This is a genomic window from Pantoea sp. CFCC18177, from assembly GCF_059412425.1.
The window spans coordinates 1-115075 of sequence record NZ_JBNBPL010000010.1; the positions used below are offsets into that span (position 1 = coordinate 1).

Sequence of the window (115075 nt, forward strand, 5' to 3'; positions counted from 1 at the left end):
CCTGAGGTGAACTATCCGGAGGGGGCAAAGCTATATAAAGTCGGAGAAAAAGGTGACCTGAGCCTGAACGGGCGCACGTTCCTGAGTTCGGCATTACGGGGGGAGTATGTGAGGTTCCTGGAAGTGGATGACGGAGTTGACGTCATCCTCTTCGACAGGGTGATACTGGCGTATTATGACCGGGCAGAAAAAAGTATTATTCGAATCGACTGAGCACAAAAGTGTTACCTATGTGCCCGGTCTGATCTGTTACCCATGTGCCCGGTTGTACCTNAGGGTGATACTGGCGTATTATGACCGGGCAGAAAAAAGTATTATTCGAATCGACTGAGCACAAAAGTGTTACCTATGTGCCCGGTCTGATCTGTTACCCATGTGCCCGGTTGTACCTTGATGCGCACCTTGATAGCGGGTCGCCATAAATGGCGACCCTACGTTAAATACCTCAATCCAACGCGTGAATCACCACCCACATCGGGCCCTGGCCTACGGCGTAACGCGCCAGCGGTTGCAGCAGACCGCGCTCTGCAATCTTATACACTTCGATATGATGTGATTTCTGCCCCGCCGCCACCAGATACTGACCACTGTTATCGATATTGAAACCGCGTGGCTGTGTTTCTGTTGGCTGGTAGCCTTCGATCGCCAACACCGAACCATCTTCACTTATGCTAAACGCAGTAATGGTGCTGCTGGTGCGGTCGCAGGCGTACAGGAAACGGCCATCTGGCGTGATGTGGATATCTGCCGCCCAGCGCGTATCGCTGAAATCTTTCGGCATCATGTCGAGGCTTTGCACGCGCTCTACCTGGCCGTGCACGTTGCTCAGAGCCCAGACATCCACGGTGCTGTCGAGTTCATTCACCACATAGCCGTAAGCGCCATTAGGATGGAATGCCATGTGACGTGGACCTGCACCTTCAACCGTGGTGACTTGTGTTTGCTCGCGCGGTGCCAGGGTGCCGTCCGCGTTCAGTTGGAACAGGCAGATGCGATCCTGCTTCAGTGCCGGCACAAACAGCGTTTGGTTGCTGAGATCGATATTCGCCGAGTGGCAACCATCCAAACCGCTAATCACCTGGCTCGGTGCCTGCGGCACACCATCGCTGCCAATCGGGCTGATGCTGACACAGGCATCGTTGTAAGAACCGCAGAACAGGTAGTTGCCCTGACGATCGGTGGAGATATGCGTCGGGCTGCCCGGCAACGGCGCTTCACCGGCCAGGCTCAGCGAACCGTCGGCCGCAATGCGATACGCCAGCACGCGAAAATTCGGACGAACCCCGACATAGAGAAAATCTTTCTTCGGGCTCACCACCATCGGCTGCACCTGACCGGCCACATCCGTGACCTGCAATAACGTCAGTGCGCCATCTTCCTGTAACTGCCAGGCATGGATCTGCTGGCTCTCGGGACTGGCGGTATACACGACTTGTTTCATGCGTTTTTCCTTATTCGCTGCCTGATGAAAGGGATAACTGTAGCGCGTTTCATTTTGCCGCGCTGGATTCATTTGTGCCCTGTTTTTTGTCTCAGGGCCGCTGCCGGGTGTAGACTAAACGCTTTGCTAACTCCCGGACGGAAAGAGTAATGAGCTACCGCGTAATCGCCCTTGACCTTGATGGCACCCTGCTGACCCCGAACAAAACCATTCTGCCAGAATCGATTGAAGCGCTGGCCCGCGCACAACAGGCGGGTGTCAAAGTGCTGATCGTCACCGGTCGCCACCACTGCGCTATCCACCCTTTTTATCAGGCACTGCAGCTGGATACACCCGCAATCTGCTGTAATGGCACCTACTTGTATGATTATCAAGCGAAGAAGGTGCTGGCTTCCGATCCTCTGGAGAAAAGCCAGGCGACACGCGTTATCGAGATGCTCGATGAGGAGAACATTCACGGCCTGCTGTATGTGGATGACGCCATGCTGTATCAGGAGCCGACCGGCCACGTCATGCGTACCTTAAACTGGGCACAATCGCTGCCGGAAGCGCAACGTCCGCTGTTCCTGCAAGTGCCAAGCCTGGCGCAAGCGGCTCAGGATGCACACGCCATCTGGAAGTTTGCCCTTTCCCACCCTGATACCCGAGCATTACAGCAATTTGCAGAGCGTACCGAAGCTGAGCTGAGTCTGGCCTGCGAATGGTCATGGCACGATCAGGTGGATATTGCTCAGGCAGGCAACAGTAAAGGCAAGCGTCTGGCGCAGTGGGTTGAGAGCCAGGGCTTGAGCATGCAAGACGTGCTGGCGTTTGGCGACAACTACAACGATCTCAGCATGCTGGAACAGGTTGGTTTGGGCGTGGCGATGGGCAATGCCGACGATGCGATCAAAGCGCGCGCCAAAAAGGTGATTGGCACCAACCTGGAAGCGGGTATTGCCGAAGTGATTTACCAGGAAGTTCTGTAACCGTCTGAAATCAAAGGTGCGCATAAATGCGCACCCTACAAATATGTCGCTATGTTGTAATCGACACACTCTTAATCTGCGCATACAGCCATTGATCCGGCCGAATACCCAGCTCGTCCCTTGCCCATGGCGAAATTCGCGCCCACAGCTCACTGATGCCAATGCGCAATTTCACTTCGACCTGATCATCAATTTCTAACAACTCGACCACTTGGGCGGGCAAGATGTTGCGCACCGAGGTGTTTTGCGGTGGCTGCAGCGCCAGGGACACGTCTGCCGAGGCGATACGAATACGCAGTGCCGTTTTCACTGGATGATTCACCCGGCTGACCCAAATGTGTTGGTCGCCCAGTGATAAGGCGGTCATCGGGTAATCGGGATGCTGCTCCAGCACCTGCACGCGCAGTACGCTGGTGCGATCGGCAATCGGGAGCCACGGGCGCATTGCCGCGCTGCTCCACACCTTCTCCAGTGCGCCAAAGGCTTTCACTTTGCCACTATCCAACACCAGTACGTTGTCGGCCAGTTGCAGGATCTCATCCAGGCTGTGCGAAACGTACAGGATCGGAATATCCACCTGCTTCGCCAGCTTTTGCAGGTACGGCATCAGTTCACGCTTACGGATCAAGTCTAGTGAGGCCAGCGGTTCGTCCATCAGCAAGATGTCCGGCGCGGTGAGCAATGCGCGGCCAATCGCTACACGCTGTTTTTCACCGCCTGACAGGGATGCCGGAAAGCGATTGAGCAGCGGTTCCAGCCCGAGTAACGTCACCAGGCTGTTAAACTGCGCCTTCATGTTCGCCGCCATGCCATATTGCAAGTTGCCCTTCACTCGATAGTGCGGGAACAAACGCGCATCCTGGAAGACATAGCCGATGCGGCGTTTTTCGGGCGGCAGATTTACACGCGTCGCCGCATCAAACAGCAGGCGATCGTTAAGCTGAATCTGCCCGTTCTGCGGTTGCGTCAAGCCACCAATCGCATTGATCAGTGAGGTTTTACCTGCCCCTGACACGCCAAAAATGGCGGTGATGCCACTGCCGGGGATCTGCACATTGACGTCAAGCAGGTGATCGCCCAGCTGTTGGGAAATATTCAGATTCAGCATCAGGCCGCTCCTAACCGCTTACGGCCCCAGCGCGCCAGCAGCTCTGAAGCCACCAGCGACAACAAGGCCAGCGCAATCGCCACTGCGCACAGGCGAGCAGCAGTGCCTTCCGCGCCGGGCGTTTCAATCAGCGTAAACATCGCGGACGGAATAGTGCGCGTCTCACCAGGAATGTTGGAGACGAAAGTAATGGTTGCGCCGAACTCACCCAGTGAACGGGCAAAGGCCAACACCGTACCGACAATGATGCCCGGCAAGGTGAGCGGAAGGGTAATGGTGAAAAATACACGCCAGCGTCCCGCACCCAGCGTGCGTGCGGCTTGCTCCAGTTTGGTATCGACCGCTTCCAGCGCCAGACGTATCGCGCGTACCATCAACGGAAAAGCCATCACCGCAGAAGCCAGCACCGCACCGCGCCAGCTAAAGGCAAAGGTGAAGCCAAACCAGTCATACAGCCATTCGCCAATGAATCCACGGCGGCCAAGGGCTATCAACAGCAGATAACCCACCACCACGGGCGGTAACACCAGCGGTAAATGGATCACGCTATCCAACAGGGTTTTGCCCGGAAACCGGCAGCGCGCCAGAATCCAGGCCATCATGATGCCAAACGGCAGGCTGACCAGTACTGCAACACAAGAGACTTTTAGGCTGAGAAACACCGCCTGCCATTCGGGATCGCTAAGTATCATTTCTTCGGCGTAAATCCATACTGTTTAAACACGGCAGCGGCATCCGGCCCCTGCAAGTACTTGTAGAAGGCTTCAACCGTTGCGTTCTGATGTTCTTTCACTATCGCCATTGGGTATTCCACTGGCTTGTGGCTGTCTTCAGGGAAGCGCCCGACCACCTGCACTTTGTCACTGGCCACGGCATCGGAACCGTACACAATGCCATAAGGCGATTCGTTACGTTCCACCAGGGCCAGCGCGGCACGGACGTTGTTGGCCGGAGCCAGCTGCGGCGATAACGTTTCCCACGCGCCCAGTTTTTGCAGCGCTTCTTTCGCGTAAATCCCTGCTGGCACATGATCCGGATCGCCCACCGCCAGACGTTCACCTTTTAACAGGCTTTTCCAGTCAGTTTGCGCATTGATGGTCACGGCTTTCGCGCTGTCACTCTTCGGCGCCACCAGCACTAAATCGTTGCCCAGCAAGGTGTAGCGCGTGCTATCGACTACACTCTTTTTCGCCACCACATCATCCATCCACTGCTGGTCAGCAGAGATGAACAGATCGGCGGGGGCGCCCTGATCAATCTGACGCGCTAAGGTAGATGAAGAAGCAAAAGAAGACACCACCTCGACACCGGTTTTCTTCTGATACTGCGTGGCGATTTCCTGCAACGCATTGGTCAGTGATGCCGCGGCAAACACAGTGATCTTCTCTGCCGCCACGGCGTGGCTCGCCATGGAAACACTTAAAACAGTTGCAGCAGTCCAGCGGTAATTAATTTTCAGCATTGTTTACTCCTTGTTACGTTATATATTTGATAATACAACGCGAGGACAAATGCTGTCATGAGATATATATCGGCGGTTTTTGACAGAAGTTAAGGACAAAACGCCCGCGAAAAGCGGGCGTTTAGAAATCAATGATGTGAGCTGTTGGCAGGACGATCGTCGCGGCGGCCAAATTTTGAGATGACGTTGAAAACTTCACCCAAGCCGTAAATCAGACCGAGCATAATGGCCATCACAATTGGCACCATGATGACAGCCACAGCCAGGCTTTTAAGCAGTTCCAGCATGGAAACCTCACGCAGAAAATAAAAAAGTGATTGTAACGGTTAGGGAAAAAAATGCACTGCCCTTTTCGTGCTTTTACTTTTGGCCTTAAACTTGTCGGACTAACCCAAGGAGCTGACATGCAGGCAGAACTTTCTCTCAATATTCGTCTTCAGCAAAAGCTGTTTGCCGATCCGCGCCGCATCGAACTGCTGAAACGCGTGCAGGAAACGGGCTCCATCAGCCAGGGGGCAAAACTGGCTGGCATCAGCTACAAAAGCGCCTGGGACGCCATCAACGATATGAACCGGATGGCTGATCAAACTTTAGTCGACCGGGCCACGGGAGGCAAAGGCGGCGGTGGCGCGCAGTTAACCCGTTACGGCGAACGCCTGATTCAGCTGTTTCAGTTGATGGAGCAAATCCAGCAGAAAGCCTTTGATGCACTGCAAAATGACAGCTTACCGCTCGATAGTCTGTTGGCGGCCATTGCCCGTTTCTCGCTGCAGACCAGTGCCCGTAACCAACTTTTTGGCACCGTGTTGGCGCGCGACCATCAGCAGGTCCAGCAGCATATCGACGTCCAGTTGGCCGACGGCGTGACCCGACTGCAGGTCGCCATTACCGAACGCAGCGCTGAACGTTTGCAACTCGATAGCGGTAAAGAGGTATTAGTGCTGATTAAAGCACCGTGGATTCAGGTGAGCCGCGATGCCGTGAAGAGTGATAATCAGCTGCAGGTGACCATCAGCGCTATCGAACCCGGCGATCAGGTGAGCGAGGTATTAATGGCTCTGCCAAGCGGTGAGACCTTGTGTGCCACCCTTAATAATGCACAAGTGCAGCAGCAGAATCTCCAGCCGGGCGAGCCGGTGACCGCCAGTTTTAACGCTGAACATGCCATCATCGCCACACTGCTCTGAAATCCAGGCCATGATTTGACTTCGTCCGCCTTGCTCGCTACAACTGAGTAACACGATGCATAAAACGGAATGAATCATGGCTTCATTGCAAATTTCGCAAGGCATATTTCACCTTAGCGACACGCGAGCACTGTCACTTAACGATCTCACCCTGAACAGCGGCGAAAGCTGGGCCTTTGTTGGCGCCAACGGCAGCGGAAAATCGTCACTGGCACGGGCGCTCTCTGGCGAACTGACGCCGGGTAAAGGGCAAGTTACCCAGGATTTCCAGCGCCGTACCCGACTGTCACTGGAACAACTGCAAAAGCTGGTCAGCGATGAATGGGAACGTAACAACACCGATCTGCTGAGTGAAGGTGAAGACGATACCGGTCGCACCGCGGCGCAAATTATTCAGGATGAAGTGAAGGACGAGGCGCGTTGTCAGGCACTGGCGCAGCAGTTTGGCATCACTTATCTGCTCGAACGCCGTTTCAAATATCTCTCTACCGGGGAGACGCGCAAAACATTGCTGTGTCAGGCGCTGATGGCGCAGCCGGATTTATTAATTCTTGATGAACCCTTTGATGGACTGGATGTGGCCTCACGCGCCAGCCTCGCAGAAACGCTGAGCGACTTGCACCAGCATGGCTATTCTGTGGTGCTGGTGCTCAACCGCTTTGATGATATTCCCGACTTCGTCCAGCAGGTTGGCGTGCTGGCAGAGTGCACCCTGACCCACGTTGGCGAACGCAAGGCGATTCTGGCTGAAGCCCTGGTGGCACAGTTGGCGCACAGTGAGAAGCTGGCAGGGATGGCGCTGCCAGAACCCGATGAGCCAGATCAGTTGCCGCATCTGGCCGACGATGCGCCGCGCGTGATCCTGCGTAATGGCGTGGTCTCCTATAACGACGTAGCGGTGATTGATGGACTGAGCTGGCAGGTGAATCCAGGCGAGCACTGGCAGATTGTTGGCCCAAACGGTGCCGGTAAATCCACCCTGCTCAGCCTGGTGACCGGCGATCATCCTCAAGGCTACAGCAATGATTTAACGCTGTTCGGCATTCGTCGCGGCAGTGGTGAAACCATCTGGGATATTAAGCAGCACATCGGTTACGTCAGCAGCAGTCTGCATCTCGACTATCGTGTGAGCTGCAATGTGCGCACAGTGGTGCTTTCCGGGTTCTTTGATTCGATCGGTTTGTACCAGGCGGTTTCCGATCGCCAGAAAGCCCTCGCGCGGCAATGGTTGGCGCTGCTGGGCATGGACAATCATCTAGCCGATGCGCCGTTCCACAGTCTCTCCTGGGGCCAGCAGCGTTTGGTGTTGATTGCGCGTGCGCTGGTGAAACATCCAACGTTACTGATTCTGGATGAACCGCTGCAGGGCCTTGATCCGATTAACCGCCAGCTGGTGCGTCGTTTTGTAGACGTGCTGATTGGCGAAGGCCGTACCCAGTTTCTGTTTGTCTCGCATCACGCGGAAGATGCGCCGCAGTGCATTACCCATCGTCTGAGCTTTGTGAAGCAGGATAAAGGGTACGGCTATCAGCAGGATGATTTGCGATAACCTGGTCGCCATAAATGGCAACCCTACGTCAATCGTGCGCGGTTTTCGTAGGGTGCGCATTAATGCGCACCTTTGATGTCACCTTATGTAACCGCTACCATTTACCCGCCTGGTATTTCAGCAAACACGCGCTATAACCCCACAAAATGAGAATCGTCACCTTGTGTAAACGATACCATTTATCCAGACTGGATCACGCTTTCATGCGGGCCTTTGTGCTACTTTGATCGCAGTGATTTTGATCCGTTTGCCGTTTACCAGGACTCGTTATGGAAAAATTTAACCCGGTTGATCATCCGCATCGCCGTTATAACCCATTGATCGATCAATGGGTGCTGGTCTCACCGCATCGTGCCAAGCGCCCATGGCAAGGCGCGCAGGAAACCCCTGCACTGGAGCAACTGCCCGCGCACGATCCCGACTGTTTCCTGTGCGCAGGCAACACGCGTATCACCGGTGACAAAAATCCCGACTACAAAACCACCTATGTCTTCACCAATGACTTTGCCGCGCTAATGACCGATACGCCTGACGCGCCGGAAAGCGAAGACATTCTGATGCGTTGTGAAAGCGCGCGTGGCACCAGCCGTGTGATCTGCTTTTCACCCGATCACAGCAAAACGCTGCCCGAACTGCCGTTGAGTGGCCTGGAAGATATCGTGCGCACCTGGCAGGAACAGACCGCCGATCTCGGTCAACACTACCCTTGGGTGCAAGTGTTTGAGAACAAAGGCGCGGCGATGGGCTGCTCAAATCCCCATCCGCACGGTCAGATTTGGGCCAACAGTTTCCTGCCCAACGAAGCGCAAAAAGAAGATGATAATCAGCGCCGCTACTTTGATGAAAAAGGTTCTCCGCTATTAGTGGATTACGTCGCGCGCGAGCTGAAAGACGGCAGCCGCACGGTGGTGGAGACCGAACACTGGCTGGCCGTGGTGCCTTGGTGGGCGGCCTGGCCGTTTGAAACCCTGCTGTTGCCAAAAGCACACGTGAAACGCATCACCGATTTAACGCCGGCCCAGCGCAGCGATCTGGCGCTGGCGCTGAAGCAGCTCACCAGCCGTTACGACAACCTGTTCCAGTGCTCTTTCCCCTACTCCATGGGCTGGCACGGCGCACCGTTTAACGGTGAAGCCAACGACCACTGGCAGTTGCACGCTCACTTCTATCCGCCGCTGTTACGTTCAGCCACGGTACGCAAATTTATGGTTGGCTACGAAATGCTGGCCGAAACCCAACGTGATTTAACGGCGGAACAGGCAGCAGAACGTCTGCGTTCTGTCAGCGATATCCATTTCCGCGAGGCGCAATAAATGTCATTAAAATCCATCACTCAACAGGTTTTCGCTGACACTTTTGGCTATCAGCCGACGCACAGTATCCAGGCGCCAGGTCGTGTGAACCTGATTGGTGAACACACCGACTACAACGATGGCTTTGTGTTGCCGTGTGCCATCGACTATCAAACCGTGATTGCCTGCGCCAAACGCGACGATCGTCAGGTGCGCGTCGTCGCGGTTGATTACGATAATCAGCAAGACAGTTTCTCGCTGGACGCGCCGATTGAGCCGCTGAAAGAACCGATGTGGGCCAATTATGTGCGTGGTGTGGTGAAACATTTGCAGAAGCGAGATGCCAGCTTCGGCGGTGCCGATCTGGTGATCAGTGGTAACGTCCCTCAGGGTGCAGGTCTCAGTTCATCGGCATCGCTGGAAGTGGCAGTGGGCACAGTGTTCCAGCAGCTGTATCAGCTGAAACTCGACGGCGCGGCGATTGCGGTCAACGGCCAGGAAGCGGAGAACCAGTTCGTGGGCTGCAACTGCGGCATTATGGATCAGCTGATCTCCGCGCTCGGCCAGCCCGATCACGCCATGTTGCTGGATTGCCGTACCCTCGGTACGCGCGCGGTCTCCATGCCTGAAGATGTCGCTGTGGTGATTATCAATTCTAACTTCCGTCGTAGCCTGGTGGGCAGTGAATACAACACCCGCCGTGAGCAGTGTGAAACCGGTGCGCGCTTCTTCAACAAACCCGCGCTGCGTGACGTGACGCTGGCCGAGTTCCAGGCCTCTGAATCACAACTCGATGCTTTAGTGGCGAAACGTGTACGCCACGTCATTACCGAGAATGCCCGTACGCTGGAAGCGGCCGATGCCCTGAGCAGCGGCGATCTGAAACGGATGGGCGAGCTGATGGCGGAATCCCATGCTTCGATGCGTGATGATTTCGAAATCACCGTACCGCCGATCGATCAGTTGGTTGAGATTGTAAAAGCCGAAGTTGGCCCGCGTGGTGGCGTGCGTATGACCGGTGGTGGTTTTGGCGGCTGCATCGTGGCGCTGATGCCAACCGATCTGGTTGATCAGGTGAAAGCCGCAGTGGCCGAGAAATACGAAGCGCAGACCGGCATTAAAGAGACCTTCTACGTCTGCAAAGCGTCAGCAGGAGCGGGCCAATGGTAACTGACGTTAATTCCCATGCGCCAGACGGGCAACCGTGGCGCATCACCGTGTTGCGTAACCGCAATGGCATGGTTGCCACCTTTATGGATTGGGGCGCGACATGGTTGTCTGCACGCGTACCCATGCAGGATCACAGCGTGCGCGAAACACTGTTAGGCTGCGCGACACCATCGGACTATCTGCATCAGGATGCCTATCTCGGCGCGACTATCGGCCGCTACGCGAACCGTATCGCGTCGGCTGAACTCAAGCCGCTCAATCTGCTGCTGGCCGCCAATCAGGGCCCGCATCAACTGCACGGTGGGCCAGAAGGCTTCGACAAACGCCGCTGGCAGATCGTTAGCCAGAGCGAAACCGAAGTGCATTATCGCCTCGACTCACCCGATGGCGATCAGGGCTTTCCCGGTAATCTGATTGCCGACGTGGTTTATCGTCTTGATGAGGATAACAGCCTGTCGATTCGCTATCAGGCGGAAACGGACAAGGCTTGCCCGGTCAATCTCACTAATCATGCTTACTTTAACCTTGATGCGCATCATGGCGATGCGCGCCAGCATCGCTTACAACTGCACGCGGATCGTTACTTACCGGTCGACAGTGAAGGCATTCCCAATGCGCCACTGAAAGCGGTGGCGGGCACCAGCTTCGATTTTAATCAACCGAAGCGCGTGATGCATGACTTCCTCGCCGATGACGATCAAAAAGCGGTAAAAGGTTATGACCATGCCTGGTTGCTCAATACCGCAGGCGACAGCAGCCAACCCGCCGCCCAGCTGTGGTCGGAAGATGGCAAGCTGTCATTGACTGTGTTTACCGCCGCACCGGCGCTGCAGTTCTACTCCGGCAACTATCTGGAAGGAACGCGCGCACGTGAACAGGGCAGCTATACTGCTTTCCAGGGCATCGCGTTGGAGAGTGAATTTTTACCGGATTCGCCCAACCATACCGAGTGGCCGCAGCCGGATTGCTGGCTGCAACCCGGCGACCGCTGGCAGTCTGAGACGTGTTATCGCTTCACGGCACACTGAGCCAGCGGATGAAAAACGCGCACTGCGTTACCGACAGACTTACGCAGTGCGATGTTTTCCGCTATGGTATGGCGCTATTAGTGAGCCACAGCGTCAGGTGGCCGCAGCCGGTTTCGATAACTATCTACATCAAGCATTAAGGAGTTAAGCTATGGCCGTAACTAAGCTGGTTCTGGTGCGACACGGCGAAAGCCAGTGGAACCAGGAAAACCGCTTCACCGGATGGTATGACGTCGATTTGTCTGACAAAGGTCGCACTGAAGCCAAAGCAGCCGGTCAGCTGCTGAAGAAAGAAGGTTTCGTGTTTGATTTCGCTTACACCTCCGTGCTGAAACGTGCCATCCACACCCTGTGGAACGTGCTGGATGAGCTGGATCAGGCTTGGCTGCCGGTTGAGAAAACCTGGCGTCTGAACGAGCGTCACTACGGTGCGCTGCAAGGTCTGGATAAAGCCGAAACCGCCGCTAAATACGGCGACGACCAGGTTAAGCAGTGGCGTCGTGGCTTTGCCATCACCCCACCAGAACTGGACCGTGCGGATGAGCGTTTCCCTGGCCACGATCCACGTTACGCATCACTGACTGATGCGCAGCTGCCAACTACCGAAAGCCTGGCACTGACCATTGAGCGCGTGATCCCTTACTGGAATGAAAACATTCTGCCGCGCATCAAAAGCGGTGAGAAAGTCATCATTGCAGCACACGGCAACTCACTGCGCGCACTGGTTAAATACCTCGATAACCTGAGCGAAGACGAGATTCTTGAACTGAACATCCCAACTGGCGTGCCATTGGTGTATGAGTTTGATGAGAACTTCAAACCGCTGAAGCGTTACTACCTGGGTGATGCAGACGAGATCGCAGCGAAAGCGGCGGCCGTTGCTAACCAGGGTAAAGCCAAGTAATTACCGGCTTAAAATAAAAAGGCCAGACGCGAGTCTGGCCTTTTTTTTGCGCGCGAGGCGTTTAACCGCGGCGCTGTTTGATCGCCTGCGCCAGTTGACGTAACGCTTTCTCGGTGTCTTCCCAGCCAATACAGGCATCAGTGACACTCTGGCCGTAGACCAACGGTTTACCGCTTTCGAGACTCTGGTTACCTTCCACCAGATGGCTCTCAATCATCACGCCGGTAATCGCCTGCTCACCGCCAGCAATCTGCTGCGCCACGTCTTCAGCGACCACCATCTGACGCTGGAACTGTTTGCTGCTGTTAGCGTGGCTGAAATCGATCATCACCTGCGGACGCAAGCCCGCTTTTTCCAGACCGGTTTTCACCGCTGCCACATGTTCTGCACTGTAGTTCGGCTCTTTGCCGCCACGCAGGATGATATGGCAATCTTCGTTACCGCTGGTTTCAACAATCGCCGAGTGGCCAAATTTGGTGACGGAGAGGAAGCAGTGCGGCGCACTGGCTGCACCAATCGCATCGATCGCCACTTTAATGGTGCCATCGGTGCCATTTTTGAACCCAACCGGGCAAGAGAGACCGGAAGAGAGTTCACGGTGCACCTGTGATTCGGTGGTGCGTGCACCAATAGCGCCCCAGCTCATCAAATCAGCCATGTACTGTGGGGTGATCATATCAAGGAACTCACCAGCGGCAGGCAAGCCCATATCATTGATGTCCACCAGCAGTTTACGCGCCAGGCGTAGACCGTCGTTGATTTGGAAGCTGCCATCCATGAAAGGATCGTTAATCAGCCCTTTCCAACCCACGGTAGTACGCGGTTTTTCAAAATAAACGCGCATCACTACTTCAAGCTCGCCCTTGAGTTCTTCACGCAGTGTCAGAAGGCGTTGAGCATACTCTTTGGCCGCTTCGGTATCGTGGATCGAACAAGGACCGATCACCACCAGCAGACGATCATCTTGACCGTGCAGAATGCGGTGAATCGACTGACGTGCCTGGGCAACGGTCTCAGCGGCTTTATCGGTAGCGGGGAATTTTTCGAGCAAAGCAACAGGAGGCAGTAACTCTTTGATCTCTCTGATGCGTAAATCGTCGTTCTGGTAATCCATGCTTAATTCCATTCAAATTTCTGGCCCCGCGTTCGCCGGGCGCAACCTGTTAAATGTATCCCTTCGGGCATCAGGTGTAAATTCCACACGCACGGAAATGCATTTGTTAAATTTGCATTTATCTGGTCGTCGACTAAGCTTTTTAAACGTAAGCACTAAGGAATGACGTTCTTACAAGATTAAATTTTTAAGCGAAGCGTTAATGGTGGAATTATATTCCGTCACGGTACGTTATTTTCGTCAACCAGCACCAGCGGGTGCCTGATGGCAACTCTCCATCGATTAAAGGAGCATAATGATGAACAAGTTTGCATTGATCTTTTTGACGGCAGCGATGACTTTGGGCAGTGGCGCAGCAATGGCCGCTGACAGCAACAACGGTAGCGCTAATGCCTCCGCTGAAGCCGGGGCCGCTGCAGGTGGGGCTAAAGAGAACCTGCCACCGAATAACGTTGATAACAGTAAAATCAACAATGGCAGCATGAATACTAACAGTGCCGCAACTTCAGGCACCAGCAGCGGCAATATGACCGCTGAACAGATTCATAAAAACACCATGTGTAAAGACGGCAAATGTCCGGATATGAATAAGAAAGTCGACACCAAAAAAGGTGGCGGCCATGTGAAACACAAAACGGATGGGACTACGCAGTAAGTCTTTACCGATCACACAAAGGGAGCGCTATGGCGCTCCCTTTATTTTTCCCTCTGCTCTTTTCCGCTATGCTGAAGCCCTCAAATAAACAGGAACTGTTTTATGGCTTCGCTACTGCTCATTGATGACCATCCGCTGGTTGAAGTCGCACTGGAAGCGGCCTGCGTTAATTCCCCTATTCCTTTAAAGGTGCACGCGGCGGCAGATGAAACCCAGGCCCGCCAATTTTTGCAGCAACATACCTACGATCTGATCGTGCTCGACATCGGCTTACCGAACAGTGATGGGCTGGAGCTACTGCGCCGCTTGCGCGCGCGTGATGAATGTTGCCCGGTATTAATCTATTCGGCGCAGCAGAGCCGCCATACGCTACTCAGTGCCGTATCATTGGGTGCGGCGGGTTATGTGGTAAAGAGCCAGAGCATGGCACAGTTGTTAAGTGCCATTCTCGCCGTGCTGGGCGGCCAGCAAGCCTTCCCGCCACTGCCCGACCGCATTGAATTACCGCTCACCGATAAAGAGCAGCAGATTGTCGCACTGTTAGTACGTGGCTTGTCGAATTTACAGATTGGTGAACAGCTGCATATCAGCAATAAAACTGTCAGTACTCACAAGAAAAACATTCTGGAGAAAACCGGCGTTCAGTCCGTGGTGGAATTAGCCGAACTGTGGAAAGCGCAGCAGTGAGAGGGGTTATGCTGCTGTGCGTGCTGCTATTCAGCCTGGCCGCTCGCGCAGATTTACAGCCCGCCAGCAGTGTGATGCTGCCCGCCATGATGCCCGCGCCGCATGCCGAGCCCTGGACAGCACCTAACCTGCGCGTTGCCGTGCCTGAACAAAACAGCGCACCCTGGGCGATGCGTATCGGCGACCGCATCTGGGGGATTGATGCGGATTATCTCAGCGCCCTAAGCCAGCTCACCGGAACGCACTTTAGCCTGCAAAGTTACCCGGACCGCAACCAGCAACTTGGCGCACTGGCGCGTGGCGACGTCGATTTTGTCTTGAGTAACGCGCACTTCCCGCTCACCGATGGCCTGCAAACCAGCGACAGCTGGTACAACAGCCCGATTCGTATTTATCGTAATCGTGATAACCAGCGGGCCGTGATGTTCAACAGCGATAGCGCCCAGCTCACCATTGCTGAGGCCACGCTGGCGCAATTGCCTGAAGCCTTTGTGCGCAGCCACCGCTGGCACAGCCTGCCGGGCGATTTACAGGCGTTGTATGCCCTGCTCAACCAACAGAGTGATTATCTGGTAGCAGACGAAGCCAGCGCCGGATTTCTGCTCAGCCAACTGCAACAGGGACAGATTTACCAAATCACTGCCGATCCCGGTGCGGGTGAGCTCTCTTTACGGGCATTCGCGCGCGATCCGGCGCTGATTCAGTGGCTCAATACGCAACTGCGTTTACTCCCCGCCGAGTTCAGTAACCGGGTTCAGCAGCGCTGGAGCCCACCCTTGCTGCGATATCAGGATACGCAGACGTTAATGCTGACTGCCGCCGAGAAACAGTGGCTGGCACAGCAGCAGGAGATCTCTTACGCCGCCGAAGCCGACAATGCGCCCTGGAGTTACCGTGATAGTAACGGCAATGCACGCGGCTTTGGCATCGACTTGCTCAACGCCTTGAGTCAAAGCACCGGGCTGCACTTCACGCCACGCTGGGTGAGCAACCCGCAGCAGGCCAATGCGCTGCTACAGCAACATCAGGTCATGCTGAATCTCATGCAACCGCTATATGAAGACGATGCCAGCAGCAACACCTTGCCGGTATGGCGCGCCATCTGGGGGATTTATACCCTCAATACTCAGCAGCCGATGGGTTGGCAGTCACTGCAGCATCGACGCGTTGGGGTTTTACGGGCTGACTTAGCCCAGCGCCTACTGCCAGCGGATATCACCCCACAGCTGTTTGACGATCGTGCGCAACTGTGGCAAGCCCTCAATAGCGGTCAGATCGATGCGCTGGTGGATAACGTGCTGTCGGCGCGCTGGCGCATGGCCAGCCACAGCGATAATCGCGTGCATCTGGCCTTTGCTGCCAGCGATATCGCCTGGCCACTGGCGCCGCAGGTCAGCAGCGAACAGCCGCAATTGCGAGCACTGTTGGATCATGCACTGCAGCAGATCCCGCCGGATACGCTAAATCAGATGCGCATCAGTTGGTCACAGCCGCCGCAACCGGGCACCAGTGTGGCAATGCGTAATGTTCCGCTGATGATCTTGATCGTGGCAGGGCTCACCATCCTGCTGCTGTTAATCCTGCTATTACGCCGTTACCTGCAACAGCGCCGTGAACGTATCCAGCGCGAACAGGCTGAACGCGCCAATGCCGCCAAAAGCCAGTTCCTTGCCACCGCCAGCCACGAATTGCGCACCCCGATGCAGGCGATTCTCGGTCTGCTGGAACTTGAACAGCAGCAGCATCCCAGCGAACGATTGACGCTGATGCACAGCAGTGCCCGCTCACTGATGACGCTGCTGAATGATTTGCAGGATCATGCCCGCATTGAGAATCAGAGTTTCCGTCTGGCCCCGCGCCCGCTCAATCTGGCACTCTGGCTGCAACAACAGCAGCAGTTTTACCATCCATTAATGCGTGAATCGGGCCCAGAGATGATCATCGAAGCCCTGACGCCGTTGCCCACCTGGGTGATGTTGGATAGCGATCGCCTGCAACAGGTGGTGAATAATCTGGTGGCAAATGCGCTGAAGTTCACCCGCCATGGCGAAGTACGGCTGTCGCTGGCAGTGGATGAACAAATTCATCTCACCGTGGCGGACAGTGGCAGCGGCATTCCGCTCAATGAACAGACGCAGCTATTTGAACCCTGGTATCAAGCCCCTTCCGGCAAAAGCCATGCGGTACAGGGCAGCGGTTTAGGCTTGTTTATTTGCCGGGAGATTGTGCAGCGCATGGGAGGAAGTCTGACGCTGACCTCCGAACCCGATCAAGGCACCACGGTGAACGTCCTGCTGCCGCTGGAACGAAGTGATACTGGCCCCGTCGATGATCACACCATCTGGCCGCGCTATCCGCATCTGCGTGTAGCCGTTGTTGATGACCATCCGACCAATTTGTTGGTTCTACAGCAGCAGCTGGCAAGTTTTGGCGTGACAGCTGAACTGTTTGAGGACGGCCGTAGCCTGCTGCGAGCCGATTCACAACAACCGTTCGATGTTCTGCTCATCGACCAGATGATGCCGCGCCCGGATGGCTTAACCCTGCTGCGCATTCTGCGCCGCCGCCATCAGCGACTTGGCAGTCCCGCGCTGCGAGTACTCTGCTCCGCCGATGTGCAGTTGCTGAAAATCACGCTGCAGGAGAACGAAGCCCTGCTGCTGAAGCCGATTGAGCGCGAGCATCTGGTCCCGCTGCTGGCGCGCGCCATGCAGGATCCCCTGAGCCCGCTACACGAGAGCCTGCTGATTCTGGCGCAGCACAATGAGGCCTTTATCCCACGCATCTGCCAGACGCTACAACGCACGCTACAGCAGGATCGTGATGCGCTGCTGGCCGCCAGCGCCAGCGACGACTGGCCAGCACTGGAGCGTGCCGCACACCGCATGAAGGGAAGTTGGCTGATGCTGGGCATGGATGAGATTGCCGGGCACTGCCAGCAACTGACCGACCAGGCAAAACAGCAACAGCTGGACGCAGATGCACTCAATTTACTGATATCATTAACGAACAGGTTACTTAACCAACTGGAAAGTTATGGCACACACTCATTCTCACAGCGAGCATAACGGCAACCGCACCCGTCTGGCGGCCGCGTTTGGCGTCACCGCCCTGTTTATGGTGGCCGAAGTGATTGGCGGCGTCATTTCAGGCTCGCTGGCGCTGCTGGCCGACGCCGGGCATATGCTGACCGATACCGCTGCGCTGCTGATGGCGCTGCTCGCCGTCCAATTTGCCCAGCGTAAACCCAATGCGCGCCACACCTTCGGTTTGCTGCGTCTCACCACTTTAGCGGCATTCGTTAACGCCATCGCACTGCTTGTCATCACCGTAATGATCGTCTGGGAAGCGCTGCGCCGCTTCTACCAACCGCAGCCGATTGAAGGGGGGCTGATGCTTGGCATTGCGATTGCCGGTCTGCTGGCTAATCTGCTCTCGTTCTGGCTGCTGCATCGTGGCAGTGAAGAGAAGAACCTCAACGTGCGCGCGGCGGCTTTGCATGTGCTGGGCGATCTGCTGGGTTCAGTGGGTGCTATTGTCGCCGCGATCATCATTATGCTGACCGGCTGGACACCGATTGACCCAATTCTGTCGCTGCTGGTGTCACTGTTGGTGGTACGCAGCGCGTGGTCATTGCTGCGGGAAAGTTTGCATGAATTGCTGGAAGGTGCGCCGAGCAACATCAATGCCGATAAACTGGCACGTGAACTGACGCGCAACATCGCGGAAGTGCGCAATGTGCATCATGTTCACGTTTGGCAGGTCGGTGAAAAGCCGGTGCTGACGCTGCATGTGCAGGTGATCCCACCTTACGATCATGACGGCTTATTGCGCAGCATCCATAAATATCTGCATCAGCATTACCAGATTGCCCACGCCACCGTGCAGATGGAGTATCAGCCTTGTGTCGGGCCGGACTGCGAACTCTGCGCGGTCAACAGCTCAGCGCACCACGATCACCATGAACATGCTGCGCTGAATGGCCACGCCCATCACCATCATTGATTAGAGAGTGCGCGCGACCCTTGTTCGCGCGCGCTTTGCATCCACAGGCGCGTGCCATTGAGCGCAATCAGCGTCAGAATCGCGTACTCCAGCGACATCGCATAGACCCCCTGACGGGCAAAGATCATCACGCTGATCACATTGATCACCACCCATAACAGCCAGTTCTCAACGTATTTTCGCGTCATCAAAATCATCGCCACAATCGACAGCACCATCATGCAGGAGTCCCAGAACGGGAACGCATCTGGCTGCAGCTGCGGCATCTGTACCTGCATGCCCAGGGTTTGCATGATCCCGACCGCTGTTTTCGTCAGGAACGCAAACACCGGATCGATATACAGCGTCATCAACGCGATGGCTACCACGCAGGCCACGCCCCACGCCAACACTTTTGGCAACGACAGCCAGCGGATTTTCAGCGCGGTTTCATGGTTCGCGGTTTGTCGGCTCCACGCATACCAGCCGTAGACATTGGCGACAAAGAAGAACAGTTGCAGCAGCAGGCTGGCATACAGTTGGATCTGGAAGAAAATCACCGCAAACAGGGTGACGTTGATCAGTCCAAACAGGTAGTTAATGATTTTTTCCTGGCTGGCGAACCAGATGCACAACAGGCCCGCGAGGGTGCCGACGGCTTCAATCCACGACAGATCGTAGCCCCCGACGCCAATGGGAATGTGAACCAAAATATTTTGTGTGCTGAAGAAGTCCATGAAGTGCACCTGTATGAAAGCCGTCTCAGGCAAAGTGCCGATCATCCTGGTTGGGCGGCGTGAAGCCCGCCCCTGCAACAGTCAGTCAGCAACATTCACCTAGGCGTTCCCTTTCACCTTGAGTTTAAGTTGTGCTGCAAAGTCTAGCATGCGGTTAAGCGGGATCAACGCGGCTTCACGCAGCGCCGCATCCACATGGATTTCATGTTCGTGGCCGCCATGCTCCAGCCCTTCGGCAATGGCTTTCAGGCCGTTCATCGCCATCCACGGGCAGTGCGCGCAGGTCCGGCAGGTGGCGCCCTCACCCGCTGTCGGTGCTTCCAGTAACTCTTTGTCTGGCACCGCCTGCTGCATTTTGTAGAAGATGCCGCGATCGGTCGCGACAATCATTTTTTGGTGCGGCAAGGTTTTCGCTGACTGGATCAGCTGGCTGGTCGATCCCACCGCATCGGCCAAATCCACAATCGCCTGCGGCGATTCCGGATGCACCAGCACCGCCGCCTCAGGATAGAGTGCCTTCATGCGCTGCAAGGCCTGGGTTTTGAATTCATCATGCACAATGCAGGCGCCCTGCCAGCACAGCACGTCAGCGCGAGTCTGTTTGGTGACATAACGCCCAAGATGACGATCCGGTGCCCAGATGATCTTTTCACCGAGGCTATCAAGATGTTCGATCAGCTCAACCGCGATGCTGGATGTCACCACCCAATCTGCCCGCGCTTTCACCGCTGCCGAGGTATTGGCGTATACCACCACGGTGCGATCCGGGTGCGCATCACAGAAGCGATTGAACTCTTCAATCGGACAGCCAAGATCCAGTGAGCATTCCGCCTGCAAGGTCGGCATTAGCACGGTCTTTTCCGGACTCAGGATCTTGGCGGTTTCGCCCATAAAACGCACCCCGGCCACCAGCAAGGTTTTCGCCGGATGTGTACTGCCAAAGCGCGCCATTTCCAGTGAGTCCGAGACACAGCCGCCAGTCTCTTCCGCCAGCGCCTGAATTTCAGGATCGGTGTAATAGTGTGCCACCAGCACTGCATCACGCTCTTTTAGCAAGCGTTTGATTTCAGAGAGGTAATGGGATTTTTCATCCTGGCTGAGGCGCGCCGGTTTCGGCGGGAAGGGATAAATGGCGCTTTCAGGATCGAACATCAGGCTCATGACACGGCTCTCGTTTTCTCAATTTAACAAAATTGCCCTTTGAGGCAATGATGCGGCATCAAAACCGCCATCGTGTTTTATATGCTAAACACGATAGCGGAATTGCGCGAGAGTGTCGTCTCTTTTTTATGCGGGTTACAGCAGCAGTGATCCGCCTAACGCTTTTTTCGGGCTCTCCAGTTCGAGCAGAAATGCTTTCACATCTAACCCGCCGGCAAACCCGGTCAGTTTACCGTTGCTGCCAATCACACGATGACAGGGTGCCATAATCGACAACGGGTTTTTCCCGTTCGCCGCCCCTACCGCTCGCACGGCTTTCGGATTGCCAATCTGCTCTGCAATTTGCAGATAACTCCGGGTTTCACCAAACGGAATCGTGAGCAGCGCCTGCCACACCTTTTTCTGAAACTCCGTCCCGACCGTGTCGTAAGGCATATCAAACTGCTGGCGCTCACCGGCGAAGTATTCGCGCAGTTGGCGCTCGGCCTCGCACAGTATCGGATGCTGGTCGTTGCGGCTGACAGGCTTGAGCGGTACGCGCTGTGACCCTTCGTTCTCCCAAAGAATCGCTGACAATCCTTTGTCTGTCGCAATCAGCGTCAGTTCTCCCACCGGTGTGGGGATGATTTTGGCATGATACATGTTGCACCTCCGGCGTAAATCAGTGCGCCATTATCGCACTTTTATCGCAATAGACTGGCTGTTTTCGGTCATGAGCTTAAACTGGTTTGCTGTCCGAAAGCAGCGAGTTTTGTTTAGCCACTTGCGCGACGATACCCAAAATCATTCAAGGCGCAGCACGGCGGCAAACCAGAGCAGCCAAGGTATCTGCGCTTTGAAGTACGAAGGGTATATGCGGTTTATTTGCTGGAGAAGATGATGTTCGATCCCGATATTGCTTACCAGGCGCTGACCTCGCGCGATAGCCGCTTTGACGGGCTTTTCTACGTCGGTGTGACGTCAACCGGCATCTATTGCCGCCCCATCTGTCCGGTGAAAGCGCCGATGCAGAAGAACTGCCTGTTTTTCACCAGCGCCGAAGCCGCCGAGAAGGCCCATTTCCGTCCCTGCCTGCGCTGCCGCCCGGAACTGGCCCCCGGTTTTGCGCCGGTCGATAGTCATCACCGCATCGCCGATCGCCTGATCCGCCGTATTGAAGAGGGCTTGCTGGAAGAGCAAGAGACGCTCGCCGATATCGCCAATGAGTTTGCCCTGAGCGAACGCCAACTTCGACGCGTGGTGCAACAGGAGCTGGGCGTATCGCCTATTGAACTACGCCAAACGCGACGCATGCTGCTGGCGAAGCAACTCCTTACCGAGACCTCACTGCCCGTAACAGAAATCGCCTATGCCAGCGGTTTCCGTAGCCTGCGCCGCTTTAATGATGTATTCCAGGCACGCTATCGCATGACGCCCTCTCGCCTGCGCAAGCAAAGCCAACCTGACAGCATGACGACGGTGCAAGAGAGCGCTGAGCTACGTCTCAGCTATCGCCCGCCCTATGACTGGGCCGCGATTATCGATTTCCTGCAACAGCGCGTGATGAAGGAGGTGGAGTGGGTCAGTGAAGGCGTCTATCACCGCACCGTGGCGCTGGGGCATTGCCGAGGCTGGGTGCGGATCAGCCATCTTCCTGAAAAGCAGGCGCTCAAAGTCCAGTTCACCACCACCTTAACCCCGGTTTTGCCCGCATTGCTGCGGCGACTGCGTGACCTGTTTGATCTGGATGCCCAACCACAGCGCATCAGCGAGCAGCTAAGCCAGGATCCGCTGTTAGCCGAGAGTGTGTCTCGCTATCCCGGGTTACGCGTTCCTGGTGCGTTTGACGGCTTTGAATTGGGTGTGCGCGCTATCCTCGGCCAGCAGGTCACGGTGAAAGCTGCCACCACCTTAAGCAGTCGCGTAGCCGAACGTTTCGGTGAACCGCTGACCACGCCATGGCCTGAACTTTCTCGCTTACCGCCTACTGCAGAATCACTAGCAACCGCCACCATCGATGATATCGCCAGTCTTGGCATCGTCAGCGCGCGCTCACAGGCGATTCAGGCGCTGGCGCAGGCTTGTGCCTCCGGGGAGCTACGCTTTAACGGTGCAGTGAATCCTGACGTGGTACAGCAGCAACTGCTGGCGTTAAAAGGTGTTGGGCCGTGGACAGCGAGTTACATCGCGATGCGTGCCCTACGCTGGCCGGATGCGTTCCCGAAAGAGGACATTGCGATTCGTAACAATCTGGGCGGGGTTAGCGCTAAGGTCGCTGAAGCGTTATCGCAAGTTTGGCGCCCATGGCGCAGCTATGCGGTACTGCATATCTGGAAGAGTTTGACGCCGGGTAAATCTGCTGCAAGCGATAACAAAGTATGACGGTGCGTTCCATCTGACTATTAAACCGGGATGGTGCGTTCCAGTCGGCAATAAGGGGCGGTTACGTAAAGACGCCGTAAATACATCCCTGTAGGCTCTGCCGGCGGTTTACTCGCCTCATTCCTGAGGCTCGCCCACGTTGTGGGCCAACGCTGCGCAGGGACAAAAACGCTCCCGGCGTTTTTGTCCCTGCGCAGTACGCTTTACTCCACCGCCCCTTATCACCGCCTTCATGAAACATCTGTGCGGTTTTCATAAAGCAATGAATCGTTTCATGGGTCAGTAAAGGCGGGATCGGAAGAGCGAAGCGTCCGAGCCATGGATGGCGAGGCCGATCCACAGGGAAGTGAGACTCCTTCGCGATCCGTCCCGCCTTTACTGGCCGGGGCACCCAACGCAAAGCCACTCCACCAAACATTGTTTTAGAAACGCAGATTTAATAAACGCAGAAAAGCAAAAAGGCGCCTTTAGGGCGCCTTTCTACATAGTGGTGGGTCGTGCAGGATTCGAACCTGCGACCAATTGATTAAAAGTCAACTGCTCTACCAACTGAGCTAACGACCCCTCGATGAGGGCTTACAACTTTACACTTGATGGTGGGTCGTGCAGGATTCGAACCTGCGACCAATTGATTAAAAGTCAACTGCTCTACCAACTGAGCTAACGACCCATCAAGGTTGTGAAGCGACTGAAGAAAACATCTAACATACAGCAGGTTAAGATGGTGGGTCGTGCAGGATTCGAACCTGCGACCAATTGATTAAAAGTCAACTGCTCTACCAACTGAGCTAACGACCCATCTTCAGGCTGCCGGACGCTTTGTTAAACTGCCCGGGCAACGGCGGCATATATTACTGATTTAGCGGGAGGGCGCAACCCTTATTTCTCACCAAATCACTCAATTGCTTACCTTTCATGCTGCAAGACCAGAAATCATACGAAATCCGGTCATTGCTGCACAAATTACATCCCAGCGAGACGCTTTTGCGCCAGCTTGGCAGATTCGCTGCTTGGGAATTGTTTGATCACTTGTTGATAGACCGCTTTAGCTTTCGCCGTATCGTTCTTCTCTTGCATGATCACGCCAACCTTAAACAACGCTTCTGGGGCCTTCGGCGACTTCGCATAGTTCTTCACCACAGTGGCAAAATAATACGCGGCATCGTCCTTCTTACCCTTGTTGTAATACAACTGACCCAGCCAATAATTGGCGTTCGGTTGATATGTGGAGTCAGGATACTTCTTCACCCACGCCTGCAGGGCAGTAATGGCCTGATCGAACTGCTTCTTCTCCAGAATCAGCGCGACGGCAGCATTGTAATCGGTATTGGCATCGCCGGTTTGTGCAGGGGCAGCGGAACTTCCACTTGCATTGCTACCGCCTGCATCAGCGTTTCCCGCAGCACCTGCTGCTCCCGCCGCTGCGGCATCACCGCCACCGCTCGCCTGTGCACCGTTACTCCCACTGCTCAGACTATCAATCTGCTGATAAAGCTGCTTCTGGCGCTCAATCACCTGATTAAGTTGATAGCTGTTCTGTTGGATTTGGCCGCGCAGCGAATCGATATCGCTTTGGTTGTCACTCATCTGCTGCTGCAATTGCTGCAGAAGCTGAGCCTGGGCATTGGAGATACGTTCAAGATTGGTGACACGGTCTTCGACCGAGCCAGAGCCAACGCTACTGATTGACGCTTGGGCAATAGCGGCCCAAGGAGCCGCTACGCCAACCAGTAACGACAGACTCAACAAATGAAGTCTGAAGTTACTCATCATATGATGCTCTTAGTAAACCAGTACGGCACGACGGTTTTTAGCGTAAGCCGCTTCGTCATGACCCAGTACAGCTGGTTTCTCTTTACCGTAAGAAACGATAGACATCTGGTCAGCAGACACGCCTTTACCCTGCAGATACATCTTAACGGCGTTAGCACGACGCTCGCCCAGGGCGATGTTGTACTCTGGGGTACCGCGCTCATCCGCGTGACCTTCGATGGTCACTTTGTAAGACGGGTTACCACGCAGGAATGCTGCGTGCTGATCCAGCATCTGAGCGTAGTCAGAAGCGACGTCATACTTATCCAGACCGAAGTAAACGATGTTGTTCTGCTGCAGCTGCTGCATCTGCAGACGCGCTTGCTCGTCAGAAGACATGTTACCGTTCTGGCCAGCACCGTAAGCGCCGTTGTCTGCGCCCATACCGGTCTGGTCGTTGTTGTTGTTTTTGTGTGAGCTACATGCAGCTACCGCGATTACCGGCAGAGCCAGCATCAAACCCTTCAGCACTTTGTTCAGTTGCATTTCTTTATCCTATTATTTTGTTTGCTATACATGGTTATCCCCCACTATGCAGGGGACCTATGCATTACAGATACGGCGACCAGGCAGGGAATTTGACCTGTCCATCGGTTGCCGGAAGACGCGCTTTGAAACGCCCATCTGTTGAAACCAACTGCAACACGGAACCCATCCCCTGAGTAGAGCTATAGATTACCATCGTGCCGTTAGGGGCCAGACTTGGCGTCTCATCCAGGAACGTGTCCGTTATTGTTTGAACGGCTCCCGTTACCAGATCCTGTTTGGCGACATGCTGAGCACCACCGGCGCTGCTGATCATCACCATCGTTTTGCCGTCGGAAGACACATCCGCATCCTGGTTCTGAGCACCTTCCCAGGTAATACGTTGTGGCGCACCGCCGTTAATACCAATCTTATAAATCTGAGGCGCACCCGCCTGATCCGAGGTATAAGCCAGTGTCTGGCTATCCGGGAACCAGGTCGGTTCGGTGCTGTTATAACGACCATCAGTCACCTGACGCGTCTGACCTGAAGCCAGATCCATCACATACAAATTCAGGCTACCGGTTTTAGACAGCGCAAAGGCCAGCTTAGAACCATCCGGCGAGAAGGCCGGAGCACCGTTGTGGCGTGGGTAAGAAGCAACCTGACGAATCGCACCGTTGGCCAGCGTCTGCACCACCAGAGCCGATTTACCGCTCTCGAAGGTTACGTAGGCCACTTTACTGCCGTCTGGTGACCAGGCCGGTGACATCAATGGTTCTGGTGAGCGATGCACCACAAACTGGTTATAACCGTCGTAGTCGGATACGCGCAGTTCATACGGGAACTGACCGCCGTTGGTCTGCACCACGTAAGCGATACGCGTACGGAATGCACCTTTAATACCGGTCAGCTTCTCGAACACTTCGTCACTGGCGGTGTGGGCAGCATAACGCAACCACTGCTTAGTCACTTTATAAGAGTTCTGCGCCAGTACTGTACCTGGCGCACCGCCTGTATCCACCAGCTGGTAAGCAACCTGATAACTGCCATCTGGGTTAGGCGTCACCTGCCCCACAACCACGGCATCAATACCCAGCGCGCTCCAGGCAGCAGGTTGAACTTCCTGCGCACTGGTCGGCTGTTGCGGCAGACGTGAACGATCAAGCGGGTTAAATTTACCGCTGTTACGTAAGTCAGCGGAAACAATCCCGCCCACATCTTCTGGTGCCGCGCCTGGGCCCGCCCATTTGAACGGAACCACACCGATTGGGCGTGCGGTATTCACACCCTGCGTAATTTCAATACGCACTTCTGCGTGCAGCATCGCTGCCCACAGCAGTACAAAAAAGCCTAACGTTACACGAAGTGCCTGCTTCATCTTATCTCCCTTACCTGAACCTGAGTTCACGATAATTCGCACAGTTCCTGAAAAAACACGAGTACTCGTAAAATACGGCAAGCTAACCTTAGTTCAACCTGCCGTGGGTTACTGCATTATTCCGGTTTGAAACGCATTGGCGCGTTTTTAAACACTTCATACACCGCTTGCGATGGCGGCTTAGGAATATGAGCTTGCTTCGCAGCAGTAATTGCAGCCTGGCACAACGCAGGGTCGCCGCCCTCAGCTTTAACATCGATCAGCAAACCATCCGGGGCCAGTTTGATACGCAGGTTACACTCTTTACCCTTATAAGTATCAGCATCATAGAAACGACTCTGAATCGCTCCCACAACCTGCCCCATATAGGAGTTAATCTCTGCGCCTGACGCACCAGCCTTTTTCTGATTCCCCTGCCCTGCTGCACCGCCAGAAGCTGTGCCACTTTTCGGTGCATTCTTACCAGAAGAAAGGCCACCTAACAGGTCATCAACGTCACTTTCATTCTTGGCCGCTTCCGCAGCGGCTTTTTTCTTAGCGTCGGCCGCCGCTTTGGCTTTCGCCGCAGCATCCGCTTTCGCCTTGGCAGCTGCATCGGCTTTGGCTTTTGCCTCTGCTGCAGCTTTCTCTTTCGCTGCTTCAGCGGCTTTTTCCTTCGCCTCTTCCGCTGCTTGCTCTTTGGCTTCTTTCGCTTCCTGAGCCGCTTTCGCCTTTGCGTCTGCTGCAGCCTGCGCTTTGGCCTCAGCAGCCGCTTGCGCTTTCGCTTCCGCCGCTGCCTTCGCCTGCTCTACGGCTTTCTCTTTCGCCGCTTCTGCCGCTGCCGCTTTCGCTTGCTCTTCCGCTTTCTTCTTCGCGTCGGCTGCTGCCTGCTTCGCTTCTTCTACGGCTTTGGCTTTCGCATCAGCTGCTGCTTTCGCATGGGCATCTGCTTCCGCTTTCGCATCGGCTTTCGCTTTGGCTGCCGCCGCTTCAGCCGCTTTCTGCTGATCCTGAGCCTGCTTTGCCGCCGCCTCAGCGGCTTTCTGCTGTTCAGCTTGCTGCTTCGCCTGCTCTTTGGCTTCCTGCTGGGCCTGCAAGCGCTCTTTTTCCATCTCTTTCAGACGCTGCTGCTCGGCAGCCTGCTTCTGCTGTAACTCTTCGGCCTGCTGCTGTGACTGCTTCTGACGTTGTTGCTCAGCGCGTTGGCTGTCACGTTGCTGATTCTGCTGACGGTTATATTGTTCAACCACGGCACCAGAATCGACCATCACTGCGTCAATATCACTGCCGCCACCGCCGCCGCTGGATTCGATCTTTTCGTTAAACGAGCTCCAAATCAGCAGGGCGATCAGCACGATGTGCAGAATCACCGAAATGATTATCGCGCGTTTTAATTTGTCGTTCTGCTCGGTTACCTTCGACACTCTCGGATCCCAAAAACGGTTCGCTTTAAATCGGCTGTGTCATCAAACCGACAGATTTCACGCCAGCCTGATGTAACAGGTTCAGCGCCTTGATGATTTCGTCGTAAGGCACATCCTTCGCACCACCAATCAGGAATACAGTCTTCGGATTGGCTTCGATGCGACGCTGCGCTTCACTCACCACCTGTTCCGGCGGTAGCTGTGTCATACGATCATGATCCACCACCAGGCTGTACTGCCCTACGCCAGCCACTTCGACAATGACCGGTGGATTATCATCCGTTGAGACCGTTTTTGAGTCGGTCGCGTCAGGCAAATCCACTTCCACGCTCTGAGTAATAATCGGCGCAGTTGCCATAAAGATGAGCAGCAGTACCAACAGCACGTCCAGCAGTGGAACAATGTTGATTTCCGACTTAAGGTCGCGGCGCCCGCGACCACGGGTTCTGGCCATCGTTAACCTCGACTTACTTCGCGTTATCGGTGGAGAAAGCCTGACGATGCAGGATAGCCGTGAACTCTTCCATAAAGTTGTCGTAGCCCTGCTCCAGCTTATTCACACGCTGGTTCAGACGGTTGTACGCCATAACAGCAGGAATCGCGGCGAACAGACCGATGGCCGTCGCGATCAACGCTTCGGCAATACCCGGCGCAACCATCTGCAAGGTAGCTTGCTTCACTGCACCCAGTGCGATAAAGGCGTGCATGATCCCCCACACCGTACCAAACAGACCAATATACGGGCTGATGGAACCGACGGTGCCAAGGAAAGGAATATGATTTTCCAGCGTTTCCAGTTCGCGATTCAGGGAAATACGCATCGCGCGGCTAGCGCCCTCCACCACCGCTTCCGGTGCATGGTTGTTCGCACGGTGTAAACGGGCGAACTCTTTAAAACCCGAATAGAAAATTTGCTCGGAACCGGCCAGTTCATCACGGCGTCCCTGGCTCTCCTGATACAGGCGAGATAACTCGATACCTGACCAGAACTTATCTTCAAAGGCTTCGGCTTCACGACCCGCCGCATTCAGGATGCGCGTGCGCTGAATAATGATCGCCCAGGAGGCAATAGAAAAGCCGATCAAAATCAACATGATAAGTTTGACCAGAAGGCTCGCCTTCAGGAACAAATCAAGAACATTCATGTCAGTCACTGCTTGAACTCCGCGACAATAGACTTGGGAAGCGCAATCGGCTTCATTAGATGTGGGTTGATGCAGGCAATCAGGACTTCTGCTTCATTCAGCACTTTGCCTTCTGCATTCACGATACGCTGCGAGAACGTCATGGTGGCGCGGGTCATGGCGGTCACTTCACTCTGGATGTCCAGAAGATCGTCAAGACGTGCTGCGGCAACAAAGTCTATCGTCATGCGTCGTACCACAAACGCCACCTGTTCTTCCAACAGGGCTTGTTGATTGAAATGGTGCTGGCGCAACATCTCGGTACGTGCTCGTTCATAGAAAGCAAGATAACTGGCGTGGTAAACCACACCACCGGCATCGGTGTCTTCGTAATAGACACGAACCGGCCAGCGAAACAGCGTTGTACTCACTCTACATCCCGGTCTCATTTTAAACGTTGCTACTATACGCAAGTGAGATCGGCTTGGGAATGGTCCGCCAGAGCCAGGAGAAAATAATTATCACACGTTAACAACTGGAAGGATTTTTGGGAGATTTCTTGACCAGGTACTGACAAAAACTCACGTCAGCACCTGAATTTAGACAAAAAACGCAGGGATTGGGGATACGCAGTGCTCAATGATAAAACCAGTAAATCCCCAGAACTAACACCAGCATCGCTGGCAGGGGTGAGAACACCGCTCGCCAGCGCGTTTGCAGTGGGCGAAAACCGGTGCCATGAATCACGCCGGCGCACACCGCCCAAATCAACAGTAATCCATGCCAGATAGCTAACTCGCTGGTGCGGGCAGCAAAGCGTGAGGGTTGCCAAATGACACAACCCGCCAGCCATAACGCCAGTATCAACGAAAGGGCCCGTAACGGGCCCTTGTCCATCAGACGATAGAGTGTCTGAATCAGCGTGCGCATCAGTGCTGTTTATCCTTCGCGCCGCTCTCTTCTGCTTGCTCGATCGCCAGCGCCGTGATCACGCCAAACGCACAGGCCAGCAGGGTGCCAAGAATCCAGGCAAAATACCACATGCTCAATCTCCTTAATCAGTACAGGGAGTGCGTATTGCTCTCAATGTGTTCTTTGGTGATACGGCCAAACATCTTGTAGTAGCACCAAGTGGTGTACGCCAGAATGATGGGAACAAAGATGATGGCAGCGAAGGTCATCACTTTCAGTGTTAACAGGCTAGAGGTGGCATCCCACATGGTCAGACTGGTGCCCGGCACGGTGCTGGAAGGCATGATGAATGGGAACATCGCAATGCCCGCCGTCATGATCACGCAAGCCAGTGTCAGTGAAGAGAAGATAAACGCCCATGCGCCCTTCTCCATCCGCGAACAAAGAACGGTTAACAGTGGCAGCACCACACCTAACACAGGGAACAACCACAGTATTGGCGTCTGCTCAAAGTTCACCAGCCAGGCACCGGCTTCACGCACCACTTCTTTACCCAACGGGTTGGATGCAGCATGGTGATCAATAACGCTTTTCACCACATAGCCATCAATGCCGTATTTCACCCACACGCCCGCTAACACGAAGCACACCATCATCACCAACGCGCTGATTTGCGCGGTGCCGCGTGAGCGCAGGTGGAGATCACCGGTGGTACGCATCTGTAGATAGGTTGCACCTTGCGTCAAAATCATCGCGACGCTGATCACGCCCGCCAGGAGACCGAACGGATTCAGTAACTGGAAGAAGTTACCGGTGTAGAACAGACGCAAGTACTCATCCGCATGGAAAGGAACCCCTTGCAGCAAGTTGCCAAACGCCACGCCAATCACCAGCGGCGGCACAAAGCTGCCGATGAAGATGCCCCAGTCCCAGGTGTTGCGCCAGCGCAAATCTTCAATCTTCGAGCGATAGTCAAAACCCACCGGACGGAAGAACAGGGATGCCAGCACCAGAATCATCGCCACATAGAAGCCGGAAAACGCGGCGGCATATACCATCGGCCATGCAGCAAACAGCGCACCGCCGGCGGTGATTAGCCATACCTGGTTGCCGTCCCAGTGCGGGGCGATACTGTTAATCATGATGCGACGTTCTGTGTCGGTGCGACCCAGAATGCGCGTTAGCATGCCCACGCCCATATCAAAGCCATCCGTCACGGCGAAGCCAATCAGCAGCACGCCAATCAGCAGCCACCAGACAAAGCGCAATACTTCGTAATCAAACATGGTCGCTCTCCTTATCCACGTGCTGGCTGAGTGGCCGCTTTCACGGTCTCATGATGGTAGCGGCCGGTCTTCAGGCTGCTTGGACCCAGGCGGGCAAATTTGAACATCAGGTACATTTCCGCCACCAGGAAAATCGTGTAGAGACCGCAGATCAGGATCATCGAGAACAGCAGATCGCCCACGGTCAGTGAAGAGTTCGCCACCGCAGTCGGCAGCACTTCACCAATCGCCCACGGCTGACGGCCGTATTCAGCAACGAACCAACCTGATTCGATGGCAATCCACGGCAGCGGAATACCATACAGTGCTGCTTTAAGTAGCCAGCGGCTCTTACCAATACGGTTACGAATCACACTCAGGAATGACAGCGCGATAATGCCCAGCAGCAGTACGCCACACAGCACCATAATGCGGAAGGCGAAGTAGAGCGGCGCAACGCGAGGGATTGAGTCCTGTGTTGCTTTCTGAATCTGTGCTTCGGTGGCGTTCGCCACGTCCGGGGTATAACGCTTCAGCAGCAAGCCGTAGCCCAGATCCTGTTTACTGGCTTCAAATTCAGTACGAACCGCAGGATCTTTGCTGCCCGCGCGCAGTTCATTCAGCAACGCATACGCTTTCATGCCGTTGCGAATACGCACTTCATGTTGTGACAGCAGATCTTTCAGCCCGGTGACCGGCGTATCCAAGGAACGTGTGGCGATCAGGCCCAGTAAATACGGGATCTGAATCGCATACTTGTTCTCTTGTGAATCCTGATCCGGGATACCAAACAGCGTGAACGCAGCCGGTGCCGGTTGCGTTTCCCACTCCGCTTCAATGGCGGCCAGCTTGGTTTTTTGCACGTCACCCATTTCGTAACCGGACTCATCACCCAGCACGATCACAGACAGAATCGCCGCCATACCGAAGCTGGCGGCAATACCGAATGAGCGCTTGGCAAAGGCCACATCACGACCTTTGAGCAGATACCAGGCACTGATACCCAGCACAAACATCGCACCGGCGGTATAGCCCGCCGCCACGGTGTGAACGAATTTCACCTGCGCAACCGGGTTAAGCACCAGCTCGGAGAAGCTCACCATCTCCATACGCATCGTTTCGAAATTGAACTCAGAGGCAATCGGGTTTTGCATCCAGCCGTTCGCCACCAGAATCCACAGTGCAGACATGTTGGAACCGAGCGCCACCAGCCAGGTCACGGCGAGGTGCTGGACTTTACCGAGACGATCCCAGCCAAAGAAGAACAAGCCAACAAAGGTGGATTCGAGGAAGAACGCCATCAGGCCTTCGATGGCCAGCGGCGCACCAAAGATATCGCCGACGTAGTGTGAATAGTATGACCAGTTGGTCCCGAACTGAAATTCCATGGTCAGACCGGTTGCCACACCCAGCGCAAAGTTGATACCAAACAACTTGCCCCAGAATTTGGTCATATCTTTATAAATTTGTTTCCCCGTGAGGACATATACGGTTTCCATGATCGCCAACAAAAACGCCATACCTAGCGTTAAAGGGACGAACAGGAAATGGTACATCGCCGTCAGGGCAAACTGTAAACGCGACAGCTCGACAATATCTAACATGATGACTCCTTGCTCCTCGCATGAATTTACTCTGCGGCTGACAACGGTAAACAGCGAACATTGACGTGCAGAATAAGATCCAGGAACGACTGATTATTGATTCCAGTTTTATTACTGACATAACAGAGAAATCTGTAGCCCGAAATGAAAGAGTAACAGGGGTGAAAATTCCCCGAAAAACCGATCGCTTCAGTCTTTGTCGAGCAGGAGAGTGATGAGTGGAGGCGACAGAATTGCGCTAGCAACGCCTGACACAAACTCCTGAAAAATGACGATAATGACTGAATTGATGCAGCGCAATTTATACCGTTTGCCGTGCGTGAAGCCAGCAGTAAAGTTTGTTATATCTCGCGTTTTATTGATCTGGATTAACACAATAATTTTCCAGATGTGTAGTGTTAGAGTCGTTGTTAATTAGTTGTCATAAACGGGTGATGTAATTAAGAAAATAATTACTTTTCCCGCATTTTATTAACCTTCATACGAGATGTAGTGCGTTAATTTCTCTTCAGAAATCACGCCTTTTTTCCTTTCTTTACTTAACCAACACCGTAAGCATAGCCGCGGATTTTCAACCCGTTGCCTTTTTTCCCCTGCTTTTTGCGTGGCTAAGCTGCGCACATCTCTTCAGACATAAAAAAAGGCCACCCGAAGGTGGCCTCTTGGCATCACAACGTGATGGCTTATTTGATTGGCAGAACCGCTTTAACCGCGTCACCAATGTCAGCCAAGCTGCGCACGGTTTTCACACCGGCAGCTTCCAGCGCAGCAAACTTCTCATCCGCGGTACCTTTACCACCGGCAATGATGGCGCCTGCGTGACCCATACGTTTGCCTTTCGGTGCAGTCACACCCGCGATGTAGCCAACAACTGGCTTGGTCACGTGCTCTTTGATGAAGGCAGCGGCTTCTTCTTCTGCGCTACCACCGATCTCACCGATCATCACGATCACTTCAGTCTGTGGATCGTCCTGGAACATTTTCAGGATATCGATGAAGTTAGAGCCTGGGATCGGGTCACCACCGATACCGACGCAGGTTGACTGGCCGTAGCCGATGTCAGTGGTCTGCTTAACCGCTTCATAGGTCAGGGTGCCTGAACGTGACACGATACCTACGCGGCCTGGCTGGTGAATGTGACCTGGCATGATACCGATCTTACATTCGCCTGGGGTGATCACGCCTGGGCAGTTCGGGCCGATCATGCGCACACCAGCTTCATCCAGCTTCACTTTCACAGTCAGCATATCCAGTGTAGGGATACCTTCGGTGATGGTGATGATCAGTTTGATGCCTGCGTCGATCGCTTCCAGGATACCGTCTTTGCAGAAAGGTGCTGGAACGTAAATCACGGTCGCAGTCGCGCCAGTGGCTTCTACTGCTTCACGCACGGTGTTAAAGACTGGCAGACCCAGATGCGTGGTGCCGCCTTTGCCTGGCGTTACACCGCCAACCAGCTGCGTACCATAGGCCAAAGCCTGCTCAGAGTGGAAAGTCCCCTGGCCGCCGGTGAAACCCTGGCAAATGACTTTGGTGTTTTTGTCGATAAGAATGGACATTATTTACCCTCCGCGGCAGCAACAACACGCTGCGCTGCGTCTGTCAGGCTGGTTGCTGCAATGATGTTCAGACCGCTGTCGGCCAGTTTCTTCGCGCCCAGCTCGGCGTTGTTACCTTCCAGACGTACCACGACTGGCACGTTCACACCCACTTCTGCTACAGCACCGATGATGCCGTCTGCGATCAGGTCGCAACGCACGATGCCGCCGAAGATGTTAACGAATACCGCTTTAACGGCATCGTCAGACAAGATGATTTTGAAGGCTTCGGTCACGCGCTCTTTAGTTGCGCCGCCGCCGACATCGAGGAAGTTAGCAGGCTGACCACCGTGGTGTTTCACGATGTCCATGGTGCCCATCGCCAGACCGGCGCCGTTCACCATACAGCCGATGTTGCCATCCAGCGCAACGTAGTTCAGTTCCCACTGCGTTGCGTGTGCTTCACGTGGATCTTCCTGGCTTGGATCGCGCATTTCACGCAGCTCAGGCTGGCGGAACAGGGCGTTACCGTCTGCGCCCAGTTTGCCATCGAGGCAGATCAGGTCGCCCTGCTTGGTGATAACCAGCGGGTTGATCTCAACCATCGCCAGGTCGCGCTCCAGGAACATGGTCGCCAGACCCATGAAGATTTTGGTGAACTGGCTGACTTGCTTACCAGACAGACCCAGTTTGAACGCCAGCTCACGGCCTTGATAAGGCTGTGGACCTGCCAGCGGATCCAACGCCATTTTGTGGATCAGGTGCGGGGTTTCTTCCGCCACTTTCTCAATTTCCACGCCGCCTTCAGTTGAAGCCATGAAGATCACGCGACGGGTAGCACGGTCAACAACCGCACCCAGATACAGCTCCTGATCGATGTCAGTCGCGGCTTCAACCAGAATCTGGTTGACTGGCTGACCATCAGCATCAGTTTGGTAGGTCACCAGACGCTTGCCCAACCAATGCTCAGCAAATGCACGGATATCTTCCTTGCTGTTCACCACTTTCACGCCGCCCGCTTTACCGCGGCCACCGGCATGAACCTGACATTTTACTACCCACGGGCCCGCACCAATTTTAGAGGCGGCTTCTTCTGCTTCACGTGGCGTAGCGCAGGCGTAACCAGTAGGAGCTGGCATGCCATAGCGAGCAAACAGCTGCTTCGCCTGGTATTCATGTAAGTTCATGATGTTCTATCCATTCAGATATGAGTTTGGGCGCACTTAAATGCAGTGCGCCCGGCGAAAATTAGACATCCAGCAGCAGACGCGCCGGATCTTCCAGCATCTCTTTGACCGCGACCAGGTAGCCAACGGATTCACGACCATCAATCAGACGGTGGTCATAAGAGAGCGCCAGATACATCATTGGCAGGATCACCACCTGACCATTAACCGCCATTGGGCGCTCTTTGATCGCGTGCATACCCAGGATGGCGCTCTGCGGTGGGTTGATGATCGGCGTTGACATCAGGGAACCGAACACACCACCGTTGGTGATGGTGAAGTTACCGCCAGTCAGCTCTTCAACTGTCAGCTTGCCGTCACGGCCTTTCACTGCCAGTTCTTTAATTTTCTTCTCGATGTCCGCCATGCTCAGCGCGTCAACATCTTTCAGCACCGGGGTCACCAGACCGCGCGGGGTTGAAACCGCGATGCTGACGTCGAAGTAGTTGTGGTAAACCACATCTTCGCCATCGATAGACGCATTCACTTCTGGGAAGCGTTTCAGTGCTTCAACCACCGCTTTGATGTAGAAGGACATGAAGCCCAGACGCACACCGTGACGTTTTTCAAACGCGTCGCCGTACTGCTTACGCAGATCCATGATCGGCTTCATGTTGATTTCGTTGAAGGTGGTCAGCATCGCGGTGCTGTTTTTCGCTTCCAGCAGACGCTCCGCCACACGCTTACGCAGACGCGTCATTGGCACGCGCTTCTCGCTGCGGTTAGCCACAGCAGCCTGCGGTGCAGCAGCAGCAGGAGCCGCTTTCGCGCCATCCGCTTTCTTCGCCACGTGTTTTTCCACGTCTTCGCGGGTCAAACGGCCGCCGACGCCGGTGCCTTTAATCTGGCTCGCGTCGAGGTTGTTTTCCGCAATCAGGCGGCGAACCGCTGGGCTCAGCGCATCGTTGCTCTCTTCTTCCAGAGAAGCGGTCTTACGCTGTTCTGGGGTGGCTTCTTTGCTCTCTACTTTCGCAGAGGTCTCTTTACCACCGCTGTTGCCTTCAACCAGGCGACCCAACAGCTGACGCGAGGTAACGGTCGCGCCTTCATCTTCCAACACAGCTTCCAGTACGCCGTCTGCTGAAGCAGGCACTTCCAGCACAACTTTGTCGGTTTCAATCTCAACCAGTACTTCATCGCGACTCACTGCGTCGCCGGGTTTTTTGTGCCAGGTTGCAACCGTTGCGTCCGCTACGGATTCAGGCAAATCGGGAACCAGAATTTCTACGCTACTCATTTTCTTTCCTTTTAATTAACCAAGGTTCAGCGCGTCGTTAACCAGGTCTTGCTGCTGTTGTTGATGTACGGACATGTAGCCCACGGCTGGTGAAGCAGAAGCCGGACGACCTGCATAACGCAGTGACGCACCGAATGGAACCACTTCGCGGAAATGATGCTGACTGCAATACCATGCGCCCTGATTCAGTGGCTCTTCCTGACACCAGACGAAATCCTGCACATGTGCATAATTTTTCAGAACGTCCTGCACCACTTTGTGCGGGAACGGATAGAGCTGCTCGATACGCACGATGGCCACATCGGTCTGCTCATTCTTGCGACGCTGTTCCAGCAGGTCGTAATAAACCTTACCGGAACACATCACGACGCGTTTCACCTGCTTCGGATCCAGATCGTCGATCTCGCCAATCGCCGGTTGGAAAGCACCGTTAGCCAGTTCTTCCAGGGTGGAGACCGCCAGCGGGTGGCGCAGCAGCGATTTCGGTGACATCACAATCAGTGGACGACGCATACCGCGCAGCGCCTGACGACGCAGCATGTGGTAAACCTGCGCAGGCGTTGAAGGCACGCACACCTGCATATTCTGTTCAGCACAGAGTTGCAGATAACGTTCCAGACGTGCAGAGGAGTGCTCTGGGCCCTGGCCTTCATAGCCATGCGGCAGCAGCATCACCAGGCCACACATACGGCCCCACTTCTGTTCGCCGGAGCTGATGAACTGGTCAATAACCACCTGTGCACCGTTGGCGAAGTCGCCGAACTGCGCTTCCCAAATGGTCAGCACGCGCGGTTCTGCCGTGGCATAACCGTATTCAAAGGCCAGTACTGCTTCTTCAGACAGTACGGAGTCCCAGACTTTGAACTGTCCCTGACCATTATGGATATGGTGCAGCGGCGTATAGGTTGAGCCGTTGGTCTGGTTGTGAATCACCGCATGACGGTGGAAGAAGGTGCCACGACCGGAGTCTTCGCCTGACAAACGAACCGGGATGCCTTCATCGACCAGCGTTGCATACGCCAGGTTCTCAGCGCCGCCCCAGTCAAACAGTTTGTTGCCTTCCGCCATCTCTTTACGATCGTTGTAGATCTTAGCGACGCGCGACTGCACTTCAACCGCTTCCGGAATGCTACTGATGCGACGTGCCAGTTCTTGCACGCGCTTCAGTTCGACCGTTTCTGGATAGCTTTCGTCCCACTCGTGGTTCAGATACGGCGACCAGGTGAAGGAGTGCAGGCTCATCGGACGCCATTCTGGCACCACGCACTCGCCTTCATCCAACGCATCGCGGTACAGATTGACCAGCTCGGTGGCATCTTCCAGCGTTGCGACGCCTTCGCTTTCCAGCTGATCGGCATAGATTTTACGCGGCGTTGGGTGCTTTTTGATTTTCTGATACATCAGCGGCTGTGTTGCACTTGGCTCGTCCGCTTCGTTATGGCCGTGACGGCGATAACACACCAGATCGATGAACACATCGCGTTTGAAGGTATTACGGTAGTCCAGCGCCAGGCGCGTCACGAAGGCAACCGCTTCCGGGTCATCCGCGTTCACGTGGAAGATCGGGGCCAGAACCATTTTACCGATGTCAGTACAGTAAGGCGTTGAACGCGCATCTTTCGGGTTGGAGGTGGTAAAGCCAACCTGGTTGTTGATGACGATGCGAACGGTACCGCCCACTTCATAACCACGCGCCTGCGACATGTTCAGGGTTTCTTGCACCACACCCTGACCAATGACCGCGGCATCACCGTGGATGGTGATCGGCAGAACTTTGTTGCTGCTTGGCTCAGCCAGACGATCCAGACGCGCACGCACCGAGCCCATAACTACCGGGCTAACGATTTCAAGGTGCGACGGATTGAACGCCAGCGCCAGGTGTACCAGGCCGCCTTCGGTTTCCACGTCAGATGAGAAGCCCATGTGGTACTTCACGTCACCGGTGCCGAGGTGCTCTTTGTGCTTGCCAGAGAATTCATCGAACAGATCCTGCGGCTTTTTACCCAGTACGTTGATCAGCACGTTGAGACGGCCACGGTGCGCCATCCCCAGTACCACTTCACGGGTACCGCTTTTGCCCGCATGACGAATCATTTCACGCAGCATTGGCACCAGTGCATCACCACCTTCCAGCGAGAAGCGTTTCGCGCCAGGGAATTTTGCACCAAGGTATTTTTCCAGACCTTCTGCCGCAGTCAGCTCTTTCAGGAAACCTTTTTTCTCGTCGCTGCTGAAAGACGCATGGCCCACCACGGATTCAAGACGCTGCTGGATCCAGCGCTTCTCATCGGTGTTGTTGATGTGCATGTACTCTGCACCAATCGAGCCACAATAAGTCTGCTGCAGTGCCGCGAACAGATCAGCCAGCTTCATGGTCTCTTTGCCGATGGCAAAAGAGCCTACGTTAAAGCTTTCCTGAAAATCGGCGTCGGTCAGGTCGTGATAAGCCGGATCGAGATCCGCCACGCGATCCTGTTTCCACAGGCCAAGCGGATCGAGGTTAGCGTGCTGATGGCCGCGGAAGCGGAACGCATTGATCAGCTGCAGCACTTTAACCTGTTTGGAATTGGTGGCCGGATCGGTGACTGAGGATGTGTAACGGGTCGCATCTTTTGCCAGGCGGCGGAAGTAATCACGCGTGGTGGAGTGAAATTGCTCAGGTTTCACGCCAGTGCCGGGCAGCTGTTGGAACAGCTCGCGCCACATTTCATCAACTGAGTCAGGATCGGTCAGGAAATCCTCATAGAGTTGCTCTATGTAGGATTGGTTCGCGCCGGCCAGCCAGGAGGAGTCCAGCCAGGGTTTCATCGCGCTGTTCTGCATTGTGATCCCTTAAGCATTAATCTGCTTTTTATGAGGTTTCATTTGTTGCCGCTTTCGCGGCTTGCCGTAGTGAGTTCAGCGATACGAACCTGTGCGCAAAAGCCGCCTGGCCCGTAAGGGAACCTTTATAAGCGTGGTCAGTACCGCGCTTATAGAGGCTTCCGTAAACTGCCGGGAACCTCAGTTCCCGGACAGTGACTTCTGTTTGTTACGCCCCGCGTTGCAGCAGCATCGATTTAATATGACCGATGGCGCGCGTTGGGTTTAGTCCTTTTGGGCACACGCTCACACAGTTCATGATGCTGTGACAGCGGAATACACTGAAAGCATCGTTCATGTTGTCGAGACGCGCATCCGTTTCGGTATCGCGGCTGTCGATCAGGAAACGATACGCTGCCAGCAGGCCAGCCGGACCGATGAACTTGTCTGGGTTCCACCAGAATGATGGGCACGAGGTCGAGCAGCACGCACACAAAATACACTCGTACAAACCATCCAGATGTTCACGCTCTGCCGGGCTCTGCAGGTGCTCGCGCGCTGGAGGATTTTCTCCATTATTCAACAAGAAAGGCTTAATCTTCTCATACTGCGCGTAGAATTGCCCCATATCTACCACCAGGTCGCGGATAACCGGCAGACCAGGCAGTGGACGGATAACAATTTTCTTGGTGCCGTTGCCCAGCGCCGAGACCGGCGTGATACAAGCCAGACCATTTTTGCCGTTCATATTCAGACCGTCTGAACCACACACGCCTTCACGGCATGAGCGACGGAAGGCCAGCGTTGGGTCCTTCTCTTTCAAACGGATCAGCGCGTCCAGCAGCATCATGTCGCGACCATCTTCGGATTCCAGGGTGTACTCCTGCATCCGCGGTTTGTCATCGACTTCCGGGTTGTAACGATAGATAGAAAATTCGAGTCTCATGATGATCTCCGCAATTAGTAGGTACGCGCTTTCGGCGGGAAGGCCGCACGCAGTTTCGGTTGCATGTTCACCTCACGGCGCGTCATGCTTTCCGTTTGCGGAACATAGAGGCTGTGGCACAGCCAGTTGGCATCATCACGTTCCGGGTAGTCGAAGCGGCTGTGAGCGCCACGGCTTTCGGTACGGAAGTTAGCGGCAACCGCAGTGGCGTAAGCGGTTTCCATCAGATTATCCAGCTCAAGGCATTCGATACGCTGCGTGTTGAAATCTGGCGAACGGTCATCAAGACGCGCTGACTTCAGACGCTCACGAATCACTTTCAGCTCTTCCAGACCTTCACGCATTGCGTCACCTTCACGGAACACCGAGAAGTTGTTCTGCATGCAGCGCTGCAACGCTTTGCGGATTTCAACCGGGTCTTCACCCGTGGTGTTGTTTTCCCAGCGATTGAAACGTGCCATGGCGGCATCGATGTTTTCCTGCGTGGCTTCACGCAGTTCGCCCTGCTCTTCAATACATTCCAGCAGATGCACACCGGCCGCACGACCGAATACCACCAGGTCCAGCAGTGAGTTACCGCCCAGACGGTTAGCGCCGTGTACCGATACGCAGGCGATTTCGCCTACAGCGAACAGGCCCGGAATCACTTCATCTTCGCCCTGCTCGTTCACGCGCAGCGCCTGACCGGTGACTTTGGTCGGCACGCCGCCCATCATGTAGTGACAGGTAGGGATAACCGGAATCGGCTCTTTAATCGGATCGACGTGAGCAAAGGTACGCGACAGTTCAAGGATACCCGGCAGGCGGGACTCCAGCACTTCAGCACCCAGATGGTCGAGTTTCAGCTTGATATGCGGGCCCCATGGACCATCGCAACCACGACCTTCACGAATTTCAACCATCATCGAACGGGCAACCACGTCACGACCGGCCAGATCTTTGGCGTTCGGCGCGTAACGTTCCATGAAACGTTCACCGTGTTTGTTCAGCAGGTAACCACCCTCGCCGCGGCACCCTTCGGTAACCAACACGCCCGCACCGGCGATGCCGGTTGGGTGGAACTGCCACATTTCCATATCCTGCACGGGTACGCCCGCACGCAGCGCCATACCGACGCCGTCACCGGTGTTGATGTGAGCATTGGTGGTGGACTGATAAATACGACCCGCGCCGCCGGTTGCCAGGATAGTGGCCTTAGCTTTGAAGTAGACGGTTTCGCCAGTTTCCATGCAGATTGCGGTACAACCAACAATCGCACCGTCTTCGTTTTTCACCAGATCCAGCGCATACCACTCGGAGAAGATGGTGGTTTTGTTTTTCAGGTTCTGCTGATACAGGGTATGCAACAGTGCGTGGCCCGTACGGTCGGCTGCCGCAGCGGTACGCGCCGCCTGCTCACCGCCGAAGTTTTTCGACTGACCACCAAACGGACGCTGATACACGCGGCCGTCATCAAGACGTGAGAAAGGCAGACCCATGTGTTCCAATTCCAGAATCGCTTCTGGACCGACGTGACACATATATTCGATCGCGTCCTGGTCACCGATGTAGTCGGAGCCTTTGACGGTGTCATACATATGCCATTCCCAGTTATCGTCATGGGTGTTACCCAGCGCAACGGTGATACCGCCCTGCGCAGATACGGTATGAGAACGGGTCGGGAAAACTTTGGATAACAGGGCACAGGTCTGGCCCGATTGGGAGATTTGCAGAGCCGCGCGCATTCCCGCGCCACCCGCGCCGATCACCACGGCATCAAATTCTCTGACTGGCAAACTCATTTACACACCCCACACAACAACAATTCCATAAACGGCGTACGACAACAGCGCGACCACAATCACAAACTGCAGCAGCAAACGGGTTGCTACCGGCTTAACGTAGTCGGTCAGGACCTGCCACATGCCAATCCAGCCGTGGACCAGGATCGAGAACAGCGTCAGTATCGTAAACACTTTGGTGAAGGCAGAAGCGAAGAAGCCATGCCAGTTGTCATAGGTCAGGGTGCCGGTCATCACCACAAAGCCAAGCAGGTAGATGATGTAGAGCGTCATTAAGATTGCAGCAGCACGCAGTAACAGCCAGTCATGAATACCGTTGCGTCCTAATGCAGAAGCATTGCTTACCATACGAGGACTCCAGCCAAAATTGAGAGCACGACAGTGATACCAAAAGCCGCTTGCGCGGAACGGGTTCCCACCTGCAGGGTTTCTTCCATAAAGCCAAAATCAGCCAGCATATGACGAATTCCGCCCACGACGTGATACGCCAGTGCAGTCAGGATGCCCCACATGATGAATTTGGCGAAGAAGCTATCCATGATGGACGCCGCTTGCTGGAAGCCTTCAGGAGAAGAGAGAGAGAGACCCAGTAACCAGAGCAGAATTCCGAGAGCGACAAAGGTAATCACGCCGGAGACGCGGTGGAGAATGGACGATATTGCAGTAACGGGAAACCGGATCGTCGAGAGATCCAAGTTAACAGGTCTTTGTTTTTTCACGGTTTTGCCCACACAGCTCTTTTTTATTTTGCTTCCTCCGGACCTGAGTCGCATCAGAGCACAGCGCGTGTTCAGACTGCAACCGCCACCAAAATAGCAACATCCAGTGTTATGTGACGCGGGTAAAACGCTGGGTGGCTCCTGGTGTCAGGGTATTCCGGAGACCTGGCCGCAGTATAGGAGGATCACATTCTGATTACAATTCCCCTACAATCTCTTTGGTCACATTTAAGCTGAACAGTGATCACCCTCACGAATTTCACAATTCATACATTTTTAATTATCTGATTTGACAAAAGATCAACATTTCAGTTACAAACAAACGCATTAAAGCCCTATGATGCACAAAAGTTATGGGGATACACTTTCCCCTAAGCTCAAGTTATGTAACATTGCCATTACGAGCAACACAAAGCATCAGGTTATTGGTTACCAAGAAGTTATGTCGTGACAGGATCTTTAACATCCGCGCTGTTCAGCATGTCATGCCCGAACGCCACCGACTGGCCCTAACGCATCTTTAGCTCTGTAACCCTGCACGACAAACGTTACCGCAGAGTGATACTGTGAAGATTGTGGTTTTACACAACATGAAGGCTATTCTGGTGTCTAAGATCCTTACCTACTAAGGCGCTATGGAGACGAAAAATGACAGATAAAAAAGTGACGCTAACCCTACAAGATAACGCTTCCGTTGAACTGGATGTGATGCAAGGTACGCTGGGACAAGATGTTGTTGATGTCCGCGCCTTGGGCTCACATGGCCTGTTCACTTTTGATCCCGGCTTTACCTCTACTGCGTCATGCGAATCTAAAATCACCTTTATCGACGGTGATGAAGGCATTCTGTTACACCGCGGATTCCCGATATCTGAGCTGGCAACCCACTCCAACTATCTCGAAGTGTGTTACATCCTGCTGAATGGTGAAGCCCCGACCCAGGCCCAGTTCGAAGAGTTCCGCACTACCGTTACCCGCCACACCATGATTCACGAACAAATCACCCGACTGTTCCATGGCTTCCGCCGCGATTCGCATCCAATGGCAGTGATGTGTGGCGTAACAGGCGCGTTGGCCGCGTTTTATCACGACTCCTTAGACGTTAATATTGAACGTCACCGCGAAATCGCCGCTTTCCGTCTGTTGTCGAAAATGCCGACCATGGCAGCCATGTGTTACAAATATTCCATCGGTCAGCCGTTTGTATACCCACGCAATGACTTGTCCTATGCCGGTAACTTCCTGCACATGATGTTCGCTACACCATGTGAAGAGTACAAAGTGAATCCGGTACTGGAACGCGCTATGGACCGTATTCTGATCCTGCACGCCGACCATGAGCAGAACGCCTCCACCTCCACCGTGCGTACCGCCGGTTCTTCTGGTGCGAACCCGTTTGCCTGTATCGCGGCCGGTATTGCTTCCCTGTGGGGACCGGCTCACGGCGGCGCCAACGAAGCCACCCTGCGCATGCTGGAAGAGATCAGCACTGTGGATCACATCCCAGAGTTCGTGCGTCGTGCGAAAGACAAAAACGATTCATTCCGCCTGATGGGCTTTGGTCACCGTGTTTATAAAAACTATGACCCGCGCGCCACTGTGATGCGTGAAACCTGTCACGAAGTGCTGAACGAATTGGGCATGAAAGATGATCTGCTGGAAGTGGCGATGGAGCTGGAACACATTGCGCTGAACGACCCGTACTTCATCGAACGTAAACTCTATCCAAACGTCGATTTCTACTCTGGCATTATTCTGAAAGCGATGGGCATTCCGTCTTCCATGTTTACCGTGATCTTCGCGATGGCGCGTACCGTGGGTTGGATTGCACACTGGAAAGAGATGCACGACGAAGGCATGAAGATTGCGCGTCCACGTCAGCTGTATACCGGTTACACCGAGCGTCCATTCACTTCGGCGCTGAAGAAATAAAACAGAGGGCGGGTTATCCCGCCCTTTTCATTTCTGGCATCCCGGACACCAGTAGAACGGTCGCGATGACAGCACGCCCTTCTCGATAAGAGTGCCACAACGCCGACATTTCTTGCCCTGGCGATGAAACACTTCAAAACGAAATGCCGCCTCTTCGTGATATTTCTTCATACTGCCACGCATCTGATACGACAAACGCGGTACTGCCAGCGTCGCTTCACTTAACGCATTGAGCTGCACTTCAGTCAGATCTTGCGCACGATGGGACGCTAACAAGCCCGCGTGCCATAAAATCTCCACGCGCAGATAATTACCCAAGCCAGCCAAAAATGCCTGATCGAGTAACAGGCCGCTAAACTGACGACGACGAAAACGCGGCGACAGCAATCGCTCGCGCACTTCCTCCACCGTCAGGCTGGCGTCAAGCACATCGGGTCCGACCCGCTGCAGGAAAGGATGTGCACCTAAAGTATCCGCGTTGAGCAGTTCAATATCGGAGGCGCTGTACAGCAGGATGGTTTGGTCGGCGTTCGCCAGGCGCACGCGCAGTTGCCGCGAGGTATTGGGTTCGGTTCCCGTGGGCACCACGCGCCAGACACCATAGAGTTGGTTATGGCTGTAAAGAATTAAGCCGTTAGAAAAGTGCGTCAGCAGCGCTTTGCCGCGCGTCTCGAAGGCGTTGATGGTTTCACCTATCAGCGCCGGTTCGTAGGTTTTCAGCTCAGGAAAGGCAAACCACACATCAGTCAGCGGTTTGCCCACCATTGCCGCGGCCAATTGATCCGCCGCACGGCGGATCTCCGGTCCCTCAGGCATCACATCTCCTGTTAGTGCGTTGCGCCACCAACGACACGAATGTCCTGCTCAGTGCTCAAGATCACCTGCAGTGCGGTTTCCAGTGCCAGAATCACGCTGGCGGTTGCCATGCTCGCCACACCGGGATGGTTCACCGCCTGCTCTGGCATATAGGGGATATGGATAAATCCCCCCCGCGCCGGGCTATGGGTGGTCTGCAACCAGTGCAGCAAACTGTACATCACGTTATTACAGGTGAAGGTCCCCGCCGTTTGCGACACCGACGCGGGCACGCCGACTTCGCGCAGTGCCGCCACAATCGCCTTAATGGGCAACGTGGAGAAGTAAGCGGCTGGACCATCTGCCACAATAGGCTGGTCGATCGGTTGCTGCCGATCGTTGTCAGGAATACGCGCGTCATTCACGTTAATCGCCACGCGTTCAACGGTAATATCGCTGCGTCCTCCCGCCTGCCCCACGCACAGCACGCGGTCTGGCTGAATCTCTTCCAGCGCCTGTGTCAGCACTTTGCCGCAGCTGGCAAACACCACTGGCAGCTGGCGCACCACAATGCGTGCACCCGCGATTTCTTTGCCATCAAAACTGCGTACGGCTTCCCACGAAGGGTTAATGCTTTCACCGCCAAAAGGTTCAAAGGCGGTCATCAATACGGTTTTCATTACGGCCTCACAGGAACATCAGGAAGTAGAGCAGGAACACGTTTACCACCAACAGTAGCACACCGGTGGGCACCTGAGCCTTGATCACTGCATTACGGTCCGGCAGTTCTAACAAGCGAGCAGGCACGATGTTGAAGTTAGCCGCCATTGGCGTCATCAATGTGCCGCAGTAGCCAGAGAACATGCCAATCGCCGCCATCACCGCGGGATTACCACCATGCTGCAACACCAGAATTGGAATGCCAATCCCCGCAGTGACAATCGGGAAAGCTGCAAAGGCATTGCCCATCACCATGGTCAACAGCGCCATGCCAATCGCATACACGGCTACCGCAATCAGACGGTTATCTACCGCCAGATACTGTTCGGTGAGATGGGAAATGGCCGTGCCCACGCCGGCGCTGGTGAACAGCAGACCCAAGGTGGCGAGGATCTGCGGCAAAATAAAGGCCCAGCCCACGGCATCCAGTAAGCGACGCGTTTCCTGAATCGACTGCAGCGGTTTTTCGTGGGTGAACTTCAAGGCAATTAACCAGCCCAGCACACAGCCCACCATCATCGAGAACAGCGTCACCAACGTAGAGTGGTTGCCAGGACCGAACACTGCATCCTGCAAGCCGGGAATATTGTTAAACGCCAGTACGCCAATCACCGTCACCACAGGAATCGCCAGCGCAGGCAGGAACAGTTTGTTACGCAGACGCCCGGCGCTTTCCTGTTTCTGCTTATCACTGCGCTGATGATAGCTGCCCAGGCGCACGCCTCCGAAGCCAGCAATCAGCGCCATCAGTACCACGGCCACACCTACGCCGATGTGTAACCAACGCTTACCCAGCGCGGCATCACCCGCCCACTGTCCCATCAATTGGTAAGCACCATCACCGAGCAGGAAAATCAGGCCATACAGCGCCCAGAATAGTCCGGTGGTAAAACGGCGTGGGTTGGCGCTGTCACGCCAGGAGAGCACCGCCACCACCAGCAGGATGACACCCGCCAGCCACATCAAATATTGTTGCTGAAACATTATTGCCCTCCTTTGGCGTTCAGTGCCTGCTGATTCAGTGCGCCTAATTCACGCGCAAGCTGACGGTCGAGACGCACTAAACGTGCTGAGTGGATGAGGAAGGCGCAAAGCGCGGTAGGAATGCCCCACAACGCGATATGCAAAGGTTCGGTGCTGATGCCAGCCGACTCCTGCATAAAGTTGTGCATGAAGATGATGGCACCAAATGCGACAAAAATATCTTCACCAAAAAACAGACCGACGTTATCGGTGGCTGCCGACATGGCTCGCAGACGATAGCGGACTTCATCGGGCACTTCGCCGTAGCGATTTTCAGTGGCCCCTTCTGCCATCGGCGCTAACAGAGGACGCACCATCTGTGGATGGCCGCCAAGGCTGGTTAATCCCAGTGCCGCCGTGATTTCACGCACGAACAGGTAGACGATCAGCAAACGGCCAGCCGTTGCGGTTTTAATCTGCGCGATCCAGGTTTGCGCACGTTCTTTCAGACCATGGCGCTCCAGCAAGCCGATAACCGCCAACGGCAGTAACAAAATCAGCGGCAGGTTACGGGTGTTCAGGAAGCCGGAACCCAACTTTTCCAGAATGTCCGCCAGCGGCAGATGCGCCGCCAGTCCCGTGACAAAACCGGCGACAATCACCACCAGCACTGGGTTAAAACGCAATACGAACCCCAGAACGATAGTGGCAATGCCGAGTAACGGCCAGAGATTGACCACGTTATCCATTGTTTACCCTCATCAGAAAATAAAAAGCCCGACAAGCTGCTGCCGGGCGGGTGAATCATTGTTATGCGCTGGTGACAGCGATTTGATGTGCCGTAAATGCCGCACGCAGCGTACGCGCGAATTGCAGTGCGTGCGCGCCATCGCCGTGCAGACAAACGGTTTCTGCATTGACCTTCACCCACTCACCGCTGATGCTCTGCACCTGGCGCTGTTGCACCATGGCCAGCGTCTGCGCCAGAGCCAGATCGGCCTCTTCGATCATCGCCCCTGCCTGGCTACGCGGCACGAGTGCGCCGCTCGCCAGATAGCCGCGATCGGCAAACACTTCCTCGCGCGTGCGCAAGCCATGATGCGCAGCGGCCGCGATGGAGGCACTCCCTGCCAGACCGACCAGAATTAATGTGGGATCAACCGCTTTAACGGCGCACGCAATCGCATCCGCCAGCTGAGCATCTCCGGCTGCCTGGTTGTAAAGCATGCCATGTGGCTTCACATGCACCAGACGTTCGCCTTCACTTTCAGTGATACTTTTCAGTGCACCAATTTGATAAATCATCTGGGCATACACCGTTTCCGGCGGGAGCTGCATGGCGGTACGGCCAAAGTTTTCCCGATCTGGGAAGCTGGGATGTGCGCCAATCGCTACACCGCTGGCTTTAGCCCAGCGCACCGATTGCAGCATGGTTTGCGCATCACCAGCGTGGAAACCGCAGGCGATGTTGGCAGAACTTACCAGCGTCAGCAGTTCCTGATCGCTGGCGCTGCCTTCACCGAGATCGGCATTGAGATCAATCTTCATGAGCAAGCCCCCAGGCTATTTGATCGAAGGAGCGCTGTTGATGCTGCTTCGCCAGCAGGGCTTCTTCCAGGGTGCAATGGATAAAGTGGATGGGTTCACCGAGGCGAATTTGCGCCAGTTGGTAGAGGTCAGCTTCGATTACGCAGGCGATACGTGGATAACCGCCCGTGGTTTGCGCATCGGCCATCAGCACAATCGGTTGGCCATTCGGTGGCACCTGCACCACGCCAGGCACTAATCCGTGAGAGAGCAAATCACGCGTGGCTTTGCGCTGTAGCTGCCGTCCCTGTAAGCGATAGCCCATACGATTACTCTGCGGGCTGAGCTTCCACGGGCTGCGCCAGAATCCTTCCTGCGCTTCACGTGTGAATTCGCTGTATTCTGGGCCCGGTAAAGCGCGGATGCGGTTGCCCCACAGCAATTGGCGCACACCGGCTTTTGCCTTGAAAGTACGCGTGGCTTTCCCTAACGGCAGTTGATCACCATCTTGCAGTTTGCGCCCCTGCCATCCCCCAAAGCCGGCTTTGAGATCGGTACTGTGCGAACCCAGCATGGCATCTGTGGCAAAACCGCCATTCACCGCCAGATAGCTGCGCATCCCGCGCACCGGCATCGCCAGAGACAACACCTGCCCTTTTTTCACCGGCAAGCGCCAGCCGGTCCATACTGGTTTGCCGTCGAGGTCGGCGTTACAGCCCGCACCGGTCAGTGCGAACCAGCCGTCACGCTTGAACTCGGCTTTAAACTGACCGAGCACGATTTCCAGCACCGCGCTCTCTTCCGGGTTGCCCACCAGCATATTGGCGGTGCGCATCGACGGCTGATCGAGTGCGCCGCTCACGCTGATGCCATACTGCCGCCAGCCACTGCGCCCCTGATCCTGAATCGAGGTCATCAATCCGGCTCGTAAAATGTTTAACATACGCCCTCCTGCTGCGGCACAAAGCGCACGCTGTCGCCAGGACGCAGCAACGTTGGCGGATGTTGTAAAGGATCGAACAAGCTGAGCTGGGTCTGACCAATCAACTGCCAGCCACCCGGTGCGGCCAGAGGATAGATGCCGGTCTGGCTACCACCAATTCCCACCGAACCACGGGGAACTTGCACCCGAGGCTCAGCGCGACGAGGCGTGTGCAGCCGCTCGTCCAGGCCGCCCAGGTAGGGGAAACCCGGCTGGAAGCCGATGAAATACACCACGTAGTCTGTGCTACTGTGCAGTTCAACCACCTGCTTTGGCGTCATACTGGCGCCCTCGGCCACTACCTGCAGGTCGGGGCCACCGACGCCACCGTACATCACTGGGATCTCAACCCGGCGCGATTCAGGAATCTGCTCTTCACTCTCTTCCCACCAGCGCTGTAAACGCTCGATGGCATCCAGCGCATTCAGCTGAGGATCGCGCAGCAGCAGCGTCAGGTTGTTCATCCCCGGAATCACTTCCTGCACCTGATCATTGTGCTGCAGCCTTTGGCATAATCCCCAAATGCGCTGCTGACTGGTCAACGAAATCGGTGGTTCCAGTTCCAACACCACCGCCCGTTCACCGAGCAGATAACAACGTGCTCGTTGCAAAACCTACCTCCTGGTCATCACCAAAGCGGACAAAAAATGCCCGCAAAGCGCTTTGCTTATGCTTAAAGTCAATAAGTTATGCGAAAGTGACGGAGGTGTGTCAACCGATTTGCGCCCTTAACGCAGGTTAAGGGCGTGAGAAAGGGAGATCAGGCAGGATTATCGATATCAATAAAGGTGACATCCAGACCATGATTTTCAGCCAGCCATTCACCTAAGGCTTTAATACCGGCGCGTTCGGTGGCGTGATGCCCGGCGGCAAAGAAATGCAAACCCTGTTCGCGCGCACTGTGGATGGTTTGTTCGGAGACTTCACCGCTGATGAAGGCATCTACGCCAAAGGCCGCTGCGCTGTCGATAAAGCCCTGACCGCCGCCGCTACACCAGGCCACACGTTTGATCAGTGCCGGCGCGTTGTCACCACAGTGCAGCGGTGTGCGTCCCAGCCGTTCGGCAATTTTTGCGGCCAGCGCTTCGCCACTCACAGGTTCAGCCAGTTCACCCCAAGGCACTAACGGTTGAATTTCACCTTTAACGTCAATATCGAACAGCTTCGCCAGCTGCGCGTTGTTCCCCAATTCAGGGTGCGCATCCAGCGGCAGATGCCAGCCATACAGGTTGATGTCGTTGGTCAACAAGGTGCGCAGGCGCTGGCGCTTCATCCCTTTAATCAGCGGTGATTCGCTTTTCCAGAAGTAACCATGATGCACCAAAATCGCATCGGCATTGCGCTTTACCGCTTCATCTAACAGCGCCTGACAAGCCGTGACCCCGGTGATAAGGGTTTTCACGTCGGCACGGCCTTCGACCTGCAAACCGTTAGGGGCATAGTCACTGAAGGCGCTGGTGTTCAGCTGAAGATTTACGATCTTTTCTAACTCGACATTATTCATTCCGGCTCCCTGACCGCTTAAGCCACGCTGCGCGCGTGCTCAAAGGCATCTAGTGTCTTTTTACGTGCGTCCTTATGTTCCACGATTGGCGCGGGATAATCGAGTTTCTTGTTATTTTTCTGCGCCCAGACCTGAGGCTGATGGATATCGCTATCCGGCACGTCTTGCAACTCTGGCAACCACTGGCGGATAAATTCGCCCTGCTTATCGAAGCGTTCGCCTTGGGTGGTGGGATTGAAGATACGAAAGTACGGTGCGGCATCGGTACCGGTGGACGCCGCCCACTGCCAGCCGCCGTTGTTGGCGGCCAGATCGCCATCAATCAACTGCTGCATAAAATAGCGCTCGCCCTCATGCCAGTCGATCAACAGATCCTTCACCAGGAAACTGGCAACAATCATGCGCAGCCGGTTATGCATCCAGCCCAGGGTGTTCAGTTGACGCATCGCCGCATCCACAATCGGATAGCCGGTTTTACCCTGCTGCCACGCGGTGAGGTGCTCGGCATTTTTTTGCCACTTTACGTTACGCGTCCAGTCCACAAACGGCTGGTGTTTACATAGCGCCGGAAACGCCACCATCAGGTGACGATAAAACTCGCGCCAAATCAGTTCATTGAGCCAGGTGAACGCTTTGCCTTCATTGAGCGCATCAGGGTGCTCTTTCAAAATGCGATGCAAACACTGGCGCGGAGATAACACGCCAATCGCCAGATACGGCGACAGGCGGCTGGTGCCATCCAGTGCCGGTAAATCGCGCACTTCGGGATAATGCTGCACCGCCTGCTTGCCGAAATGGCGCAGCTGTTTCAACGCGGCCTCTTCGCCAGCGGGAAACAGCGATGCATCAATTTCTTCAAACGGATAATCGAAAGCGGGAATTTTTTTGCCAGCACTGACGGGGGCATCTCGGCGCGCTGGCGGTGCACGGTGGCACTCTGGCAACCCCTGATGCAATCGACGCACAAAGGCACGGCTGAACGGCGTGAAAACTTTAAACATGCTGTGATTGCCGGTCTGAACGCTGCCCGGCGGCAACAGCAGGCTGTCGTCAAACCCCTGGCAAATCACGCCCTGTGCATCAAGGCGCTTTTCGGCCGCAGCATCGCGTTCGCGCTCATTGATCTCATATTGATAGTTATAATACAGCTCATCCACCTGATGCTGCTGGCAAAATTCACTCAGGTAATCCACTGACGCGCCAAAATCATCACACTGATGGTAGTGCAACTTGATGCCGCGCTCGGCCAGTGAGTCCTGCAACAAGCACAGGTTCTGATGGATAAACGCCGCCTGTTTCGGCGCCATATGGTGCTGCTGCCACTGTTTGGGTGTCGCCACAAACAGCGCCAGCACTGTCGCCTGGCTGTCACGGCAGGCGGCAGCCAGAGCGGTGTTGTCATTGATGCGCAGGTCGTTTCGCAACCAGACGAGATGGGTGGTCATAGCGCTCCGGAATTATTGACCGTAGCGCAGACGCAGCGCTTCCGGGTAAGGATCAAAGTAACGCTGCTGCGCCAGCCATGGGTGCGGGAATTCCGCCATGTAATGTTTCAGCATGGTGATAGGCACCAACAACGGTTGTACGCCAGTACGGTAGCGGTCGATGAGCTGGGCCAATTCCTGACGCTGCGGTGAGGTCAGTTGCGGACGGAAATAGCCCTGCACATGCATCAGCACGTTGGTGTGATTACGCCGAGAAGCCTGATGCGACATAAGATGCATCAAGCGGATGCGGTATTCATATGCATAGTCTTCCAGCGAGTCCCACTGCTCCATCGCTGCGACAAAGCGCCCCATTTCCCGATACTCGTCCTGCGCATGGGAGAGCAACAGCAATTTGTATCGACTGTGGAAGGCAATCAGCTTGTGGCGCGTCAACCCACTGCGCCACATCTCATTGAACTCATGCAGCGCATACACCCGGCCCATGAAGTTTTCACGCAGTGCGTCATCATGCAGACGGCCATCTTCCTCCAGCGGCAGCCAGGGCATCTCTTTTTGCAGGAAGGCGGTGAAAATGCCGGTGCCGGCTTTACGATTGTCATTGGTATCAGGTTGATACACCCGCACCCGCTCCAGACCGCAACTCGGGGATTTGGCGCAAAGAATGTAGCCACACAGATGATGCAGAGATTTCACTCGTTCGGCAGACCAACGCTGCATCTCATCCGTGACTTCCTGGCCGCCATCTTTGCTAAAGCACAGGTGGATTTGCTCATCCGACTCTTTAACCAGTCGCAGGGCTGGACGTGGCGTCGGCAGACCAATCGCCATCTCTGGGCAGACCGGCTCAAAACGGATGAAAGGTGTCAACTCGTCGGTTGCAAAAGCGAAACGCTTGTGGCCACCGTCAAACCGGACCTTATCCCCGAGCAGGCAAGCACTGATACCAACAGGAATTTTTTCGCTCATACTTGTACAACCTCCAAAATCTTGTAGAGGTTTTAAGTGTAGCCGAAATAGACGCTGATAACAGCGGGGACATAAGCCGGAAATGAAAAATTCGGATAAAAAAACCCGGTACTTCGCAACAAGTCCCGGGTTATTGTCGAGGCAGCGCGATTACCAGTAGATACCGGCAGCCGCTTCAGACTGCGCCAGCCAGACGGGCATGGTGCTGGTTTTGCACCATACACGGTGCAGATAACTGTAAAAACGCGCACGATCCTGGCGGAACAGCATCACCGGCAGCGCGAGTAAACCGCCCAATACCACCAGCACGCGGCGCAGTACGATTTTATAGAGTGGATATGCCTGATACATCTTTGCCCCCTCGTGATTATTTTTGTGTTAAATGTGATCTGCCTCAGATATTACCCTTGTTTGTGTAATTTTACTACTCATCCGACCACTTATTTTGATCTTTTTTTGCACTAATCAGGCTTACCTGAAAGTTAGTTACAAAGATGTAAAACTATCGATCGCTTAAGGTTATAAATATCAGCGCGGACGTGGTGTCAGATTCTTGATAAAGTGCCGTGTTAACTTTACCTGTGGCAGGAGTCAGCGTGACGACCATCTTGATTGTTGAAGATGAAAAGGAGATCCGCCGTTTCGTGCGCCTGGCGCTGGAGAGCGAGGGCCTGAAAATTGTGGAAGCGGAGCAATTACAGCGTGGACTGATTGAAGCCGCGACGCGCAAGCCGGACCTGGTGATCCTCGATCTTGGTCTGCCCGATGGGGATGGCAATGACTTTATCCGCGAAGTGCGCCAGTGGAGCAGCATGCCGGTGATTGTGCTGTCTGCACGCAGTGATGAGCAGGATAAAATTGATGCGCTGGATGCGGGTGCCGATGACTATCTGACCAAACCGTTTGGCATTGGTGAATTGCTGGCGCGCGTGCGGGTTGCATTGCGTCGTCATCAAAGCAGCCAACCTGAACCGGTAGTGAAATTTGGCGAAGTGAGTGTGGATCTGGCAGCACGGCGTGTGCTGCGCAATGAAAAGGAGATTCATCTGACGCCAACAGAGTTTCGCTTGCTGAGTTTATTAGTGAATAACGCGGGCAAAGTGCTGACGCAGCGGCAACTGCTGAATCAGGTGTGGGGGCCAAATGCGGTGGAGCACAGCCATTATCTGCGCATCTATATGGGTCATCTGCGCCAAAAGCTGGAATCGAACCCGACCCAACCCAGCCATTTGATCACTGAAACCGGAATCGGTTACCGCTTCATGCCATAAAAAAAGGCCGCTTAGCGGCCTTTTCATTTCTGTCAGTCATTACGCGTTTTTCAGCACTTCACTGACAATCTCCACCGCTTCTTTCTCGATCTGCTGGCGATGCTCAGCGCCGAGGAAGCTTTCACAGTAGATTTTGTAGGCATCTTCAGTGCCTGACGGACGTGCGGCAAACCAGCCGTTTTCCGTCATCACTTTCAGGCCGCCAATGGATGCACCGTTACCCGGCGCAGCCGTCAGACGTGCAGTGATCGGATCGCCTGCCAGCGTGTCCGCGCTGACCATCTCAGGTGACAGCTTAGACAGTGCCGCTTTCTGCGCTGAAGTCGCAGGCGCCTGAAGACGGTTATAGCTTGGCGCACCAAAGCGCTCTGCCAGCTCGTCATAGTGCTGCTGCGGATTCTTACCGGTCACGGCCGTAATTTCTGCCGCCAGCAGGCACAGAATGATGCCGTCTTTATCGGTTGACCAGGCGGAGCCATCGAAGCGCAGGAAGGAAGCACCCGCACTCTCTTCGCCACCGAAACCGAAGCTGCCATCAAACAGGCCATCAACAAACCATTTGAAGCCAACCGGCACTTCAACCAGTTTGCGACCGATGTCGTTTACCACGCGGTCAATCATCGCGCTGGACACCAGGGTTTTACCCACTGCCACATCTTTGCCCCATTGCGGGCGATGCTGGAACAGGTAGTTGATCGCGACAGCCAGATAGTGGTTAGGATTCATCAGGCCAGCAGGCGTGACGATACCGTGGCGGTCATAATCCGGGTCGTTGCCAAATGCCAAATCAAACTTATCTTTGTATGCCAGCAGACCAGCCATCGCACACTCTGACGAACAGTCCATGCGCACCACGCCATCTTTATCCAGATGCATAAAGCGGAAGGTCTGATCGACAGCATCGTTAACAATGGTCAAATCCAGCTTGTAATGCTCAGCAATGCGCTGCCAGTAGGCAATGCCCGAACCACCGAGTGGATCAACGCCAATTTTCAGGCCTGCTTTCTGGATAGCCGGGAAATCGATAACCTGAGCCAGCCCTTCAACGTAAGGTTGAATCAGATCCTGCTCCACGATATGACCACTCGCCCATGCCTGATCCAGCGGCAGACGCTTCACATCTTTCAACTCGCCTTTGATCAGTTGGTTAGCCCGATCTTCCACCACTTTGGTGACATTGGTATCAGCCGGTCCACCGTTTGGTGGGTTGTACTTGATGCCACCGTCTTCTGGCGGGTTATGTGAAGGCGTGATCACGATACCATCGGCCTGCGCGCCACCACGCTTGTTGTGCTCAAGAATGGCATTGGAGATCGCAGGCGTTGGCGTGTAGCCATTCTCTTGCTGCACAATGACGTCCACGCCGTTGGCCGCCAGCACTTCCAGCACCGACAAAATTGCCGGTTCAGACAGTGCGTGGGTATCTTTACCCACGTAGCAAGGACCGGTGATGCCATTCTTTTTGCGCTCTTCAGCGATCGCTTGCGCAATCGCCAGAATGTGCACTTCGTTGAAGCTGTGACGTCCCGCGCTGCCGCGGTGGCCGGAGGTGCCAAATTTCACCGCATGGTCCGGGTTCGCCGCATCTGGCTTCAGGACGTAATACTGCGAGGTTAATTGTGCAACGTTAATCAAATCGCTCTGCTGGGCGGGTTGCCCGGCACGGGGGTGATTGGCCATTGGCGCTTCTCCCTGACGCTTCGGTTTAAATGGTGCCGCGAACTTTCTCTGTCAGTTCCTGAGGGAACTGCATAGCCAGCATGATGTGTTCAACCATGCTGCATTTGCGACCTGTATTGGTATTGGTGATCACCCAGTACGGCGTGCCGGGAACATGCTTCGGCTTAGTATGGGTGCCATTTTGCAACAGCGTGTGCTCATCACCCGCAAAGTAAACGCGCGTGCGGCCCTGCAGCGAGGCAGTAGCATCAGCAAAAGCTGCCGGATCAAGACGATAGAGCGTTGACAGTACCAGCATAAAGCGATTAACCGCCTTATTCTGCTCAGCATACTCATCGGAAAGCAGCAGTTCACGCACGGCACGCACGCGATCCTGAGGACGCGCGTCGTTACGCGCAGGCTGCGCTTCCTTGACTGTCGCACTGGCGGCAGGTGCGGCGGGCGCACTCTGGCCTGCAGTGAACTTCAGCATGCGGCGCAAAATATCGGAGGCGCTTTCACCAATGTGCTGCGTGTGGCTGGCAATATAACGGTAGAGTTCTTCGTCAACTTCAATCGTTTTCATCTTATTCCGTACAATTCTGGCAAATGACAGAACCACGCATTGTTGCAACGGCCTTAGCAAAATCCAGTCGTGCAAAATGTGAGCGGGCTCTAACATAAGGATTATAAAGTTAAATCCGTAGCAGCCGATAGCGCTGGCATCGTTTCAGGGCAAAAGTCGGAATATGCCCTAATGCCTGGCCGGCTGGCTCCTGGACAGGTGAATCCATGATAACCTATGCCAAGGTCACAACCGTAAGAACTTTAGCCATGATTTTGAACGCCCGTCTGCAAACTGAACAATCTTCGCCTGATGCCACACCGATTCTGTTAATTCATGGCCTTTTTGGCAGCCTCGATAACCTGGGTGTACTGGCACGCGGAGTGCGCGATGCACGCCCAACGCTGCAAGTTGATGTGCGTAACCATGGGTTATCCGAACGCAGCGAGATCATGAATTATGCCGCGATGGCGCAAGACATCGTTGACACACTGGATGCTCACCAGATTGAACGTGCCAGCGTGATTGGCCATTCGATGGGCGGAAAGATCGCCATGGCATTGAGTGCCGTGGCACCGGAACGCATCGAGAAGATGGTGTTGATCGATATCGCCCCGGTTGATTACCAAACGCGCCGTCACGATGAAATCTTTGCCGCGATTCGTGCCGTGACCGCCGCAGGCGTGACGCGTCGGAGTGAAGCCGCAGAAGTGATGCGCCAGTACATCAACGAAGAGGGAGTCATTCAGTTCATCCTGAAATCGTTTGCCGAGGGGGAATGGCGCTTTAATGTCCCTGTCCTGTGGGATAACTACACCACGATTTCTGGTTGGGAAGCCATCCCTGCCTGGCCCCACCCGGCACTGTTTATTCGTGGTGGTGATTCGCCTTATCTGGACAATCAGCATCGCGATGCGCTGCTGCGTCAGTTCCCGCAGGCCCATGCACATGTGATCAGCGGTGCCGGTCACTGGGTGCACGCGGAAAAACCTGATGCGGTTTTGCGCGCGGTTCGTCGCTTTTTTAACCTGTAAAAGCAAAAGCTTGCTGTTAGCGGTTTAGGGTTGGCGTCACGGATGGCGCTGGAGTATGATGTCGCGCTAAAAATTTGCCGCGGATGATTTTTTCGCCGCGGTCGGGCCGATAATGTATAAATCGCGCAGCGCCTTTCCGCCGTTCGCGCCCACTCAGTTTCACAAATCATGGCAAAAGAACAGACAGACCGTACCACGCTCGATCTTTTTGCAGACGAGCGGCGTCCCGGTCGACCAAAAACCAGTCTGCTGACGCGTGACGAACAGTTACGTATCAACAAACGTAACCAGCTCAAGCGCGATAAAGTGCGTGGGCTGCGTCGTGTTGAGCTAAAGATGTCCAGCGAAGCTGTTGACGCACTTAACACCTTGGCCGATCAACAAAACATCAGTCGCAGCGAATTGATTGAACAAATGCTGCTGGCGCAACTCAAACTGTCTTAGCGTGTGCAGACCGCACACAGGAACACAAAGTTAAGGCTTTACACGTTCCGCGCTTTTCACTGGTCTGCTATCATTCGCTTAAATGTGCAGTCAACTGACTTACTTTCACAATCAGGATTTAAGAGGTTATCTAACCCATGGCAATCGTAGGCATTTTCTTCGGCAGCGATACCGGCAACACTGAAAACATTGCAAAAATGATCCAGAAACAACTGGGTAAAGATGTCGCCGAAGTGCATGACATTGCCAAGAGCACCAAAGAAGATCTCGCAGCGTTCGATATCCTGCTGCTGGGCATTCCGACCTGGTATTACGGCGAAGCACAGTGTGACTGGGATGATTTCTTCCCAACCCTGGAAGAGATTGATTTCAATGGCAAACTGGTTGCGCTGTTTGGTTGTGGTGACCAGGAAGATTATGCTGAGTACTTCTGCGACGCAATGGGCACCATTCGTGACATTATTGAACCAAACGGTGCCGTTATTGTTGGGCACTGGCCAACGGAAGGTTATCACTTCGAAGCTTCGAAGGGCCTGGCAGACGACAAACACTTCCTGGGTCTGGCGATTGACGAAGACCGTCAGCCTGAACTGACCAACGAACGTGTTGATGCATGGGTTAAGCAGATTTTCGATGAGCTGCAACTAAAAGAGATCATCGAAGCCTGATCCCCTTCCCTACCCGATGTGAGCGGTGTCTCACATCGGAACAAAGGAATCTCCTATGAAAATAATAGCGACGGTTTTTTAACTTTTCCCCGCAAATCTGTAGAATACCCGCAATGGTCATCCGCTTATTCCTCGCTCTTTAGAATGAGGCTGAGTGAAATGGAAACCCAAACCACTACGTTTCTCAATGGCATAAGCGATGTTTATCCTTACAGCTTTTGTTGATTTTACGCGACGCCTTGGTTTTCATTTCACTGCTTGGGTTCTATAATGAGACGCAAATGAGAATATGCGTGACCTAAACATTCAAGGCCTTTGAGCCGTAAGTGACTCGCAAAGTAACAGGACAATATCCGCATGACTGACAACAACTCCGCATTGAAGAAGGCTGGCCTGAAAGTCACTCTCCCAAGATTGAAAATTTTGGAAGTGCTTCAGGGACCAGGACCAGAGTCCCACCATGTCAGTGCGGAAGATTTGTACAAGCGCCTGATTGATATGGGCGAAGAGATTGGTCTGGCAACGGTATATCGCGTTCTTAACCAGTTTGATGACGCAGGTATCGTCACCCGTCATAACTTCGAAGGCGGTAAATCCGTATTCGAACTTACCCAGCAACATCACCACGATCATTTGATCTGCCTGGATTGTGGCAAAGTGATTGAATTTAGCGACGAATCAATTGAAACGCGTCAGCGTGAAATTGCGACTCGCCATGGCATTAAACTCAGCAACCACAGCCTGTACCTTTATGGTCACTGTGCGCTGGGAGACTGCCGCGAAGACGACACGCTCCACGACAAGTAATGACGTGTGCTATGCAATATAAAAAAACCGGTGCTCGTCACCGGTTTTTTTATGCCTGCAATCAGGCAACAAAGGTTTCGTGGAGATAGCGCCAGCGTGGAATGGTGGTGCTGCAGTCCAACACCGCCAGCGAAATGCGGGTCTGGTTAGTCCCGTTCATCATCTGTAATTCACGATACTGAATGGTAATCTCATTGCTTTGCTGAGAAATGATGGCATGTTCGCTGGTGGCGATTCGCATCCCCTCACGCTGACCGTGCAACTGACGAAACAGTGTTTCAGTCGCGTTCAGGTCCAGTTCTTTGCCATGTGGTGTGACCATTTTGAATTCTGGATGAAAGTGCGACAGAAGCAGTTCCATGCTGTCATCGCTGCCCTCTGCTTGATTGAAAATACGTTCAATCAGCTGATGCAAAACCACCACACTGTGTTTAGCTTCCAACGCGAGACTTGTCATTTTTTTTCCTTTGATAACCCGCAGAGCCCTGTCTGAGAGCGGATAGCCTACCTGAAAAAAAGTTTTTGACACTCGCTAATGGGTTAATTTTACTAAAGTCAGAATTGTCGCAATAACAGCCAACAAGCAGATTTCACGGCCCGCAGCATAAATGGTTGCAGGAGGTGAATTACAGGCAATAAAAAAGGGCGATTGCTCGCCCTTAGATGATCATATTGTGCTATACCCGTCATACTTCAAGCCGCAGGTGCGTTGGCTGCCTTCATTCACCCCAGTCACATACTGGTGTATGCTCCCGGGGATTCGTTCAGTTGCCGCCTTCCTGCAACGCGAATTATTTTGGGTATATCGCAAACATGATTACTCGCCGATTTTGGCAAAGGTATCACGTAGCCCGACAGTGCGGTTGAACACCAGTTTACCCGGCTGCGAATAGACGCTATCCGCACAGAAATAGCCTTCACGTTCAAACTGATACGGCGCAGTTACCGAAGCAGTACGCAAACCAGACTCGACAAAGCCCTGTTTGATTTCCAGTGAATTCGGGTTAATGGTGGTCAGGAAGTCCTCTGCCGCTGCCGGATTTGGCACGCTGAACAGACGATCATAAAGACGGAACTCAGCAGGCAGCGCGTGAATCGCTGACACCCAATGAATCACCCCTTTCACCTTGCGACCATCTGCAGGATCTTTGCTCAGCGTGTCGACATCACAGGTTGCATAGATGCAGGTGATGTTACCCTCTTCATCTTTTGCCACACGCTCAGCGCGGATCACATAAGCATTACGCAGACGCACTTCTTTACCCAGCACCAGACGCTTGTACTGCTTGTTGGCTTCTTCGCGGAAGTCAGCACGATCGATCCACACTTCGCGGCTGAACGACACTTCGCGGGTTCCCATCTCCGGCTTATTCGGATGATTAGGCATAGTCAGCGTTTCTTCATGGCCTGCTGGCAGATTCTCGATCACCACTTTCAGTGGATCAAGAACCGCCATGGCACGTGGTGCGTTCTCATTGAGATCGTCACGAATGCAAGATTCCAGCGAGGCCATCTCAACGATGTTGTCCTGCTTGGTGACACCGATACGACGACAGAATTCGCGAATGGACGCAGCGCTGTAGCCACGGCGGCGCAGACCTGAAACGGTCAGCATGCGTGGGTCATCCCAGCCTTCAACCACTTTCTCGGTAACCAGTTGCGTCAGCTTACGCTTCGACATCACCGCATATTCCAGATTCAGGCGCGAGAATTCGTACTGACGCGGATGCTGAGGAATGGTGATGTTGTCCAGTACCCAGTCGTACAAACGACGGTTGTCCTGGAACTCCAGGGTGCAGAGCGAGTGCGTAATGCCTTCGATGGCATCAGAGATGCAGTGAGTAAAGTCGTACATCGGGTAGATGCACCACTTATCACCGGTCTGGTGGTGGTCGGCAAACTTAATGCGATACAACACCGGATCGCGCATCACGATAAAGCTGGACGCCATGTCGATTTTTGCGCGCAGGCAAGCTTTACCCTCTTCGAAGCCGCCATCACGCATTTTCTGGAACAGCGCTAAGTTCTCTTCCACGCTGCGATCGCGATACGGGCTGTTTTTACCCGGTGCGGTCAGCGTGCCGCGGTATTCACGGATCTCATCCGCTGACAGTTCGTCAACGTAAGCCAGACCTTTATTGATCAGCTCAACCGCGTAGTTAAACAATTGGTCAAAGTAGTCTGAGGAGTAACGAATGTCTCCGCTCCAGTCAAAGCCCAGCCATTGCACATCACGCTTGATGGATTCAACGAACTCCAGGTCCTCTTTAACCGGGTTAGTGTCGTCAAAACGCAGGTTGCACTGTCCTTGATAATCTTGCGCGATACCAAAGTTCAGGCAGATAGATTTCGCATGGCCAATATGCAGGTAACCATTGGGCTCAGGCGGGAAACGGGTATGCACACTGCTGTGCTTACCGCTCGCCAAATCTTCGTCGATAATCTGACGAATAAAGTTCGTTGGGCGGGCTTCAGCCTCACTCATCTCAAAATCCTCAAAACAATAGCGGGTGATTTGTACCACGAAGTAACGGAGTATGATCCACAAAGCGCAGGAGGGAAACAACCGTTTGTTGGTCGTTTTAAAACAAAAAAGGCAGGAATTGCTTCCTGCCTTCTGGCTAAATCACAAGGACTTAGTTTTTCACTTCATACAATGGCGTTACGCCCGCGACAACAGAACCGCTTGCCAGCAGATTCAGACCGGCGAAATCATCGCTGTTGCTCACGACTACCGGACTGATCATTGAGCGTGCATTGGCGTTGAGGAAGTCCAGATCCATTTCCAGAATCGGCTGACCCGCCGTCACCGTTGCGCCCTCCTCCACCAAACGTGTGAAGCCTTTGCCTTCCAGCGCGACGGTATCCAGACCCATGTGCACCACGATTTCGACACCATTCGCTGCTTCCAGACAGAAGGCGTGGTTAGTATTGAAGATTTTCACCACGGTACCGGCAATCGGTGCCACGACAGTTTTATCGGTTGGCTTGATGGCCAGGCCGTCACCCACGGCTTTGCTGGCGAAGGCTTCATCTGGCACTGCATCCAGCGCAACGATTTCACCACTTACCGGCGCAACCAGCGTGGCAATCACGGCTTTCTCGCTATTAAGCACCGCCTGAGGTTTAGCCGCAACCGGAGCTGCTGCTGCAGCAGGCGCCGCAGTGGCCGCTACCGGGCCTTTACTCAGCACGGTTTTCATCGCGCTGGCGATGCTTTCTGCCTGCGTACCGACAATCACCTGCACACTCTGTTTGTTCAGACGAATCACACCGGAAGCGCCCAGACGTTTCGCTACACCTTCATTGACCTGTGCTGAATCTTTCACGTTCAGACGCAGACGGGTGATGCAGGCATCGATGTTGGTCAGGTTTTCAGAACCGCCAACGGCAGCAATATAGCGACGCGCCAGTGATTCGGTTTGGCTCTCGCCGCTACCGCTGTGATCAACGTTCACATCGTAGCCATCGGTTTCATCGCCCGCAGAGAGTTCACGGCCTGGCGTCATCAGATTGAATTTCTGGATAGTGAAGCGGAACACCACATAATAGATGGCGAAGAACACCAGACCTTGTGGGATCAGCATCCACCAGTTAACCGCCAGCGGATTTCGGGTGGAGAGCACCATATCCACCAGCCCGGCACTGAAGCCGAAGCCGGCGATCCAATGCATACTTGCCGCGATAAACACGGAAATACCGGTCAACACCGCATGGATGACATACAGCACCGGTGCCACGAACATGAAGGAGAATTCCAGCGGTTCAGTGATACCGGTGAAGAAGGCAGCAAAAGCCGCCGCCAGCATGATACCGCCGACTTTGGCGCGGTTTTCTGGACGCGCACAGTGGTAGATCGCCAGCGCAGCGCCCGGCAGACCAAACATCATAATCGGGAAGAAGCCTGCCTGATAACGACCGGTGATTCCTGGGATACCGGTACCATTGGCAATAGATTGCGCACCACCGAGGAACTTAGGAATGTCGTTAATACCGGCCACGTCAAACCAGAACACCGAGTTCAGGGCGTGGTGCAGACCCACCGGAATCAGCAAGCGGTTAAAGAAGGCGTACACGCCCGCACCGACAGAACCCAGTTTCTGGATGTGTTCACCGAAGTTCACCAGTCCACCAAAGATGATCGGCCAGACATACATCAGAATGAAGGCGACGACGATCATCAGGAAGGAGACCAGAATCGGCACTAAGCGGCGTCCGCTAAAGAACGACAGCGCTTTTGGCAGCTCAACGTGGCTAAAGCGGTTGTACACTTCAGCGGAGAGAATGCCGACCAGGATACCTACGAACTGGTTATTGATTTTACCGAAGGCAGCAGGAACTTGCTCCACCGGCATTTTCTGAATCATTGCCACCGCAGCAGGTGAACAGAGCGTGGTCACCACCAGGAAGCCGACAAAGCCGGTTAACGCGGCTGCACCATCTTTATCTTTGGACATACCGTAAGCCACACCAATGGCAAACAGCACAGACATGTTTTCGATAATGGCGGAACCGGATTTGATCAACAGTGCCGCCAGCGCATTGCCTGCACCCCAGCTGTCTGGATCGATCCAATACCCCACACCCATCAAGATTGCCGCTGCCGGCAGCGTCGCTACCGGCACCATTAGCGCGCGGCCGACCTTTTGCAGATATCCTAAAATACTCACCTTATTCTCCCCCTATGAGACTGGCGTTTGCCGTGGCGTGGGTTGATTTTATTATCCCGACGCCCGGTACCTTGATGACATCATTCACCACGAGGCGCAGTGTAAAGATAAATTAATTCGCCTCGCAAATTAAAACCACAGTAACTGTGACTTTAATCACCATAATGGACGTTTCTTGCTGCGAAATGCTAGCCACCACCACAAACTTATTTTATGATGAAAAATATCAAGTCGCACTTTTCCCTGCTGGTTACGCTTAAACGGATTACGCTTAAGGGCAGCAACCTAAACCAGAATCGGCGACTACATTTTCCTAATCTTAATTGAGGTGAAGACATGAGACTGATCCCTTTGGCCACACCTACCCAGGTGGGTAAATGGGCTGCACGCCACATTGTTAACCGCATTAACGCGTTTAAGCCTAGCGCAGAACGTCCCTTCGTGCTGGGTCTGCCAACCGGCGGTACACCGCTGGAAGCTTACAAGCACTTGATCGAGATGCACAAAGCGGGCCAGGTTAGCTTCAAACATGTTGTGACTTTCAATATGGATGAGTACGTTGGCCTGCCAAAAGAGCATCCAGAAAGCTACCACAGCTTCATGTTCCGTAACTTTTTCGATCACGTTGATATTCAACCAGAAAATATCAATCTTCTGAATGGCAATGCACCCGATATTGACGCAGAATGTCGCCAGTACGAAGAGAAGATCCGCGCTTACGGTAAAATCAATCTGTTTATGGGCGGCGTAGGTAACGATGGACACATCGCGTTTAACGAACCGGCCTCTTCACTCTCCTCCCGCACTCGCATCAAAACCCTGACGCATGAGACCCGCCTGGCGAACTCACGCTTCTTCAATGGGGATGTGGATCAGGTGCCTAAATATGCGCTGACCGTGGGCGTGGGCACGCTGTTAGATGCAGAAGAAGTGATGATTTTGGTTACCGGTCATGTGAAAGCGCAAGCGCTGCAGGCCGCAGTGGAAGGTAACGTGAACCATATGTGGACCATCAGCTGCCTGCAATTACATGCGAAATCTGTGGTGGTGTGTGATGAGCCAGCCACCATGGAACTGAAAGTGAAAACCGTGAAATATTTCCGCGAAATGGAAGCGGAAAATATGAAGGGTGTGTGAAAACACGTTGTCATAACCTGCAGCGCAGGCTGCAGGCTTAGCCGGGAGAGAAAAACGATGTACGCATTAGTAAACGGCCGGATTTTTACTGGCCACGAAATTCTGGACGATCATGCCGTGGTGATTGCCAATGGCCTGATTGAACGCGTGTGCCCACGTGATGCGCTTGATGCGAACATCGCGCAGCAGGATGTGGCTGGTGCATACATCGCTCCCGGATTTATTGATTTGCAACTCAACGGCTGTGGCGGTGTGCAGTTCAACGATGACATCGATGCCCTGAGCGTGGAAACGCTGGAAATCATGCAGCGCGCCAACGAAAAATCGGGCTGCACCAGTTATCTGCCAACGCTGATCACCAGCACCAACGAATTAATGAAGCGCGCCGTTGAAACCATGCGCGCCTATTTAGCCAAACATCAAAATCAAGCACTGGGTCTGCATCTGGAAGGGCCGTGGCTGAACAAAGCCAAAAAAGGTACGCATAACCCAGAGTTGATTCGTCTGCCTGATGCGGAAATGGTCGACTTCCTGTGTGCTAACGCGGATGTGATCACCAAAGTGACGCTGGCGCCAGAGAATGCAGGCGACGACGTGATTCGCCAACTGCGCGATGCGGGCATTATTGTGTCAGCGGGCCACTCCAACGCCACCTATGAAGAAGCCAAAGCCGGCTTTAGCGCGGGCGTGAGTTTTGCCACCCATCTTTATAATGCAATGCCGACCTTCGCAGGCCGTAAACCCGGTCTGATCGGTGCGCTGTTTGATTCACCTGATGTATACTGCGGCATCATTGCAGATGGTTTACATGTCCATTACGCTAACGTGCGGAATGCAAAACGCATCAAAGGCGACAAACTGGTGTTAGTGACGGATGCCACAGCACCGGCAGGCGCATCGATTGATAAATTCATTTTTGCAGGCAAAACAATATACTATCGCGACGGCCTTTGCGTTGACGAAAACGGTACCCTGAGCGGTTCGGCACTGACCATGATTGAGGCAGTGCAGAACAGCGTGGAGCATTGCGGTATCGCTCTGGATGAAGCGTTGCGGATGGCAACTCTGTATCCAGCACAGGCAATGGGCGTGGCAAAACAGTTAGGTTCAGTGACAGCAGGAAAAGTCGCTAACCTGACCGTCTTTACCCGCGATTATCAAATCACTAAGACGTTAGTCAATGGAGACGACGTCCTCAGCGAGTAAGTACTGAATGACCACTGGCGGCCAGACTCAAATAGGAAATGTCGATCTTGTCAAACAACTTAACAGTGCAGCCGTTTACCGGCTGATTGATCAACAGGGGCCGATTTCGCGCATACAGATTGCCGATCTCAGCCAGCTTGCGCCCGCCAGCGTCACCAAAATTACGCGTCAGCTTATCGAACGCGGCCTCATCAAAGAGGTGGAGCAACAAGCTTCCACCGGTGGGCGCCGCGCCATCTCTATCGTTACTGAAACCCGTCATTTTCATACTATCGGCGTCCGCCTGGGCCGCAATGATGCGACCCTGACGCTGTTTGATCTGAGCGGAAAATCACTGGCACAGGAAGATTATCCTTTACCGGAGCGCACGCAGGAAACGCTGGAGAATGCGCTGTTCAATGCCATCACCGCGTTTATGGCTGCGCATCAACGCAAGATTCACGAACTGATTGCGATTGCAGTGATCTTGCCCGGTTTGGTCGATCCGATTAACGGCATCATTCGTTATATGCCGCACATCACCGTTAGCCACTGGCCGCTGGTGTCCAGCCTGAAAAAACGCTTTAACGTCACCAGTTTTGTCGGTCACGACATTCGCAGTCTGGCACTGGCTGAGCACTACTTCGGTGCAAGCCGTGACTGTGCAGACTCTATTTTGGTGCGTTTACACCGCGGTACCGGCGCGGGCATTATCGCCAATGGGCATATCTTTCTTGGCAGTAATGGTAACGTCGGCGAGATCGGTCATATTCAGGTCGATCCGCTGGGCGAGCGCTGCCACTGCGGTAATTTTGGCTGCCTGGAAACCATCGCGGCCAACGGCGCGATTGAGAACCGCGTGCGTCATCTGCTTAATCAGGGCTATCCCAGCACGCTGACGCTGGATAATTGCTTGATGCCACAAATTTGCCGTGCCGCGAATCAGGGCGATGCGCTGGCGTGTGAAGTGATCGAATATGTCGGACGCTACCTCGGCAAAGCGATCGCCATCGCTATTAACCTGTTCAACCCGCAGAAAGTGGTGCTGGCCGGTGAAATCACCGAAGCGGATAAGGTGCTGTTCCCAGCCATTGAAGGCTGCATTAACACCCAGGCGTTGAATGCCTTCCGCAAAAATCTGCCGGTGGTGCGTTCCGAATTGGACCATCGTTCGGCAATTGGTGCGTTTGCACTGGCGAAACGCGCAATGCTGAACGGCATTCTGCTGCAGCATCTGCTGGAAGAATAATCGAAGCCTGCCGCTTGGCGGGCCTGACCGGAAGCCAATATGACCATCAAAAGCGTAATCTGTGACATCGACGGCGTGTTGATGCACGACAATACCGCCGTGAAAGGCGCGAACGAGTTTTTGCAGCGCATCCTGGAAAAAGAGATGCCGCTGGTGGTGCTGACTAACTATCCGTCGCAAACCGCGCAGGACCTGGCGAATCGTTTTGCCAATGCGGGCGTTGAAGTGCCGGATTCGGTGTTCTATACCTCTGCCATGGCTACCGCCGATTTCCTGCGTCGTCAGGAGGGTAAAAAAGCCTATGTAATTGGCGAGGGTGCCCTCATTCATGAGCTGTATAAAGCGGGCTTTACCATCACTGACGTCAATCCCGATTTCGTCATCGTCGGTGAAACGCGCTCCTTTAACTGGGAGATGATGCACAAGGCTGCCTTCTTCGTCGCCAACGGTGCGCGCTTTATTGCCACCAACCCGGATACCCATGCGCGCGGCTACGTGCCCGCCTGCGGTGCCTTGTGCGCCGGTATCGAAACCATTTCTGGTCGCAAGCCGTTTTATGTGGGTAAACCGAGCCCGTACATCATGCGTGCGGCGCTGAATAAAATGCATGCGCATTCTGAAGAGACGGTGATTGTGGGGGATAACCTGCGCACCGATATCCTCGCTGGCTTCCAGGCCGGCCTGGAAACCATTCTGGTACTTTCTGGCGTCTCAACCTTGAGCGACATTGATGCAATGCCGTTCCGTCCAGACTGGATTTACCCTTCAGTGGCAGACATCGACCTGTTCTGATTATCTGTTATCACTTTTGCTTATCGCCCTGCAGGCACCTTGTGTCTGCAGGGCGATTGTTTTTATGTCGCTTTGTGGTGAACGACACCCAGGATAGTTGCACACTAAATCATCCAAAAAGCCATTTCATTAGATGCCATCTAAAGAAGTGGTGATTAAATTAGATAAAATTCAATTTTTATCGCCTGACAACATTCTTTTTATCAAAAGATCGCAATTTTGCTTGCACTCCCACCACCAGATAGCGCATTTTCTTATACATCACGCAGCCACTGCTGCCGGACAAACGAAGAAATAACATCCCCGTAAGGTGAGATCAGGAGTCAGTTATGTGTTCGATTTTTGGTGTGTTGGATCTGAAAACCGATCCTGTTGAATTGCGCAAGAAAGCGCTGGAGTGTTCCCGTCTGATGCGTCACCGTGGCCCAGATTGGTCCGGCGTCTACGCAGATGACAAAGCCATTCTGGTGCATGAGCGCCTGTCAATTGTTGACGTCAACAACGGCGCACAGCCGCTGTATAACGCTGACCACACCCACGTACTGGCCGTGAACGGTGAAATCTATAACCATCAGGCGCTGCGTGCGGAGCTGAGCGACCGCTACGCCTTCCAGACCGGTTCTGACTGCGAAGTGATCCTGGCGCTGTACCAGGAAAAAGGTCTCGACTTCCTCGACGACCTGCAAGGCATGTTCGCCTTCATTCTGTGGGACAGCGTGAAGCAGCAGTACCTGATTGGCCGTGACCATATCGGGATTATCCCGCTGTATATGGGCAACGATGAGCACGGTAACCTGTTTGTTGCTTCCGAAATGAAAGCGCTGGTGCCAGTGTGCCGCACCATCAAAGAATTCCCGCCGGGAAGCTTCATGTCCAGCAGCGATGGTGAGATCCGTCGTTACTGGCAGCGTGACTGGATGGATTTCTCTGCTGTGGCTGAGAACACCACCGATGCAGCGGGCCTGAAACATGCGCTGGAAGAGTCCGTGAAAAGCCACCTGATGTCAGATGTGCCTTACGGCGTGCTGCTCTCTGGCGGTCTCGACTCTTCGATTATCTCTGCCGTGACCAAGCGCTTTGCCGCGAAACGTGTAGAAGATGAAGATAAAAGCGATGCCTGGTGGCCGCAGCTGCACTCCTTTGCTGTAGGACTGGAGGGCTCTCCTGACCTGAAAGCGGCGAAGTCAGTGGCTGATCATCTGGGTACGGTACACCACGAAATTCATTTCACCGTACAGGAAGGTTTGGATGCCATCCGCGATGTGATTTATCACATCGAAACTTACGATGTCACCACCATTCGCGCCTCGACGCCTATGTATCTGATGTCGCGCAAAATCAAAGCGATGGGCATCAAAATGGTGTTGTCCGGTGAAGGTGCAGATGAAGTGTTCGGTGGCTACCTGTACTTCCATAAGGCGCCGAACGCCAAAGAGTTCCACGAAGAAAACGTGCGTAAACTGCTGGCTCTGCACATGTTTGACTGTGCTCGCGCTAACAAAGCAATGTCGGCGTGGGGCGTTGAAGCACGTGTGCCTTTCCTGGACAAAAAATTCCTCGATGTGGCGATGCGCATCAACCCAGAAGATAAACTGTGCGGCAAAAACGGTAAGATGGAAAAACACATCCTGCGTGAGTGCTTCTCCTCTTACCTGCCAGAGAGCGTGGCATGGCGTCAGAAAGAGCAGTTCTCCGATGGCGTAGGCTACAGCTGGATCGATTCGCTGAAAGAAGTGGCGGCGAAACAGATTACCGATCAACAGCTTTCAACTGCGCATTTCCGTTTCCCGTACAACACGCCGAACTCGAAAGAAGCGTATTTGTATCGTGAAATCTTCGAAGAGCTGTTCCCGGTCGCCAGCGCGGCGGAGTGTGTACCCGGTGGTCCATCGGTAGCCTGTTCTTCCGCTAAAGCGATTGAGTGGGATGAAGCATTTAAGAACATGGATGACCCTTCAGGTCGTGCCGTGGGTGTGCATCAGTCCGCTTATAAATAAGCTTTTTAATTAAGATCATAAGGGGCCATGACTGGCCCCTTTTTGCTTTGATTGTCGATGTTGCGACGGAAAGCTGCCGAATAATTCACCACCCTGGTTACAACCCAGACAAACAGGCGTTTTAAGGCAAAAAACGGCAAAAAACTTGTTGACGCTACAAAGCTCAATACGCATAATGCGCCCCGCAACGCCGATGAAGGTTAGCGAAAAAAGATGGCTACGTAGCTCAGCTGGTTAGAGCACATCACTCATAATGATGGGGTCACAGGTTCAAATCCCGTCGTAGCCACCATCTTTTTTTTCGCGGGAGTGGCGAAATTGGTAGACGCACTAGATTTAGGTTCTAGCGCCGCAAGGTGTGCGAGTTCAAGTCTCGCCTCCCGCACCATTTCATCTTCGGCAGCCGGATGGGGTATCGCCAAGCGGTAAGGCACCGGTTTTTGATACCGGCATTCCCTGGTTCGAATCCAGGTACCCCAGCCAATCCGAAATTTCTCGTGGATACGAGTCAACAGATGGGATATCGCCAAGCGGTAAGGCACCGGTTTTTGATACCGGCATTCCCTGGTTCGAATCCAGGTATCCCAGCCATCTTCGGATGCAGTAAGCAGTAAACTCAGGCTACGTAGCTCAGCTGGTTAGAGCACATCACTCATAATGATGGGGTCACAGGTTCAAATCCCGTCGTAGCCACCAAATTCTTGGGGTGTCGCCAAGCGGTAAGGCTCTGGTTTCTGATACCAGCATTCCGGGGTTCGAATCCCTGCACCCCAGCCATATTAAAGACAATTTGAAAAGCATTATTGGGGTGTCGCCAAGCGGTAAGGCTCTGGTTTCTGATACCAGCATTCCGGGGTTCGAATCCCTGCACCCCAGCCAATTAAAAACAATTTGAACAGTATTTTTGGGGTGTCGCCAAGCGGTAAGGCTCTGGTTTCTGATACCAGCATTCCGGGGTTCGAATCCCTGCACCCCAGCCAAATTGAACAATAAAGCCCGCTTTTGCGGGCTTTATTGTTTTCTGCGTTTAGACAAGTAGAGCGCCCTGCGACGCTCCCCTGCTTACAAACCCAACGCGTATTTCAGCACTTTGCGTTTCAGCGCTCCGGCATTCTCCGCGGCGATCAATCCCAGATTGCGCGCAAAACGTAACGGTGAAAGCGTATTGCTAAACGCAAAATAGAACAGATCCATCCCGCCTTGCATCAGCACGTTATCTTTATAGCGTTGACGATGATAACGCTGTAACACCGCATCCGATGACCACAACTGCGCCTGACTGCGTGCCTCAACAAGTGTATTGATTAGCGCATCCACATCCCGGTATCCCAGGTTCACACCCTGACCGGCAAGCGGGTTAATGGTGTGCGCGGCATCGCCTACCAGCGCCAGACCGGGCATGACATAGCGTGTCGCATGGCGTCGCACTAAAGGAAACGAGGCTGCTTTTTTCACATGAATGCGGCCCACACGCGCCGGGAAATGAGCGTGAATCTCTTTCTCAAGCTGTGCCAGAGGCAGGTTTTGCAGTTGGCGAATACGCGCTGGCGCGTCATACCACACCAGTGACGCGTGGCGATCAAACAACGGCAGGAAGGCACGCGGACCTTCAGGGGTGAATTGTTGCCAGGTGGAATCGCCCACCTCCTGTTCACACTCAACGCTGATCAGCATGCAAGACTGCGCATATTGCCAGCCGCGCACACCAATCCCCGCCAGTTGACGTACCCGTGAGTTGGCACCATCCGCACCCACCACCAGACGCGTCTCCAGCACCGTGCCGTTATCCAACTGCACCTGCCAGCCTGCGCAATGTTGCTGTAGCCCCTGTAAGCTCGCCGGGCAAATCAGCGTCACACCCTCTTCCTGCATTTTTTCCCACAGCGCGCGCTGTAGCACGCTGTTTTCAACCATGTAACCTAATTCAGGCAGACCCAACGAAGCTGCATCAAATGTCACGTGCGCACTTTGCCACTCCCAGGTTTCCAGCTTGCGGTAAGGTGCGCAGCGCATCGCTTCAACACGCGGCCAGACATTCAGTTGGCGTAGCAGCGCCACTGATGAAGCGCCGATGGCAGAAATACGCACATCGGGTGGGCTGGTGGCATCAAACTCCGCCGGTTCCGCACGCTCAATCACCGCCACGCGGAATTGCTGCTGTGCCAGTCCACAGGCCAGCGCGGCACCGACCATGCCGCCGCCCACCACCACCACATCAAATTGTGAATCCTGCATTGACTCTCATCCTTCTGCTTACCGTGAAGCCTCACAGCATCACGTTGATTGGTAAAGTGTACCGGAAATTGGCGCCACAATCTCAGCCCCTGCTGCGCTGGTCACAACAGCGGCAAAGCATTACAATACGCGCCCTGCACTTCGCTCTGATCAATGGCTAGTTCGATGACCAAAAAACTGCATATCAAAACCTGGGGCTGTCAGATGAATGAGTATGATTCATCCAAGATGGCTGACCTGCTGAACAGCACTCACGGTTATACCCTGACCGAGGACGCCGAAGAGGCGGACGTTCTGCTGCTCAATACCTGCTCCATCCGCGAGAAGGCACAGGAGAAGGTTTTCGCCCTGTTAGGACGCTGGAAAAAACTGAAGGCGAATAATCCTGACGTGATCATCGGTGTGGGCGGTTGTGTGGCGTCACAGGAAGGCGAACGCCTGCGTGAGCGTGCGAACTGCGTGGATATTGTTTTTGGTCCGCAGACATTACATCGCCTACCAGAGATGCTGAATCAGGTGCGTGGCACCAAGAGCCCGGTGATTGATATCAGTTTCCCTGAGATTGAAAAATTTGACCGCTTGCCGGAACCGCGTGCTGAAGGGCCTACCGCCTTTGTCTCGATTATGGAAGGCTGTAATAAATACTGTACCTTCTGCGTGGTGCCTTACACCCGTGGAGAGGAAGTCAGCCGCCCGTGTGACGATATTTTGCTGGAAATTGCCCAGCTCGCCGCACAAGGCGTGCGTGAGGTCAATCTGCTGGGGCAGAACGTCAATGCCTACCGTGGTGCCACCTTTGATGACCAAATCTGTACCTTTGCCGAACTGCTGCGTCTGGTCGCCGCGATCGATGGTATCGACCGTATTCGCTTCACCACCAGCCACCCGATTGAGTTCACGGACGACATTATTGATGTCTATCGCGATACGCCCGAACTGGTGAGCTTCCTGCATCTGCCGGTACAGAGTGGCGCGGATCGCATTCTGACGCTGATGAAACGTGGACACACGGCGCTGGAGTATAAATCCATCATCCGTAAGCTGCTCAAGGCACGTCCTGATATCCAGATGAGTTCGGACTTTATCATCGGTTTCCCGGGTGAAACGCAGCAAGATTTCGAGCAAACCATGAAGCTGGTTGGAGATGTGAACTTCGATGTCAGCTTCAGCTTTATCTACTCTGCGCGTCCGGGTACACCGGCTGCCGACTTGCCGGACGATGTCACCGAAGAAGAGAAAAAACAGCGCCTGTTTATCCTGCAGGAACGCCTTAATCAGCAGGCGATGGCGTGGAGCCGTCGTATGCTCGGCACCACGCAGCGTGTCTTGGTTGAAGGCATCTCACGTAAAAACGTTATGGAGTTGAGCGGCCGTACCGATAATAACCGCGTGGTCAACTTTGAAGCCCCTATCGAGATGATCGGTAAGTTCGTCGATGTTGAGATCGTGGATATCCACGCCAACTCACTGCGCGGTAAGCTGGTGCGTACCGAGGATGAGATGGGCCTGCGCGTCAACCAAAGCCCAGCGATGGTGATTGCCCGTACACGCCGTGAAAATGACATTGGTGTTGGTATCTACCAGCCTTGAAACCACGAACTTTGAGCGGCAGCGCACAACCCGCTGTCGCCTGCTTCAGTTTGCTCCCCTTGCATTCCGCAAGCGGTGCCCAAATATTCCTTCTGCAACTTGCAGCTGGGCGTAACCCCATAAATAATTCTGTAGAGATGCGCAGCATCAATCAGCGCATCCGATACACCTTTTTCAACTGGCCCTGAGTGACCCAAAGGATTCATTTGAATATCGAAACTCGTGAAATCGCCCTTGAACCGGCAGATAACCGCCGACTGATGAGCCTGTGCGGTCCGTTTGATGACAATGTGAAGCAGCTGGAAAAACGTCTCGGTGTCGAAATCAACCGCCGGGATAATCACTTCAAGCTGGTGGGGCGCGCGTTAAGCGTGGACGCGGCGGTCAATATTCTGCGTGATCTTTACGTGGATACTGCACCGGTGCGTGGCCAAATTCCCGATATTGAGCCGGACCAGATTCATCTGGCGATCAAAGAGAGCCGCGTGCTGGAGCAAACCGCAGAGAGCGTGCCGGAGTTTGGTAAAGCCATCCACATCAAAACCAAACGCGGCGTGATAAAACCGCGTACGCCGAACCAGGCGCAGTATGTGGCGAATATCCTCGACCATGACATTACTTTTGGTGTCGGCCCAGCGGGTACCGGTAAAACTTATCTCGCCGTTGCGGCGGCCGTCGATGCGCTGGAGCGCCAGGAAATTCGTCGCATTTTGCTGACGCGCCCTGCCGTTGAAGCAGGTGAGAAGCTTGGCTTCCTGCCGGGCGATCTCAGCCAGAAGGTCGATCCCTACTTACGTCCGCTGTACGATGCCCTGTTCGAAATGCTCGGCTTTGAGCGCGTTGAAAAATTGATGGAGCGCAACGTGATTGAAGTGGCACCGCTGGCCTACATGCGCGGTCGTACGCTCAATGATGCGTTTGTGATTCTGGATGAAAGCCAGAACACCACTATCGAACAGATGAAGATGTTCCTGACGCGTATCGGCTTTAACTCTAAAGCGGTGATTACTGGTGACGTGACGCAGATTGACTTACCGCGCAGCACCAAATCGGGTCTGCGCCACGCTATTGAAGTGTTGGCGGAAGTCGAAGAGATCAGCTTTAACTTTTTCCACAGTGAAGACGTGGTTCGTCATCCGGTTGTCGCACGCATCGTTAATGCTTATGAAGCGTGGGAAGAAGCCGATCAGAAACGTCGAGACAAACTGGCTGAAGAGCGCAAGCGTGAAGCGCTGGCGGCTCAGCTAGCGACCCACCCCAGCCCGCAGGAGCCTTCATGAGCGCGGTGATTTTAGATTTACAGTTGGCCTGTGCCGATGAAAACGGCCTGCCAGCCGAAGCCGCCTTTCAACGTTGGCTGGAAGCGGCGGTCACGCCTTTCCAGCCGGAAAGCGAAGTGACGATTCGCCTGGTTGACGAAGCAGAGAGTCATGAGCTTAATCTGACTTATCGTGGCAAAGATAAGCCGACAAACGTGCTCTCATTTCCTTTTGAAGCCCCACCGGGAATTGAGTTACCCCTGCTGGGCGATCTGATTATTTGTCGTCAGGTGGTTGAGCAAGAAGCGGAAGAACAAGGCAAAACCCTGGAAGCCCATTGGGCGCATATGGTGGTACACGGCACGCTGCATTTGCTGGGGTACGACCATATAGAAGACGATGAAGCCGAAGAAATGGAGGCACTGGAGACCGAGATAATGCTTGCTCTTGGTTATCCTGATCCGTACATTTCGGAGAAAGAAGACGCCTGAAACTCTGTTTCAGGCTATTGCGCTGCTGGCGATGACGCCGGCAGTTCCTTTCCCTCATTAGAGAGAACGAAATAAAAACGCCATGAGCGACGACCATTCTCAAAACAGCGACGCACCCAGTAGTAAAAAGGGATTTTTCTCCCTGCTAATCAACCAACTGTTTCACGGTGAACCTAAAAACCGTGATGAACTGCTGGGGCTGATCCGCGATTCTGAGCAAAAAGAGCTGATTGACCAGGACACCCGCGACATGCTTGAAGGGGTGTTGGATATCGCCGAACAGCGCGTGCGTGACATCATGATCCCGCGCTCACAGATGATTACCCTCAAACGCAACCAAAGCCTGGAAGAGTGCCTGGCGGTCATTATTGACTCTGCCCACTCGCGCTTCCCGGTGATCAGCGAAGACAAAGACCACGTCGAAGGCATTCTGATGGCCAAAGACCTGCTGCCGTTTATGAGTAGCGCGTCTGAACCTTTCAGCATTGAAAAAGTACTGCGCCCTGCTGTTGTGGTGCCTGAAAGCAAGCGTGTTGACCGCATGCTCAAAGAGTTCCGCTCCCAGCGTTATCATATGGCGATTGTCATTGATGAATTTGGCGGCGTTTCTGGACTAGTCACCATTGAAGACATCCTCGAACTGATCGTTGGCGAGATCGAAGATGAATATGACGATGAAGAAGATCGTGATATCCGTCAGCTTAACCGCCACACCTACACGGTGCGTGCGCTTGCGCCGATTGAAGAATTCAATGAGATTTTTGGTACCAGCTTCAGCGATGACGAAGTGGATACCATTGGCGGTCTGGTGATGCAGGGATTCGGCCACCTTCCCGCGCGTGGTGAGAGCATCGACATTGATGGTTACCAATTCAAAGTCGTGATGGCTGACAGCCGCCGTATCATCCAGGTGCATGTGAAAATTCCGGAAGACTCTCCGCAACCGCAACTGGAAGACGAATAATTTTATGGCTTTAGCCTCTTTATACTCGCAGCAGCGGGTACGCCTGCTGCTGGCGTTAATTACGGGTGCCGTTGGCACCCTTTCCTTTTCCCCCTACGATTTCTGGCCCGCCGCGCTCATCTCCCTGGCAGGTTTACAACTGCTGTTGCTGGAGCGCCGCAGCCCGCAGGCCGCGGCGATAGGTTTCGTCTGGGGCTTTGGCCTGTTTGGCAGTGGCATTAACTGGGTTTACGTCAGCATCGCCACCTTTGGTGGTATGCCCGGTCCGGTGAATGTCTTCCTGGTGATTCTGCTGGCCGCCTACCTGGCGATCTACCCGATGCTGTTTGCTGCAGTGCTCAATCGCTTGTGGCCACGCGCCACATTGTGGCGTCTGGCACTGGCGGCTCCGGCCCTCTGGCAGATCAGCGAATTCCTGCGCGGCTGGATCCTGACCGGTTTCCCGTGGCTGCAATTCGGCTACAGCCAGATTGATGGCCCGCTGAAAGGCCTTGCACCGCTGGCAGGCGTCGAAACCATTACTTTCCTGCTGATGGTGATCGCCGGCCTGTTGGTGCATGCATTCCATCATCGCACAGTAAAAAGCCTGATCGCCGCAGCCGTGTTGTTGCTGCTGCCCTGGCCGCTACGGATGCTGCAATGGTATCAGCCACTGCCGGAACGCAGCGTGGATGTCGCCATGGTGCAAGGCAACATTCCACAGTCCATGAAGTGGGACCCACAACAGCTGCTCAATACGCTGCGCGTTTACACCTCCTACAGCCAGCCCTACATGGGCAAAGCGCCGATCATTATCTGGCCAGAGTCTGCGATAACCGATCTGGAGAGCAATCAGCAGCCGTTCCTGAAGGCGCTGGATGCTGAGCTGCGCGCGCGCGGAAGTTCGCTGATTACCGGCATTGTTGATTCACGCGTTGAAGGCGATAACCGCTACCACGATTACAACTCGGTGATTGTGTTAGGGGGAGAACAGCCTTACAGCTATCAGAGCCAGAATCGCTACCAGAAAAACCATCTGGTCCCGTTCGGGGAGTTTGTTCCGCTGGAAGACTTGCTGCGGCCGCTGGCGCCGTTCTTTGATCTGCCCATGTCATCATTCAGTCGTGGAGCTTATATCCAGCCGCAATTGAAAGTGTCGGGTTACAACCTGACCAGCGCCATCTGCTATGAGATTGTGCTCGGTGAGCAAGTGCGCGCTAACTTCCGCCCGGACACCAACTTCCTGCTTACGGTGTCCAATGATGCCTGGTTTGGTCACTCTATCGGCCCGTGGCAGCACTTCCAGATGGCGCGCATGCGTGCACTGGAGTTGGGTCGTCCGCTGCTGCGCTCCACCAACAATGGCGTGACCGCCGTGGTGAATGCCAACGGTGAAATCGAGAAAGAGATTCCGCAGTTCACCCGTGACGTGCTGGAAGCCAAAGTGACACCGACCACCGGTGAGACACCGTATGCGAAAGCCGGTATCTGGCCGGTGTGGATTCTGACGCTAATCGGCATGGTGTTAGCGATTATACGCCGTCGTCATTGACACCTGGCTCACAATATCTCCAGGCGAAGTGATCACTTCGCCTTTTTTTTGCGCTGTTTTCCGCTCCCATCCGCTACGCTTTACCAGATTCTCTGCTGGCATTTTTTCTTTTTTCATCGTGCTGGCACGATCATTGCTATTTATTTCAGTGATTTTCCAGACATCAGCGTTTTGTCAGCGTATTGCCATCTTTTCGCACTACTATCTGGCACTGACACGCACCGTAAAGGCGCACAGGTGTTTTATTGCCTCTTAATGGTGCGGAGCGGCTCGCAAAAAACAAACTTTTTTGTTTCATTGCGTTAACAATTCGCTATGTTAATCACTATCCTGCGTGCAGTTGCGCTAAGGGATAACTAAAAAAGCAGCACGAAATACACACAACATCACAATCTGCGCAGTTTATGTTCTGCGCAACATCCATTCAAAGGAGTAGGAACATGCAGACACGCAAAGTGGCATTATCTCTTCTGCTGTTGGGAGCAGCAGCGGGAGCGGCCCAGGCGGAAGATCTCACCGGTACCCTGAAAAAAATTAATGATAGCGGCGTGATCGTCGTTGGGCATCGTGAGTCATCAGTTCCCTTTTCTTACTACGACAACCAGCAAAAAGTGGTTGGCTATTCACAAGACTACTCAAACGCCATCGTTGCAGCGATCAAGGCCAAGCTGAACAAGCCTGATCTGCAGGTTAAAATGCTGCCGATCACTTCACAAAACCGTATCCCTCTGCTGCAAAACGGAACTTACGATTTTGAGTGTGGTTCTACCACCAACAACCTTGAACGTCAGCAGCAAGCCGCATTCTCTGACACCGTGTTCATCATTGGTACACGTCTGCTGGTGAAAAAAGGTGGCGACATCAAAGATTTCGCTGACCTGAAAGGGAAAACCGTTGTGGTGACCTCAGGTACCACTTCTGAAGTTCTGCTGCACAAGCTGAACGATGAGAAGAAAATGGACATGCGCATCATCAGCGCGAAAGACCATGGCGATTCTTTCCGTACGCTGGAAACCGGTCGTGCCGTGGCCTTCATGATGGATGATGCACTGCTGGCGGGTGAACGTGCGAAAGCCAAAAAACCTGATGACTGGCAGATTACCGGCACACCTCAGTCGAAAGAAGCCTACGGCTGTATGCTGCGTAAAGAAGATCCACAGTTCAAACAGCTGATGGATGACACCATCGCAAAAGCGCAGACCTCGGGTGAAGCGGCGAAATGGTTCGATACCTGGTTCAAACAGCCAATTCCACCGAAAAACCTGAACATGAACTTTGAACTGTCATCTGATATGCAGGCACTGTTCAAAGCGCCAAACGACAAAGCACTCTAATTAACAATGAAAACAAGGGCAGTTCCGCTGCCCTCTCGATTGCTGAACACGCGGTGCGGACAGACAGACTGCAACAGGTCGTTCCCCTGAAGCAGGACGTAAGACACCGCTCAACAATCTTATGGGTAGCCTGGCTACCCTTTTTTTACCGGAGCTCGTTATGGGTATCGATTGGAACTGGGGCATATTTTTACAACAGGCCCCGTTCGGCAATACGACTTACCTCGGCTGGCTGTGGTCCGGATTTCAGGTAACCGTTGCGGTTTCCTGCTGTGCCTGGATTATCGCCTTCCTGGTAGGTTCCTTCTTTGGCATTCTGCGTACCGTGCCCAATCGTCTACTGTCGACGATCGGTACCTGCTACGTGGAACTGTTTCGTAATATCCCGCTGATCGTCCAGTTCTTCTTCTGGTATCTGGTCGCGCCTGAACTGGTCGGTGAGAAGCTGGGGATGTGGTTTAAAGCGGAGCTGGATCCGAACGTTCAGTTCTTTGTTTCTTCAACCATCTGTCTGGGGCTCTTCACTGCAGCCCGTGTTTGTGAGCAAGTCCGTGCCGCCATTCAGTCACTGCCGCGTGGCCAGAAAAACGCCGGTCTGGCGATGGGCCTGACGCTGCCACAAACCTATCGCTACGTGCTGTTACCCAATGCGTATCGCGTGATTGTGCCGCCGATGACGTCTGAAATGTTGAACCTGGTGAAGAACTCGGCGATTGCTTCGACCATTGGTCTGGTCGATATGGCAGCGCAAGCGGGTAAACTGCTCGACTACTCCGCCCATGCTTACGAATCCTTCACCGCTATCACCCTGGCTTACGTCGGCATCAACCTGATTATCATGCTGATCATGAGTTTGGTAGAACGCAAAATTCGCCTGCCTGGCAATCTGGGAGGCAAATAAATGTACGATTTTGACTGGAGTTCCATTCCGCCAAGCCTGCCTTATTTATGGAATGGCTTGATCATTACCTTCAAAATTACCGCGGTGGCGGTGGTGTTCGGCATTATCTGGGGCACCATTCTGGCGGTAATGCGCTTGTCACCGTTTGCCCCGATCCGCTGGTTTGCCAAGCTGTACGTCAACCTGTTCCGTTCGGTGCCGTTGGTGATGGTGCTGCTGTGGTTCTATCTGGTGGTACCGGCTTTGCTGCAACAAGTGCTGGGGCTATCACCAAAAACCGATATCCGTCTGATTTCCGCCATGGTGGCATTTGCGCTGTTTGAAGCGGCCTATTATTCGGAAATTATTCGTGCGGGTATCCAGAGCATTTCACGCGGTCAGTCAAATGCTGCGCTGGCACTGGGTATGACGCACTGGCAATCGATGCAGCTGATTATCCTGCCACAAGCCTTCCGTGCCATGGTGCCGCTGCTACTGACGCAAGGCATTGTGCTGTTCCAGGATACCTCGCTGGTGTATGTCTTAAGCCTGGCTGACTTCTTCCGTACCGCCTCCACCATTGGTGAGCGTGACGGTACCCAGGTTGAAATGGTTCTGTTTGCCGGTCTGGTCTACTTTGTGATCAGCCTGAGCGCTTCGCTGTTGGTTAGCTATCTGAAAAGAAAAAGGACGGTTTAAATGATTAGCCTGAAAAACGTTTCTAAGTGGTATGGTCACTTTCAGGTGCTGACCGACTGCTCCACCGAAGTGAAAAAAGGTGAAGTGGTGGTGGTCTGCGGACCGTCCGGTTCGGGGAAATCAACGCTGATTAAAACCGTTAACGGTCTGGAGCCGGTGCAGCAAGGCAGCATTCAGGTCAACGGTACCGAAGTAAACAACAAGAAGACCAACCTCGCACAGCTGCGCAGCAAGGTGGGTATGGTGTTCCAGCACTTCGAACTGTTCCCGCATCTCAGCATTGTCGACAACCTGGTGCTGGCGCAGGTAAAAGTCCTGAAGCGTGATAAAGCTGCCGCCCGTGAAAAGGGTCTAAAGCTGTTGACGCGCGTTGGTCTGGCGGCGCATGCGGAGAAATTCCCTGGACAGCTTTCGGGTGGACAGCAACAGCGTGTGGCGATTGCCCGTGCGCTGTGCATGGACCCGATTGCGATGCTGTTCGATGAACCAACTTCAGCGCTGGATCCCGAAATGATCAACGAAGTGCTGGACGTAATGGTCGAGTTGGCCAACGAAGGCATGACCATGATGGTGGTGACGCATGAGATGGGCTTCGCACGTAAAGTGGCAAATCGCGTGATCTTTATGGATGAAGGGAAGATTGTCGAAGACACTAACAAAGATGACTTCTTCAACAATCCGCAATCTGACCGTGCAAAAGACTTCCTCGCGAAGATTCTGCATTAATTTGTTAGCGCAATAAATTGCGCCGCTACGGGATCTGCACACCGCTAGCGGCGCGGCTTTATGCTGGTGAGCATTAATGCGCACTCTACGAAAAAACCATTATTGCAGGGTCGCCATTTATGGTGACCGAAAGGCGCCTAACTGACGAGCATTACGCCATTTATGGCGACCGTCAGGCGCTAAACCGACAAGCACTTCGCGATTCATCGCGCTTTTGACATTCCATCAAGGCTCAAACGGCTGACGCTGGAAATGGTCGTGCCCACACTCCGGACAGCGCGTTAAGCTTTCAGGCGTATAAATGGCTCGGGTAAAACCGCACTTCTCACACACCAGATTCCCCAAGCCCACCACTTCACCGCTCTGATAGACACCGTGATGTCGCAGATCCTGAAACACCTCGCGCCACTCCAGCTGGCTTTTGTCTGTGATATCCGCCAACTCCTTCCACACGCTCTCACGGATCACGCGCATAAACACCGAATCCCCCAGCACATCAGAAGACTCCTGATAGCTCAGAGCAAACTCATGCAAATCGCGTCTGACGGCCCGCATCACTTCATTCACCTCTGAAGACGTCAGCGTTTTTTTCGCCAGCAAATCTTGCCGCGCTTCTGCTACCAGCGCATCGACATCACGCTCGCCGCGCTCCAGCCGCTGGGTTAATGCCGCTATCGTTGCTCGATACTCCTGCGCCACGTTATTCATTTTGTTCTCCTTTCCGCGGGAATCGCTGCCTTTAAGTTTAGCTGTTCTGTCATATTTGCCGTGCTATCCGCCAGGGAAATCATAAAAGGGTGAAAGCGGCGGCGCATTAAGCAGAAATCCTGCCTGCGGGGGCGTGAAATGTTGTTGAGGGCCAGCCTTATGGGTATGCTATGCGGATCTAAAAGTATGCGAACCCACCATACAGGGTTAACGATTTTCACAAAGGACCACAGGCAGCCATGCAAGAGCAATACCGCCCGGAAGAGATAGAATCCCGCGTACAACAGCACTGGGATGAAAACGAAACCTTTAAAGTGACCGAGCAGGAAGGCAAAGAGAAGTATTACTGCCTTTCAATGCTGCCCTATCCTTCTGGCCGCCTACACATGGGCCACGTGCGTAACTACACCATTGGCGATGTAATCGCACGTTACCAGCGTATGCTCGGTAAAAACGTCCTGCAGCCGATTGGCTGGGATGCGTTCGGTTTGCCAGCAGAAGGTGCCGCGGTAAAAAATAACACCGCCCCCGCCCCCTGGACATACGACAACATCGAATACATGAAGAACCAGCTGAAACTGCTGGGCTTTGGTTATGACTGGAGCCGCGAATTAGCGACCTGCCAGCCAGAGTACTATCGCTGGGAACAGTGGTTCTTCACCAAGCTGTATGAAAAAGGCATGGTCTACAAGAAGACCTCTGCGGTGAACTGGTGCCCGAACGACCAAACCGTGCTGGCCAACGAACAGGTTATCGACGGCTGCTGCTGGCGCTGTGATACCAAAGTGGAACGCAAAGAGATCCCACAATGGTTCGTGAAAATCACCGCCTATGCTGAAGAACTGTTGAACGATCTGGATAAGCTGGAAGACTGGCCTGAACAGGTCAAAACCATGCAGCGTAACTGGATTGGCCGTTCTGAAGGCGTTGAGATCACCTTTGATGTGGCTTACAGCGAAGAGAAACTGACGGTTTACACCACCCGTCCAGATACCTTCCTGGGTGCCACTTACGTTGCCGTTGCGGCAGGCCACCCACTGGCGCGTCAGGCAGCAGCCAGCAATCCTGCGCTGAGTGACTTTATCGCCGAGTGCAGCACCACCAAAGTCGCGGAAGCGGATATGGCGACGATGGAGAAGAAAGGCATGGCCACTGGCCTGTTTGCTATCCATCCGCTGACCGGTGAAGAGATCCCTGTTTGGGTGGCTAACTTTGTGCTGATGGAATACGGCACCGGTGCGGTGATGGCCGTGCCAGGCCACGACCAGCGTGACTGGGAGTTTGCCACCAAGTACAACCTGAACATCAAGCCGGTTATCCTCAACCTTGACGGTTCAGAGCCCGATATCAGCGAAGCCGCAATGACTGAAAAAGGCACGCTGTTTAACTCTGGCGAGTACAACGGTCTGGACCATCAGGCGGGCTTCAACGCCATCGCTGATGCGCTGGCCGCTAAAGGTGTGGGCGTACGTAAAGTTAACTATCGCCTGCGCGACTGGGGTGTTTCCCGTCAGCGTTACTGGGGCGCGCCAATTCCAATGGTGACACTGGAAGATGGCACGGTCATCCCGACGCCAGAAGACCAGTTGCCGGTTATTCTGCCAGAAGACGTGGTGATGGACGGTATTACCAGCCCAATCAAGGCCGATGCTGAGTGGGCGAAAACCACCGTGAACGGACAGCCTGCGCTGCGTGAGACCGATACCTTTGACACCTTCATGGAGTCATCCTGGTATTACGCCCGTTACACCTGTGCCAACTATAACGAAGGCATGCTGGACCCGGCTGCGGCCAACTACTGGCTGCCGGTCGATCAGTATGTGGGTGGTATCGAACACGCCATCATGCACCTGATGTATTTCCGCTTCTATCACAAGCTGCTGCGTGACGCCGGCCTGGTCAATTCTGATGAGCCAGCTAAACGCCTGCTGTGTCAGGGCATGGTATTGGCCGATGCGTTCTACTACACCGGCGCTAACGGTGAACGTAACTGGGTGTCTCCGGTTGATGTGACGGTAGAGCGTGACGAGAAAGGTCGTATCGTTAAAGCTGTCGACAATGCAGGCCGCGAAGTGGTGTATGCGGGCATGAGCAAAATGTCGAAGTCGAAAAACAACGGCATCGATCCACAGCTGATGGTTGAGCGTTACGGCGCGGATACCGTGCGTCTGTTCATGATGTTTGCTTCGCCAGCAGAGATGACGCTGGAATGGCAGGAGTCCGGTGTGGAAGGGGCTAACCGCTTCCTGAAGCGCGTCTGGAAACTGGCCTACGAGCACATTGCGAAAGGGGCCACCGTGGCGCTGGACGTGAACACGCTGAACGACGATCAGAAAGCGCTGCGTCGCGATCTGCACAAAACCATCGCGAAAGTGGCGGATGATGTTGGCCGTCGCCAGACCTTCAACACCGCTATCGCAGCCATTATGGAGCTGATGAACAAGCTGATTCGTGCACCACAGGAGAGCGAGCAAGATCGTGCCCTGCTGCAGGAATCCCTGGTGGCGGTTGTTCGTCTGCTGTATCCGTTCACCCCGCACGCCAGCTATGTTCTGTGGCAGGCTCTGGGGGGTGAAGGCAGCGTTGATGAAGCCAGCTGGCCGGTTGCGGATGAAGCCGCAATGGTCGAAGATTCACTGCTGGTGGTCGTACAGGTGAATGGCAAAGTGCGCGGCAAAATCACCGTTGCGCCCGATGCTACGCAGGAGCAAGTTCAGGCGCGTGCTGCGCAGGAGCATCTGGTGGCGAAATATCTGGATGGCGTCACCCTTCGTAAAGTGATTTATGTCCCTGGCAAACTGCTTAACCTGGTCGTAGGTTAAGTTCAGGAGGAACTGTGCGACAACTGATTATCAGGCTGTTTGTCCTGCTGGCGGTGATGATCACCGCTGGATGTGGTTTTCACCCGCGCGGCACCACCATGGTGCCAACTGAGATGAAAACGCTGATCGTCCAGAGCGGCGACCCTTATGGTCCGCTGGCACGTACCGTGCGCCAGCAGCTGCGTATCAATGATGTGACCATCGTTGAAGACAGCAAAAAGGCGAGTGCGAAGTACCCTACTCTGCGCCTGGGCGCAGAAATGCAGGGGCGTGATACTGCATCGGTGTTTATAAGCGGCACCACCGCTGAATATTCCCTGGTGATGACGGTCACCGCACAGGTTCTGCTGCCGGGCAAAGGTATCTACCCGATCAGCACCACCGTGTATCGTTCTTTCTTCGACAACCCGAACGCCGCACTGGCTAAGGATGCCGAGCAGGACATGATCGTACAGGAGATGCGTCAGCGCGCTGCCGAGCAGTTGGTGCGTAAGCTGCTGACCGTTCATGCCGCGCAGGAAAGCAACAAAGACACACTGCCGCAGCCGGAGACGATTGCACCGGGTCAGAACTCACCGGAAGTGCCGTCTTCGTCAGCTACCAGTCTGCAATGATCAGGATTTATCCTGAACAACTGAGCGCGCAGCTTCGAGAGGGGCTGCGCGCCTGTTATTTTCTCACCGGCAATGAACCTCTGCTGATTCAAGAGAGTGCCGACGCTATCCGCGCAGCCTCGACCGCACAGGGCTTTGAAGAGCACTTCAGCGTCACGTTGGATGCGCAAACCGATTGGGATGCGATCTTTGCCAGCTGTCAGGCACTCAGCCTGTTTACCCAGCGCCAAACCTTAACCTTACAGTTGCCAGAAAATGGTCCGAATGCCGCCATGGCAGAGCAACTGGTCAAACTGGCCGGTTTGCTGCACAGCGATATTCTGCTGATTTTACGTATGGCAAAGCTGACCAAAGCGCAGGAAAACAGCGCCTGGTTTAAAGCGCACAGCGGGCATGCCGTGGTAGTGCCGTGCCAGACGCCGGAACAGGCACAGCTGCCGCGCTGGGTTGCCAGCCGTGCAAAAGCCATGAAATTAAGTGTCGATGATGCCGCCATTCAGCTGCTGTGCTACTGCTATGAGGGTAACCTGCTGGCCTTAGCGCAAGCTCTGGAACGTCTTTCACTGTTATGGCCGGATGGCAAACTGACGCTGCCACGCGTGGAAGAGGCGGTCAACGATGCCGCGCACTTTACGCCGTTTCACTGGGTGGATGCACTGCTGGCCGGGAAAAGTAAACGCGCCCTGCACATCCTGCATCAGCTGGAGAAAGAGGACGCCGAAGTGGTGATTCTGCTGCGCTCGCTGCAACGCGATTTACTCACGTTGTTGCATCTGCAGCGTAACCAGGCAAAACAGGGTTTACGCACGCTGATGGATCAGCAACGCATCTGGCAAAATCGTCGTGCACTGTTTACCGAAGCCCTGCAGCGCCTTGATGCGCGACGTTTACAGCGCGCGGTACATCTGCTGGCTGAGCTGGAACTGACCATGAAGCAGGATTACGGTCAAAACCTGTGGCCTCAGCTAGAAACGCTGTCGCTGTTGATCTGCCATCGTGATTTTCCCTTGAGTTTCACCGATGTCTAAACTCTATGCGCTGTTTGGCGGCACCTTTGATCCGATCCATTTTGGCCATCTGCGTCCAGTGGAAGCCCTGGCGCAGCAGGTGGGTTTGAAGAAGGTGACGTTGCTACCCAACAATGTGCCGCCGCATCGCCCTCAGCCCGAAGCCAGTGCGCAGCAGCGCGTTGAGATGCTGCGTTGTGCCATCGCCGACCGCCCTTTATTTGATATCGACACACGGGAACTGGAGCGCGACACGCCCTCCTGGACTGTGGCCACGCTTGAAGCACTGCGTGCGGAACGCGGTGCAGAACAGCCCCTCGGGTTTATCATCGGACAGGATTCTCTGCTAACGTTATCCAAATGGCATCGCTGGCAGGATTTGCTGTCGCTGTGCCATTTGCTGGTTTGCAAGCGTCCCGGCTATGCGGCACAGATGGAGAGTGTTGACATGCAGCAGTGGCTGGATGCCCATCTGGCGCAGAACCCGCAGCAGTTGCATCAGGCACCTTCAGGCCACATCTGGTTAGCGGATACCCCGCTGTTCGACATCTCCGCCACAGAAATACGCCAGCGTCGCCATAGCGGTCAATCCTGTACCGATCTGCTGCCCGATGCGGTCATTGACTATATCGATCGCGCTGGCTTATATCGCGCTTGATCGTTGCGTGCTATACTGCGCCGCTTCATTTTCGGCTACGTTTTCGGGCATTCAGCCTGCTCGCAATCACCTGTTTTTAAGGGGAACCTTTTGCAAGGTAAAGCACTCCAAGATTTCGTTATTGATAAGATTGATGATCTTAAAGGTCAGGATATCATTGCTGTCGATGTTCAGGGCAAATCCAGCATCACCGACTGCATGATTATCTGCACCGGCACCTCCACGCGCCACGTTATTTCGATTGCCGATCACGTGATGCAGGAATCACGTGCAGCTGGCCTTAAGCCATTGGGCGTAGACGGTAAAGCTGCCGCTGACTGGGTCGTGGTTGATCTCGGCGAAGTGATCGTTCACGTGATGCAGGAAGAGAGCCGCCAGCTGTATGAGCTGGAAAAGCTCTGGAGCTAAGCGTTGAAACTTCAGCTGGTGGCCGTTGGCACCAAAATGCCCGATTGGGTTCAGACCGGTTTCATGGAATATCTACGCCGTTTTCCCAAGGATATGCCGTTTGAACTGACCGAAGTCACTGCCGGTAAACGCGGCAAGAACGCGGACATCAAACGCATTCTGGAAAAAGAGGGCGAAGCGATGCTGGCTGCCGTGGGTAAAGGCAATCGCATTGTCACGCTGGATATTCCAGGTCAGCCGTGGGAAACACTCCAGCTGGCGCAACAGCTTGAGCGCTGGAAGCTGGACGGCCGCGATGTCAGCTTGCTGATCGGCGGTCCGGAAGGACTGGCGCCGGCGTGTAAAGCCGCCGCCGAACAGAGCTGGTCGCTTTCTGCGTTAACGCTACCGCACCCTTTAGTGCGCGTGTTGGTGGCGGAAAGTTTGTATCGTGCCTGGAGCATTACGACGAATCACCCTTATCACCGTGAATAAACGCCTGACAACCTCCAGACAATAAACGCAGCGGATGAAATTACAGAGCAACGCCTTTCGCGACTACACTGCTGAACAGAAACTCTTTGTCCGCCGGGCTCTGGTGGCTTTTGTTGGCATTTTTCTCCTCTCCAGCGTGCTGGTGGTAAACCTCTATCACCTGCAAATCCTGCGTTTCGACGATTACAGCACCCGTTCAAATGAAAACCGCATCAAGCTGGTGCCCGTGGCACCGAGCCGCGGCATCATCTTTGACCGTAACGGCGTGCCGCTGGCGCTGAACCGTACGATCTATCAGGCGGAGCTGGTGCCAGAAAAAGTTGATGATCTTAAGCAGACCTTGCAAGACCTGCGTCCGGTGCTGGATCTGACTGACGACGATATCGACGCCTTTGAAAAAGAGCGTAAGCGCTCGCGCCGCTTTACCTCCATTCCGGTGAAAACCGCACTGAACGAAGTCCAGGTAGCGCGCTTTGCGGTGAACCAGTACCGCTTCCCCGGTGTGGAAGTCAAAGGCTATCAGCGCCGTTATTATCCTTACGGCCAGACCCTGACTCACGTGGTGGGTTACGTATCAAAAATCAACGATCGTGACGTTAAACGGTTGGATGATGAAGGGAAATGGCCTAACTATGCCGCAACGCATGATATCGGTAAGCTGGGCATCGAAAACTACTACGAAGATGTGCTGCACGGCAAAACCGGCTATGAAGAGGTTGAAGTTAACAACCGTGGTCGCGTGATCCGCCAGTTGCATGAACAATCTCCTCAGGCTGGGCGTGATATCTATCTCACCGTTGATCTCAAGCTGCAGCAGTATATTGAAACCCTGTTGACCGGCAGCCGCGCAGCAGTGGTGGTGAGCGATCCACGCACCGGTGAAATTCTGGCGCTGGTGTCGACGCCAAGCTATGACCCCAATCTGTTTGTCGATGGTATCTCCAGCAAAGATTACAAAGCACTGCTGGGTGACGAGAACCGTCCACTCTATAACCGTGCGTTACAGGCATCCTATCCGCCTGCATCCACCGTTAAACCTTATGTCGCCGTGTCCGCACTCAGTGCCGGCGTGATTAACCGTAATACCAGTTTGTTCGATCCCGGCTGGTGGCAGTTGCCAGGTTCGGAAAAGCGTTACCGCGACTGGAAAAAGTGGGGACACGGTCGGCTTAACGTCACCAAATCGCTGGAAGAATCCGCCGATACATTCTTCTATCAGGTTGCCTATGATATGGGCATTGATCGCCTGTCCGAGTGGATGACCAAATTCGGTTATGGCCATCGTACCGGTATCGATCTGCCGCAAGAAAGCCCAGGCAACATGCCAACCCGCGAATGGAAACTGAAGCGCTTTAAAAAGCCCTGGTATCAGGGTGACACCATTCCAGTGGGCATCGGGCAAGGTTACTGGACGGCGACGCCCGTACAGATGAACAAAGCAATGATGATTTTGATTAACGATGGCGTAATCAAAGTGCCCCACTTGCTGCGCGCCACCCGTGAAGGGCAAACCATGGTGCCTTATCGTCAGCCACCCGATGCCCCGATTGGTGATATTCACTCCGGCTATTGGGAAATCGCCAAAGACGGTATGTATGGCGTGGCGAACCGCCCCAACGGAACCGCACACAAAAGCTTTGCTGACGCGCCTTATAAAATCGCCGCAAAATCAGGTACTGCGCAGGTCTTCGGCTTGAAAGAGAACGAAACCTATAACGCCCATAAGATTGCCGAGCGGTTGCGCGACCATAAACTGATGACGGCTTTCGCGCCCTATGACAAACCGCGCGTGGCGGTCACCATGATTCTCGAGAACGGCGGTGCCGGCCCTGCGGTAGGTACTGTAATGCGCCAGATTCTCGACCACATAATGTTAGGCGACAACAATACCGTGCTGCCTGAAGCCGCACCGACGCCGCCTGGCTACGAAGGTGAATAAAGATGTCCATGAACGATAGCCCGCAGAAACGATCGATCTGGACGCGTATCCACATCGACCCGATTTTTATGCTGATCATCCTCGCGCTGCTGACCTACAGCGCCATCGTGATCTGGAGTGCCAGCGGTCAGGACCCAGGTATGATGGAGCGTAAGCTCGGCCAGATCGCGATGGGCGTGATTATCATGCTGGTGATGGCGCAGGTGCCACCGCGCGTCTATGAGAGTTGGGCGCCGTATCTCTACATTGTCTGCGTGATATTACTGGTGGCCGTTGACGCCTTTGGGCATATCAGTAAGGGTGCACAGCGTTGGCTGGATCTCGGATTTGTGCGTTTTCAGCCCTCGGAGATAGCCAAAATTGCGGTGCCGCTGATGGTCGCGCGCTTCATCAACCGTGACGTCTGCCCTCCTACCCTGAAAAATACCGGCATCGCGTTAGTGCTGATTTTCATGCCAACACTGCTGGTGGCGGCGCAGCCGGACTTGGGTACATCTATTCTGATTGCCGCATCGGGTCTGTTTGTGCTGTTCCTGTCAGGCATGAGCTGGAAGCTGATCGCGGTGGCTGTGCTGCTGGTTGCCGCGTTCATTCCCGTTCTGTGGTTCTTCCTGATGCACGACTATCAGCGTGACCGCGTCATGATGCTGCTGGATCCAGAAAGTGATCCACTCGGCGCGGGCTATCACATCATCCAGTCAAAAATTGCGATAGGTTCCGGTGGGCTGCGCGGTAAAGGCTGGCTGCACGGCACGCAGTCGCAACTTGAGTTTCTCCCTGAACGCCACACCGACTTTATTTTTGCCGTGTTAGCAGAAGAACTTGGCCTGATCGGGGTGTTGCTGTTGCTGGTCCTGTATCTGTTGCTGATTCTACGCGGGCTGATTGTCGCAGCCCGTGCACAAACCACTTTTGGTCGTGTAATGGCCGGCGGTTTGATGCTGATTTTATTCGTTTATGTTTTCGTTAACATTGGCATGGTAAGTGGTATCTTACCCGTGGTCGGCGTACCGCTGCCGCTGGTGAGCTACGGCGGATCGGCATTGATTGTGTTAATGGCCGGATTTGGCATCGTGATGTCGATCCATACTCATCGAAAAATGTTATCTAAAAGCGTTTAAGAGGCTGCACATGCGTAAGGATTGGCTTGGGGTTGTACTCGCATCACTGGTACTGGCTGCCTGTTCTACTCCAGAACAGCAGACTAACACGGCACCGCCACAACCGGCCTATAACGGCCCGGTGGTTGAGATCCCAGGCGTGGAGCCACGCTATGAACCGATCAATCCGTCCACCAGCCAGGATTACAGCGTTAACGGTAAAAATTACCGCGTGATTCAGGACCCGTCGAATTACAGCGAAATCGGTCTGGCGACCTGGTACGGTGACGAAGCTAAAGGCAATCGTACTGCCATTGGTGAGTCCTACGATCCAGACGCCATGACCGCTGCACACCCGACGTTGCCACTGCCAAGCTATGTGCGCGTGACTAACCTCGCCAACGGTCGTCAGATTGTGGTGCGCGTGAACGATCGCGGCCCTTATACGCCGGGTCGGATTATCGATTTATCCCGTGCCGCAGGCGATCGTCTTAACATCTCGAATAACACGCGCGTGCGTGTGGATTACATCAAAGTCGCGCCGGATGGCTCGGTTTCCGGTCCTGGCACCATTGGTACGACTGTTGCTAAGCAGAGCTATGCCCTACCCGCACGCCCTGACTTGGGCGGCGGCATGGTGATGATGGGCGGCAGCAGCGCTAATACCACACCAGCCCCTGCCCCGCAGGATGTCCGCGCGGTGGATAACAGCACGCTGCAAAGCAACGGCAACATGGGTGCGCCAGTACAAAGCAGCGGTTTCCTTGGTGCACCACAGCCGTTAGCCAATGGTGTACTGGAAGGCAGTGAACCCGCGGCTACGCCTGCCCCTGCGGCAGTTGCGGCGCCGGTGGCGGCCAGTGCTGCCCCCGTGAGTCAGAATGCTCACGCTGGCAGCGGTTATGTGGTACAGGTCGGCGCCGTCAATGACGCGGCACGTGCCCGCCAACTTGCCACCAGCCTGGGCAAACGTTTTGGTGTGCCGGGCAGCGTTGAGGCCAACGGTAATGTCTATCGCATCCAGCTCGGGGGTTACAAAAGCCGAGCTGAAGCCGCAGCGTTACAGCAGCGTCTGACCACTGAAGCACAGATGAGCTCATTTATTACCACTGCCCGCCCGTCAATGTAACGGGCAGTCAATTTTACCGCTGATACTGATTTGCAAAGCAAGATGTCGCCCGATCGGGCGTTTGCTATAGTAAGGCACTTTTTTCACTCTTAGCCCACGGATGTTGTAGTCCTTAACATGAATACGCTGAAACCTTCTCGTTTTCTGAAACGCCTGACAGTGGGATCACTGGTCGCCCTCTCTCTCAGCCATGCCGCATTTGCGGATGATGTTAATCTTAAGACGATGATCCCGGGCGTACCGGAAATCGATGCTGAAGCTTACGTGCTGATGGATGCCAACTCCGGCAAAGTACTGGCGGAAAAGAACGCTGATGCACGCCGCGATCCTGCCAGCCTGACCAAAATGATGACCAGCTACGTCATTGGTCAAGCGGTCAAAGCCGGTAAAATCCACAACGATGATATCGTCACCGTAGGGAAAGATGCCTGGGCAACCGGCAACCCGGTGTTCAAGGGCTCGTCACTGATGTTCCTGAAACCAGGCGATCGCGTACCGGTTTCCCAGCTGACGCGCGGTATCGTTTTGCAATCGGGTAACGATGCTTGTGTGGCAATGGCGGACTATGTCGCCGGTAGCCAGGACGCCTTTGTTAGCCTGATGAACAACTACGTTAACGCACTGGGCCTGAAAAACACCCACTTCCAGACCGTACACGGCCTGGATGCTGAAGGTCAGTACAGCTCACCACGCGATATGGCGCTGATTGGTCAGGCACTGATTCGTGACGTTCCGGACGAATACGCGGTTTACCGTGAAAAAGATTTCACCTTTAACAACATCAAACAGATGAACCGTAACGGTTTGCTGTGGGATACCAGCCTGAACGTGGACGGTATCAAAACCGGTCATACTGATGCCGCTGGTTACAACCTGGTGGCATCCGCTACTGAAGGCCAGATGCGTCTGATTTCTGCGGTAATGGGTGGTCGTACCTATAAAGGCCGTGAAACCGAGAGCAAAAAACTGCTGACCTGGGGCTTCCGCTTCTTTGAAACCGTAGCACCACTGAAAGCGGGTAAAGAGTTTGCTTCTGAGCCAGTGTGGTTCGGTAACAGCGATCGTGTGCAGTTGGGCGTGGAAAAAGATGCCTATCTGACGATTCCTCGCGGCCGCATGAAAGACCTGAAAGCCAGCTATGTGCTGAACAACACCGAACTGCATGCACCGCTGCAGAAAAATCAGGTCGTGGGCAGCATTAACTTCCAGTTAGATGGCAAAACCATCGAACAGCGTCCGCTGGTGGTACTGAACGAAGTGCAGGAAGGCGGCTTCTTCGGTCGTATCATTGATTACATCAAACTGATGTTCCATCACTGGTTCGGTTAAGATCAGCTTGAAAAAACGCCCGTCTGGTACAATATAAATACAATCCCCGTATCAAACGTGTAGGGGAGGCCTTCTGGCCTCCCTTTTTAACTTTTTTGCACCACCCGTAAGGGACGCATTTTTGCCTCCCGAATTATCTGTTAAGCACCGGAGTCAACATGAAAACCAAACTGAATGAACTGCTCGAATTCCCTACCCCCTTCACTTATAAAGTCATGGGACTGGCGCAACCGGAGCTGGTTGATCAAGTGGTTGAAGTGGTGCAACGTCACGCGCCAGGCGACTATACCCCGGCGGTGAAGCCCAGCAGCAAAGGCAACTATCACTCCGTCTCCATCACCATTACCGCCACGCATATCGAACAAGTTGAAACCCTTTACGAAGAGTTAGGCAATATCGAAATCGTGCGTATGGTTCTGTAATACCCACGCTGGCAAAGGCAGCTTTGCCAGCGTTATACTCAGCCCTTCACTCTTTACCGGATTTCCGCTTTGTCAGCTAACACGCTTCTTGTTCGTCAACTGGGCCTGCGCGACTGGCAGCCCGTCTCCGATGCGATGCATCAGTTTACCGATCAACGCGACCCGCACACTGCCGATGAAATCTGGCTGGTGGAACATCATCCAGTGTTTACTCAAGGCCAGGCCGGTAAAGCAGAACATCTGTTGATGCCCGGTAACATTCCGGTAGTACAAAGCGATCGCGGTGGACAGGTGACTTATCACGGCCCTGGCCAGCAAATCATGTATGTGCTGATTGACGTCAAACGCCGTAAAATGGGCGTGCGTGAGCTGGTGACGGCGTTAGAAGAGACGGTAATCAGTACACTGGCGGACTACGATATTTCCGCGCGGGCGCGCGCCGATGCGCCCGGTGTGTATGTGGGTGATGACAAGATTTGCTCGCTGGGATTGCGCATCCGCAAAGGGTGTTCCTTCCACGGGTTAGCCTTAAACGTGTCCATGGATCTCGCTCCCTTCTTACGCATCAATCCGTGTGGCTATGCTGGCATGCAGATGACCCAGCTCAGTGCAACCCAGCCCGGCGTCACTCCGGGCGATGTGCAACCGCGCCTGGTGCAGCATTTCGCGCGATTAACCGGTTTTAGCCAGCTGGAGTGGAAAAATGAATCAGCGGTCTGACCTTGACTGTCTGTGCTGATTTACAAAATTGTAACTTTTGCACGGGCTTATCGGCTGCTTATACGCAGACGAGATGATATAATTTTTGCCATATTTTCAAATAAAGTTGAAAGCCTGGTTCTCAGTTTGAGTGAGGAAGCTTTCAAATCGCAATCCCGACCGGAACCTGCAGATTTATGAGTAAACCAATTCAGATGGAACGTGGCGTCAAGTATCGCGATGCCGACAAAATGGCGCTGATTCCGGTGAAAACCGTGATGGTCGAGCGTGAAGAAATTCTGCGTAAGCCGGAGTGGATGAAGATCAAACTGCCTGCGGATTCCAGCCGCATTCAGGGAATCAAAGCCGCCATGCGCAAAAATGGTCTGCACTCGGTGTGTGAAGAGGCTTCCTGCCCTAACCTCGCCGAATGCTTCAACCATGGCACCGCCACCTTTATGATCCTCGGCGCAATTTGTACCCGTCGCTGCCCATTCTGCGACGTGGCGCATGGCCGCCCCAATGCGCCTGACGCCAACGAACCGCTGAAGCTGGCGCAAACTATTGCCGATATGGCATTGCGCTATGTGGTCATCACCTCGGTGGACCGCGACGATCTGCGTGACGGCGGTGCTCAGCACTTTGCCGATTGCATCACCGCGATCCGCGAGAAAAGCCCAAGCATTAAGATTGAAACGCTGGTGCCTGATTTCCGTGGTCGTATGGATCGCGCACTGGAAATTCTGACCGCAACCCCACCGGATGTGTTCAACCACAACCTGGAAAACGTGCCGCGCGTCTATCGTCAGGTGCGTCCTGGTGCCAACTACGACTGGTCACTGAAACTGCTGGAACGCTTTAAAGAAGCCCATCCGGATGTGCCGACCAAGTCTGGTTTGATGGTGGGTCTGGGTGAAACCAATGCAGAGATTGTTGAAGTGATGCGCGATTTGCGCCGTCATGGTGTCACCATGCTGACACTCGGCCAGTACCTGCAGCCAAGCCGCCACCATCTGCCGGTACAGCGCTATGTCAGCCCAGCCGAGTTCGATGAGATGAAAGAAGAAGCCATGGCGATGGGCTTTACCCATGCCGCCTGCGGTCCGTTCGTTCGCTCTTCTTACCATGCAGACATGCAGGCGAAAGGTCTGGAAGTAAAATAATCCGCCATTCTGGCCGCAGGCTAATGACCTGGGGCCGTTTTTTCGGCAGCCAGAAAAACAAAAACCAGACTGGAAGCAGTCTGGTTTTTTTATTAACGTCATAAATATTTACATTTATATACGTTCGACGTTTGAATTACTCTTTGTGACTGACGCGTTCAGCCGGCGCTTCTTCAGCGGTGCTTTTGGTTGCGGTGGATTCATCGTCTTTCATGGCTTTCTTGAAGCCTTTGATTGCGGAACCCAGATCGCCACCCAGTGAACGTAACTTGTTGGTACCAAACAGCAGTACGATAAGTGCACCGATGATCAGCAGTTTGGCAATGCTGAAACCTTCCATACTTTACCTTTCAACCTTAGCGAAAAACATACATGACTATTAACGCGCAGTTTATCACCTGTCACAACTGGAATCTGTAACAGATTACGATCAACCTGCGCGTGGCACTAAATAAAGCGGCTCAGAAATGCCTGGGTACGCGGATGCTGAGGATTGCCAATCACCTGCTCCGGGCTGCCCTGCTCCACCACCACACCCCCATCCATAAACACCACCCTGTCAGCGGCTTCGCGCGCAAAACCAATTTCGTGCGTCACCACAATCATGGTTAAGCCTTGGTCTGCCAGCGTTCGCATGGTGGCCAGCACTTCGCCCACCAGCTCTGGGTCCAGCGCCGATGTAGGCTCATCAAACAGCATCAGCGCCGGTTTGATCGCCAGTGCACGGGCAATCGCCACACGCTGTTGCTGGCCGCCTGAAAGGTGACGTGGCCAGGCATCGGCTTTATCACTCAAGCCCACGGTTGAAAGCAGCTCTCGCGCATGCTGCAGCACTTCCTGACGCGGATACTTATGCACGCCAATCGGGGCTTCGATAATGTTCTGCATCACCGTCATGTGCGGGTAAAGATTAAACTGCTGAAACACCATGCCGATTTTCTGGCGTTGATGGGCAATCTTGCGTGCCGACAGGCGGTGCAGAATCCCGCGCTTCAACTCGTAGCCGATCTGCTCGTCACCCACCATAATCGAGCCCGCATTCATATCTTCCAGATGGTTAATACAGCGCAGGAAAGTCGATTTACCCGACCCCGAGGGCCCGAGGATCACCACTACCTCGCCCGGAAACACATCCAGATCGATACCCTTCAGTACTTCATTATCGCCGTAACTCTTCTGTACATTGCGCGCACGGACCAGCGGCTGAACGTCACTCATACATCCTCCTTCAGTCGGTGTGCGGCGGCGACCGCTTTATCGGTACTGGCAGCACGGCGTTTGTTTATCACCACGGTGCGTTTAGTACCACGTGCGTAGTAACGTTCAATGGCGGACTGGCCCACATTGAGAATCGAAGTGATGAACAGATACCAAATCACTGCCACCATCAGCATCGGGATAATTTCAAAGGTCCGGTTATACACAGCCTGCACAGAATAGAGCAGATCACCCATCGCAATCACACTTACCAGCGAGGTGGCTTTGATCATGCTGATCAACTGGTTGCCCGTTGGCGGAATGATCGAGCGCATGGCTTGTGGGATGATGATGCGACGCAGCGCACGGCTGCGGCTCATACCAAATGCCTGGGTGGTTTCCACCTGTCCATTGTCCACGGACAGCAACCCTGCGCGAATGATCTCGGCCATATAGGCGGCCTCATTCAGTGCCAGACCAGCGATAGCGGCCGTTAACGGCGTGATCAGATCGTTGGTATTCCAGTGGGCAAAGGTGATGTCCGTCCAGGGCACGGTGATGGAAATGGACGGAAACAGCGTTGACAGGTTGTACCAAAAAATCAGCTGCACCAGCAGCGGCGTACCACGAAAAAACCAGATGTAGAGGGAAGAGATACCACTCAACAGCTTGTTATCCAACAGTCGCCACACCCCTAACACCAAACCTAACAGCGTCCCAAGGATCATCGAGACCACGGTCAGGCCCAACGTGACCTGAAGCCCTTTCATCACCGAGCCTTCAGTGAACCACTGCAGCACCACTTTCCACTCAAAATTGGGATTGGTCGCCACTAACCAGAGAAAGTTAGCAGCAATCACCAGTACCACAATCCAGGAGATCCAGCGCCCATAGGTGGGCGCACTGCGGGCAAAAGCCACATCGCGCTGCTGCACGTCGGCCTTATCCCTGGCTCGCGTATTGTGGTTGAGCGGACTCATTTTGCCGTCCCCTGCGCCAGATTACGTCCCGGCTGCTGCAGAATATTGCCGTCGAGTTTCCATTTTTTCATGATCGCCGCATAAGTGCCGTTGGCAAACAGCTCTTTATAGGCATCCAGCACCACATTGCCCAGCTCGGAGCCTTTCGGCACCACAGTGCCCTGGAAGATATCGCCGAAACCGTTTTTCTGCCCTTTACCCGACAACTCGAGTTGGCCATTCGCCTGCTCGATGAAGTAAGTCAGCGGCGCTTGTGACGAGAAGAATGCGTCGGAACGTTTTGAACGTACCGCCAGAATCGATGACGGCTGGTCGGTGAAGGATTGCACCTGCACCGCTGGTTTGCCCGCAGCCACACAAGCATCGGACTGCTTACGAATCACCTGCTCTGCCGAACCCGCCGCCATCACCGCGATGCGTTTACCGCAGGTGTCCTCAAGACCATTGATCTTCGCAGGGTTGCCCTTCTGCACACCGAACACCACGAACTCCTGCACGAAGTCGATAAAATCGACCTTCTGCTGACGGTCCGGATAGTCACCAATCGGGCCAATCGCCATCTGGTAACGACCTGAATTGATGCCAGCCAATACGCCAGACAGTCCGCTGACGGTAGCATGTTCAATTTTCACGCCGAGCAGCTGTGCCAGCGCCTCGGTCAGGTCGGCAGACGCGCCATCCATTGAGTGAGGGCCATTCACAATCTCATAGGGAGGGAATGATCCGTTGTTTACCGAAATCATTTTTCCGGCGCTTTTAATTTCAGCAGGCAGACGATCGTGTAAAGCCTGATCAACTTTCTGCGTTGGGATGGCATCCGCTGCCTGAACGACGCTTACGGTCAGGCCCAGAGCCAGCGCGATAGCGGTTGCAAGTGTTTTCATTGGCCAGTTTCCCCAAAGTCTATCAAAGTGGTTTTAATTCAGGACGTGCAAAACGGCGGTTTTCCAGCACCGGTAATACGCTGCGGGCGTAAGCAATGCGTTGTGGATCGAGGTCGGCAAACACCAGCGCGGCAGACTCAGGCGCTTTAGCAATGGCCACACCGAGCGGATCGACCACCAGGCTGTTACCGATGTTGCGCGGGCCACATTCACCCACGGCCACCATGTAGCAGGTGTTTTCCAGGGCGCGTGCGGTGCAGAGCAACTCCCAGTGCATCTCTTTCAGCGGACCTTTCACCCATGCGGCAGGCAGCACCAGCACGTCTGCGCCATCCAGCACCAGTCGACGCGCCAGCTCCGGGAAACGCACGTCGTAACAGGTCATCAGGCCCACTTTCATCCCCGCCACTTCAACCAGCGGAGGGATCACATTCCCTGGATTGACGCGCTGAGATTCCTGCATCGCAAAGGCATCGTAGAGGTGTAATTTGTCGTAAGCGGCAATGATTTCGCCGTTACGGATGGCAATCAGCACGTTCAACGCTTTGTTGCCTTCAGTTGGCACGTGCACGCTCATCATGGTGGTTAAGTCATTACCCTTGCTCACCGCCAGCAGTTGCGTCACAAAAGGGCCATCCAGAGGCTGTGCCGCTTTCAGTACCAGGTCTGGGTCGGCAATATCACGCGCCAGCACGCCTTCAGGCAGTACCAGCAAATCTGCGCCACCCGCCAGCGCATTGTTCATCAGACCGATGCAAATATCGGTGTTTTCCTGCCATTCACGGCTGACAGCAAACTGTCCCATTGCAACTTTCATCATCACTCCCCTTTCGCGACGGCCGGGAAAATCGCTTCCGGCGTCAGCAATGTTTTGGTTAAGCCTTGTTGGAACAGCTCGTTGGCAAAATCGGCGATCATCTTTTTGTTAGTTGAGAATCCGTTTTGATTCCAGTCGGCCGGTAATTCCTGCGCGGTACGTCGCAAATCATCCAGCAACCACGGCGTGGTATCCGCATACTTCTCACGTTTCTTCATCCACATCTGGTACGACCGATCGATAATTTCGCTTAAGGCCTGTGGCAACCAGGGATGCGCTTCTGCCAACGCCGGTTTCATCGCCAAAATGTGAATGCCAGGCACATAACCAACGCGGTTAAAGTAGTCGCGCTCGGCAGTGGCAAAGTCGGCCTGCAGCTGACGTAAACCGGAGTCTTTCAGGAAGAAGCCCTCAGGCATAAACGGCGTGAATACCGCATCCAACTCGCCCGCTTTCAGCAGGTCGATCAGCGGTCGCTCACCCGGAGCAGGCTCGATGCGGCCCGGACGGCCAAAGCCCGCCAGACGGTCCACAATCGGGTGATCTTCGGTCAGACGGCCCGCAAACCAGTAGGCATCATCAATATCTACACCCGCTTCACGCAGTACGGTACGCGTCCAGGTATTGCCGGAATCCTGCCACCCCGTGACACCAATCTTTTTGCCTTTCAGCTGTGCAGGCGTGGTGATGGGGCTGTCAGCGGTGGTGATAATGCAGCGCTGACGAAAGCCCCGCATCAGGAAGTGCGGCAGGCCCAGCAACGCGTAGTCACCTCTGGCACATGCCTGAGCATAGCGGCTGAAGGAGACTTCACCCGCATCGTATTTGTCGCTGGTTGCGAGGTTATCGACCAGCGTACCTACGCGGTCAATCTCCAGCGTAAAGCCTTCTGGTTTGATATCGCCGAGTGCTAGCGGGGTAAAATAATCCCAGTCACGCACCGCCAGTCTGATGGTTACCATATCTGTACTTCCCCGTTTTCTGCCAGCCAAGGCATTGTTTATTTTTTAATCAAATAGTGCTTGAAATTGAGTCTAAAACGCGAATACTAATCTGAACAATCAATTCTTTGTTACTGAACAAATGATTTTCTTATGACGCAAAATGTAGACGTAGAGTGGCTTAGCCAACAGATTGATGACGCTTCGGTGAAGGGGATTACTCACGCCACTTCAACTCTGATTCGTGACGGGGAAATCGCGGTGGGTATGCAGATGCCGGCGGTACGTGAACTGGCAGAACGGTTGGGCGTCAGCCCGGCAACCGTATCTGCTGCCTGGGCGCAGTTGAAGAAGCAGAAAGTGCTGGCGGGAAAAGGTCGCAGTGGTGTCTGGGTCTGTGGCAACAGCGTGCTGCCCCGCCCGATTCGCTTTGAAAAAATTGGCAATTACGGTGAAAACATTAAAGCGTCACTGGCGATGGCGTCGCCGGACCCTGCGCTGCTACCGGACCTCAGACAGGCGATGCTGGCGGGCATTACCTCAACCGATCTCAACAGCTATCAACGTGAGGCGATCTCGCCGCAGTTACAGGCTGCGATCCAGCCGCGCTGGCCCTATCCGGCACAGGCCTGGCTCGCCACCGATGGCGGATTTGATGCCATGAACCTGATCGTGCAAACCTTGCTGTCGCCTGGCGATCGCGTGGTCATCGAAGATCCGACTGCCACACGCCTGTTGGATATGCTGGATAATATCGGCGCAGAAATTTTACCGCTGCCCTGTGACGAGCAAGGCCCGCTGCCTGCCGTTTTAACCACGCATCTGCAAAAGTCACCGGCGATGTTTATCTATCAGCCGCGCACCCATTCAGCAACAGGGCACAGCGTCACCCAGCGCCGCAGCGCCGAACTGGCCCGCGCGTTGGCAAACAGCAACACCCTGATTGTGGAGGATGACGGCATCGGCGACCTGTCACGCTGGCCGGTCTGGAGCCTGGGCTTTCACTTCCCGGAACGCGTTATCCACGTCCACTCGTTCTCCAAAGCCTATGGCCCGGATCTCCGGCTGGCAGTGCTGTCCGGTACGGCAGATATGGTGAAACGATTACAGTCATGGCGTAACTTTGGCGTGAGCTGGACCAGTCGAATTTTGCAAGACGCCGTGGCATGGATGCTGACTGATGACACCACGCAACAGTGTATCCAGCGGGCAAAAACCGCCTATGCACAGCGCCGCCAACAGCTGCTCGCGGCACTGGCGGCTCGTGGAATGGTGCTGGATGAGCGTGATGGGCTCAGTGTTCTGATTCCGGTGGAGTCAGAACAGTACGCGATGATTACCTTAGCTGCACGTGGCATTGCCGTGCTGCCAGGTGAGCGCTGTAGCATTAACAGTCGGCAATTTATCCGCGTCAGCGCCGCGCTATTGCCATTCGAACAGCTGGACAGCATCGCAGACGCTATCGTCATCGCCTCAGGTCGAGAACTGAAAACTACCCCAGATCTTTGATGTGATAGCGCGGTGACTCAACATAGCCTTCTCGCGAGTAAAACTGATTCGCTTTAAGGCGCGATGAATGGCAGTGCACTTCCATGCGGTCGCATCCGCGTTTTATCGCCAGCTGCTCAGCGTGATTGAGCAGCTGCTGCCCACTGCCTTTGCTGCGTTCGCCCTCAGCAATGCAGAAATAGCTAATGCGTGCGAAGTCGCCAGAGAGGGCCAGTTGTGGAATGAAATGCAGTGACAGAAAGCCCAATACCTGATTGCCATGCTCCGCCACCAGCAATATCTCATCGGGATGGCTACACAATTGAGCCAGACGTGAATCAATAAATTTTTCCGTGCCGCTGTAACCCAACTCCGTTAACAGCGCACTCAGCGCAAAACTGTCTTTTGCTTGTGCCTGACGTATGTTCATCCTGCCTCCTCATGAGTCCCTGACTGCAGTTATATAGCGTTGTTCAGCAAAAAGCTGCAAGTAAGGATTGTTATGAGAATGTTACTGGGATTATCTGTGAGATACGCCGCAGAATGTGCCTTGTCATCGGAGTGTCACGGCAATTTAAGGTTGGCTTAACCTGGCTTTGCCATGCTGGAGGAAATGAATTTCCGAGGCATAAGCCATGAAAAATTTAGTCCCACGTACGTTGAATGAACTTATCGCTACCAGCGTCGCGATCGCTGCCGTGCTGGCCTATGCGCACACCTGGTGGCAGATGTAAAATTAAGGCGAAAAAAAACCCGCCATTAGGCGGGTTTTCAGAATTCTAACTGTTAACTTACAGAGCGATAACGTTAGCAGCAGATGGGCCTTTAGCGCCGTCAGTGATTTCGAACTCTACACGCTGACCTTCAGCCAGAGTTTTGAAACCATTGCTCATGATTGCAGAGAAGTGTACGAATACATCTTTGCTGCCATCTTCTGGAGTAATGAAACCGAAGCCTTTCGACTCATTAAACCACTTAACGTTACCTTTGATCTTGGACATCTATATTACCTTTACATGAAAAATGGACACTAAACTGTGTCGACGTGTAGTACAGCAATTGCGGTGACATTTGTCCAGCGCGAATTGATGAAAAAGTGATAAATATTGATTTTTTCCACCTTCTTCACACTTTCTGACGCTCTTCACCGTTCAAAACTGGAATCTTAGCCAGGCAAAATAGACATTACCATTGTTATAAGTGCCTGGAATATAAGTCATTTGGAAAGTAGCTGGTCCGTATCCGATTGATGCTAATGGTAAAATCAACGGAACCGGAATATAGCGCCAGTTATCTCTCGCCGTCACACCTGCGGTGTACCCTGCCCCGATGTGGAAGTTCTGATCATCAAGCGGACGCCAGGTCGCCTCCCAACCGTATCCTGCAATGGGCTCCCACTTGTTAAACGAGTCCTTGAACACCATCGCATACAGACCGTGCCAGTTCCCTTTTTCGTCCCAGCGAGAAACACCACCCCCGGCGCCCCACGGCCGCTCATTGTATTTATTGATGTGCTCGTCATCATATGCAAAACGGTTATGCCAGGTGATAGCGGGCAGATAAAAGTCATCATTTTGCGGTTGCTCCCACGTCTTGACCGCATTGCTACTGAAGGTATTCCACCCTGATTCAAGGGTTTGTGACAGGGTCGCTGCGGGTGTCGATTGCGTGATCATCAAGATCAAAATGCCACTCATTAGAGTGGTAAAAACAGTCCGATTCACAAAAAAATTCCCGTAAGATCTTCTGCCGGCAGCAGCTCATTTCCATCCTGGCAATGCTGCCGTTTTTCAACATCAAGATCGGGAAAGGTATGCAAATAAGAGCTTAAAAGCTCCAGGTTATGTCTGGATTATCCGGCTCACTATGAGGAAATTTTAGAGGGCGCATCAGCCATAATTACGCGCACAAGCGGCAGCATTTTCATGGTTAGCAGGTGCAAAAAATGCACACTACCCGTGATAGTTACTTAAGGATATAAGTTAATATTCAGCCACTTATCGCAGGTCATTTACATCGTAAACAAATTAATTAAATTTATGAATTGAACTCACAGGATGAATAAGATAAATCTCATCTTTCCAGGAAGGAGAGAGGGGAAAATTGAGATGACCATTCGCTGTAGCCACTGCGGTTGCGTAAAATTCTTCTTCACGTTGCCAAAGCGTGAAAATAACAGTGCACCTCGTCACCATGGGGCTTGCTGTGCGGGCTGTGGCAAGCCAATTAATCAGCAAGATTTGCATCCGCCGCTGGTCACCTATGACGAGTGGACCGCATCGCGCGCCGAATAAACTCAACAGGCACCCAAAGGTGCCTGTTAGTGTTAGAAAATCAGTTTAAACACGCCAGTAATCGTCAACAGTCCCACAATAAAGATGATGGCAATGATCCACAGGATTATTTTCATTATTCGCTCCTTCAGTGATGAAAAATAACGCGTCTCCATTCCAGTATAGATGATCATTCTGAGTTCGCTGCCGGGTGCGAGCCGGGTCACGTCTTGTCGGCGTTGTTACTTTCACTTCAATTAAATTTCTGCGAGACCGGTCGCAGGTCGTGATTTTACCCCCTCCCCTGACCGCACAAGGTCCCTCTGCGCTGTCTAAACTTACAGCGCCTCTAGCAGGCCTCAATTGTTATCACTGCCTACGTAACAAGGAGATCTTATGAGCACGATTAATACCAGCATGGGGCGTTACAGCCTGAAGGCAAAGGATTATGGCAACCACATCAGTGGCAGTATTGCCATTAATGATGAGGGTGGCACACAACTCACCATGCAAGAGTTTGAAGAGCACTACCTTGACGATGTCGTCAATAATGTCATTTATCCTGTCACGGGTGGGAACCGTGAAATTACCCGCGCTTTGCGTGAACAAATGGTTAAAGCCGGCTTTGAACAGCCGCACTAAGATTTTGGGCCACGCTTTGTGGCCCTTTGCTTTTAAAACACTTACTTGCGGTTATTAATACTTTCGGCGCAGGATGCCTGATTAATGATGACATGGAGATTAACCGCGTGAGTGCCCTCTATCGTATTCCCCCTTCCCAGTTGCATCAGTTTGTCCAGGCCATTTGGTTGCACGCAGGCAGCAGCGCTGAAGAGTCGCGTCTGGTTGCCGATCACCTGGTCGCCGCGAATCTGGCAGGCCACGATTCACATGGCGTCGGCATGATCCCCAGCTATATCAACTCTCTGTCTCAGGGGTTTCTGCAGCTTAACCAGCACGCCACCATCGAAAAAGATGCGGGTGCCGTTATCACGCTGCACGGCCACAACGGATTTGGTCAGGTTGCAGCACACGAGGCCATGCAGCACGGTATTGAGCGTGCAGCGAAGTTGGGTATTGCGGCGGTTGGGCTGCATCACTCGCACCATATCGGCCGTATTGGTCACTGGGCGGAACAGTGCGCGGCGGCGGGGTTTGTCTCCTTCCATTTCGTCAATGTGATGGGTGATCCCATGGTTGCGCCGTTTAATGGCAGCGATCGTCGTTTTGGCACCAATCCGTTCTGCGCCATCTTCCCACGTCGTGACGCCAAACCGCTGCTGCTCGATTTCGCCACCAGCGGCATTGCCTTTGGCAAAACACGCGTGGCCTGGAATAAAGACCAGCAGGTTGCGCCGGGTTATTTAATCGATCATCAGGGCCAGCCCACCACGGAACCAGGTGTGATGCATCAGGCCCCCTATGGCTCGCTGATGCCGTTTGGCCTGCATAAAGGCTATGCACTGGCGACCATGTGCGAGATTCTCGGTGGTGCGCTTTCCGGTGGCCGCACCACCCACGATGCCACCCTGGTCAGCAGCCATGATGCTATTTTCAACTGCATGACCACGATTATCGTCAATCCCGAGGCGTTCGATGCCCCTGCGATGCAGGAAGAGGCGGAATCTTTCCTTGAGTGGGTGAAACGTTCACCACAAAGCGGTGATGCACCGATTCAGGTGCCAGGCGAATGGGAGGAGCAGAATCGCGTTGATCGCGATCGTGATGGCATTCCGCTGGACAGTAATAGCTGGGAGCAAATCTGCGCGGCTGCACTTACCGCCGGAATGCCCGAAGAGGAGTTAGCGGCCTTCCGTGCCCTGGCACAGTAGACCGCTGGCATAAGGCTGAGGTGCAATACCTCAGCCTTGCATTTAGATCACATTTGCGAGCAGCAGACAGCCCACCAAACCGCACACCGAAATAATGGTTTCCAGCGCCGACCACGAGCGAATGGTTTCACCAATCGTCAGGTTGAAATACTCCTTGAACAGCCAGAAGCCGGGATCGTTAACGTGCGAGAAGATCACGCTGCCGGAACCCACCGCAATCACCATCAGTTCTGGGCTGGCGCCGCTGGTGACAATCAACGGTGCGACGATGCCGCCTGCGGTAATCGCTGCTACCGTTGCAGAACCCAGCGCAATACGCAGCACAGCGGCAATCGACCACGCCATAAAGATCGGCGAGACGTTGGTTTCATGCATCATGCTGGCGATATATTTATCCACGCCGCTGTCCACCAGCACCTGCTTGAATGCGCCACCACCACCAATGATCAACAGCATCATGGCAATGATTTTGATCGAATCGGTAATGGTGCCCATCACTTCATCCATGCTGCGGCCGCGGTTCAGACCGAAGGTGAAGATGGCGATTAACACCGCGATCAGCGTTGCCATGATCGGGTCACCGAAGAACTCGGCATACGGCAATAACAGGTGCCCTTTGGGCAACACCATTTCGGCCACTGCGCGCAGCGCCATCAGAATCACCGGAACCAGTGCAGTGCCCACGCTGACGCCGAAACCTGGCATTTCCGCTTCAGTAAAGGTTTTCGGGTTCCACAGTCCTTCAGGGATCGGCTTGTCGATGCCTTTCAAGAAACGCGCATAAACCGGACCGGCAAGAATCACCGTTGGGATACCTAACAGCGTGCCGTACAGCAGCGTTTTACCCATATCGGCATTAAACAGCGTGGCAATCGCCGTTGGACCCGGATGCGGAGGCAGGAAACCGTGCGTTACAGACAACGCGGCCGCCATCGGCACGCCAACAAAGAGTAACGGGACTCGCGCTGAGGCTGCCACGCTGAACACCAGCGGCAACATCAACACAAAACCGACTTCATAGAACAGTGCGAACCCCACGGTAAACCCGGTCAGCACCAGTGCCCATTGAATATGCTTCGGGCCAAATTTGTCGATCAGCGTGGTGGCAATACGTTGCGCCCCGCCGCAATCCGCCAGCAGTTTGCCCAGCATGGCACCGAAGCCCATGATCAGCGCCAGGCTGCCTAATGTGCCACCGACACCGGCTTTGATTGATCCAATCACTTTATTGACTGGCATTCCTTGCATCATGCCCACCGCCAACGCGACCAGGATTAGCGCAATAAACCCGTTGAGTCTGAAACGGATCATCAGCAGCAGCAGTAATGCGACGCCAATCGCCACATAGAGTAATGGCATAATTTTTCTCCACTTTTGCGTACGACGAGAAGTCGGCAGCGGTTTGTTTTTGGTTATCCCAGAGGACTTTGAATTTCACGACATCTGCGCCTGGCGTTAAGTCGCTTACGCAATGTTACGGGTATCATGTTAAGGGTAACATTGCGCACAAAGCATCAGATGCGGCGGCGGAATTTCTGTTTTGCGAAGGTGATCAACTTTTTGCCTGGTGGTTATCAGAATGTTTGCCACGGGGACGTCACGGCTTTTGGTTACACTAGATGATTCACGCCATTCAAAAAGGACATGCAGGTGAGTGAGAATCTGATCGAGTTGTACAGTAATCAACAAACCCTGTTTGGTCGCGGTAGCATTGACCGCCTGGTGCCGTTACTCGCGGCCAATCCCCAACCTACTCTGCTGTTTTGTGGCCGCTCATTTCTTAATGGCCCGGCCTGGCAACGACTGGGTGCCGCGCTGAATGACCAGATTTTGGGCTACGAGATTGTCAGCCATGAAGCCTCTCCCGATGAAATCGATGCGTGGGTCAACCGCTGGCGCGGTCACGTTGACCGTGTGGTCGCGATAGGCGGCGGTAGCGTGTTGGATGCGGCAAAAGCGTTCAGTGCCATGATGCAGCATCCGCTGAATACCGCGCGCTATCTGGAAAAAGTGGGGGATACCGCCGTTCAGGCCATCACGCTGCCTTTGATTGCCATCCCGACCACCGCAGGGACCGGCAGCGAAGCGACGCAAAATGCCGTGGTGACCGATCAACAGCATATTCAGGTTAAAGCGTCGCTGCGCCATCCGGTGTTTGTGCCGCATGTCGCGATTCTCGATCCTGATTTGTTAAAAGGTGCGCCCGATAGCGTGCTCGCGACCTGCGCCATTGACGCTTTTACCCACTTGTTCGAAGCGTACCTGTCACGTAAAGGGAATCTCTTCACCCAGCAAACCGCACTGAGCGGCCTGCGGTTGTTCTTTACAGCCTGGCCGAACCTGAACCGTGACGACCAGCAAGGTGACGAAGCACGTGAAGCGATGATGATGGCCTCCTGGCTTGGCGGCGTTTGCCTGAGCAGTGCAGGATTGGGTGTGATCCACGGGATCGCAGGTGAACTGGGCGCGATTAAGCCGTTCCATCACGGTGAAGTCTGTGGTCGCTTACTGTTCCCGTTCCTTGATGTGCTGGCCGAAAGTGAAAATGCCGATCAACAGCGTCTGATGGCGCAGTTAGGTCAAGCGCTGCTGCCAGAGGATCCGGCCCCACCGGCGCTGGCACTCAAAGCCTGGTTGCAACAGCACGCGATTGTGCCGTTCTGGCAGGAGGGTCCGACGCTGAGCGCCACCGAGGTCGACTGGATTGTGGCACGCGCCAACAGTAAAAATGGCTGGGTGAGTTACGATGCCCCGACCCTGACCGAGATGATCGCCGCCGCGTGGCACGTGGTTTAATAAAGCGGGCGGCCTGAAGGCCGCCCATGAACTACACCACCTTGAACATCGCAATCTCTTGCGCCAGCTGTGCGGCTTCATCACGCAAGGCTTGGGTATTCTCCGCCGTTTGCGTCACTAACATCAGGTTCTGCTGAATGCCCCGCTCCATTTGCGAAACCGCCAGCGTCACCTCCGCAATCCCTTTGCTCTGCTCATCCCCCGCGACGCGCATTTCACTGACCACCTGCTTCACCTTATGCACATCACCGACCAACTGCGTCAATTGCTGGCCTGCGCCCTGCACCAGCTTACTGCCCGCCAGTACGTTGCTGTCTGAATCGGCAATCAGCGCTTTGATCTCCTGCGCCGCCGTGGCACTACGCTGCGCCAGCGCGCGCACTTCCGAGGCCACCACAGCAAAGCCTCTGCCCTGTTCACCCGCGCGCGCCGCTTCAACCGCCGCGTTCAGCGCCAGAATATTGGTCTGAAACGCAATGCTGTCGATTACCGTCAGGATCTCCGCCACGCGACGTGAGGAAGATTGAATCGAGCCCATGGTGCTCACCACTTCACTCATCACCTCACTGCTGTTGCGCGCGATATTGGCGGTTTGCTCCGCCGCCGCATCGGCAAGCCGGGTATTTTCGGCGTTCTGCTGCACGGTGGCGTTAAGCTGCTCCATCGCGGCGGCACTCTGTTCCAGTGCAGCGGCCTGTTCAGCAATCTTTTCGGATAAGGCGTAATTACTCTGCGCCAGGCCCGAAGCATTGGCGGCAACGGTTTCACCGCTTCCCTGCACGCGGGAAATTACGCCAGCAATTTTATCAACAAAGCTGTTAAAGGCTTCGGCGATATCCGCTAACTCATCACGTCCGCTTTTGGTTAAACGGCGCGTCAGGTCACCATCACCGTGGGCAATGGCGTCCAGCGCCACGTGTGTCGCTTTCAAACGCTGTCCAATACGTTGGGTAAACATCCAGGTGAGCAACAGCAGCACAATCATCGCCGGGATCAGGAAGGTGAAGATGTCGCGCATCATGGTACGCGCCAGACCGCTGACCACACTTTCCGGCGTCACCAATCCCACCACCCAGCCGGTGCCTGGCATGCGGAACAGCGTCACCTGTGCGCGGGTGTGCAGATAATCATCGGCAAAATCCGACATTTTTTGCACGTCACCTGCACCTTTAAGCTGGCTAATTTGCTCTGCCAGAGGCGCAAGCCACGCTGATTTCTCGGTCAGGCTTTTCAGGGTGCTCAAGGTCTTTAAATCCTGACCTGGGTAATAGAGCAGATTCCCTGCGCTATCCAGCGCAAACGCGTATCCGCCCGTGACCTGCCCCTTTTGCTGCATAAAGCCGGCCAGGTTATCCAGTTGTACATCCAGAGTGGCAACCCCAGCAAACCGGTCACCTGCCACATAAGGCACGCTGCACGTCACCATTTTCACGCCGGACACCGGATCCTGATAAACCTCAGACCAACCGCAGCGATCGCGCGCAGTGCTGCGCACGGCGCTGTACCAACTCTCTTGTTGATAGGCGTTGCTCTCCGGCTGGTTATAGCCGTCGGAATAGGCCAGTGAGCCATCGTTCTGTCGCGCCCAGAAAAAACTGCGACGCTGCACGCCGGGGGTAAAGGCGTCCGGTTCCGGCCACACGCCGCCGCCCGCGATGGTTTTATCGCCGCTGCTGTTGATAATCTGCGGGAAACTCTGCTGCCAGAGTGTGGCATCGTGCGGCAGGACTTCTGCCAGACGCGCCATACTGACGGCTTCGCCTTCGATGCGAACCAGTTGCTGATTCAATTGACTGACGAGGTTGTTACCGGCCTGCTCAATCAGCGTATGGCTGGCTTCGATGACACGCGGCTGACCGCGTAACATCAATACGGAGAACACCACTGCGGTAGTAACACAAAGCAATAACAGGCCGCCCAACGTCATGCGGGCAGCCAAACGGGTTGGCAACATAATTTATCCTTACTTACCGACTGCATTTTCGATTGAGATAAGAAACTGCCGCTCAGCGGCGAATTGTGCGTTCCGTCACAATCGAGTATCGGCAAAGTCAGGAATAGCTTAAGGCTGCATGACGATTAAATGACAAAGGGTGGCTTACCCGCCAGCATCTGTTCAATCACCTGCAGCACGCCCTCTTCGTTATTGTTGGGTGCCTCGAAGCGCGCCACGTCTTTAACCTTCTGCGGCGCATTCGCCATAGCAAAGCTAAACCCGGATTGCTGCAGCATCTCCAGATCGTTGCCGCCATCGCCGAACACCAGAATCTCGCTGCGATCGATGCCCCAGCGCTTGCCCAGCAGATCGAGGCCATGGCCTTTGTGATTGCCCGGCACAATTAAATCCACCGATCCGTGGCCGCTGGACGTCGCCGCAGCCGAGCCTTGATGCAGGCGCTCGATGTCCGCCATCAGCGGCTCAACGTATTCATCAGACAGGTTAAGGGCGAACTTGAAGAGTTTGTCATCACCGACCTCATCGAGGCTGCGAATCGGCTTCAGACGATGGCAGTAGTGACGCATTTTGACCAGCCAACTCTCTTCGATACCTTCGAAGTAGTAGGCGCTGTCGCGTCCACACAGAATGTAGCGCAGTTCTGGATAGTGTCCGTTGTGCAGGGTATCGAGCACCGCGTCAATGTCCGCGCGAGAGAACGAGCCGCAGAACAACTCTTCGTCGCAGTCGATGATCCACGCGCCATTTTCGGCCACGAAAGCAATTTCACTGGAGATGTCGGGGAAGAAGGATTTGAGTTGGTAATACTGGTTGCCGCTGGCGACCACAAATTTGATGCCGCGCCGTTTCATTTCCTGATAACAGGCCTGAAAACGTGCCCGGTTGTACTGTTTCTTATCGTCGAGGAAGGTGCCGTCCTTATCCACCGCCACCATTTTTACCACGGTCATCATGACTCCTTAGCGCATTGAAAGGAAAAAAGGGCCGTAGAGAGGATAACCTGGTGAGCGAAGAAAGCGGAGAGAAACACGGATGGTGGACACCATCCGTGCAAGCGATATTAGTTAAACGCGCCATTCAGAATCAGCGAGGTGATCACGCCCGTTGCTGCAGCAATCAACACATAGTTGCCATCAACATAAGACCAGTACTCACCACGCGGTGGCTCCGGCAGGCGACGTTCACGCCAGTCATCTACACGATAATGCGGGCCACGGAATTCTGGCGGCATTGGGTGCCCACGACGGAAATCATGGCCATTCCATGCGAAGTGGTCACCGCCGTGGTGTCCTTCCGGCATACGATGGTCAGCATAACGGTCGTGATGATCCGGGCCACGGTCTGGGCCATGACCACGATCGGGACCCCGGTCGCCGCCATGATCAGGGCCACGGCCGTGGTCCTGATGTTGGTCGCCGCCACGCGGCTGCCAGTGTTGGTCACCCGGGCCATCGGCCCAGGAAACGGCTGAAAACAGTGAGCTGCATGCAATAAGTGACGCAATAAGATTTGATGTAGTTTTTTTCATGATGTTGCCTCCAATGATAACGGCAGTTCTCGCACCGTTGAGTATCACTATTCATCAAATGGCAGCAAAAGAGGATTTCCAAAATTCCTAAAAAATCGGTGACTTACAATAAATTACCGCGAATTATCGCTTTCTTAACGATTGTGTCTTTTCTGACATCAAATGGACTTAATGTGAACAAAAAATGGAGATGAGAGGGGGAAAGAAACCCGATCGCGGGGATCGGGTGGAGAATGCTAATTCCATAAATTGCATAAAGCGGGTAAACCCTGCAAATTTGAGGGTAAAACTGAAGCACACAACGCCACATCACTAGCATTGCCGATAAACAATACCACTTTAAAATGCAAAATTCTTTTAAAACCCCCTGCTTTTCGGAAAAAACCGTAAAAATTTAACGGGGAAAGAAAATTATATTTCGCTGCCCCTCACTTCCTGACAAATAAGGTCTGTGCTCTGACCAGAATCGGGGAGGGATTAAGCACTCTTTTCTGTTTTGCAGAGGAGCGTGGCGCAAAAAAGGCCGTTACTTGCCATAAAAACATCATAACGCACTATAAAATAAGGAAATTACAAAAACCAATTTTAAAATGGACTGTTTATTCAGAGCAAACTTCAATGTTATTCATCATTCCCTTACGCGCTTATCAGATAAAAATCCTTATTAGCCCCATTAATATACATCTGTGATTAATACCGCGCTTAATATTATCTACACTGAGTTTAGGATTATCCCTCGCTTTCTATTTAACTGAGTGTTTTTTCATCCCTGACGGGTCTGACAATAGAAGATCGCACCTCAGAAAAGGTTAATTCAGGCAGATGATTGCATTAAAAGAATAATAGTGGACGTGCAGACAACG

General features: G+C 54.1%; 110 protein-coding genes, 11 tRNA genes and 1 pseudogene. 59 read left to right on the top strand and 63 right to left on the bottom strand.

Features of this window, described 5'->3' with window-relative positions; translation table 11 throughout:
* Positions 1-213: pseudogene (locus ACPUC8_RS12220) on the top strand (integrase core domain-containing protein); the annotation flags it as partial.
* A gap of 232 nt (positions 214-445) precedes the next feature.
* Here the strand turns inward: ACPUC8_RS12220 and pgl are convergent.
* Positions 446-1441, bottom strand: a complete 996-nt coding sequence (gene pgl, locus ACPUC8_RS12225; protein WP_494926411.1) for a 6-phosphogluconolactonase — start codon at positions 1439-1441, stop codon at positions 446-448.
* A gap of 149 nt (positions 1442-1590) precedes the next feature.
* Here pgl and ACPUC8_RS12230 point away from each other — a divergent pair, with 149 nt between their 5' ends.
* Positions 1591-2409 carry a pyridoxal phosphatase gene (locus tag ACPUC8_RS12230; protein ID WP_494926412.1) on the top strand — a complete coding sequence of 273 codons (819 nt, stop codon included), beginning with the start codon at positions 1591-1593 and terminating at the stop codon, positions 2407-2409.
* A 49-nt stretch (positions 2410-2458) separates the two neighbouring features.
* Here ACPUC8_RS12230 and modC read toward each other — a convergent pair whose 3' ends face one another.
* From modC to ACPUC8_RS12250, 4 genes are all read right to left on the bottom strand, one after another.
* Positions 2459-3517 (bottom strand): molybdenum ABC transporter ATP-binding protein ModC, encoded by a 1059-nt coding sequence (gene modC / locus ACPUC8_RS12235; protein ID WP_494926413.1) that lies wholly within the window; start codon positions 3515-3517, stop codon positions 2459-2461.
* On the bottom strand, positions 3517-4209 hold the full coding sequence (modB, locus tag ACPUC8_RS12240; RefSeq protein ID WP_039336628.1) for a molybdate ABC transporter permease subunit: 693 nt from the start codon (positions 4207-4209) through the stop codon (positions 3517-3519). Before modB ends, modC begins: the two co-directional genes overlap by 1 nt.
* Complete coding sequence (modA, locus tag ACPUC8_RS12245) at positions 4206-4979, bottom strand: molybdate ABC transporter substrate-binding protein (RefSeq protein WP_058969851.1); 774 nt, start codon at positions 4977-4979, stop codon at positions 4206-4208. The genes modB and modA overlap by 4 nt, the downstream gene beginning before the upstream one ends.
* 128 nt (positions 4980-5107) lie before the next feature.
* A complete protein-coding gene (locus ACPUC8_RS12250; RefSeq protein ID WP_039336632.1) occupies positions 5108-5266 on the bottom strand; it encodes an AcrZ family multidrug efflux pump-associated protein in 159 nt (52 codons plus the stop codon).
* A 117-nt stretch (positions 5267-5383) separates the two neighbouring features.
* On the opposite strand from ACPUC8_RS12250, the gene modE reads away from it, so the two are divergent.
* The 6 genes from modE to gpmA all read left to right on the top strand — a co-directional run bounded on the left by modE (position 5384) and on the right by gpmA (position 12109).
* Positions 5384-6166: a molybdenum-dependent transcriptional regulator gene (gene modE, locus ACPUC8_RS12255; protein WP_494926414.1), complete on the top strand. Its 783-nt coding sequence runs from the start codon at positions 5384-5386 to the stop codon at positions 6164-6166.
* A gap of 76 nt (positions 6167-6242) precedes the next feature.
* Positions 6243-7715: a molybdate ABC transporter ATP-binding protein ModF gene (gene modF, locus ACPUC8_RS12260; RefSeq protein ID WP_494926415.1), complete on the top strand. Its 1473-nt coding sequence runs from the start codon at positions 6243-6245 to the stop codon at positions 7713-7715.
* A 269-nt stretch (positions 7716-7984) separates the two neighbouring features.
* On the top strand, positions 7985-9028 hold the full coding sequence (galT, locus tag ACPUC8_RS12265) for a galactose-1-phosphate uridylyltransferase (protein WP_058969853.1): 1044 nt from the start codon (positions 7985-7987) through the stop codon (positions 9026-9028).
* Entirely contained in the window at positions 9029-10177 is a 1149-nt protein-coding gene (gene galK, locus ACPUC8_RS12270; RefSeq protein ID WP_039336640.1) for a galactokinase, read from the top strand.
* On the top strand, positions 10171-11205 hold the full coding sequence (galM, locus tag ACPUC8_RS12275) for a galactose-1-epimerase (RefSeq protein WP_494926416.1): 1035 nt from the start codon (positions 10171-10173) through the stop codon (positions 11203-11205). The genes galK and galM overlap by 7 nt, the downstream gene beginning before the upstream one ends.
* A 151-nt stretch (positions 11206-11356) precedes the next feature.
* On the top strand, positions 11357-12109 hold the full coding sequence (gene gpmA, locus ACPUC8_RS12280) for a 2,3-diphosphoglycerate-dependent phosphoglycerate mutase (protein ID WP_039336643.1): 753 nt from the start codon (positions 11357-11359) through the stop codon (positions 12107-12109).
* Positions 12110-12170: 61 nt separating this feature from the next.
* On the opposite strand, the gene aroG is transcribed toward gpmA, so the two are convergent.
* A complete protein-coding gene (aroG, locus tag ACPUC8_RS12285) occupies positions 12171-13223 on the bottom strand; it encodes a 3-deoxy-7-phosphoheptulonate synthase AroG (RefSeq protein WP_039336645.1) in 1053 nt (350 codons plus the stop codon).
* 295 nt (positions 13224-13518) lie between these two features.
* Here aroG and ACPUC8_RS12290 point away from each other — a divergent pair, with 295 nt between their 5' ends.
* From ACPUC8_RS12290 to zitB, 4 genes are all read left to right on the top strand, one after another.
* Entirely contained in the window at positions 13519-13878 is a 360-nt protein-coding gene (locus ACPUC8_RS12290; protein ID WP_494926417.1) for a YbgS-like family protein, read from the top strand.
* 102 nt (positions 13879-13980) lie between these two features.
* On the top strand, positions 13981-14565 hold the full coding sequence (locus ACPUC8_RS12295) for a response regulator (protein ID WP_494926418.1): 585 nt from the start codon (positions 13981-13983) through the stop codon (positions 14563-14565).
* A gap of 8 nt (positions 14566-14573) precedes the next feature.
* The gene (locus ACPUC8_RS12300; RefSeq protein WP_494926456.1) at positions 14574-17633 is read left to right on the top strand and encodes an ATP-binding protein; all 3060 of its coding nucleotides are present in this window, start codon (positions 14574-14576) and stop codon (positions 17631-17633) included.
* Positions 17602-18570 carry a CDF family zinc transporter ZitB gene (zitB, locus tag ACPUC8_RS12305; protein WP_494926419.1) on the top strand — a complete coding sequence of 323 codons (969 nt, stop codon included), beginning with the start codon at positions 17602-17604 and terminating at the stop codon, positions 18568-18570. Before ACPUC8_RS12300 ends, zitB begins: the two co-directional genes overlap by 32 nt.
* Here zitB and pnuC read toward each other — a convergent pair.
* The 3 genes from pnuC to ACPUC8_RS12320 all read right to left on the bottom strand — a co-directional run bounded on the left by pnuC (position 18564) and on the right by ACPUC8_RS12320 (position 21089).
* Positions 18564-19286, bottom strand: a complete 723-nt coding sequence (gene pnuC / locus ACPUC8_RS12310; protein ID WP_494926420.1) for a nicotinamide riboside transporter PnuC — start codon at positions 19284-19286, stop codon at positions 18564-18566. The two genes, zitB and pnuC, sit on opposite strands and share 7 nt — an antisense overlap.
* Positions 19287-19385: 99 nt before the next feature.
* The gene (gene nadA / locus ACPUC8_RS12315) at positions 19386-20447 is read right to left on the bottom strand and encodes a quinolinate synthase NadA (protein WP_494926421.1); all 1062 of its coding nucleotides are present in this window, start codon (positions 20445-20447) and stop codon (positions 19386-19388) included.
* A 135-nt stretch (positions 20448-20582) separates the two neighbouring features.
* Entirely contained in the window at positions 20583-21089 is a 507-nt protein-coding gene (locus ACPUC8_RS12320; protein WP_494926422.1) for a methylated-DNA--[protein]-cysteine S-methyltransferase, read from the bottom strand.
* Positions 21090-21326: 237 nt separating this feature from the next.
* Here ACPUC8_RS12320 and ACPUC8_RS12325 point away from each other — a divergent pair, with 237 nt between their 5' ends.
* Complete coding sequence (locus tag ACPUC8_RS12325) at positions 21327-22808, top strand: AlkA N-terminal domain-containing protein (RefSeq protein WP_494926423.1); 1482 nt, start codon at positions 21327-21329, stop codon at positions 22806-22808.
* A gap of 488 nt (positions 22809-23296) precedes the next feature.
* Here the strand turns inward: ACPUC8_RS12325 and ACPUC8_RS12330 are convergent.
* The 22 genes from ACPUC8_RS12330 to sdhC form a co-directional block, all read right to left on the bottom strand.
* Positions 23297-23372, bottom strand: a tRNA-Lys gene (locus ACPUC8_RS12330).
* A 30-nt stretch (positions 23373-23402) separates the two neighbouring features.
* Positions 23403-23478, bottom strand: a tRNA-Lys gene (locus ACPUC8_RS12335).
* Positions 23479-23530: 52 nt separating this feature from the next.
* Positions 23531-23606: transfer RNA gene (locus ACPUC8_RS12340), tRNA-Lys, on the bottom strand.
* Positions 23607-23771: 165 nt separating this feature from the next.
* Complete coding sequence (gene cpoB, locus ACPUC8_RS12345) at positions 23772-24581, bottom strand: cell division protein CpoB (protein ID WP_058972624.1); 810 nt, start codon at positions 24579-24581, stop codon at positions 23772-23774.
* Positions 24582-24590: 9 nt separating this feature from the next.
* A complete protein-coding gene (gene pal / locus ACPUC8_RS12350) occupies positions 24591-25106 on the bottom strand; it encodes a peptidoglycan-associated lipoprotein Pal (protein ID WP_039330408.1) in 516 nt (171 codons plus the stop codon).
* A 64-nt stretch (positions 25107-25170) separates the two neighbouring features.
* Positions 25171-26466 (bottom strand): Tol-Pal system beta propeller repeat protein TolB, encoded by a 1296-nt coding sequence (gene tolB / locus ACPUC8_RS12355; RefSeq protein WP_039330409.1) that lies wholly within the window; start codon positions 26464-26466, stop codon positions 25171-25173.
* Between the two features lie 116 nt (positions 26467-26582).
* Positions 26583-27869 (bottom strand): cell envelope integrity protein TolA, encoded by a 1287-nt coding sequence (tolA, locus tag ACPUC8_RS12360; RefSeq protein WP_494926424.1) that lies wholly within the window; start codon positions 27867-27869, stop codon positions 26583-26585.
* Positions 27870-27894: 25 nt separating this feature from the next.
* On the bottom strand, positions 27895-28323 hold the full coding sequence (gene tolR, locus ACPUC8_RS12365) for a colicin uptake protein TolR (RefSeq protein ID WP_034829164.1): 429 nt from the start codon (positions 28321-28323) through the stop codon (positions 27895-27897).
* A gap of 13 nt (positions 28324-28336) precedes the next feature.
* Positions 28337-29023, bottom strand: coding sequence for a Tol-Pal system protein TolQ (gene tolQ, locus ACPUC8_RS12370; protein ID WP_039330423.1), 687 nt, complete (start codon positions 29021-29023; stop codon positions 28337-28339).
* Positions 29020-29442, bottom strand: a complete 423-nt coding sequence (gene ybgC / locus ACPUC8_RS12375; protein ID WP_202404442.1) for a tol-pal system-associated acyl-CoA thioesterase — start codon at positions 29440-29442, stop codon at positions 29020-29022. The genes tolQ and ybgC overlap by 4 nt, the downstream gene beginning before the upstream one ends.
* Before the next feature lie 187 nt (positions 29443-29629).
* The gene (gene ybgE, locus ACPUC8_RS12380) at positions 29630-29923 is read right to left on the bottom strand and encodes a cyd operon protein YbgE (protein WP_039330427.1); all 294 of its coding nucleotides are present in this window, start codon (positions 29921-29923) and stop codon (positions 29630-29632) included.
* Positions 29923-30036 (bottom strand): cytochrome bd-I oxidase subunit CydX, encoded by a 114-nt coding sequence (gene cydX / locus ACPUC8_RS12385; RefSeq protein ID WP_058962355.1) that lies wholly within the window; start codon positions 30034-30036, stop codon positions 29923-29925. The genes ybgE and cydX overlap by 1 nt, the downstream gene beginning before the upstream one ends.
* A gap of 15 nt (positions 30037-30051) precedes the next feature.
* Positions 30052-31191 carry a cytochrome d ubiquinol oxidase subunit II gene (gene cydB / locus ACPUC8_RS12390; protein WP_039330429.1) on the bottom strand — a complete coding sequence of 380 codons (1140 nt, stop codon included), beginning with the start codon at positions 31189-31191 and terminating at the stop codon, positions 30052-30054.
* A gap of 11 nt (positions 31192-31202) precedes the next feature.
* Entirely contained in the window at positions 31203-32774 is a 1572-nt protein-coding gene (cydA, locus tag ACPUC8_RS12395) for a cytochrome ubiquinol oxidase subunit I (RefSeq protein WP_039330430.1), read from the bottom strand.
* A gap of 683 nt (positions 32775-33457) precedes the next feature.
* The gene (sucD, locus tag ACPUC8_RS12400; RefSeq protein WP_034829155.1) at positions 33458-34333 is read right to left on the bottom strand and encodes a succinate--CoA ligase subunit alpha; all 876 of its coding nucleotides are present in this window, start codon (positions 34331-34333) and stop codon (positions 33458-33460) included.
* The gene (sucC, locus tag ACPUC8_RS12405; RefSeq protein ID WP_034829153.1) at positions 34333-35499 is read right to left on the bottom strand and encodes an ADP-forming succinate--CoA ligase subunit beta; all 1167 of its coding nucleotides are present in this window, start codon (positions 35497-35499) and stop codon (positions 34333-34335) included. The genes sucD and sucC overlap by 1 nt, the downstream gene beginning before the upstream one ends.
* A gap of 61 nt (positions 35500-35560) precedes the next feature.
* Entirely contained in the window at positions 35561-36775 is a 1215-nt protein-coding gene (odhB, locus tag ACPUC8_RS12410) for a 2-oxoglutarate dehydrogenase complex dihydrolipoyllysine-residue succinyltransferase (RefSeq protein WP_039330434.1), read from the bottom strand.
* A gap of 15 nt (positions 36776-36790) precedes the next feature.
* On the bottom strand, positions 36791-39598 hold the full coding sequence (gene sucA, locus ACPUC8_RS12415; RefSeq protein ID WP_039330436.1) for a 2-oxoglutarate dehydrogenase E1 component: 2808 nt from the start codon (positions 39596-39598) through the stop codon (positions 36791-36793).
* A gap of 208 nt (positions 39599-39806) precedes the next feature.
* On the bottom strand, positions 39807-40523 hold the full coding sequence (locus ACPUC8_RS12420; RefSeq protein WP_039330437.1) for a succinate dehydrogenase iron-sulfur subunit: 717 nt from the start codon (positions 40521-40523) through the stop codon (positions 39807-39809).
* A 14-nt stretch (positions 40524-40537) separates the two neighbouring features.
* Positions 40538-42304 carry a succinate dehydrogenase flavoprotein subunit gene (gene sdhA, locus ACPUC8_RS12425; protein ID WP_039330439.1) on the bottom strand — a complete coding sequence of 589 codons (1767 nt, stop codon included), beginning with the start codon at positions 42302-42304 and terminating at the stop codon, positions 40538-40540.
* A complete protein-coding gene (gene sdhD, locus ACPUC8_RS12430) occupies positions 42305-42652 on the bottom strand; it encodes a succinate dehydrogenase membrane anchor subunit (protein ID WP_039330441.1) in 348 nt (115 codons plus the stop codon).
* A complete protein-coding gene (gene sdhC / locus ACPUC8_RS12435; RefSeq protein WP_034829146.1) occupies positions 42646-43035 on the bottom strand; it encodes a succinate dehydrogenase cytochrome b556 subunit in 390 nt (129 codons plus the stop codon). The genes sdhD and sdhC overlap by 7 nt, the downstream gene beginning before the upstream one ends.
* 636 nt (positions 43036-43671) lie before the next feature.
* Between sdhC and ACPUC8_RS12440 the strand changes: the two genes are divergently transcribed.
* A complete protein-coding gene (locus ACPUC8_RS12440; RefSeq protein ID WP_039330443.1) occupies positions 43672-44955 on the top strand; it encodes a citrate synthase in 1284 nt (427 codons plus the stop codon).
* A 27-nt stretch (positions 44956-44982) separates the two neighbouring features.
* Here the strand turns inward: ACPUC8_RS12440 and nei are convergent, their stop codons facing one another.
* From nei to ACPUC8_RS12495, 11 genes are all read right to left on the bottom strand, one after another.
* Positions 44983-45771: an endonuclease VIII gene (nei, locus tag ACPUC8_RS12445; protein ID WP_039330445.1), complete on the bottom strand. Its 789-nt coding sequence runs from the start codon at positions 45769-45771 to the stop codon at positions 44983-44985.
* Between the two features lie 11 nt (positions 45772-45782).
* Positions 45783-46430, bottom strand: coding sequence for a pyroglutamyl-peptidase I (gene pcp / locus ACPUC8_RS12450; protein ID WP_039330446.1), 648 nt, complete (start codon positions 46428-46430; stop codon positions 45783-45785).
* 7 nt (positions 46431-46437) lie between these two features.
* Positions 46438-47454, bottom strand: coding sequence for a DUF979 domain-containing protein (locus ACPUC8_RS12455; protein WP_058972618.1), 1017 nt, complete (start codon positions 47452-47454; stop codon positions 46438-46440).
* Complete coding sequence (locus ACPUC8_RS12460) at positions 47454-48182, bottom strand: DUF969 domain-containing protein (protein ID WP_039330450.1); 729 nt, start codon at positions 48180-48182, stop codon at positions 47454-47456. The genes ACPUC8_RS12455 and ACPUC8_RS12460 overlap by 1 nt, the downstream gene beginning before the upstream one ends.
* A 61-nt stretch (positions 48183-48243) precedes the next feature.
* Positions 48244-48981, bottom strand: coding sequence for a 5-oxoprolinase subunit PxpA (pxpA, locus tag ACPUC8_RS12465; protein WP_494926425.1), 738 nt, complete (start codon positions 48979-48981; stop codon positions 48244-48246).
* A complete protein-coding gene (pxpC, locus tag ACPUC8_RS12470; protein ID WP_058972615.1) occupies positions 48971-49903 on the bottom strand; it encodes a 5-oxoprolinase subunit PxpC in 933 nt (310 codons plus the stop codon). The genes pxpA and pxpC overlap by 11 nt, the downstream gene beginning before the upstream one ends.
* Positions 49897-50553 carry a 5-oxoprolinase subunit PxpB gene (pxpB, locus tag ACPUC8_RS12475; RefSeq protein WP_494926426.1) on the bottom strand — a complete coding sequence of 219 codons (657 nt, stop codon included), beginning with the start codon at positions 50551-50553 and terminating at the stop codon, positions 49897-49899. Before pxpB ends, pxpC begins: the two co-directional genes overlap by 7 nt.
* Positions 50554-50702: 149 nt before the next feature.
* Complete coding sequence (locus ACPUC8_RS12480; protein ID WP_494926427.1) at positions 50703-51446, bottom strand: type 2 GTP cyclohydrolase I; 744 nt, start codon at positions 51444-51446, stop codon at positions 50703-50705.
* Between the two features lie 17 nt (positions 51447-51463).
* A complete protein-coding gene (gene phrB / locus ACPUC8_RS12485; RefSeq protein ID WP_494926428.1) occupies positions 51464-52891 on the bottom strand; it encodes a deoxyribodipyrimidine photo-lyase in 1428 nt (475 codons plus the stop codon).
* Between the two features lie 12 nt (positions 52892-52903).
* On the bottom strand, positions 52904-53860 hold the full coding sequence (locus ACPUC8_RS12490) for a YbgA family protein (RefSeq protein WP_494926429.1): 957 nt from the start codon (positions 53858-53860) through the stop codon (positions 52904-52906).
* A 150-nt stretch (positions 53861-54010) separates the two neighbouring features.
* Complete coding sequence (locus ACPUC8_RS12495; RefSeq protein ID WP_039330462.1) at positions 54011-54211, bottom strand: DUF2517 family protein; 201 nt, start codon at positions 54209-54211, stop codon at positions 54011-54013.
* A gap of 245 nt (positions 54212-54456) precedes the next feature.
* Between ACPUC8_RS12495 and kdpE the strand changes: the two genes are divergently transcribed.
* Positions 54457-55131, top strand: a complete 675-nt coding sequence (kdpE, locus tag ACPUC8_RS12500; RefSeq protein ID WP_039330465.1) for a two-component system response regulator KdpE — start codon at positions 54457-54459, stop codon at positions 55129-55131.
* A 39-nt stretch (positions 55132-55170) separates the two neighbouring features.
* On the opposite strand, the gene pgm is transcribed toward kdpE, so the two are convergent.
* A complete protein-coding gene (gene pgm / locus ACPUC8_RS12505; RefSeq protein WP_084937772.1) occupies positions 55171-56811 on the bottom strand; it encodes a phosphoglucomutase (alpha-D-glucose-1,6-bisphosphate-dependent) in 1641 nt (546 codons plus the stop codon).
* Between the two features lie 25 nt (positions 56812-56836).
* Positions 56837-57376: a replication initiation negative regulator SeqA gene (seqA, locus tag ACPUC8_RS12510; RefSeq protein ID WP_039330468.1), complete on the bottom strand. Its 540-nt coding sequence runs from the start codon at positions 57374-57376 to the stop codon at positions 56837-56839.
* A 248-nt stretch (positions 57377-57624) separates the two neighbouring features.
* On the opposite strand from seqA, the gene ybfF reads away from it, so the two are divergent.
* From ybfF to fur, 4 genes are all read left to right on the top strand, one after another.
* Entirely contained in the window at positions 57625-58389 is a 765-nt protein-coding gene (ybfF, locus tag ACPUC8_RS12515; protein WP_039330470.1) for an esterase, read from the top strand.
* Between the two features lie 168 nt (positions 58390-58557).
* Positions 58558-58833 (top strand): LexA regulated protein, encoded by a 276-nt coding sequence (gene ybfE, locus ACPUC8_RS12520; protein ID WP_039330471.1) that lies wholly within the window; start codon positions 58558-58560, stop codon positions 58831-58833.
* A 137-nt stretch (positions 58834-58970) separates the two neighbouring features.
* The gene (fldA, locus tag ACPUC8_RS12525; RefSeq protein ID WP_034829111.1) at positions 58971-59501 is read left to right on the top strand and encodes a flavodoxin FldA; all 531 of its coding nucleotides are present in this window, start codon (positions 58971-58973) and stop codon (positions 59499-59501) included.
* Positions 59502-59858: 357 nt separating this feature from the next.
* Complete coding sequence (fur, locus tag ACPUC8_RS12530) at positions 59859-60308, top strand: ferric iron uptake transcriptional regulator (protein WP_007890672.1); 450 nt, start codon at positions 59859-59861, stop codon at positions 60306-60308.
* A 61-nt stretch (positions 60309-60369) separates the two neighbouring features.
* Here the strand turns inward: fur and ACPUC8_RS12535 are convergent, their stop codons facing one another.
* From ACPUC8_RS12535 to nagE, 3 genes are all read right to left on the bottom strand, one after another.
* Positions 60370-60765: a hypothetical protein gene (locus ACPUC8_RS12535; RefSeq protein WP_494926430.1), complete on the bottom strand. Its 396-nt coding sequence runs from the start codon at positions 60763-60765 to the stop codon at positions 60370-60372.
* Positions 60766-61125: 360 nt separating this feature from the next.
* Positions 61126-62793 carry a glutamine--tRNA ligase gene (gene glnS, locus ACPUC8_RS12540; RefSeq protein WP_039330478.1) on the bottom strand — a complete coding sequence of 556 codons (1668 nt, stop codon included), beginning with the start codon at positions 62791-62793 and terminating at the stop codon, positions 61126-61128.
* Between the two features lie 151 nt (positions 62794-62944).
* Positions 62945-64972 carry an N-acetylglucosamine-specific PTS transporter subunit IIBC gene (gene nagE / locus ACPUC8_RS12545; protein WP_039330588.1) on the bottom strand — a complete coding sequence of 676 codons (2028 nt, stop codon included), beginning with the start codon at positions 64970-64972 and terminating at the stop codon, positions 62945-62947.
* 342 nt (positions 64973-65314) lie between these two features.
* On the opposite strand from nagE, the gene nagB reads away from it, so the two are divergent.
* From nagB to ACPUC8_RS12610, 13 genes are all read left to right on the top strand, one after another.
* A complete protein-coding gene (nagB, locus tag ACPUC8_RS12550) occupies positions 65315-66115 on the top strand; it encodes a glucosamine-6-phosphate deaminase (RefSeq protein WP_039330479.1) in 801 nt (266 codons plus the stop codon).
* Positions 66116-66172: 57 nt separating this feature from the next.
* Complete coding sequence (gene nagA / locus ACPUC8_RS12555; RefSeq protein ID WP_494926431.1) at positions 66173-67321, top strand: N-acetylglucosamine-6-phosphate deacetylase; 1149 nt, start codon at positions 66173-66175, stop codon at positions 67319-67321.
* A gap of 7 nt (positions 67322-67328) precedes the next feature.
* Positions 67329-68549: a DNA-binding transcriptional regulator NagC gene (gene nagC / locus ACPUC8_RS12560; protein WP_039330482.1), complete on the top strand. Its 1221-nt coding sequence runs from the start codon at positions 67329-67331 to the stop codon at positions 68547-68549.
* A gap of 39 nt (positions 68550-68588) precedes the next feature.
* Positions 68589-69341 (top strand): HAD-IIA family hydrolase, encoded by a 753-nt coding sequence (locus ACPUC8_RS12565; RefSeq protein ID WP_039330484.1) that lies wholly within the window; start codon positions 68589-68591, stop codon positions 69339-69341.
* Positions 69342-69670: 329 nt separating this feature from the next.
* Entirely contained in the window at positions 69671-71338 is a 1668-nt protein-coding gene (asnB, locus tag ACPUC8_RS12570; protein WP_039330486.1) for an asparagine synthase B, read from the top strand.
* A gap of 215 nt (positions 71339-71553) precedes the next feature.
* Positions 71554-71630: transfer RNA gene (locus ACPUC8_RS12575), tRNA-Met, on the top strand.
* A gap of 11 nt (positions 71631-71641) precedes the next feature.
* Positions 71642-71726: transfer RNA gene (locus ACPUC8_RS12580), tRNA-Leu, on the top strand.
* Between the two features lie 20 nt (positions 71727-71746).
* Positions 71747-71821, top strand: a tRNA-Gln gene (locus ACPUC8_RS12585).
* A 33-nt stretch (positions 71822-71854) separates the two neighbouring features.
* Positions 71855-71929, top strand: a tRNA-Gln gene (locus ACPUC8_RS12590).
* A 28-nt stretch (positions 71930-71957) separates the two neighbouring features.
* Positions 71958-72034: transfer RNA gene (locus ACPUC8_RS12595), tRNA-Met, on the top strand.
* A 6-nt stretch (positions 72035-72040) separates the two neighbouring features.
* Positions 72041-72115, top strand: a tRNA-Gln gene (locus ACPUC8_RS12600).
* A 27-nt stretch (positions 72116-72142) separates the two neighbouring features.
* A tRNA-Gln gene (locus ACPUC8_RS12605) sits at positions 72143-72217 on the top strand.
* A gap of 26 nt (positions 72218-72243) precedes the next feature.
* Positions 72244-72318, top strand: a tRNA-Gln gene (locus tag ACPUC8_RS12610).
* 82 nt (positions 72319-72400) lie between these two features.
* Here the strand turns inward: ACPUC8_RS12610 and ubiF are convergent.
* Complete coding sequence (gene ubiF, locus ACPUC8_RS12615; RefSeq protein ID WP_039330488.1) at positions 72401-73573, bottom strand: 3-demethoxyubiquinol 3-hydroxylase; 1173 nt, start codon at positions 73571-73573, stop codon at positions 72401-72403.
* 165 nt (positions 73574-73738) lie between these two features.
* On the opposite strand from ubiF, the gene miaB reads away from it, so the two are divergent.
* The 9 genes from miaB (at position 73739) to ACPUC8_RS12660 (ending at position 83047) form a co-directional block, all read left to right on the top strand.
* Positions 73739-75163: a tRNA (N6-isopentenyl adenosine(37)-C2)-methylthiotransferase MiaB gene (gene miaB, locus ACPUC8_RS12620; protein WP_039330490.1), complete on the top strand. Its 1425-nt coding sequence runs from the start codon at positions 73739-73741 to the stop codon at positions 75161-75163.
* Between the two features lie 206 nt (positions 75164-75369).
* Positions 75370-76443 (top strand): PhoH family protein, encoded by a 1074-nt coding sequence (locus ACPUC8_RS12625; protein ID WP_039330492.1) that lies wholly within the window; start codon positions 75370-75372, stop codon positions 76441-76443.
* Positions 76440-76913, top strand: coding sequence for an rRNA maturation RNase YbeY (gene ybeY / locus ACPUC8_RS12630; protein WP_039330494.1), 474 nt, complete (start codon positions 76440-76442; stop codon positions 76911-76913). Before ACPUC8_RS12625 ends, ybeY begins: the two co-directional genes overlap by 4 nt.
* An 82-nt stretch (positions 76914-76995) precedes the next feature.
* Positions 76996-77877: a CNNM family magnesium/cobalt transport protein CorC gene (corC, locus tag ACPUC8_RS12635; protein WP_039330496.1), complete on the top strand. Its 882-nt coding sequence runs from the start codon at positions 76996-76998 to the stop codon at positions 77875-77877.
* Between the two features lie 4 nt (positions 77878-77881).
* Positions 77882-79408: an apolipoprotein N-acyltransferase gene (gene lnt / locus ACPUC8_RS12640; protein WP_058970724.1), complete on the top strand. Its 1527-nt coding sequence runs from the start codon at positions 77882-77884 to the stop codon at positions 79406-79408.
* A gap of 440 nt (positions 79409-79848) precedes the next feature.
* Entirely contained in the window at positions 79849-80742 is an 894-nt protein-coding gene (locus tag ACPUC8_RS12645) for a glutamate/aspartate ABC transporter substrate-binding protein (RefSeq protein WP_039330499.1), read from the top strand.
* Positions 80743-80902: 160 nt separating this feature from the next.
* Positions 80903-81643: an amino acid ABC transporter permease gene (locus ACPUC8_RS12650; protein WP_039330501.1), complete on the top strand. Its 741-nt coding sequence runs from the start codon at positions 80903-80905 to the stop codon at positions 81641-81643.
* The gene (gltK, locus tag ACPUC8_RS12655; RefSeq protein WP_039330502.1) at positions 81644-82321 is read left to right on the top strand and encodes a glutamate/aspartate ABC transporter permease GltK; all 678 of its coding nucleotides are present in this window, start codon (positions 81644-81646) and stop codon (positions 82319-82321) included.
* Positions 82322-83047, top strand: a complete 726-nt coding sequence (locus tag ACPUC8_RS12660; RefSeq protein ID WP_039330504.1) for an amino acid ABC transporter ATP-binding protein — start codon at positions 82322-82324, stop codon at positions 83045-83047. It begins immediately after the preceding gene.
* Between the two features lie 225 nt (positions 83048-83272).
* Here ACPUC8_RS12660 and ACPUC8_RS12665 read toward each other — a convergent pair whose 3' ends face one another.
* Positions 83273-83755, bottom strand: a complete 483-nt coding sequence (locus ACPUC8_RS12665) for a zinc ribbon-containing protein (protein WP_494926432.1) — start codon at positions 83753-83755, stop codon at positions 83273-83275.
* 239 nt (positions 83756-83994) lie between these two features.
* On the opposite strand from ACPUC8_RS12665, the gene leuS reads away from it, so the two are divergent.
* The 13 genes from leuS to lipA all read left to right on the top strand — a co-directional run bounded on the left by leuS (position 83995) and on the right by lipA (position 97519).
* Positions 83995-86577 (top strand): leucine--tRNA ligase, encoded by a 2583-nt coding sequence (gene leuS, locus ACPUC8_RS12670; protein WP_494926433.1) that lies wholly within the window; start codon positions 83995-83997, stop codon positions 86575-86577.
* 14 nt (positions 86578-86591) lie between these two features.
* A complete protein-coding gene (gene lptE, locus ACPUC8_RS12675) occupies positions 86592-87191 on the top strand; it encodes an LPS assembly lipoprotein LptE (protein WP_039330510.1) in 600 nt (199 codons plus the stop codon).
* Positions 87188-88219 carry a DNA polymerase III subunit delta gene (gene holA / locus ACPUC8_RS12680; RefSeq protein WP_039330512.1) on the top strand — a complete coding sequence of 344 codons (1032 nt, stop codon included), beginning with the start codon at positions 87188-87190 and terminating at the stop codon, positions 88217-88219. The genes lptE and holA overlap by 4 nt, the downstream gene beginning before the upstream one ends.
* Positions 88212-88856, top strand: a complete 645-nt coding sequence (gene nadD, locus ACPUC8_RS12685) for a nicotinate-nucleotide adenylyltransferase (protein ID WP_039330514.1) — start codon at positions 88212-88214, stop codon at positions 88854-88856. The genes holA and nadD overlap by 8 nt, the downstream gene beginning before the upstream one ends.
* 90 nt (positions 88857-88946) lie before the next feature.
* Positions 88947-89264, top strand: coding sequence for a ribosome silencing factor (gene rsfS, locus ACPUC8_RS12690; RefSeq protein ID WP_039330517.1), 318 nt, complete (start codon positions 88947-88949; stop codon positions 89262-89264).
* A gap of 3 nt (positions 89265-89267) precedes the next feature.
* On the top strand, positions 89268-89738 hold the full coding sequence (gene rlmH, locus ACPUC8_RS12695) for a 23S rRNA (pseudouridine(1915)-N(3))-methyltransferase RlmH (RefSeq protein WP_494926434.1): 471 nt from the start codon (positions 89268-89270) through the stop codon (positions 89736-89738).
* 34 nt (positions 89739-89772) lie between these two features.
* Positions 89773-91677 carry a peptidoglycan DD-transpeptidase MrdA gene (gene mrdA, locus ACPUC8_RS12700; RefSeq protein WP_039330521.1) on the top strand — a complete coding sequence of 635 codons (1905 nt, stop codon included), beginning with the start codon at positions 89773-89775 and terminating at the stop codon, positions 91675-91677.
* A gap of 8 nt (positions 91678-91685) precedes the next feature.
* Positions 91686-92798: a peptidoglycan glycosyltransferase MrdB gene (gene mrdB, locus ACPUC8_RS12705; RefSeq protein WP_494926457.1), complete on the top strand. Its 1113-nt coding sequence runs from the start codon at positions 91686-91688 to the stop codon at positions 92796-92798.
* Between the two features lie 10 nt (positions 92799-92808).
* Entirely contained in the window at positions 92809-93906 is a 1098-nt protein-coding gene (gene rlpA / locus ACPUC8_RS12710; protein WP_058970736.1) for an endolytic peptidoglycan transglycosylase RlpA, read from the top strand.
* A 117-nt stretch (positions 93907-94023) separates the two neighbouring features.
* Positions 94024-95235: a D-alanyl-D-alanine carboxypeptidase DacA gene (dacA, locus tag ACPUC8_RS12715; RefSeq protein WP_039330524.1), complete on the top strand. Its 1212-nt coding sequence runs from the start codon at positions 94024-94026 to the stop codon at positions 95233-95235.
* Between the two features lie 158 nt (positions 95236-95393).
* Entirely contained in the window at positions 95394-95657 is a 264-nt protein-coding gene (ybeD, locus tag ACPUC8_RS12720) for a DUF493 family protein YbeD (protein WP_039330526.1), read from the top strand.
* A 69-nt stretch (positions 95658-95726) separates the two neighbouring features.
* Positions 95727-96377, top strand: a complete 651-nt coding sequence (gene lipB / locus ACPUC8_RS12725) for a lipoyl(octanoyl) transferase LipB (RefSeq protein WP_494926435.1) — start codon at positions 95727-95729, stop codon at positions 96375-96377.
* A 176-nt stretch (positions 96378-96553) separates the two neighbouring features.
* Positions 96554-97519 carry a lipoyl synthase gene (gene lipA / locus ACPUC8_RS12730; RefSeq protein WP_039330529.1) on the top strand — a complete coding sequence of 322 codons (966 nt, stop codon included), beginning with the start codon at positions 96554-96556 and terminating at the stop codon, positions 97517-97519.
* Positions 97520-97655: 136 nt separating this feature from the next.
* On the opposite strand, the gene tatE is transcribed toward lipA, so the two are convergent.
* The 6 genes from tatE to ACPUC8_RS12760 all read right to left on the bottom strand — a co-directional run bounded on the left by tatE (position 97656) and on the right by ACPUC8_RS12760 (position 102359).
* Complete coding sequence (gene tatE / locus ACPUC8_RS12735) at positions 97656-97859, bottom strand: twin-arginine translocase subunit TatE (protein ID WP_034829040.1); 204 nt, start codon at positions 97857-97859, stop codon at positions 97656-97658.
* Positions 97860-97966: 107 nt separating this feature from the next.
* On the bottom strand, positions 97967-98737 hold the full coding sequence (locus ACPUC8_RS12740; RefSeq protein WP_039330531.1) for an amino acid ABC transporter ATP-binding protein: 771 nt from the start codon (positions 98735-98737) through the stop codon (positions 97967-97969).
* Entirely contained in the window at positions 98734-99696 is a 963-nt protein-coding gene (locus ACPUC8_RS12745) for an amino acid ABC transporter permease (protein WP_494926436.1), read from the bottom strand. The genes ACPUC8_RS12740 and ACPUC8_RS12745 overlap by 4 nt, the downstream gene beginning before the upstream one ends.
* Complete coding sequence (locus tag ACPUC8_RS12750) at positions 99693-100580, bottom strand: ABC transporter substrate-binding protein (RefSeq protein ID WP_039330533.1); 888 nt, start codon at positions 100578-100580, stop codon at positions 99693-99695. Before ACPUC8_RS12750 ends, ACPUC8_RS12745 begins: the two co-directional genes overlap by 4 nt.
* Positions 100581-100602: 22 nt before the next feature.
* The gene (locus tag ACPUC8_RS12755; protein ID WP_039330534.1) at positions 100603-101397 is read right to left on the bottom strand and encodes a deaminated glutathione amidase; all 795 of its coding nucleotides are present in this window, start codon (positions 101395-101397) and stop codon (positions 100603-100605) included.
* Positions 101398-101399: 2 nt separating this feature from the next.
* Positions 101400-102359, bottom strand: coding sequence for an ABC transporter substrate-binding protein (locus ACPUC8_RS12760; protein ID WP_494926437.1), 960 nt, complete (start codon positions 102357-102359; stop codon positions 101400-101402).
* A 132-nt stretch (positions 102360-102491) separates the two neighbouring features.
* On the opposite strand from ACPUC8_RS12760, the gene ACPUC8_RS12765 reads away from it, so the two are divergent.
* A complete protein-coding gene (locus tag ACPUC8_RS12765; RefSeq protein ID WP_494926438.1) occupies positions 102492-103847 on the top strand; it encodes an aminotransferase-like domain-containing protein in 1356 nt (451 codons plus the stop codon).
* On the opposite strand, the gene ACPUC8_RS12770 is transcribed toward ACPUC8_RS12765, so the two are convergent.
* The 3 genes from ACPUC8_RS12770 to pagP form a co-directional block, all read right to left on the bottom strand.
* Positions 103831-104256: a GNAT family N-acetyltransferase gene (locus ACPUC8_RS12770; protein ID WP_039330537.1), complete on the bottom strand. Its 426-nt coding sequence runs from the start codon at positions 104254-104256 to the stop codon at positions 103831-103833. The genes ACPUC8_RS12765 and ACPUC8_RS12770 overlap by 17 nt on opposite strands.
* A 361-nt stretch (positions 104257-104617) precedes the next feature.
* Positions 104618-104827, bottom strand: a complete 210-nt coding sequence (gene cspE, locus ACPUC8_RS12775) for a transcription antiterminator/RNA stability regulator CspE (RefSeq protein ID WP_034829024.1) — start codon at positions 104825-104827, stop codon at positions 104618-104620.
* A gap of 150 nt (positions 104828-104977) precedes the next feature.
* Positions 104978-105550, bottom strand: coding sequence for a lipid IV(A) palmitoyltransferase PagP (gene pagP, locus ACPUC8_RS12780; protein ID WP_494926439.1), 573 nt, complete (start codon positions 105548-105550; stop codon positions 104978-104980).
* A 384-nt stretch (positions 105551-105934) separates the two neighbouring features.
* Between pagP and ACPUC8_RS12785 the strand changes: the two genes are divergently transcribed.
* On the top strand, positions 105935-106120 hold the full coding sequence (locus ACPUC8_RS12785; RefSeq protein WP_039330539.1) for a hypothetical protein: 186 nt from the start codon (positions 105935-105937) through the stop codon (positions 106118-106120).
* Between the two features lie 32 nt (positions 106121-106152).
* Here the strand turns inward: ACPUC8_RS12785 and ACPUC8_RS12790 are convergent, their stop codons facing one another.
* Positions 106153-106293 (bottom strand): small membrane protein YohP, encoded by a 141-nt coding sequence (locus ACPUC8_RS12790; protein WP_494926440.1) that lies wholly within the window; start codon positions 106291-106293, stop codon positions 106153-106155.
* Positions 106294-106495: 202 nt separating this feature from the next.
* Between ACPUC8_RS12790 and ACPUC8_RS12795 the strand changes: the two genes are divergently transcribed.
* Both ACPUC8_RS12795 and ACPUC8_RS12800 read left to right on the top strand, forming a co-directional pair.
* Complete coding sequence (locus ACPUC8_RS12795; RefSeq protein WP_039330540.1) at positions 106496-106741, top strand: hypothetical protein; 246 nt, start codon at positions 106496-106498, stop codon at positions 106739-106741.
* A gap of 107 nt (positions 106742-106848) precedes the next feature.
* On the top strand, positions 106849-107931 hold the full coding sequence (locus tag ACPUC8_RS12800; protein WP_494926441.1) for a malate/lactate/ureidoglycolate dehydrogenase: 1083 nt from the start codon (positions 106849-106851) through the stop codon (positions 107929-107931).
* 42 nt (positions 107932-107973) lie between these two features.
* Here ACPUC8_RS12800 and gntT read toward each other — a convergent pair whose 3' ends face one another.
* Complete coding sequence (gene gntT / locus ACPUC8_RS12805; RefSeq protein WP_039330541.1) at positions 107974-109290, bottom strand: gluconate transporter; 1317 nt, start codon at positions 109288-109290, stop codon at positions 107974-107976.
* A 285-nt stretch (positions 109291-109575) separates the two neighbouring features.
* Here gntT and ACPUC8_RS12810 point away from each other — a divergent pair, with 285 nt between their 5' ends.
* Positions 109576-110727, top strand: a complete 1152-nt coding sequence (locus ACPUC8_RS12810; RefSeq protein ID WP_494926442.1) for an iron-containing alcohol dehydrogenase — start codon at positions 109576-109578, stop codon at positions 110725-110727.
* Positions 110728-110758: 31 nt separating this feature from the next.
* Here ACPUC8_RS12810 and ACPUC8_RS12815 read toward each other — a convergent pair whose 3' ends face one another.
* From ACPUC8_RS12815 to ACPUC8_RS12825, 3 genes are all read right to left on the bottom strand, one after another.
* Positions 110759-112681 (bottom strand): methyl-accepting chemotaxis protein, encoded by a 1923-nt coding sequence (locus ACPUC8_RS12815; protein ID WP_494926443.1) that lies wholly within the window; start codon positions 112679-112681, stop codon positions 110759-110761.
* 125 nt (positions 112682-112806) lie between these two features.
* Positions 112807-113634 carry a Cof-type HAD-IIB family hydrolase gene (locus ACPUC8_RS12820; RefSeq protein WP_494926444.1) on the bottom strand — a complete coding sequence of 276 codons (828 nt, stop codon included), beginning with the start codon at positions 113632-113634 and terminating at the stop codon, positions 112807-112809.
* A 110-nt stretch (positions 113635-113744) separates the two neighbouring features.
* Positions 113745-114212 carry an RcnB family protein gene (locus ACPUC8_RS12825; RefSeq protein WP_039330544.1) on the bottom strand — a complete coding sequence of 156 codons (468 nt, stop codon included), beginning with the start codon at positions 114210-114212 and terminating at the stop codon, positions 113745-113747.
* Positions 114213-115075 lie beyond the last annotated feature (863 nt).

Excerpts from the sequence above, each read along its gene's own strand:
- sucC (WP_034829153.1), bottom strand. The coding sequence starts at position 35,499 with ATGAACTTACATGAATACCAGGCGAAGCAGCTGTTTGCTCGCTATGGC.
- ACPUC8_RS12250 (WP_039336632.1), bottom strand. The coding sequence starts at position 5,266 with ATGCTGGAACTGCTTAAAAGCCTGGCTGTGGCTGTCATCATGGTGCCA.
- ybgE (WP_039330427.1), bottom strand. The coding sequence starts at position 29,923 with ATGCGCACGCTGATTCAGACACTCTATCGTCTGATGGACAAGGGCCCG.
- sucD (WP_034829155.1), bottom strand. The coding sequence starts at position 34,333 with ATGTCCATTCTTATCGACAAAAACACCAAAGTCATTTGCCAGGGTTTC.
- ACPUC8_RS12455 (WP_058972618.1), bottom strand. The coding sequence starts at position 47,454 with ATGTTTCAGCAACAATATTTGATGTGGCTGGCGGGTGTCATCCTGCTG.
- galK (WP_039336640.1), top strand. The coding sequence starts at position 9,029 with ATGTCATTAAAATCCATCACTCAACAGGTTTTCGCTGACACTTTTGGC.
- ACPUC8_RS12490 (WP_494926429.1), bottom strand. The coding sequence starts at position 53,860 with ATGAGCGAAAAAATTCCTGTTGGTATCAGTGCTTGCCTGCTCGGGGAT.
- ACPUC8_RS12790 (WP_494926440.1), bottom strand. The coding sequence starts at position 106,293 with ATGATCATCTATACTGGAATGGAGACGCGTTATTTTTCATCACTGAAG.
- cpoB (WP_058972624.1), bottom strand. The coding sequence starts at position 24,581 with ATGATGAGTAACTTCAGACTTCATTTGTTGAGTCTGTCGTTACTGGTT.
- gltK (WP_039330502.1), top strand. The coding sequence starts at position 81,644 with ATGTACGATTTTGACTGGAGTTCCATTCCGCCAAGCCTGCCTTATTTA.
- ACPUC8_RS12765 (WP_494926438.1), top strand. The coding sequence starts at position 102,492 with ATGACGCAAAATGTAGACGTAGAGTGGCTTAGCCAACAGATTGATGAC.
- ACPUC8_RS12565 (WP_039330484.1), top strand. The coding sequence starts at position 68,589 with ATGACCATCAAAAGCGTAATCTGTGACATCGACGGCGTGTTGATGCAC.
- tatE (WP_034829040.1), bottom strand. The coding sequence starts at position 97,859 with ATGGAAGGTTTCAGCATTGCCAAACTGCTGATCATCGGTGCACTTATC.
- ACPUC8_RS12300 (WP_494926456.1), top strand. The coding sequence starts at position 14,574 with ATGCTGCTGTGCGTGCTGCTATTCAGCCTGGCCGCTCGCGCAGATTTA.
- sdhD (WP_039330441.1), bottom strand. The coding sequence starts at position 42,652 with ATGGTAAGCAATGCTTCTGCATTAGGACGCAACGGTATTCATGACTGG.
- pcp (WP_039330446.1), bottom strand. The coding sequence starts at position 46,430 with ATGAAAACCGTATTGATGACCGCCTTTGAACCTTTTGGCGGTGAAAGC.
- tolB (WP_039330409.1), bottom strand. The coding sequence starts at position 26,466 with ATGAAGCAGGCACTTCGTGTAACGTTAGGCTTTTTTGTACTGCTGTGG.
- leuS (WP_494926433.1), top strand. The coding sequence starts at position 83,995 with ATGCAAGAGCAATACCGCCCGGAAGAGATAGAATCCCGCGTACAACAG.
- ACPUC8_RS12650 (WP_039330501.1), top strand. The coding sequence starts at position 80,903 with ATGGGTATCGATTGGAACTGGGGCATATTTTTACAACAGGCCCCGTTC.
- ACPUC8_RS12535 (WP_494926430.1), bottom strand. The coding sequence starts at position 60,765 with ATGACAAGTCTCGCGTTGGAAGCTAAACACAGTGTGGTGGTTTTGCAT.
- miaB (WP_039330490.1), top strand. The coding sequence starts at position 73,739 with ATGACCAAAAAACTGCATATCAAAACCTGGGGCTGTCAGATGAATGAG.
- ACPUC8_RS12495 (WP_039330462.1), bottom strand. The coding sequence starts at position 54,211 with ATGTATCAGGCATATCCACTCTATAAAATCGTACTGCGCCGCGTGCTG.
- ACPUC8_RS12810 (WP_494926442.1), top strand. The coding sequence starts at position 109,576 with ATGCAGGTGAGTGAGAATCTGATCGAGTTGTACAGTAATCAACAAACC.
- pxpA (WP_494926425.1), bottom strand. The coding sequence starts at position 48,981 with ATGAAGATTGATCTCAATGCCGATCTCGGTGAAGGCAGCGCCAGCGAT.
- ybeY (WP_039330494.1), top strand. The coding sequence starts at position 76,440 with ATGAGCGCGGTGATTTTAGATTTACAGTTGGCCTGTGCCGATGAAAAC.
- ACPUC8_RS12770 (WP_039330537.1), bottom strand. The coding sequence starts at position 104,256 with ATGAACATACGTCAGGCACAAGCAAAAGACAGTTTTGCGCTGAGTGCG.
- lipA (WP_039330529.1), top strand. The coding sequence starts at position 96,554 with ATGAGTAAACCAATTCAGATGGAACGTGGCGTCAAGTATCGCGATGCC.
- seqA (WP_039330468.1), bottom strand. The coding sequence starts at position 57,376 with ATGAAAACGATTGAAGTTGACGAAGAACTCTACCGTTATATTGCCAGC.
- odhB (WP_039330434.1), bottom strand. The coding sequence starts at position 36,775 with ATGAGTAGCGTAGAAATTCTGGTTCCCGATTTGCCTGAATCCGTAGCG.
- galM (WP_494926416.1), top strand. The coding sequence starts at position 10,171 with ATGGTAACTGACGTTAATTCCCATGCGCCAGACGGGCAACCGTGGCGC.
- modE (WP_494926414.1), top strand. The coding sequence starts at position 5,384 with ATGCAGGCAGAACTTTCTCTCAATATTCGTCTTCAGCAAAAGCTGTTT.
- ACPUC8_RS12320 (WP_494926422.1), bottom strand. The coding sequence starts at position 21,089 with ATGTATCATGCCAAAATCATCCCCACACCGGTGGGAGAACTGACGCTG.
- holA (WP_039330512.1), top strand. The coding sequence starts at position 87,188 with ATGATCAGGATTTATCCTGAACAACTGAGCGCGCAGCTTCGAGAGGGG.
- ACPUC8_RS12295 (WP_494926418.1), top strand. The coding sequence starts at position 13,981 with ATGGCTTCGCTACTGCTCATTGATGACCATCCGCTGGTTGAAGTCGCA.
- nei (WP_039330445.1), bottom strand. The coding sequence starts at position 45,771 with ATGCCTGAGGGACCGGAGATCCGCCGTGCGGCGGATCAATTGGCCGCG.
- sdhA (WP_039330439.1), bottom strand. The coding sequence starts at position 42,304 with ATGAGTTTGCCAGTCAGAGAATTTGATGCCGTGGTGATCGGCGCGGGT.
- modB (WP_039336628.1), bottom strand. The coding sequence starts at position 4,209 with ATGATACTTAGCGATCCCGAATGGCAGGCGGTGTTTCTCAGCCTAAAA.
- ACPUC8_RS12745 (WP_494926436.1), bottom strand. The coding sequence starts at position 99,696 with ATGAGTCCGCTCAACCACAATACGCGAGCCAGGGATAAGGCCGACGTG.
- modF (WP_494926415.1), top strand. The coding sequence starts at position 6,243 with ATGGCTTCATTGCAAATTTCGCAAGGCATATTTCACCTTAGCGACACG.
- ACPUC8_RS12815 (WP_494926443.1), bottom strand. The coding sequence starts at position 112,681 with ATGTTGCCAACCCGTTTGGCTGCCCGCATGACGTTGGGCGGCCTGTTA.
- corC (WP_039330496.1), top strand. The coding sequence starts at position 76,996 with ATGAGCGACGACCATTCTCAAAACAGCGACGCACCCAGTAGTAAAAAG.
- pxpC (WP_058972615.1), bottom strand. The coding sequence starts at position 49,903 with ATGTTAAACATTTTACGAGCCGGATTGATGACCTCGATTCAGGATCAG.
- rlpA (WP_058970736.1), top strand. The coding sequence starts at position 92,809 with ATGCGTAAGGATTGGCTTGGGGTTGTACTCGCATCACTGGTACTGGCT.
- ACPUC8_RS12290 (WP_494926417.1), top strand. The coding sequence starts at position 13,519 with ATGATGAACAAGTTTGCATTGATCTTTTTGACGGCAGCGATGACTTTG.
- tolR (WP_034829164.1), bottom strand. The coding sequence starts at position 28,323 with ATGGCCAGAACCCGTGGTCGCGGGCGCCGCGACCTTAAGTCGGAAATC.
- pgm (WP_084937772.1), bottom strand. The coding sequence starts at position 56,811 with ATGGCCAATCACCCCCGTGCCGGGCAACCCGCCCAGCAGAGCGATTTG.
- ACPUC8_RS12665 (WP_494926432.1), bottom strand. The coding sequence starts at position 83,755 with ATGAATAACGTGGCGCAGGAGTATCGAGCAACGATAGCGGCATTAACC.
- ACPUC8_RS12740 (WP_039330531.1), bottom strand. The coding sequence starts at position 98,737 with ATGAGTGACGTTCAGCCGCTGGTCCGTGCGCGCAATGTACAGAAGAGT.
- glnS (WP_039330478.1), bottom strand. The coding sequence starts at position 62,793 with ATGAGTGAGGCTGAAGCCCGCCCAACGAACTTTATTCGTCAGATTATC.
- nagC (WP_039330482.1), top strand. The coding sequence starts at position 67,329 with ATGACCACTGGCGGCCAGACTCAAATAGGAAATGTCGATCTTGTCAAA.
- pgl (WP_494926411.1), bottom strand. The coding sequence starts at position 1,441 with ATGAAACAAGTCGTGTATACCGCCAGTCCCGAGAGCCAGCAGATCCAT.
- asnB (WP_039330486.1), top strand. The coding sequence starts at position 69,671 with ATGTGTTCGATTTTTGGTGTGTTGGATCTGAAAACCGATCCTGTTGAA.
- fur (WP_007890672.1), top strand. The coding sequence starts at position 59,859 with ATGACTGACAACAACTCCGCATTGAAGAAGGCTGGCCTGAAAGTCACT.
- lnt (WP_058970724.1), top strand. The coding sequence starts at position 77,882 with ATGGCTTTAGCCTCTTTATACTCGCAGCAGCGGGTACGCCTGCTGCTG.
- ybgC (WP_202404442.1), bottom strand. The coding sequence starts at position 29,442 with ATGAGACCGGGATGTAGAGTGAGTACAACGCTGTTTCGCTGGCCGGTT.
- cydA (WP_039330430.1), bottom strand. The coding sequence starts at position 32,774 with ATGTTAGATATTGTCGAGCTGTCGCGTTTACAGTTTGCCCTGACGGCG.
- cydX (WP_058962355.1), bottom strand. The coding sequence starts at position 30,036 with ATGTGGTATTTTGCCTGGATTCTTGGCACCCTGCTGGCCTGTGCGTTT.
- ACPUC8_RS12760 (WP_494926437.1), bottom strand. The coding sequence starts at position 102,359 with ATGGTAACCATCAGACTGGCGGTGCGTGACTGGGATTATTTTACCCCG.
- sucA (WP_039330436.1), bottom strand. The coding sequence starts at position 39,598 with ATGCAGAACAGCGCGATGAAACCCTGGCTGGACTCCTCCTGGCTGGCC.
- ACPUC8_RS12825 (WP_039330544.1), bottom strand. The coding sequence starts at position 114,212 with ATGAAAAAAACTACATCAAATCTTATTGCGTCACTTATTGCATGCAGC.
- ubiF (WP_039330488.1), bottom strand. The coding sequence starts at position 73,573 with ATGCAGGATTCACAATTTGATGTGGTGGTGGTGGGCGGCGGCATGGTC.
- ybfF (WP_039330470.1), top strand. The coding sequence starts at position 57,625 with ATGATTTTGAACGCCCGTCTGCAAACTGAACAATCTTCGCCTGATGCC.
- ybfE (WP_039330471.1), top strand. The coding sequence starts at position 58,558 with ATGGCAAAAGAACAGACAGACCGTACCACGCTCGATCTTTTTGCAGAC.
- cydB (WP_039330429.1), bottom strand. The coding sequence starts at position 31,191 with ATGTTTGATTACGAAGTATTGCGCTTTGTCTGGTGGCTGCTGATTGGC.
- ACPUC8_RS12750 (WP_039330533.1), bottom strand. The coding sequence starts at position 100,580 with ATGAAAACACTTGCAACCGCTATCGCGCTGGCTCTGGGCCTGACCGTA.
- ACPUC8_RS12660 (WP_039330504.1), top strand. The coding sequence starts at position 82,322 with ATGATTAGCCTGAAAAACGTTTCTAAGTGGTATGGTCACTTTCAGGTG.
- ACPUC8_RS12230 (WP_494926412.1), top strand. The coding sequence starts at position 1,591 with ATGAGCTACCGCGTAATCGCCCTTGACCTTGATGGCACCCTGCTGACC.
- mrdB (WP_494926457.1), top strand. The coding sequence starts at position 91,686 with ATGAACGATAGCCCGCAGAAACGATCGATCTGGACGCGTATCCACATC.
- zitB (WP_494926419.1), top strand. The coding sequence starts at position 17,602 with ATGGCACACACTCATTCTCACAGCGAGCATAACGGCAACCGCACCCGT.
- ACPUC8_RS12755 (WP_039330534.1), bottom strand. The coding sequence starts at position 101,397 with ATGAAAGTTGCAATGGGACAGTTTGCTGTCAGCCGTGAATGGCAGGAA.
- aroG (WP_039336645.1), bottom strand. The coding sequence starts at position 13,223 with ATGGATTACCAGAACGACGATTTACGCATCAGAGAGATCAAAGAGTTA.
- modC (WP_494926413.1), bottom strand. The coding sequence starts at position 3,517 with ATGCTGAATCTGAATATTTCCCAACAGCTGGGCGATCACCTGCTTGAC.
- nagB (WP_039330479.1), top strand. The coding sequence starts at position 65,315 with ATGAGACTGATCCCTTTGGCCACACCTACCCAGGTGGGTAAATGGGCT.
- ACPUC8_RS12460 (WP_039330450.1), bottom strand. The coding sequence starts at position 48,182 with ATGGATAACGTGGTCAATCTCTGGCCGTTACTCGGCATTGCCACTATC.
- ACPUC8_RS12325 (WP_494926423.1), top strand. The coding sequence starts at position 21,327 with ATGTTCGATCCCGATATTGCTTACCAGGCGCTGACCTCGCGCGATAGC.
- ybeD (WP_039330526.1), top strand. The coding sequence starts at position 95,394 with ATGAAAACCAAACTGAATGAACTGCTCGAATTCCCTACCCCCTTCACT.
- nagA (WP_494926431.1), top strand. The coding sequence starts at position 66,173 with ATGTACGCATTAGTAAACGGCCGGATTTTTACTGGCCACGAAATTCTG.
- pal (WP_039330408.1), bottom strand. The coding sequence starts at position 25,106 with ATGCAACTGAACAAAGTGCTGAAGGGTTTGATGCTGGCTCTGCCGGTA.
- ACPUC8_RS12820 (WP_494926444.1), bottom strand. The coding sequence starts at position 113,634 with ATGACCGTGGTAAAAATGGTGGCGGTGGATAAGGACGGCACCTTCCTC.
- ACPUC8_RS12480 (WP_494926427.1), bottom strand. The coding sequence starts at position 51,446 with ATGAATAATGTCGAGTTAGAAAAGATCGTAAATCTTCAGCTGAACACC.
- galT (WP_058969853.1), top strand. The coding sequence starts at position 7,985 with ATGGAAAAATTTAACCCGGTTGATCATCCGCATCGCCGTTATAACCCA.
- pnuC (WP_494926420.1), bottom strand. The coding sequence starts at position 19,286 with ATGGACTTCTTCAGCACACAAAATATTTTGGTTCACATTCCCATTGGC.
- ACPUC8_RS12645 (WP_039330499.1), top strand. The coding sequence starts at position 79,849 with ATGCAGACACGCAAAGTGGCATTATCTCTTCTGCTGTTGGGAGCAGCA.
- ACPUC8_RS12795 (WP_039330540.1), top strand. The coding sequence starts at position 106,496 with ATGAGCACGATTAATACCAGCATGGGGCGTTACAGCCTGAAGGCAAAG.
- gpmA (WP_039336643.1), top strand. The coding sequence starts at position 11,357 with ATGGCCGTAACTAAGCTGGTTCTGGTGCGACACGGCGAAAGCCAGTGG.
- cspE (WP_034829024.1), bottom strand. The coding sequence starts at position 104,827 with ATGTCCAAGATCAAAGGTAACGTTAAGTGGTTTAATGAGTCGAAAGGC.
- mrdA (WP_039330521.1), top strand. The coding sequence starts at position 89,773 with ATGAAATTACAGAGCAACGCCTTTCGCGACTACACTGCTGAACAGAAA.
- fldA (WP_034829111.1), top strand. The coding sequence starts at position 58,971 with ATGGCAATCGTAGGCATTTTCTTCGGCAGCGATACCGGCAACACTGAA.
- modA (WP_058969851.1), bottom strand. The coding sequence starts at position 4,979 with ATGCTGAAAATTAATTACCGCTGGACTGCTGCAACTGTTTTAAGTGTT.
- dacA (WP_039330524.1), top strand. The coding sequence starts at position 94,024 with ATGAATACGCTGAAACCTTCTCGTTTTCTGAAACGCCTGACAGTGGGA.
- ACPUC8_RS12785 (WP_039330539.1), top strand. The coding sequence starts at position 105,935 with ATGACCATTCGCTGTAGCCACTGCGGTTGCGTAAAATTCTTCTTCACG.
- phrB (WP_494926428.1), bottom strand. The coding sequence starts at position 52,891 with ATGACCACCCATCTCGTCTGGTTGCGAAACGACCTGCGCATCAATGAC.
- ACPUC8_RS12440 (WP_039330443.1), top strand. The coding sequence starts at position 43,672 with ATGACAGATAAAAAAGTGACGCTAACCCTACAAGATAACGCTTCCGTT.
- nadA (WP_494926421.1), bottom strand. The coding sequence starts at position 20,447 with ATGAGCCTGATGTTCGATCCTGAAAGCGCCATTTATCCCTTCCCGCCG.
- ACPUC8_RS12420 (WP_039330437.1), bottom strand. The coding sequence starts at position 40,523 with ATGAGACTCGAATTTTCTATCTATCGTTACAACCCGGAAGTCGATGAC.
- nadD (WP_039330514.1), top strand. The coding sequence starts at position 88,212 with ATGTCTAAACTCTATGCGCTGTTTGGCGGCACCTTTGATCCGATCCAT.
- gntT (WP_039330541.1), bottom strand. The coding sequence starts at position 109,290 with ATGCCATTACTCTATGTGGCGATTGGCGTCGCATTACTGCTGCTGCTG.